The following is a 115,343-nucleotide window of genomic DNA, read 5'->3' as shown; positions in this document are numbered from 1 at the left end:
GCCCGTATCCCCGGAGGTGGCACCCAGCACGGCGAGCTTCTTGCCTTTGAGCTTCACCTGGCGTTTATACAGGAGGCCGAGGAGCTGCAAGGCGAAGTCTTTGAAAGCCAGCGTGGGGCCATGCCAGAGCTCCAGCACGTAAAGCTTGTCCGACAGCTTCCGCAGCGGAGCGACATCGGGGGAATCAAAGCGGGAGTAGGCCTCGGTGGTCATCGTCTGCCACTCCTCCGCCGGGATCTCCGGGGCGAAGATCTGGAAGAATTCAGCCGCGAGCTCAGGGTAGGAAAGAGAGGCCCAGGCAGCCAGTTTGCCGGAGAGGTCAGGCAGCTTTTCAGGCAGGAACAGTCCGCCATCCGTGGCCAGGCCGGCTTCGACGGCTTCAGTGAAGGTGTGCGGGCGTGTCTGGCCGCGGGTGGAGATGTAAAACATGGTTGGCCCGTAAAAATGCAAAGCATCGCGGGCAACTCAAGTGCGGAGGCTGATAAAGCCATAGACTATGTCAATTCTTCACGGTCAAAGTCCGGGCCAGCTCATCCAGTTTTTTCAGCGCCTTCGTGGAGTGCAGAGGATGAAAGTGCGGGTTCAGACTCAGGGCCCGGGAGAGTAGTTTTTGGGCACCGGGCCTGTCATTTAACGCCGCTGCAATGAGTCCCGCATGGTAAAAGATCTCCGCATCAGGGGTGCCTGCACGAAGGGCGGTCTCGATGGCTTTGCGTGCCAGTTTCAGATCACCCTTTTGATAACAGACCCAGGCCAGAGTATCGGCTTCATAGACATTTTGAGTCTGAGCGTGTTCCTGGGCGAACTGGAGGGCGCGGTCCAGTTCCCGGTCATGGTCGGCGTAAAAGCGTGCCATCTGGGTATGGTCATGAATGCCCTGGGCGGCATTGAGCCTGTGCTGCTTCTCCAGGCGTGTGAAGAAGCTTTCTGCCAGGTCCGTGCGGCCATGGATCAGGTGAAGATCTCCCAATCCCACCAGAGCATCGTGGTTTTCTCCGCTTTTCAGCACGGATTCAAAGGCGGCTGTGGCGGCCTTCTCATCCCGCTGGGCCAGTTTGATTTTTCCCAGCAGCAGGAGCAGAGGCACGTGGTCTGGGGTCTGTTTCAAACCTTCGGCGACGACCTGGCCGGCCGGCAGCAAGGCCCCTTCATTAAAAAGCATCATGGCCAGGCGTGTCCGGCACCAAGCAACATTCTCCGGGTGCGGAGATCCGGCATCAATGGCTTTCTGCATCAGCCAGCGTCCTTTCTTCACATCACCCTTCATCCAGACCAGGTAGGCCGCACGGCTGTAGGATGACATGTCAGGCCGGGCATCCAGCATGGCTTGGTAACTTTCAGCTGCCCGCTCCAGGTCGCCCAGTTCCAGCGCTGCATCACCCATGATGCCGTGCGAGATGGGATTTGCAGGGTCCAAATCGAGCGCCAGCTTGGCCCAGCGGACACTTTCCTGGAAATCATGGCGGCTGCCATAGACCCAGGCCAGGCCATTGAGCGCAGCCACGGTCGCCGGTTCGATTTGTTGTGCTTTTTGGTAGGCGGCTTCCGCACGGTCATGCCAGACCGGTAGTTGGGTTTCCCGCTGCTTCTGGGCCAGGGCATCGCCCAGTTGTACCCATAGTTCCGCCCTTGTGGGATGCCGTGCGGTGAGGATCTGTCTTTCTTGGAGCAGCAGGTCCGTCTTCGAATCAGGACTGGAGGGCGGGATTATTTCCAGGAGTGCCATGGCATCCGGGAGCGCGGTGCGGGGTGTGACCGCAGGTGGGAGTGATATTTCATCGGGGGGAGCAGGCGCCCTGGTGGCGGGGGCAGCGGGAAAGTAGGCTGACCAGGCGGTCAGGCCGGCAATGGCCGCCGCAGCCAGGATGAGCAGAGAAAGAGGGGAGGCGGACATTTTTATTTCAAGGCGGGTTGAGGGTTGGAAAAACAAAGGCGCGGCAGTATGCCTCCAGGCACACCGCCGCGCTGTCAGGGTGGGTTATTCGATCACGATGGGAGCATTGACGCCGGAGTCTTTCTGGTGGCGCGTGCCTGCGTGAGGTGTGGCCGCATAGGGGAAGGTGCGGTTATAGACCTGGTCATTGGCGGGTACGTTGTCCCCCACCACGGTGATGGTCTCAAAGGTAGGTCCGCTGGCGACGGCGGTCAGTGCGATGTCCACCACATCATCGCCAAAACGGCGTCCGTTTGGCCAGCCGGAAGGCACCATGTTGCCATTGCCATCTTCCACCACGTCCCCGCCGATGAAGCTCAGGCGGCTAAATCCTTCCTCTCCCTGCACTGGCACGGGTCCGGTGGTGGTATTCACACGGATGACATCCGGGATGTAAACGGCCTTCAGGTCTCCGCGCCCGGTCGTGGGAAAAGTGGTGCTGAAAACGGTGTTGATGAGCGTGGCCACCTCAGGATTTTCTGCAAAGCGGGCGAAGGTGCTGGCATCCGTCGTTGGCAGAGTGCGGTTGTAGAGATCTTTGGATCCCAGCGCCACCAGCACCTCATTGAAAAGCGGATTCCCCAGGCGGTTCACCTGAACGAATGAACTGGCGGACATCCTGGAAGGAAAGAGCACCACCCGCGGGCGGCCCACTGTTGCAAAGACGCCCACTCCCGTCGCTGCGGGCTGGAGGGCGCCGGTATAGGCGATGCTGGGGAGCTGGGAAAGCGGAATCACAATGCCGTAATGCAGCACATTGAAACCTTTGAACCCGTCCACACCGGCACCATCCTGGCCCAGTCCGTCCGCCAGACTGCCATTGTTGTCCAAAATGCGGCTGTCGAGCAGGTCAAAGATTCCAGGTGTGTCTGCAAAGAAACCGTCTTCGCGCGGTCCTGCAAAGACGGTAACTCCGCCCGGCAGGTCATAAGTGGTCTCGCGGGTGTAAGTATCCAGCGTTTCACGAGAGGTGGCACCGGAGACGGCGCGGCCTGTTTCAGGGTCATTGTAGGGCGGTGTGGTGCGCATGCCGACATTGGGAGGCGGCACCAGGAGGTTCTTTCCCAGAGATGTTATATCGCCGGGCCGGTTGCCAGGATGGCGACGTCCAGGGCGGGTACGGTCAGGCATGATGCGGGAGACGGAATAAGTCTGGGTGTAGTTCTGCCGCGCATCACCCACGGTCAATATCGGTCCGAGTTCCGTCCCAAGTCCATAGGACAGGATTGTGTTTGGGTTTTTCAGTCCCGGTGCTTTGACGGCATCATGATCTGAAAAGCGGAAAGTGTACTGCTGTAAAGTGGCACCAGTGACAGGATTGGCGATGTGGATGTTATACTCGGCATCGTCAGCAAAGCGGTCATAAATCACGCCGTCGCCCGGTTCAGAAAAGGGCCGCACGCTCACCTCCACCACCAATACCCGTTCTCCTGAAGGACGCTGGCGCACGAAGGTGTAAACATCCGTCAGGTTCACCTGCGGATCCTGTTTGATCAGCGGGGCATCACTGTGGCTGGAGGCCCAGGTTTGCGGGGTGGCCAGGGTCAGCAGGGCAGATCCGATGGCGAGCATTCGTCCGGGGGCGGTTCCGGCCCAGCGGCGCAGGCCGGCTATGCCGGTGGTGGTGTTTGGTTTCATCCTTTTGAGTATGTTGAGTTGACTGCGCAGCTTCTGCGCAGTCATTGCTGCGCAGTCTGGTCAGACCTTTTGCGCCAGCCCCCGGCTGCTGGATTCACATTATTTTGTTTCGGCCAAAGCTCTGGCTGCTGCTCATTCTTTGGCTGTCAGGTTGACATTCGTGGCCACATCGCCACAATCCCTCCACGCAAAGACATGCGGGTGTAGTTCAATGGTAGAACACGAGCTTCCCAAGCTTGATACGTCAGTTCGATTCTGATCACCCGCTCCCCCTTCCTTCTGGGAACGAGGAGGCGGCCTGGCCCATTCAAATTACTTGGGCAGATTGGTGGCGGGCAGGGCAGCTTTGGGATCTGGCGGCAAATGGGGATCGGCTTTTTTGACCTCGTCCACTGCGGGCTTGGGTGGCGGATTGAGCTGGATCCGATAGAGCGTGTAAGGGCCCTTCTGCTGGCTTTGACCCTTGTTGAAACGGGGCATGCGATGGATCTGCGATGCGGTGACATAAAGATTACCGTCGGGTGCTTTGCTGAGGCTGTCGGGCCACTGCAAGCGCGGGTCTTCAATGAGGGTGGCGGTCTCTTTGGAGCGCGGATCAAAATGCAGGATGGCACCGGCTTCCAGGGCGGTGAGGTAGAGGGAGCCGTTGCCGGCCTCCAGCATGCCGTCCGGTGCGGGAGTGGTGGCCACGTTCACGACTTCTTTTTCCAACTGGGCTGGAGTCAGTGTTGCGTCGGTGAGAGCGGTGGTCTTGATGCGGTAGAGCGTGCGCCCTGTGAGAGCATGGTAGTAGAGCCAGCCGCCTTCCTGATCCAGGGCAATGCCGTCCGCGTGGATCTCGGGTGTCTGACCTGTTTTGGGGTCCACCACCTGGATTCCATCCACCAGCAGAGCGATGCCTTTTTCCGCTTTGGTGGAGGGGTGGTTGTCCAGCACGCGGCGGGTCTTGCCGGATTGGGTATCGAGCACCAGGATGGAGCCTGTGCCGCTTTCGGTGATGAAGGCGTGGCCGCTGACGGTGTCCACGCGGACGTCGTTGAGGTAGGCTTTGGAAGGGACAACGGTGTCATCAAAACGGTAGGTCTTGACGACCTTGTTGGTGCTGAGGTCCACTTTGACAAGCTTGGCCTGGCCTGGGATGACGGTCTCCATTTTGGGTGCGGCCGGATCCAGGATCCAGAGCATGTCCTGGTCATCCACATACACGCTCTGGACGCAAATGAAGCGATGTTTGACGGAGGCGTCTTTGCTGTTCCATTTCGGGCCGGGATATGGCTTGGACGAACCGTCTGGCATGACCTCCACCACGGATACGGTGTGGTCATCGGACCAGAAAGGGAAGTTCACAAACACGCGGCCTGTTTTGGATACGGCGACGCCCGTGAGCTGCTGGGTGGGGAAGCTGGCATACTCCTCCACCTGCAGTGACAGGGTGGGCGAAGGCGTGGGCGGTGCGGCGGTGAGCGGCAGCGGGGCCAGGGCGATGAAAAGGGGCCAGAAAAGTGTCGATTTCATGCTTCTGGTTCGTCAGGCGATGCCTCTTTGCGTGCCGGAAATTACCTCGCTTGTGGGCGAAAAAGGTACATTCCGTCAAATAATTTCAAGCTCACCGGAATCACGGGCCGCGATGGAAGAGTGAAGAGATTTAGAACTCTCTAACCAAAAACACTCCAAAAATGAAAACCATCTCAAGTCATTCCCTCAAGGCCGCCCTGTTCTCCGGAGCATTGCTCATCACCACCGCCAGCCTCGCTCAGGCGCAACGTGTGGAAACGACCACCACCACGACGACGGCTGAAGGAACCATCACTGAATTCGGACCCCAGGAGATCCTGATCAATGCCAGCGGTAGCGCGCAGCCCGTGCGCTATACTTTCAGCGAAAGAACTACCTATGTGGATGAAACCGGAGCTCCAGTTTCGGCCTCGGTCATCCGCTCAGGTGCGCCAGCCACGGTGTATTACACCCGGGTTGGAGATGCGCTGATCGCTGACAAGGTGATGGTTAGGACACGGGTGGAGCCTGCCGCCGTGCAGACCACGCAGACGGATGTGGTGACCTCCACCGGTGTGATCAGCGACTTCGGTCCTGAAAGGCTGGTCATTCGGTCCCAGACTTCGCCTGAACCGCTGAACTATACCTTTAGCAAAACGACCACCTATGTGGATGATCTGGGCAACCCGGTGGAGGTCAGCACGGTGCGGTCCGGCCAGCCGGTGACAGTCCAGTATGTGCGCCAGGGCAACCAGCTGGTGGCCTCCAAAGTCATCATCAAACGGGCGGCCGCTCCGGCGGTTCCAGTGGTTGAAGAAAAAACTACGACCACCCGCACCACCGTGACCGAATAAGTCGTGCAACCTGACAACTTCCTATGAAATCCATACTTATCCTTTCGTTAGCCACGCTCAGCCTGGCGCTCATCCCCAGTTGCGAAACTGATGTGGAAGTGGTGCCTGTGCCAGTGTCCGCTCCTCGCACCACGGTGACCACTGAGGAGACGGTGACGACCCGTTCCACCCCTTATGGAACGGTGCAGACTCAGACGGTGCAGACCTACTGATCCGGACTGTGGCGGGAACCCTCCGGATGCGGCCTGGCGAAAGCCAGGCCGCTTTTTTATGTCTTCACATGGCTGCCGGGAGAGCGTCCTCATCATGCGGCTCGGCCTTGTGGTTGCCGCTGCCGACGAAGTATTCAAAGATGGGCGAGGCCATGAGAGTGGTGATGACGGCCATGATGACCAGGGTGGCGAAGAGACCTTCAGAGATGATGCCGCGCTGCAGGCCGATGTTGATGATGATGAGCTCCATGAGGCCGCGAGCATTCATGAGGATGCCGATGCCCATGGCATCTTTTTTGGCGATGCCGGTGGCACGGGCGGCGAGGGTGCAGGCGGCCCATTTTCCAATCACGGCGGCGGCCAGGACGGCGGCGCACATGCCCCAGAGGAACCAGGTGTTGATGAGACCAATCTTGGTGTTCAGCCCGGAATAGGTAAAGAACAGCGGCAGCAGCAGGGCCACGGCCAGGGGCTGGATTTTGGCCATGAGGTCCCGTACCATGATGCCGCGCGGCATGGCGGCCCCCATGATGAAAGCACCAAACACGGCATGCAGGCCGATCTTGTCCGTGAACCAGGCACCCAGCGACATCATGGCGATGCCGATGACGAGGCCGGCATCGGTGAGCTTGCCGTCCTTGATCATGAGACCGGCCGCCCAGGCGAGGACGGGGCGGATCAAGACGAAAGTGACCGTGACGTAACCCACCGCGCCGCCAATGTTATAAAGGGAGCTGGCGGCATTGCCGTCAAAGCTGGCCAGCACGACAGCCAGGAGGATCCAGGCCATGGCGTCATCAATGGCTCCGGCCCCGATGGCAACGGTGCCCATGGTGGTGCCGGCCAGGCCTTTGAAATGAATGATGCGCGCCAGCATGGGAAAGGCGGTGATGCACATGGAGGCTCCCAGGAAGAGCATGGCCTCCGTGATGGAGGTCTTTTCAGGAAACAGGTCTGTGTAATGGAAAAACACCCAGGCCAGGCCAGCGCCTAACAAAAAAGGTGTAATCATTCCGGCCAGTGAAACGGCGACGGAGCTTTTGAGCCGCTTCCGTACAATGTCCACACGGAACTCCATGCCGACGATGAACATGTACAGCGCCAGGCCGAGCTGTGAGGCCGGAAAGAGGTAACAGGAAGTGTCGCGGGTCATCTGGGTGGAATCCCATGGGAAAAGCCACTGCTGCATTTGCGGGGCCAGCTCTCCGAACAGGGAGGGCCCGAGCATGACGCCGGTGATCATCTCCGCCACGACCTGCGGCTGGCCAAAACGCGCGGCGATGGCACCAACGATGCGGCAGGCCAGCAGGATGACGGCGATTTGTAGGAAGAATTGGACGGCGAGGTGGACGTTGTTCATGGGAAAGGTTGGTGTGAAGGGGCAGCGAGGATCAGTAGCTGAGCGTCAGCATCAGGTAGCCGAAGTGGGCGTCATCTCCGGCCCCGGTGTCATCCAGGTATTGGCCGGCGAAGAAGCGGCTGTAGCCGATGAGCATGTCCAGGTGCGCGGTGAGTTTGGTGTTGACGGTGAGGTCCAGCTCCGCACCCGCCTGGTTGCTGGCGCTGCCGTTGATGGGGCGCACCTGGGTGCTGCCATTGGCCCGGTACCAGGCGTCTCCGGTATCGGCCAGCCAGAAGCCATGAAGGTCCACCGTGGTTTTGATTTTCGGATGCGGCTGGGCGGCCAGGCGCAGCACCAGGTTGTGCATGTTCTGCCAGGACATGGTGTCCATGAAGCCATAGGGCGGATGGTTCGTGGGGAAGAGGTTTTGAAAGGTGCCGGTCTTCTGGTCAGCGGCATCGCCATCTCCGCTGCCGTAGCTGTATTCCAGGGCCAGACGCGGTTTCCATGGCATCTGCAGCCAGTTGTATCCGGCCTCCAGATGCGCGGCAAAGGCGCGCAGATCCTGGCCGCGCACCTGGCCTGCCTGACCGGCCAGCTCGAAGGTGTAATCCCAGCCTGCCAGCTTCAGCGGATCTCCTTTGAACCGGGTGCCGAGCGTGACGAAGTCGGTCCCTCCAGCGAGACCTTCCTCATGCAAATGAAAGGCATAGAAATCCGTGGTCTGCACAGGTATGGCGGTGGTGCTGAAGTAAAGGCCGCTGAAGATCTGGTCGCGGGTGTTTTCCCCATCCAGCCAGTCGGAGGTGTTAAAATGGGATTCATGGATGCGCACGACGCTGGAGGTGAAGGCATCCAGCCACCACGACTCCTGCTGGTAGTGCAGCTTCACCGCATCGAAGGTGCGGCTGAAGTTCAGCCACTCCAGGGGACCGACAAGGCGCTCATCGCCGTAGGCGAGGATCTGCCTGCCTGCCTTCAGCGAGAGGGCCTGCGGATCTCCAAACTCCAGGGAGGCTAGGCGCAGGTCAAAGGCGTCATCGCCCTCTGCACCCATTTGGTTAGGCAGATCCGCGCGGTCGGAAAAGGACTCGCGCACATCCTGGCCCTGGAGGGTGAGTTTCAGCCAGGGCATAGCCTGCCACTCCAGACCAATGCGCAGGCGGTGCAGCAGCCAGGTGTCATCGGTGGGAGCCTCCACATGGTTGTTGAAGTCGAAGACATTCTCCCGCCACTCGCCACGCACGCGGGCATGGAAGTTGATTTTGAGAGGATCCTCCTTTGCCAGCTCGATCACTGACGCAGTTGCACCCGCATTCCCAGCGGCAATGGGGGAAAGACCGCTGCCGAGTAGCAGGAGCAATGCGCAGACGGATGGGGAGAAGGAGGTCATGGAGCAGGCGGGCTAGCCATGCTCCTGGACGAAAGGTAACGGAAATAGACTTTTGTGATGGTTGTAATGCCGTTTCGGCATCATAACCTCAGCATTGTGCACCGGAGCCGGGACTGAGATCCGGGCGGATGTCGGGCTCGCATTCACCGGGTATGACGGCCTCCGCGCATTCCTCCGCCGGGTAGGTCCAGATTTCGCTGAGGGTGGGGTGGTAATGGGGAATCATCATGAATTCCTGGACCTTGGCCCGGTAATGCATGGCAATGACGACCTCGTGAATAAGCTCCGTGGCGTGAGGGCCCACGCAGGTGGCGCCGAGGATCTCGCCGGTTTGACGGTGGGCCAGCATTTTGACAAAGCCTTCCGTCTCCCCCATGCACATGGATTTGCCGTGGTCATCAAAAGGATAGCTGGCGGAGACATAGGGCGTGCCGGCTTCTTTTAAATCGGTCTCGCTGGCGCCGACGGCGGCGACTTGCGGATGGGAAAAGACGCCGAAGAGCAGCAGGCGGTAGTCCATCTCCTCCTCCACCGGCTGGCCCTGGATGAGGCGATGAGCATTGCGCGCGGCGATCTCTCCCTGCTGGATGGCGATGTGGACGACATCCAGCGGGCTGCAGACATCCCCGGCGGCGAAGATGTGCGGCTGGCTGCTCTGCATGGTCGGCCGGATGGTGATCTTTTTTTTGGTTAGGCCGACCTGGGCGGCTTCCAAATTCAGCCCGTCAGTCGCCGCACTGCGCCCTAGGGCCACGAGGATCTGGTCCACGCTGAGGGTCCGCTCCGTATCACCATGGCGGTAGGAGATGTGTTTTTTTCCGTCGCCTTCACCGGCGGTGACCTTGTGGATGCTGGTGCCCAGGTGGCAGGTGATGCCACGGTGTGTGTAAGCCTTTTCGATGACGGCGCTGCACTCCGGATCCAGCCCGCTGAAAAACTGATCACTGCGCTGGATGACGGTGACCTTGCGGCCCACGCCCTCCAGGTAATGCGCCATCTCCAGGGCGATGGCGCCGCCACCGAGGACGGCGAAGCTTTCCGGCAGGGTGTCCGTATCCAGCACATCATCACTGGTCCAGAAGCCGGTCTCGGCCAGGCCTGGGATGGGCGGCACGCTGGGCACGGAGCCGGTGGCGATGCAGAAGGTCTTGCCGGTGACCTGGAAGGTGGCGGAGTCATCTCGCGGCTGCACTTCCACGGTGTGCGGATCGATGAAAGAAGCAAAACCGCGATACAGGGCGAAGCGGCCGTCTTCGAGCTGCTTCTGGCGGTAGCTGGCGAAGTCGGCAATGAGCGTGCGTTTGCGGTCGCGGATGGCCCGGATGTCAGCGCCCTGGGCCTGTGCCTGAAGGCCAAATTCAGCCGCACGGCGGATGGAGAGGTTGCGGTCGGCGGATTCGATGAGCGTCTTGCTGGGCATGCACCCGCGCAGGATGCAGAGGCCGGCCAGCTCCTCTGCGCCGTCTATGACGGCCACGCTCAATCCCAAAGCATGGGCGGTGCGGGCCGCCGCATAACCGCCGCTGCCACCGCCGATGACAATGAAATCAAAATGCGCGGGGGAGGGGGGATGGGTGCTCATGCACCTAAGCTGCTACGGAGGCCCGGCGGATGCATGTGAAATCTGGTGCAAGGCGGCGATTCATGGACCTTCGCAGGACAGGAATGCCGGGGCCAATGCGGCGCTGTTTACCGGTCAAAGAAGCTCTGCTCTTCGCGGTCGGCGACTTTCAGGTAACGGTAATAGACTTCAAGCTGGAGGGTGCACAGGACCTGCCGGTAGAGGGGATCTGCGGCATCGCCGGCGGGCCAGTTGGGGCGGCCTTTTTTGAAGCTGCCATCCGGCTGTTGGGCGGCGAGGATCTGGGGGAGAAACTGCTCGTTGTAGAACTTCCAGTCGTCTCCGCCGGCCTGGAAGAAGGTCTGGGTGTAGTAATACCAGCAGTAGAGGTTGCAGTTTTTGTTCCAGTCCAGCGGCTCGGCTTCCAGGAAGGAGCGGAGGAACTTGAGGGATTTTTTCAGGGCGGCAGTATTGCCTTTGCCCATGGTCTGAAGGGCCAGCGAGCCTGCGCCAGTGAGGCTCCACTGGTTGTAGTGCTTGTCGCGGTTGGGATTGCCGAAGCCGCCGTCCTGGGTCTGTTTGCTGAGGACATAATCCACGCATTTTTTGATGGCTCCATCCAGGCCGGGGATCTTGAGGCCGGTGTTTTTGGCGGCTTTCAGAGCCTGGAACTGCCAGCCGGCGACGGAGAGGTCCTCGCCTTTGCTGTCCTTGGTGTAGGCGGTGGCCATGCCGGCATCCTTGCCGCCATAGGTCCAGGAGCCCCGGGTGTTCTGGTTATCAATGATGAGCTTGACGCCCTTTTCAAACGCCGCACGCATGCCGGGCAGCTCCTTGCTGCCGAGGCGGGCCAGGGTGTACATCTCCCCCAGGGCATAGGTGGCGATGCCGTGCTCATAGGTGCCGCCGTTGTTATAGATGTCCTCGGCGATCATGCCGTGAGGGTTCTTTTTGCTGAGCTCGATGAGGTAGAGGATGCCCCTCATGACGTTGTCGCCGTAGAAGGGAGAATCGGGTGTCTCACATCGGCCCAGGTAGCACAGGAGGGCGAGGCCGGTCATGGCGGCCTTGTTGCGCTTGCCACCGCCCTGGCCCCAGGAGCCATCTTCATTCTGCTGGCCTTTCAGCCATTCCAGAGAGGCGGAGACGGCGCGTTCGCATTCGGCACTGCCGCCGGTTTCAGCCAGCTTTTTCAACCGTTCCTGCGGGGAGCAACGGCTGCGCATGGAGGGGGGGAGGCTGACGAAGCCGGCCATGCCGCCCATGCCCATGCCGGTGCCAAAGCCGCCTCCGGCACCCGCTTTGCCGAAGCCGCCGCTGCCCAGGCTGCCACCGCCGAGCATGGAGCTGACATCCGGCACATCCAGCAGATCCGGTGGCGCATCCGGCAGGGTGATGGCGGAGTTTTGGCTCGTGCTGACGATCTTCTTCATCGGCATGGACTTGTTCAGCGAGGTGCGTTTTTTCTGCTGAACTTTGTGCTGCATTTCCGCCGAGGCCTGCGCGCCCTGCTGGGTGCCGCCACCGGGCAGGAAGTCCACCTGCTTCTGGATCATCTGTGAGCTGACGACGATGGCACCGCCAACGACGAGGATGCCGACGTGGATGGCGATACTCAGGGCGAGCGATCCGCCACCGACCTTGCGCCAGGCCTCAATGATGGCATTGGGGCGTTTTGGAGGCTCGAAATAATTGAGGGCAGGCGGATGGAAAACCTCACCGCCGACAGTTTCCGCCGCCAGTACCGCATCCTCCTCATCCTCCTGAACAGCCAGGACCGGTACGGGGCCGGAAGCGGAGGATGGAGACGGAAAAGGCGCGCCGCCTGGAAATGGGGGCATCATGCCTGGCTGGACTGGGTAACCAAGATTCGGCTGCACCGGATAGCCCAGGTTTCCCTGCCCAGGATAGCCCAAATTGGCCCCTGGTTTATAACCGGGCGGAGGACCAAGAGGCTGGGTCGCACCAGGGTCGGGGACCGGGGGCGAACCCTCTGGGGTGGATGAACCAGAATGGGGCGGTTGGGGATCCATGATGGATAAATTACGTTCAGGATGAACATAATGGAAAAAAGAGTCTTGAGGCAAGCGGATTCGCTGGAGCCTCAAATGGTCCTGCCATGCCACAGCCGAGAGACAGGGTTTTGGCTCCGTGAGCCCTGCTGGCTGAAGAAACAAAGCGGCGCATAGCCAGAATTCAAATTCCCACGCTAAAGAAATCCTTTGATGCTATGGAGGTGGGCGGATAAACCCGCCTGCCGGGTTCGTTTACAGTTTTGCCCCTTTAATTTGACAATGAATGCTGCCCCCCTCCGACCCGCCATCGCTGTGGCGATCCAGGCTTTTCGCGCCCGCCGTCAGCGGCTGCTGGTGCTGCGGGCCCTGCTCGCTCTCCTGGTGGTGATGCTGGGCGCCTGGACTGCCATCGCGCTGCTGGACCGGGCGTGGTTCATGCCGGAGGTGTTGCGCCCCTGGCTCAGTCTGGTGGCCTATGCGGTGGCGGGTGGGCTGGCGTGGCGGGTGTCGTTAAAATACCTTTTGTCAGGCCGGTATGAGGAAGGCGTGGCGAAGCTGATGGAGACGGCCTCCCCGGAGCTGAGGGAGCGGCTGCTGGCAGCGGTGGAGCTTTCCAAAGGGCAGGGGAGCGATTCACCGGAGTTTCGTGAGCGGCTTCAGGAGGAGGTGGCGGCTCAGGCTGAAAAGCTGGATATGGCGGCCCTGCTGCCGGTGCGGGTTTTGAAACCCTGGTTGTTAGGCCTGGGGGGTGCCGTGGCTGTGGTGGTGGGGCTCAGTTGCATTCCTTCTTTGCACCTGCCGGGTTTCATGGCGCGGGCGGCGGTGCCGTTTGCGAATCTGGCACGTCCTTCAAGTGTGAAGATTGTCATCGTGGAGCCTGGGGAGGCCAATGCCCTGGTCCCCTATGCCTCGGAGCTGGAGATTGTGGCGGAGATCACCGGGCCGCTGCCTGAAGAGGCGATTTTGGAAACGGAAAGCGAGGGCAGCCAGCCGCGGCAGACGGAACTGCTGCGCAGCCACGACACGCGTTATGCGGGCACGGTGGCCATCGGCCAGGGAGATGTGCGCTACCGGGTGCTGGCGGGGGATGCGATCTCGCCCTGGTACAAACTTTCGGCGCGGGCGCGGCCACGGGTGGTGGAGTTTACCAAGACTCTGGTGCCTCCGGCTTATTCGGGATTGCCGGAGACGACGGTCACCGGTGAGCAGGGCGACATCGAGGCCCTGGAGGGAAGTGCGGTGAAGCTGATGCTGAAGCCTAACCAAAAGATTGCCAAGGCGGACCTGCTCATCAATCCGGATCATGCGGACCATCCTGAGGCATTGCCCATGAAGGTGGCGGAAGACGGCAGCCTGACGGGCGAGCTGGCCATCCTGGCGGGGCATGAATCCTGGCGCAGCGCCCTGACGGCGGCGGAGACGGGTTTTACCAATGAGGAGAGCTCGCCCTGGCAGATCACGGTGATCCCGGATCTGCCGCCGGTGGCGCAGGTGCTGGAGCCGCAGGAGCAGCTCTCCCAAATGGCGGATGAAACCGTGCGGGTGGTGGGCATGGCCAGCGATGATGTGGGGCTGAAGGCGGTGCATCTGGCCCATGCGGTGAACGGGGCGGACTGGCAGCAGCGGGAGCTGGTCATCCAGCCGGGCCGGGAAAGTGAAGTACAGACCGCGCTGCCCCTGGCCCCTTTGCAGGTGAAGCCGGGAGATGCGGTGCTGATCAAGCTGGTGGCCACGGATTTGAAAGGCCAGACGGCCGAGTCACCGGCGGTGCGCGTCATTATTTTAGAGCAAACGGTGGATCCGCAGCAGCGGCAGTGGGCGCAGGACATGCGCAGGCTGGCCCAGCAGGCCACCCAGCTCTCTGAGCAGACCCGCGAGATGCGCAAGGTGATGGACAAGGTGCAGAAGACGCAGAAGAAGGCGGCCAATGAACCGCCGGAATCCACGCTGGCCAGGGCGCAGACGGAGCTGCAGCAGGTGAACGAGCGTGCGGAGGATTTGTGGACGCAGCTGAAGCAGGCGGCGCAGTCGGCTCCCAGCCACCTGGACAGCCTGAAGGTGGAGCTTTTGGGGGAGAAGCTGGCGCACATGCGGCAGGAGTCTCTGGCACAAATGAAAGCGGCGACCAGCGCTCCTGTGGAAAGTACAGACGGCCTGCGCCGGGCAGCCAGTGAGGCGGGTGCGGATGCGGAGGCGATTGCGCAGGCGGCGCGTGCCTTTGCCACGGAGGACAATGCGCGGATCGTGTCGCAGGCGGCGCAGCAACTCAGCCGCCAGGAGGCGCTGCTGACGGAGCAGTCTCTGAATGCCAACCGCGACAGCAGCCAGCGGCCCAAGTGGCATGAGCAGCAGCGGGCGGCCATCGCGGCCAGCGCATCCCTGAGCCAGGAGCTGGAAGGACTGAAGCCGGTGCTGGATGCGGGCCAGCAAAAGCTGGTGGAGGATCTGCGGAAGAACCTGGCGGAAACGGCCAATGATCTGGAGGCCAGCCTGGACAAGCCGGACCAGACGAAAAGCCCGGAGCATCTTTATGGAGCGGCGGACAATCATCGCCAGCGCCTGGGCCGGTCTGCGGAGGCGCTGCGGTCCATTGCGGAAAATGCAGGGGCCAAGGCTAACCAATTGCGTGAAAAAATGGCGCAGCAGGAGAATCCGGCCATTGTTGCCCTGAATGAGGCGAAGACGGCCCTGGCCCAGGCGGCGGCGGAGGCAAAGGACACGAAGAGAAAACCGAAGCTGAACAAGGACAATGAAACGGCCGCACAGCAGGCGGAAAAGGCGCTGGCCCAGGCCGCGAGGCAACTGGAGGACCAGGCGGTGCTGAAGGAGCAAAATGCGCGCACCAACAATGAGGCCGCGCTGGATGCCAACCGGGCCAGCCGGGCGGCCGGCCAGCTGGCGCGTGAAGTGACCGCACTGCCCAAAGAGCAGGCGGCCATCACGGAGGTGATGCAGAAGACGGAGCAGCTGACGCAGCTTACCCGTGCCCTGGAGGCGGACGCGCTGGCCCAGACGGCGCTGGATGCCATTGGCTCAGCGGCGGCCAATCCGGATCCCAAGCAGAGCGCCGTGCCTACCCAGGCCACCGACCAGGCCCGCGCCGCCAGCGAGGCGCTGAAACAGGTGCCGGACATGCTGCGCAAAATGAAAACGCCGGATGCACAACTGGCCCCGGCGGTCCAGCAGGCGGCGGATGCCAGCCGCAAGGCGGCGGAGGAGCTGCAGGCGCTGGCCCGGCAGGCCGCCCATCAGCCTAACCAGGTATTAAACACGGGAGTGGCACAGCAGGCGGCAACGGATGCCGAACAAAAAGTATCGCAAGTGGCGGAGCAGCTTGCTGAGCAGACGGCGGGGGCGCGTGAAACTCTGGCGCAGCTCACCCCGGATGTGAGCGACATGATGAAGGCGGTGGCGCAGGATTTGAAACAGACCCTGGAGGCCACCCAGGCTGCTGCCGCGCAGGCGGAGGCCAGCCAGCCCGTGGCCGAGGTGGCAGAGAAGGCGCAGGACCTGCAAGCCGAGGCGGTAGCAAACGCGCAGCAGATGGAGTCGCTACAAGCCGCTCTGAGGCAGGAGGCGAATGCGGCGGATTTGAAGGAGGCGCAGGAGCGGCAAATGTCCCGCATGGCAGATGTGGCCCTGGCGCAGATGCAGCAGAAGGCGCCGCAGATCGCCCAAAATCTGAAGCAGGCGGCGCAGGCCCAGCAGAGCCAGCCGCAGGCACAAAATCTGAACCAGGCGGCCAAGGCGCAGCAGCAGACGGCGGAGGCGCTGGACCAGCTGGCCCAGAACATGGCCAAGGCTGAGGACGGCCAGGAACTCAGCGAGGCGGAGCTGGCGGCCATGCAGAACATGGAGCAGGAACTGGGCGTGCAGGAGTCGCTGGAGGAAGCCTATAAACGCGCTCAGGAGCTGGCGGAGATGGCCCAGGATGCGGGGCAGAATCCTGCCGCTGTCTTGGCCGCGCTGGAAAAGGAGCTGCCCAAAAATGCGGCCATGCAAAAGTCGCTGGCGGAGCTTTCCAAACAGGCGGCGCAGACCAGCGAGCAGGCCGTGGCGGCGGAATCCCAGCAGCCGAGCAACATCGGTCTGGCGACAGAGAAGGCGGCGCATGACCTGGCCCGTGTGGCGCGTCATCAGCAGCGTCTGGGGCAGCAGGAGGCTGCCCAGCAGGCCGCCCAGGCCAGCAACCAGCTCCAGCAGCAGGCCCAGGCCGCCAAGGGCCAGCCCGGTCAGCCTCAGAAACCGGTGGGTACGGAAGCCCAGGGCACGGCTGCGCAGGCTGCGAAGGCAGCTGAAGCCACGGCTGCGGCCACACCGCCTGCCAGTTCCATCAATCCTTTCCAGGACATCCAGGGTGCCTTGCTGGCGCAGGCGCTGGACCAGCTGGACCAGACGCTGAACCCGATGCAAGGGCAGTCGGGTGAGCAGCAGCAGCAATCTCAATCTGGGGAGCAGCAGCAGGCCGGCGGCGACCAGAAACAAAAGGCGCAGCAGAGCCTGTCCGATGCCCAGCAGAGCCAGCAGCAGTCCATGGCCAATGAGCGCAACCAGGGCCAGACGCCCGGCTCCCAGAAGCCCGGCCAGCAGCAGGCGCAGAATCAAAACCAGCCGAATCCGAATGATCCCACCCAGCCGTCCGACAGCGAAGGCGGCAACCAGTCCATGAAGATCGTCGAAGGTGTGCTCGGTCCGGATGCCATTCTCATCCAGGGTGACTGGGGCCACCTGCCCAGCAAGATGGCCGCCGACCTCAGCGAAGCCACCCGTGGCGAGGCCGCACCGGAATACCGCACCGCTATCGAAAGCTACTATAAAGCGATTGCGACCAAGGCGCAGCGGTAGGCCAGGTGATGATGGCAATCGCTTTGCGGCTTCGCACCTGCTTGCAAAATGAAGGCTGGTGGACATGCAGCTTCATGCGGGAGTTTGCTCCGTTGTGTGCCTTCAAAGAATTGCAGGCATGAGTGCCCGCATCACTTCCCGCTGATTACCTGCGCCTCACTGCCGGAAGACCCAGTAGTGAAAAGTGAAATAAACTTCGCGGAGGAGGAAAGGGATCTGGGTGGACCAGGAGGTGTAGCGGGTGGTGGGAGTGGCGGAGGAGGTGGCCTGGATGCCGATATCCTCGGCCATGGAGCAGGCGCGGCGCAGGTGCAGAGGATCCGAGACGAGGATGGCGGTCTTTAACTGGCGGGCGGCCATGACCTGATGAGCCTCGGTGAGGTTTTGCAGGGTGGTCTTTGACTTCGATTCGATGAAGATGGCGGTGGAAGGCACGCCCTGCCGGATGGCGGATTGTCTTCCGGCTTCGGATTCGGCGATGGCTTTTCCTGCGCCTGTGCCGCCGGTGAAGACCAGATGGGTGACGATGCCTGATTGAAACAGCGTGACTGCATGATCAATGCGCGCCTGGAATACCGGTGATGGTTCTGCGCCATGAACCGCAGCACCGAGGACGATGGCACAGTCATAACTGCCCTGGGTCACCGTCTGAGGATAGAGTGCGATGCGCAGACCCATCAAGGTGGCTGCCAGCAAAACGATGCCGAACAGAACCCGGGCAATTTTGATGGCAGGCTTTCGCATCGGTATCAATGGATGACAGAAGTGACGGTCTTCAAGCAGAATGCGCGGCGGGGTTTGAAGGGTGACCAAAACGCTGCCGATTGTGACCGAAGCAGCCCTCGGAAAAAGCAATGGCATGCGGAGTGCTCAGAGGCAAACCCATGCCGTTCTTCCCCCCCATCGGTCTCAGGAGCTGTCTGGCAGCCAGTGTTCTTTTTCTGGCTGTCGCCGCCGCTCCCGCTGCCTCGCTGTTATTCTCCCATGAAGGAGCCACCAATCCCACCACCGAGGGTTGGACCACTTCCGGTGCCACGTTGAAGAGCGCGGTGATCAACGATCTCGGCACTGGCATTGATGCCTGGAGTGTCTATGATCCGGGCGGCGGGGTCAGCCGCAGCGGCACTTATACCCGCACAATGACCACCACCCAGGTGGCCGATGCCCTCCTCACGGGCTGGACGCTGGATGCCACCATCCGCTATGTCCCACCGGATCCTCTCATCGCCACATCGGCCACCAACAATGCCTGGTGCACCGTCATGATGGATGAGGGCATCACCGGCCGGCGCACGCTTTACGGGCTGTATTTCGGCAATAACGCCGCCGGAGACACTTTGGTCAGGCTATACGGTGCGACCAACTCGTTCACCGTCGCCGCCGGTTATCATGACTACCAGTTCGTCTGGGACCCGGTAACGGAGAATGCCTCCCTCTACATTGACGGCGAACTCAAGCTCACCGGATATGAAGGCGGCGGCATTGACTACACCTCCGCGAGCCGTGTGTACTGGGGGGACAATACGACGACGGCTCTCACCGAGGGCAGGGGGGCAAATTACGCTTACGTCGGCCTCACGACCGGGACCGCCGCGGTTCCAGAGCCTAACAGGATGTGTTTCATGCTGCTGGCTGTGGGGACGTGGCTGTGGAGGCGGCGGCGTTAGCGAGCAGGATGCCTTTTTGTGCGGAGTGCCGGATCAGCGGCTGCCGTCAAAAGGACCGCGTCACGTGCACTCTCACGAAGCGCCGCTGGCGGGCATCACCGCTCAGGTTTTCCCGCACGGTGACGAGGCGGACACTGCCCGCCAGGGCGGCATCGGAGACGATGATGCCGCCGTTGCTGCCCTGGGCACTGGTGCCGGCCAGGCTGGTGGCCAGGGTGGTCCAGGTGACGAGGTCCGGGCTGGTTTGCAGCTCATAGGTCAGGTCTGTGGCGGCGCTGTCCCGGCGGAAGGTGAGCAGGTGCTGCACCTGGTCGCCGGTGCCGGGAGCGGTGGTCACCGTCACATTTCCCTCGTCATCCCCGGCCACCGGGCTGAGGCCAAAGGCATATTCATGCAGGTTGGCGATGCCGTCTCCATCTTCATCGCCGTCATCGGCCAGGTAAAAGCCTGCGGGCTCGTCCGGGAAATGCGTGGCCAGCCATTGCTCGAAGTGGGTGGGGAGAGGCATGGAAGTATAAGTCAAGCGAAGCTGTGGCCGGTTCCCGGCCGTCGCATTTTCCCGGCTGGAGAAACGTTGTGCACTGAAGGTCTGAGTCTCGTCCCCCAATAAAATCCAGCCGAAATTCAAGGCCGGATTTTCCTTCCAATATAAAACATCCTGTAGCAAAGCCTCACTAGTCCAGGTTGGGAAAGGATCTTGAAGTGACGATCCGATCGCATAAGTGGCGGAGGCAGCAGGCGCAAAGTCTCCGCCTGGCATGCTCCAGGTCTGTGTGTTATGAAAGCGGTGAGTCCATGTGGCATCTCCCGTTTGAGGAGCGACGCCAGCCCCTCCTGGATCTCCGGCATCAGAGTTTCCTTCTCCCCATTCGGCTGTGAGGCGATGTAATTTCATCGGGAAACCCTCTCCTACTTGCTTGCTCAAATGCAAACGGACGCTGGCGGAAAGGATTTCAACTCCATCTGGAATGCTGCTGACATCGAACCGCATTACCGCGCGTCTGACCACGTAATTGGCCATCTCACCTGTCTTCCCGGCGAATAAATAAATGCCCTTACCATTGCTGCTCTTCTTCTCATCCGCCACATCCTCAGCATCCATTTCATAAAGAGTGTTGTCTTTCGATGCTGTAATGCTGAGTGTCGACTCGCCAGCTGGCATGATCTTATAGATCATTCCCGCGGGATGCCCGCCGTCCAGCGCCAGCACACCGGCGGTGGTCTTGGTTGCCACATACATTTCCCCGGTCTCATCCACCCCAAAAGCATAGATGCGCGCAGCCGCAGGTAGGCTGTTAAACGGTGTAACCTGGCTCAACGTAAAGCCCCCTGGAGTATTCTCCTCAAGCCCTAAAAAAATGCCCCCGCCGCCGCCAATTCCATTGGCGGCATAATCTCCGAAAAGGTATTTGCCCTGCAGTTGTGGAATGGCGGAGCCCCGATAGATGTATCCACCGGTGATGGAGGTGCCGAATTTAGGCATGAGCTCCGTTCCTGGCAGAGTGGCGCTTGGATGAGCATATTCTGCAACAGGCGGGATCAAGGCACCTCCGCCATCAGGTGCGGTCGCGTCAAAGTCCAAGCTGCCTTCTTTGACCCGCCATCCGTAGTTTCCACCGGCGACGATGAGATTGATCTCCTCGACATCCACCTGGCCGACATCTGCACAAATCAGACGGGTTGGATTCTGGCCTTCTTGATCAAAAGAAAAGCGCCATGGATTGCGGAGGCCGAAGGCATAGATTTCTTTGCGGACTGACTCCTCATTGTGTGCAAACGGATTGTCGTCAGGGATGCCATAAGCTCCGCCGGGTCCATCGCTGCCCAGGGGATCAATGCGCAAGATTTTGCCCAGGAGTTTGGTCGTATCCTGGGCATTGCCCAACGTGCCAGTGACCCGTCCTGGAGTGATGGTTTCGGTGCCGCCTGTGTGACCGATGGCATTGTCGTTTGCTCCGCCACCATCTCCGCTGCCGATGTAAAGCATCCCGTCGGGGCCAAATTCGATCTGCCCCCCATTATGGTTCGTTTGTGGCTGGCCGTAAGTCAGCAGGATTCTTTCACTCGTGGCATCCGCGACATCCGGGTTATTCTCTGATACCCTGAATTCAGAGATGACGGTGACGCAGTTTTGAGGGCTTGAAGGGTTATCCGTCGGCGTGGTGGAGACGGCTGTGTAGTTCACATAAAAGCACCGATATCCTGCGGATTCTGGATTTTCATACTCGGGGTGAAAGGCCATGCCCAACAGTCCACGCTCTGAATAGGCGTTCGGGTTTCCTGCATGGAAGAACACCCGATTCAGACCCGTGCTTCCAAGGTCGAGAAAGGGCACGGGCTGGAGCATGCCTCCTTTGAAGACATAAACCTGACCGGGCTGATCACAGAAAAACAGCCGTCCGCTCCCATCGCCTGCGTGGGTGATGTTGGTGGGGGCATGCAGCAGATCCTCACACACCGGTTTCAAACTAAGCGCTGGGAACGCCGCATGGCCGGTGGCGGGCAGGCAGAGCAGGAGGGCGGCGAGGCGGCGGAGAGCTTTCATAAACCAGCAGGGAGGCCAGGCTGGGCATTCCAGCAGAAAGGGTGGGCAGGGACAAGAAAAACCGGAATGCGGAGGTGAACGATGACACACTCCCACAAAAAAGCCCCGCTTGGCAGCGGGGCTTTTGAAAACAAAACAACGAACGAACCAGAAGATCCGGCGATTAACGCTTGGAGAACTGGAAGCGCTTGCGGGCTCCTGGGCGGCCTGGCTTCTTACGTTCCTTGGCGCGGGAGTCGCGGGTCAGGAGGCCGGCCTTCTTGAGGATGGCGCGGTGCTCAGGGTTGACGGTGATGAGAGCGCGGGAGATGCCCAGCTTCACTGCGCCGACCTGGCCGGTGATGCCGCCGCCGCAGGCGTTGACGTTGAAGTCAAACTGCTGGCGGGTGTTGGTCAGCGCCAGGGGGGTAAGGATCTGGTTCTGCAGGGCGACGGTCGGGAAATACTCTTCGAAGTCGCGGCCATTGACGGTAATGGAACCGGAACCGGCCAGGATGTGCACGCGGGCGATGGCGGTCTTGCGGCGGCCGGTGGCGTTGGTGATGGGCTTGCTCATGTAACGTGATTCTTGAAGGCTGAGATTAGGCGACCGCGAATGGCTTTGGGTTCTGGGCCACATGAGGATGCTCTTCACCGGCATAGACTTTCAGCTTGGTGATGATGGCGTTGCCCAGGCGGTTGTGCGGGACCATGCCTTTGACGGCGCGGTGCACGAGGAGCTCAGGGCGGCGCTGGCGGACTTTTTCCACGGTTTCCACCTTCTGGTTGCCGATGAAGCCACCACGCTTGCTGGTGTAGATCTTCTGCTGCTCTTTCTTGCCGGTCACGCGGACTTTGTCTGCATTGATCACAACGACGAAGTCACCCGTGTCCACATGGGGGGTGAAGATGGGGCGGGTCTTGCCACGGATGAGGTTGGCGGCAGCCACGGCGACCTGGCCCAGGACCTGGTCCTTGGCATCAATGACCCACCACTGGCGGTTCACGTCTTGGGCTTTGGCAGAGAATGTCTTCATAAGGTTCTTGAGAAAGCGCGGGATGTGGCAACGAGCCGCCGCGTTAAAATGAGGGCCGCGAGAGTAAAAGTTTACAGCCCGCTGTCAAATGGAAACTCGGTGTTTATTCGTCGGGAATTGCGATTCGCAGACGCGTATTCGGGTCGGCGGGGCTTTTCTCCACGGCATTTTCAGTGATTCCAGCTTCCGGCACTTAATGCGGCAAGCTGTCCGCGACAAGCCGGATTTTGCCCAAATGGCAGGGCTACCGCTCGGGTACCTGGATGAGCCACGTTTGTTACTGAGAATATGAAAATTGCAGAAAACTCTTTTTATAATAGAAGGTTGAGGTGATAGTTTCTTCTGTCCCTCCCTTTTTTCTCTTCTCCATGACTGTGCCTGTTCCTGTGCCAACTGATGAACCTGGACGACTGGCGGCCCTGCATGAGCAGGAAATCCTGGATACGCCGCCGGAGGGTGAATTTGATGAAATCACGGGGCTGGCGGCGGAGATTTGCGGCACACCCATCGCCCTGATCACCCTGGTGGATGAGCGCCGCCAGTGGTTTAAATCCCGCGTGGGGCTGGAGGTGACGGAGACACCGCGCGAGGTGGCCTTTTGCGCCCATACCATCTGTGGCAAGGAAATCTTTCTGGTGCCGGATGCGATGCAAGACCTGAGGTTTGTGCAGAATGCGCTGGTGGTGCAGGAGCCGAACATCCGCTTTTATGCCGGAGCGCCGCTTTTGACACCCACGGGGGAGGCGCTGGGCACGCTCTGCGTGATTGACCGGGTGCCCCGGATGCTGACGGACCGGCAGAAGAACGCGCTGGAAGTGCTGGGCAGGCAGGTGATGAAGCAGATGCAGGCCCGCCAGCAGGTGCGGGAATTGCAGCATACGGGCTCGCTGCTCAATGCCGTCATCAACGGCACTCCGGACGCGGTCTATGTGAAAGACCCGGCGGGCCGGTATCTGCTCTTTAACGAGGGTGCTGGCCGGTTGGTAGGCCGCGCTGCGGATGAGGTGGTGGGGATGCTTGACAGTGAACTCTTTGGACCCGATGAGGCGCGTCTGCTCCGGCTCAAAGATGTGGAAATCATGGCCACAGGCAAGGTCATCACGGAGGACGAGGTGCTGACCGCAGCGGGTGTGACCCGCACGTATTCAGCGACGAAGGCACCCTACAGAGATACATCTGGGCGCATTGCCGGGGTGGTGGGCATCTCACGGGACATCACGGCGCACCGGCAGGTGGAAAAGTCCCAGCGTGAAAGTGATCTGCTCTTCCGCGAGATGGCCGATAACATCGGCGAGATCTTTTACAGCTACGATGTCATCAACGACCGGATCCTGTATGCCAACAACGCTTATGAGTCCATCTGGGGCCGGACGATCCAGAGTGTGTACGAGAACCCGGTATCCTACATGGAGGCCATTTTGCCAGAAGACAAGCCGTATGCGGCTGCGGCCTTTGAGATGCAACTGGAAGGCAAGGAGACGAATGTGGAGTTCCGGATCGCGCGGCCCAGCGGGGAGATCCGCTGGGTGCATGAGCATGGGGTCCCGGTCCTGGATGTGCTGGGCCGGGTGGAGCGCATCGTGGGCACGATGCGCGACATCACTGACAGCAAGCTCAATGCAGAGAAGATCCGCGAGAGCGAGGAGCGCTTCCGCCTGCTTTCCAAGGCGACCAACGAGGTCGTCTGGGACTGGAACCTGGTCACAGGACATCACTGGTTCAGTGACCGCTTTTATTCGGTCTTTGGCTACCGCCATGCGGAGCTGCCGCCCACGCTGGATGCCTGGAAGGAACGGGTGCATCCCGATGACCTCCAGCCGGTGATGGCCAGTCTGCAGCAGGCCATCGACGGAGGAGCTGAAAGCTGGACGGGAGAATACCGCTTTTACCGGGAGGACGGCACCTTCGCTTACATTTTTGACAGGGGGCATATCAAGCGTGATCGCAGCGGCCGTGCCGTGCGCATGATCGGCGGGATGACGGACCTCACCAGCCGCAAGCAGGCGGAAGAGAAGCTGCGTGAGCAGGCGACCCTGCTGGACAAGGCGCAGGATGCCATCCTGGTGCGTGACCTGCAGCACCGCATCTTGTACTGGAACCGGAGCGCGGAACGTCTCTACGGGTGGACGGCGGAGGAGGTCCAGGGCCGTAGCATCCACGAGCTGCTTTATACCGACACAGCGCCCTTTTTTGCCGCTGTGGCGGTGACGTTGAACGAGGGGGAATGGACGGGTGTTCTGAACCAGGTGGGCAAAGACGGACATACCATCACCGTCGAGGGCCGCTGGACGCTGGTGCGCGATGAGCAGGGCCGGCCAAAATCCATCCTGTCCATCAATACCGACATCACTGAACGCAAGCGCCTGGAGCAGCAGTTCCTGCGGGCGCAGCGGCTGGAAAGCATCGGCACGCTGGCGGGCGGCATCGCCCATGACCTGAACAACGTGCTGGCACCGATCATGATGTCCATCGAGCTCCTGAAAATGGAGGAGCAGGATGTTATGCGCAGGAGCATCCTGGATACCATTGAGCTGAGCGCGCAGCGCGGGGCGGACATGGTGAAGCAGGTGCTCTCCTTTGCCCGTGGCATGGAAGGCCAGCAACTGGAGGTGCAGGTGGGGCAGATGATCCGCGACATTGAAAAGATCACCCGTGACACCTTTCCCAAGGACATCCTGCTGCACAGTGAGGTGGATGCCGGTCTTTGGGCCGTGCAGGGAGATGCCACCCAGCTGCACCAGGTGCTGCTGAACCTGTGCGTGAATGCGCGGGATGCCATGCCGGATGGCGGCTTGCTCACAGTCATGGCCACCAACACGGTCCTGGACGCCTCCTATGCGGCCATGAATCCGGACGCCCGGGAGGGGCCCTATGTGAACATCCAGGTGGAGGACAGCGGCGCAGGCATGAGCCCGCAGGTGGTGGAAAGAATTTTTGAGCCCTTCTTTACCACGAAGGAACTGGGCAAAGGCACCGGCCTGGGCCTTTCCACCACACTGGCCATCATCAAAAGCCACGGAGGATTCATACGTGTGCAGAGCGAGCCGGGCCGGGGCAGCCGTTTCCAGGTGTACCTGCCGGCACTGACGGCGCAGGGAGCCATGGTCCCGGCATTGCCTGAGCAGAGCCTGCCCCGGGGGACCGGGGAGTGCATCCTGGTGGTGGATGATGAAGCGGCGGTGCGCCAGATCACCCAGCAGACGCTGGAAGCCTTTGGTTACCGGGTCCTTGTGGCTGCGGACGGCTCGGAGGCCATCGCCATCTATGCCACGCGCCAGAAGGAGATTACCGCCGTGCTGACAGACATGATGATGCCTGAGATGGACGGCCCGGCCGTGATCCGGGTGGTGAAGCGGATGAATCCGGCAGTCAAAGTCATCGCGGCCAGCGGCCTGAATGCCGCCAGCATGATTGCCAAGGCCACGGAGGAAGGCGTGCGGCATTTTATCCCCAAACCTTACACGGCCGAGACGCTCCTGACGGTGGTCAAAACGGTGCTCAGCGCCTGATTGTCCGGTGAAGCCGGCCGCAGGGCGTTTGAAGAGATGGGAAGTTGCTTCCGTCTGGGAACAGGCGCAGTGAAGGCTTTCCTTATGGGCGGGGAGGCATTGTTCTCTTGGCAACCTTGGCCCCTGCTGCTTCGTTCGTGTAACAGCGTATTTTCTTTTTCCAATGATCTCCTGGTTTGCCCGCAATCATGTCGCCTCCAATCTCCTGATGATTGGGGCGATGATCGCGGGAATCTGGACCCTAGCGTCTGACCGCATCCCGCTGGAGGTCTTCCCGGACAGGCCATCGCGGCTGATTTCCATCAACGTGCCCTATCCGGCCTCGGCACCGGAGGAGGTGGAGGAGAGCATTGTCCTGAGGATTGAGGAGGCCATCGAGCAGGTGGGCAGCATCAAGCACATCAATTCCACGGCCTCCTCCAACGGTGGCACGGTGGTGGTGGAGGTGGAGGAGGGGAAGGATGTCCGGGAGGTGCTGGATGACATCAAAATCCGCGTGGATGCGATCCCGAACATGCCGGAGCTGGCGGAAAAGCCGACCATCCAGCTGGATGACAATTTTCATGAGGTGATCACCGTGGCCATCGCGGCTGACATGTCTGAAGGAGACCTGCGGCGGCTGGGGGAGCAGATCCGCGATGAAATCTCAGCCCTGCCGGGCATCACCCATGCGGGCATCGCCGGGGTGCGGCCCTATGAAATCGGCATCGAGATCCCCGAAGAGACCTTGAGGAAATACAGCCTGAATCTGGAGCAGGTCAGCCAGGCCATCCGGGGCAGTGCGCTGGACCTGCCAGCCGGAGTGGTGCAGACGGAGGCCGGCGATGTGTCCATCACCACCAAAGGCCGGGCCTACACCGGCCAGGATTATGCGGACATCGTGATCCTGACCCGTCAGGACGGCACCAAGGTGACGCTGGGGGAGGTGGCCATCATCCAGGACGGGTTTAATGAAAATCCGCTGCTGGCGCGGCTGAACGGCAAGCGCTGCGTGGTGGTGAACGTGATGCGTGAAGGGGGGCAGAATGCCATCCGCATCGCGGAATCGGTGAAAGAATATATCCTGGAGAGCAAGTCAAGGCTGCCGGACGGGGTGCAGATTGCGTTTTGGAATGACCGCTCCAAGATCGTCCAGGGGCGCATCAACCTGCTGATCCAGAATGCCCAGAGCAGCCTCATCCTGGTGTTTCTGTGCGTGGGCCTGTTCCTGCGGCTGGATGCGGTCTTTTGGGTGGCGGTGGGCATGGTGGCCAGCTTCCTGGGCGCCATCGCGCTGATGCCTTACTTTGATGTGGCCATCAACCTGTCGTCGCTCTTCGGTTTCATCCTGGTGCTGGGGATTGTGGTGGATGATGCCATCGTCATTTCCGAGCATGTGGACACCTTGCGGCAGCGGGGCCTGTCCGCGCTGGATGCGGCCATCCAGGGCACGCGGGAGATGGCAGTTCCCATCACCTTTGGCGTGCTGACCACGGTGATCGCCTTCCTGCCCATGGCGACGGGCGTGAGTGATTCGCTCATGATGTTCAAGCCCATCGCCATCGTGTTCATCCTGGTGATGCTCATCGCCCTGGTGGAGACCAAGATCGTGCTGCCCTCCCATCTGGCGCACCCGGTGCCAGGGCTGAGCGGCGCCTCAGACATCCTGGGGCCGGTGCACCGGTTTTCCGAGCGGAATCTCCGCTGGTTTGTGGAGAATGCCTACCGGCCGGCCCTGGCCTGGTGTGTGCATCACCGTTATACCGCCCTGGCCTGTTTTTTTGGCGGGCTGATCGTCCTCTGCGGGTTCTTTTTCAGCGGGCGCATCCTGTGGATCTTCTTCCCCCGGGTGCAGAGTGAGCGGGTGGAATACCGCCTGTCCATGCTGGAGGGGACGCCTTTTGAGGTCACGGATGCCCACATCCAGCGCATCTATGACATTGCCGATGAGATGCGGAAAGAATACGTCGGCCCGGATGGCAAGCCCGTCATCCGCAACATCATCGCCACGACGGGAACGACCCGCCTGACGGCCAGCACCAGCCGGGGCACCTCCGGCAGCTCCCATATTGGGGAGGTGAACATCGAGACGTACGGGCCGGAAGAGCGCAGCCTGAAGGTCAATACGGTGGAGATGGGCAATGAATGGCGCAAGAGGGTGGGAGAGATCATCGGCGCGGAGGAAGTGACCATCCGGGCGGAGATCGGCCGCAGTGCGGACCCCATAGACATCCAGCTAGCCGGGACGGACCCGGAGGAGCTGCTGCAAATCTCCAGCCAGATCAAAGACCACCTGAGCACCTACTCCGGCGTCTTTGACATCAATGATTCCCTGGACAGCGGGCGCAATGAGATCCAGCTCCGCCTCAAGCCGGAGGCCCAGTCCTTTGGCGTGACTGTGGGTGACCTGGCGCGGCAGGTGCGGCAGGCCTTTTATGGGGACGAGGTGCAGCGCATCCAGCGCGGGCGCAATGAGGTGAGGGTCATGCTCCGCTACCCGCAGGAGGACCGCCGCAGCCTGGCCACGCTGGACACCATGCGGGTGCGCACGGCCACCGGACTGGAGATTCCCTTTGCCCGCGTGGCTGAGGCCAAGGTGGGCAAAAGCTTCAGCAGCATCAAGCGGGTGGACCGCCGCCGGGCCATGAACGTGACGGCGGATGTCAACAAGGCCACCACGGACCCTGCCAAGGTACGGGCCGATGCGGAGGTCTTCATCCGCCAGCTCATGGCCTCCCATCCCCACATCCAGTGGAGCTTTGAAGGGGAGGCGCGCATGCAACGGGAAGGGGCGGATGAGGGCAAGTGGGCCCTGGCGATCATTCTGCTGGGCATGTATGCGATGATGGCCATCCCTTTCAAAAGCTACACCCAGCCCTTCATCGTGCTGCTGGTGGTGCCCTTTGGCATTGTCGGGGCGGTTTTAGGGCATCTCTTCCATGGCATGGCCGTCAGCAGCATGAGCGTCTGCGGCATGCTGGCGGTGACCGGAGTGATTGTGAATGACACCCTGGTCCTGGTGGACCGCATCAACCAGGTGCGGGATGAGACCGGGGATCTGAAGTACGCCGTGCAAGAAGGCGGGCGCAGCCGCTTCCGCGCCATCTTCCTGACCCAGATCACCACCTTTGTGGGACTGATGCCGCTGATGTTTGAATTTGGCAGTTTGATTGAAAATTCACCGCCCGGCATCAGCCATCTGCTGGTATTGATCTTTGGTGACAACCGTGCAGCGCAGGCCACGAGCGCCCAGTTTCTGACGCCCGTCTCCGTATCCATGGGCTATGGAAGCCTGTGCGCCACCGTCATCTGCCTGTTTCTGGTGCCCTTGTGCTACCTGGCCGTGGATGACCTGGGCAAGCTCATCAACCGCATTCTGGGTCGTGCGCCCAAGGTTCAGCCAGTGCCCCTGGATGCAGCGCCTGTTCCTGGCTGACCAGGGCGTAAATGGCACATTCATTTAACGGGGATCAAAGCGTGCAAAATGAGGACTGGTGACTATTTCAGTCGTAATTAGAATAAAATTAAGATATGTTTAGCTCTTCTCATTTCAGTGCTTGCGAGCGTGTTTTCCGCATATTTTGAACCCAAAATTGCTCGTTTTATCAAATTTGATAGGCGTGTAATTTTTCAGGGTCGCTAAAATGTGTGAGAATTGGCTTGCTGTCATGGTAATTATATAGCAACTTCGACGCAATTCTGATTTTGCTGAGTTGTTAACAATGACTCAGCACATTCTTCATCTTTACCACAACCCCTTTATGGCTGAACTTACCTCTCCCGAACTTATGACGGTCAAAGAGACTGCGGAGTATCTGCGTATCCCTTTGCCAACGGTCTATTATCTCGTTCAGCGGGGCCAGTTGCCAGCGGTGCAGATCGGTGGACGCTGGCGCATCAAGCGCAGCCTTTTGGACCGTGACGTGCTTCGCAAAGAAGACGAATCCGGACAGCCTACCGTCATGGTGGTGGACGATGATCCTGCGCTCCAGGCCCTCTTTAAACAGTTCCTGAAAAAGGCCGGGTTCGGACGCCTGGTCGTCGGTACCGGGGCGGAGGCCATCAGCGTGGCCAAGAAGCAGAAGTTCGACTTCGTGTTTCTGGACCTGAAGCTGCCGGATGTACCAGGAGATGAAGTCTATTCCCAGCTCAAGGAAATGTATCCTGACCTGCCTATCGTGGTCATCACCGGCTATCCTGACAGTGAGATCCTGAGCCGCATTCTCTCTCACGGACCTGTGACCGTCATCAAGAAGCCGATCGAATACGATCAGCTGAACAAAGCTGTGAAACAGCTTGGTCACAAAGGGGCCGAGGTCTAAGCCCTGTCTCCCGCTTAAAAAAAAGCAGCCTTTCATCGGGCTGCTTTTTTTTGGTGCCTATTTACGCGGCGATGCGGAAGACCTCGACAGGCTCGGAGATGCCCTTGAGCTGCATGGGGGGCAGGGGAGTGACCGGGATGCCGGGGTCCAGCTTGCCGGCGGTTTCGGCATCCATGACGATCTCGCCCGCCTGGGCGATGTGGCAGAGGCGGGAGGCGAGGTTCACCCGGTGGCCGATGACGGTGTAGCTGAGGCGCTGGTCAGAGCCCATGCAACCTGCGACGACGCTGCCGGTGGCGATGCCGATGCCCATTTCAAGAGGATGGCGGCTGCGGGTGTTCTGCTCCCGCCGGGCCTGGAACATGGCCCGTGCGCAGGTGACGGCGCGCTGGGCGTCATTGCCCGTGGTGATGGGGGCGCCAAAGAGTACCATGATGAGATCGCCGACGAACTTGTCCACAATGCCGCCGTGGTCATAGGCCACCTGGGTGAGGACGGTCATGTGCTCGTTGAGCAGCTCGATGACTTCATGCGGGGGCATTTTTTCGGTCAGAGAGGTAAATCCCCGGATGTCGCAGAAAAGCATGGTCACATCCCGCAGCTCACCGCCCAGGGCCTCGCGATTTTCAATGAGGCGCTCGGCGACGGTGCGGTCGGCCACGGCATTGAGGATGCTGCGGTATTTTTCCTGGAGGGCCAGCCCGGCGGCCATGTCATTAAAGGCGTGGGCCAGCCTGCCGACTTCATCGCGGGTCACAGGCACCCGGACATCATAATTGCCACGCTCGATTTCCTGGGCGGCATTGACCAGGCTGCTGATGGGGCCGGACAGGCCACGGGAGATGTACATGACCAGAACCAGGGCCACAAGAAGCGCGATGATGCCGAGGCTGAAGGCGCTGCGGCGGAGACCGGCGATCTCCTTCTCCAGAGCTGCCAGAGAATAAAAATTGACCTGGACGGCCTGGGGGAAAGGGCTGCCAGGATTGAGCACCCGGTAAATGAGGCGGTGCTTTTCCTTGCCGATGGGAAGAAGGATCTCCCGGTTTGGATCCGCAGATCCGGCCAGGGAGCGGGCCACGGTCTGGGCGATGATCTCTTTTTGATCCTCAGGCACGGTGGTGGAGACCAGCTTTCCCTCCACCCAGATGCCGCCCATGATTTCCCCATGCTCGCTGCGGCGGGTCTGCTCATACAGCACGCGGTCCGCAATGGCAGGCAGGGGCAGGCCGAAGACAAAGGCCCCCAGAAACCGGCCATCCGCCGGGTCGCGCAGAGGAGTGATGAAGACTTCCCGTACCTGCTCGCCGCGGCGCTCGCCAGCCTCGACGATGAGGTAGCCGACCTCCTGCTGCTTGAGAGTCTCCTCAAACTTGCGGTCGCCCAGCCAGGGCATGGTATCGGAACGCCGTCTGACCTGGGCCGGGTCCCCATCCGGAGTCGTGTTAAAAGTGGCGTTTTCCCCGGCGCTGCGGTTCCGCTGGTGATGAACAAAATTCCCCTGGGCATTGATGAGGGCAATGAAAGGCGCGGACTGGCCGGTGCCGCCCGGAGGGCGTGGTGGCTCGCGGCGGTCGCCCGGCCGGTCACGGTCTGTTGGCGGACCAGAAGGCAGGCGGCCGAGGGTGGAGAACTCACTTTGCAGGCGTTCCTGGGCCAGGGATTCCAGGGCAGGACGCAGGTCTTTGCCGGCTTTCTGGTAGTCACCTTCGCGCATGGCGGTGATGAGCTCCGGCTTTTGGGCCATGCGCTCCAGCACCGAGGAAAGGGCGCTGAACCGGCGGTTTTTGGCCTGGGTGACGGCGTAGATCTGGCTCTCGAACTGTTCTTCAAACAGCTGCTGATACGTCGCGCTGAACCGCCACTCCGTCAGCAGGAGCGCTCCGGTCGTCACCCCTGCGACGACGGGAAAAATCGTCAGGATGAGCTTGGCGCGAAAGCTGGAAAGGAACTTCATGGGACGGAGCAGCAAAGTTTGCTACAGAGTCCAACCCCGCGTCGAGCCGAAAGCTGCGCAGGTGATCCTGAAGATCCAAGGCTGTCAGTCCTGGTGCGGCTGGACGTCCGGGACGGAAGGGCCCATGGCCTGGGCAAAGCGGGTCTTGGCCCGGATCATCAGCGTGCCCAGGCAGAGGTCCGCCAGGGGAAAGACAACGTTGAAGTTTTTGTGCATGTAGCGGTGATGCAGCAAATGATGGCCGTTCAGGCGGCGGAAGATCCAGGACTGCTCCAGGCGGCGCGCCTTGGGCAGGTGCATGCACCAATGGATGCGCTCATAGAGAACGTAATAGCTGGTCATGCCGATGGCAGCACCCGTGACGAGGCCCCACTGGCCAAGAAGCCAGGAGACGGCGACGAAAGGAATGGAACTGAGAAGGATGAGGACAGGACCGTTCCACCAGGCCATGGGAATGGTCTCTTTGTCATGATCATGCACCAGATGGTAGGTGTGATCCGCCTTGAAGACCTGATGATGAACCACGGCGTGGGCGCGGAAGGCGTATTGAAAGCCTCCGAAGGGCCGGTGCATGAGGAACTTATGAACTGACCACTCAAAAAAGGAGCCGTAAACAAATGCCAAAGTGAAGCCGATGAACGACCAAATCCAAAAAGAATCCATACAGTAGGTTGGGAGCGCGGGTTGTCGGTTAAAAAACCCGGCAAGTCAATACGAATTGCGGTGACATCAAGACGCAACAAGGCCTGGAATGCGCTCCCGGTCAGATTCGCGAATGAGGTCAGGCACCTACCTTCGGCGGGCCAGATAGTCACGGGCGGCGCGGGTGGCGATGATGAGGTCGGCCTTGCTGCAGGAGTTTTCTTTGACGACGCGGCCGCTGCGGTCGCAGATGACGTAGCAGCCACCAGGCATGGTGGCCTGGACACCGCCATTGGCCAGCGGGCGGATGGAAGGCGTGTTTCCGCCAACGGGTGGCCGGCCATGATTGTGCCCGTGGTGAGGCGGCGGTGTGACGGGTGGACGGTAACTTGGATGCCGGTGGTCATCACGGTCATACCTGTGATCGCGGTCATATCGATCGTCACGGTAGCCGCTGCCGTAGCCGGGCCGGTTGCCATAACCGGGGCGGTTGCTGTAGTTGGGACCGTTGCCGTAGGCGGGTCCGTCATTGTAGCCGTAATCTCCCGGCATGGGCGTGATGCAACTGGACAGGCTCAGCAGGGAGAGGAGGCTGAAGCCGGCGAGAATGTGCTTGGTATTCATGAATTGGGAGAATGCTGAGGAGTATGGGGCGGTTTGGCAAGCCCAGGTTTGTGACAAGGGCTACTGCCGCTCGACCACGTCGCTGCCGTCGGCGACGGAATCCGGCGGGTGGAGGAGGACGCGGTCGCCCACTTGCAGGCCATTGAGGACCTGCGTCCACCGGCCATCGGTGCGGCCGGCTTCGACAGGAATGTTGCGGGCTTTGGAGGTGGCCGGGTCTAACAAAAAGGTTTTCCAGGCGGAGCCCTCGCGGAAGAGTCCGCCGGCGGGGACCTGGAGGACATCGTCCTCATGCCAGACGGCGACGCGGACTTCCACGCGGTAGCGGTCGCCCAGAGTGGTGCCTTTGGCGGCGGCGGGGTCCAGATCGCAGAGGACGATGACGCGCTGCTCCTCCACGCCGAGGGCGGAGACCTTGGTGAAAGCGGCAGGCTCGACGAGGCGGACGGTGGCAGGCAGCGGGTCCGGGCCGCCCCATTGCTCCACGCTGACCTTGGCACCGGGGCGGATGTTGACGGCATCGCGGGAGAGGATTTCGGCTTCGATCTCCAGGTCGGTGGGGTCGCCGATCTCCAGGATGGGCGTGCCGGCGGCGATGATCATGGCGCTTTCCTGGTCCACGCGCAGGATGCGGCCGCTGACGGGCGCCTTCACCTCATAAGGCTGGCCGGTGCTGCCGGGCATGTTCATCTGGATGAGGGCGGCCTTGGCCTGGTCCAGCTCATAGGTGGCGACCTGGAGGGCGAATTCCTGCGCGCGGACTTCGCGCTCCCGCATGAGCGCTTCGCGCTCGATGTTGTCGCGGTCATTGGCGGAGATGCTGGCGGCGGTGGCCTTGTCCCGTACGCGCTCCCAGTTGGTCTGGGCAAAGCGGGCGGCGGTGCGGGTCATCTCCAGGGTCTGGCCGGCCTGGCTGAGTGCGGCCTCTGCGGCGGCGATGCGGGCATCCGCCTGGGCCTGGGTGCGGGCGTCAATGAGGGGCGCGATGCCGGGCTCGATGACGGTGAGGACGGTCTCGCCCGCTTTCACCTCGGCACCGGGTTTCAACGGGACGCGGCGCATGGCCCCGGTAACGGGAGCGGCGACGACGTAGCGGTTGCGAATGCGGGTTTTCCCCTCCTCCATGACGTGGACGGTCAGCGGGCCACGGCGAACGGCAGCCAGCTCCACCTCGATGGGGCGCGGCTTCAGCCCGTAGATGATGAGGCCGAGCACGCCAAGGGCCAGGCCCCACAGGATGATCTTGCGGGCCAGACCACGGCTGGAGGGCAGCTTTTTGGCTTCCCAAGGGGGCGTGGATGATGCGGGGGGCGACTCCTCTTTGACCATGTTTTTTCTACCTTAGCCCGGACTCTTGCTGAGAGCAGGTACAATTTTTCGTGTGTGTGAGGCCGGGTGGATGGGGCGTTTTGTGTGGCGGGCTGGTGATTTGCTTGCCAGCGGCAGCGGTTTCTTTAATCTGCGGGTTCGTTGGTCCAATCCCCTCCCTCCCTTTTTAAAATCTATGAAAGCTTCTCTTTTGGTTCTTCTCCTGGCGCTGGGTGTCAGCCGCCTGATGGCGGCGGATGCGGTGTCCCTCTTTGACGGCAAATCTCTGGCCGGGTGGACCGGGCAAGACGGAGCCAAGCCCGGTGCAGGCTGGGTGGTGGTGGATGGTGCCATCCACCTGAATGGTGAAAAGGGCGGCAATCTGCTGTCTGAAAAGGAATACACGAACTTTGACCTGAGCTGGGAATGGAAGGTGGAGGAGGGCGGCAACAACGGCATCAAGTACTGGGTCACGAAGATCAACAACAAGGAGTGGCTGGGCATCGAGTACCAGATGATTGATGACAAGAAGCATCCCGATGGCATGAAGGGTGGCGGCACGCACAGCACGGCTTCCTTTTATGACATCCAGGCCCCGGCGGAAGACAAGCCGATGAACCCGCCCGGTGAATGGAACACCAGCCGTGTGGTGGCCCAGGACGGCAAGCTGCAGCATTACCTGAATGGCAAGCTGGTGGGCGAGGCCGATACGGCCTCCGAAGACTGGAAGACCAAGATCGCGGCGAGCAAGTTCAGCAAGAAGGAAGGCTTCGCCCCCGGCAAGGGCCGCATCATGCTGACGGACCACCATGACAAGGTGTGGATCCGCAACATCCAGATCGTGGAGAAGTAACCGAGCGGTGCCGGAAAACGCAAAAAAGCGGGTCCCCGTTCTGGAGGCCCGCTTTTTTTTAGCATCGGAGGTTCAGATCAAAGGTCACCCAGCACGGTGGACAGATCTGCCACAACTTTGGCCCCACTGATCTTGATGCTGCCTTTGGCGAGTATGTCATCATCTTCAGCCGTATCAAAGGCTCCGGCCATCACCGGCATTGAAGCGTTGCTCAGTAAAATTATCAGTGCAGGTTTGATGACAGCCACTTTCTGGCTCAAATTCACCAGGCCATAAAGTTTTCCGCCAATTCCATCAATATTGATGGAAAAGCCGGTCAGCGTTTCAGTGGTGGAAAGATATTTGTATTTAAGGCTTTGTAATTCTTCATCCACATTCACCTGGGTGATCAGCTGGTTTAAAGAAAAGCTGGAGGCGCTGGGCTCACCCTCATCGTAGTTGAAATTGTCGAAATCAAGATGGTCAGTGATGTCCTCGGACGGCTTGCCTTTTTTAACAAGGAAAAAACTGATATCGGAGGAAGTGCCGACGGTGATGGCCTTGACCGACCAGCCGGCGATGGTGCTGTCATCCAGGATGCCGGCATCTTTCAGGTCCAGCAGCAGTTCTTTGATTCCGTACTTGGCAGACGCGGTCTTGATGTTGACCTCGCTGTAGCTGGTTTCTTTGTCACCTTTGACGATTTGCCAGGTGTTGCCCCCCGTCGGAATCCGCTGATTGTCATCGCCCTTGATAAATTTCCCGTCCGCATCCCTGACAAAGGTGCCGGGGAGGATGGTTTTCAAGGTCAGGGCCAGGGAAAAATTGGCCGCAGCTCCCGCAGGAAGTGCAGCTTGGACAGGGAGGGCGAGGGTGGCCGCCAGAAAGGTGGCCAGGAGGATGCTGGTTTTCATAAGAGTCATGAGCTAGGGTGACCTGAACGGCCGTCCAATACGGCCACATGGAAAACAAACTCGTTTTCAGGGTTCTGCAAACGCCGTCTGTTGGTTTGCACCGTGTATTCTGCAATGAAACAGAAACTCAGCCTGAGCATCACCGCTTTTTCTTGCCCTTCCCCTCTGGCCTAACATAGGATAGGTTCAGATCATTCGTCCGCACCTCCTGCAGCCGGGCCGCCAACTTCTTTTTGAAGCCTTCCACCACCGAGGCGTATTCCGGCTTCTCCGCCAGGTTGGTGTATTGCTCCGGGTCCTTCTCCATGTCGAACAGCTCGATGCCTTTCGAGGCATCCTCCGCATACTGAAGATAGGCCCAGCGTTTTTCCCGCAGCAGCAGGCCCTTGGATGACGGAGCTGTGCAGAAGGCCGCCTGCCGCACCTCATGCTTCGGGTCATCCAGCATGGGCGTGATGTTCTTCCCTTGCAGCCGGTCCGGCACCTCCAGCCCGCAGAGGGAGGCTACGGTGGGATACAGGTCAATCAGCTCGGTGAATGAGTCACAGACGGCCGCTTTCTTTCCCGGCACTTTAATGATGAGCGGCACCTTGGCCGATTCATCGCGCAGGCTGACCTTGGCCCAGAAGTCATGCTCGCCGAGGTGATACCCATGGTCGCTGGTGAAGATCACAATCGTATTGTCAGCCTGGCCGCTGGCCTCCAGCGCATCCAGCACCTTGCCCACCTGCGCATCCATGAAGGAGACGGAGGCATAATAACCGCCCACCGCCTTTTTCTGCCGCCGCTCATCCATCTCCATCTTCACGCTCGTCTTGTAATTGATGCCTGCCTTTGGAATGTCGTCCCAGTCGCCTTCGATCTTGGGTGGAAGTACCATTTTGTCATAGGGCTTATAGTCCGCGTAGTAGCGCCTCGGCGCGACGAAAGGCACATGCGGCCTAACAAAACCTACGGCAAGAAAGAAGGGCTTCCCTTTCACCGCGTGTTTGCCCAGCAGCTCCACCGCCTTTGCCGCCGTCTTGCCGTCGGAATGGACCAGGTCATCTCCGTCCGCCTCCACCACGACAAAGGTGTTGCCACCCACGACGGGCTTCTTGCCGTCCGCATTTCCCTCCAGCGTCTCGCCGTCTCCAGGCGCCTTCCATTCCGGCCCGAGGCTGTTGAATTTCTCCGTCCAGGAGGCCGGATCATCCGCGCCATCGCCGCCATTGTGGTCGCGTCCATCGCCGCCTTCCTCAACACCGCCGGGCACGCCCATGTGGAAGATCTTGCTCACCCGTGCGGTGTAGTAACCGGCATTCTTGAAATGCTGGGACCAGGTGGCCCGGTCGCCGATGACCGGCCTGGGATTGACATAACCAAACACCTCCGTCGCATGCGGATAGTAGCCGGACATGAAGGACGCCCGCGAAGGCCCGCAGTAGGTCGCATTGCAGTAGGCGCTGGTAAACCGTGTCCCCTGCGCCGCCAGCCGGTCAATGTTCGGCGTTTTGCAAACGGTGTTCCCATAGCAGGAAAGCGCCGTGGAGGTGAGGTCATCCGAGATGATGAACAATACGTTAGGCCGCTCCGCCCAAAGCGAAGCCGCCATTCCCATCACCAGCATCAAGGTCAGTCTTTTCATAACAAATCAGCCTTTTAAACTTCACTTCCCTTCCTTCGCCCACTTCTTCATCAGGGCGATGTTGGCCTCAATGACCGGATTGCCTTTCTTGCGATACTCAACCATGTCGCTGTCATACATGGCTTCGGATTCCGGACCGGCATCCTTGGTCTCCACGATCCAGCGTTCCAGCATGCTGCGGTGTTTTTCCAGGGTGTCTTTATAGTCCGGATTGGCCGCCAGGTTGGTGACCTGCCAGCGGTCATTCACGTACTCATAAAGTTCCTCCGCCGCACGCTTCGGGCTGAACAAAAGATCCTCTGATACCGAAGGCAGCGTGCCTGCCTCATGCGCGGCCCGCAGCGCACTGATGATGTCCTTGCCGTCCTTGTACGCATTCGGCTGCAGGTGCGGGCGGTTGGGGAGGAAATTGCGAATGTAGAGAAACCGGTCCGTGCGCACGCTGCGGATATGCTCCACCGTTTCATCGCAGCGGTCACGTGCTGAATAGACGGCCTCGCGCGGCTGGTAGTCCTTCGCCAAAATATCCTTGCCCTGCATCGCCGCAGGCACGGACAGACCCGCCGCAGCCAGAGAAAGAGGCGCCATATCAATCTGCATAATCAGGTCCTCACGCACCTTCCCGGCCGTAATGCCAGGGCCGCGCACCACGAATGGAATGTGCGCGCCTTCATCATAGAGGAACTGCTTGCCGCGTGCGTGGCTGATGCCGTGATCCGTCATGAAAATGATGAGGGTATTGTCCATCAGGCCTTCTTCTTCCAGCCGTGCCAGCACCTTGCCCACATGCTTGTCCGTCAGCTTCACCGCATCCAGATAGGCGGCCCAGTCTTCCAGCAGCACCGGGTCACGAGGATAGTAGGGCGGCAGCGTCACCTTGGCCGGGTCCGTCTCCGCGCCGAACTCCGCCCTGGCCCTTTCCGCAAGCGCCTTGGCACCTTTGGAATCGCCGCCGCGCAGCTTGCCGCCGGGAAGCTGCACCTGCATGAAAAACGGCTGGCCCTTGGCCCTGTCCGCCCAGTCATGGCTGTCGTAGATCTTCGGGTCCCATTCAAAGTTGTAGTCCGTCTTGCCCAGCTTGCCTTGCGTCTTCCCGGCCTTGGCAGCCTTCTTCGCCGCCTTCTTCCCCAGGCCCTCGCCATAGGGCAGCCCGCGCAGATCCAGCCCCGGCAGCCCGCTGCCGATGCAGGTATAATACCCGCCTTTCTGGAACAGCGCAGGCACCGGCTCCACGCCATCCGGCAGGTGGATTTTCAGCTCCCCGCGCCCGCTGCGGTGATGATGCGAGCCGATGGTCGTCTGATACATGCCGGTGATCATGGCTGACCGGCAGGTGGAGCACACCGGTGCGGTGACATAGGCCTGGGTAAACTTGACCCCCTCCTTTGCCAGCCGGTCCACGTTCGGTGTCTTGATCAGCGTTTCTCCATAGCTGGAAAAATTCGCCGACATGTCATCCACAACGAACCATAGTATGTTAGGCCGATCAGCCGCATGGACAGAAGGTGTCAGCCCGGACGCGCAGGCCAGCACAAAGGCGAGGAAGGAGATGCAGAATTTCATGGTTGTTTAATCGGCTCTTTTTCAAAATCAGTCTCATTCACCCAGCCCGCTTTGGGCTTCTCCCCGTTCTTCCATTTCTCGTAAAATCCGTCGCCATTGGTCGGTGCGTATTCGTCGAAGATCTTGCCATTCCCCACCATGCGCGGGTCGCCCTGGTCCTTCATCGTGGATTCCATCCGTGTGCTCAGGCTCTTGATTTTTTCCTCATGCACAGATTCACCGGCCAGGTTGTGCACACAGTCCGCATCCACGCTCAGGTCATAGAACTCCTCCGCGCCGCGCAGGCCGAAGTTTAGCTTCCAATACTTGTCGTTCCGGTCCTTGCGGCCCATCTCCAGGATCAGCGATTTCGTCGGGCTGCCGTCCGTGTCCAGGTAACCTGTCTCCGGATTTCCCGCCGGCCAGCGAGTTGGCTCATAGTTCTTCAAATACAAATGATTGGCCGTCACGATGCCGCGGATTGGGTAGCCCCAGTTGTTAGGCCTGCCGACATCCGTGCGCTCCTTGCCGATCAGCACATGGTCACGCTCCGCGATGACCTGGCCCGCCTTTTCGCTCTCCAAAATGGGCCGCCAGCTCTTGCCGGTGATCGCCATCATGCCGCTGTCTTTTTCGGTGATGCCCGCATAGTCCAGCATCGTCGCCGCGATGTCGGTGAAGTCCACAAAGTCCTCGATCACCCGACCCGCCTTCTTCATACCTGAGGGAAAACGGATGGCCAGCGGGATGTGGTTGGAGTCGTGATACGCATAACCTTTCACCCGTGGAAAGGGCATGCCATGGTCGCTGGTCACAATGATGAGCGTGTTGTCCAGCTCGCCGCGCTTCTCCAGCTCCGCGATCATCCGCGCCAGGTGGTTGTCCATGTGCTCCACCTCAAAGGCGTAGTCCAGCATGTCATGGCGCACCGTCTCATGGTCCGGCCAGTAGGCGGGCACCTTGTCAATGTCCGCCAGCTTCTTGCCTCCCTTTTTCACGCCCGATTCGAATTCATATCCCCGGTGCGGCTCCGTGCAGCCATACCAGAAGCACCACGGCTCGCCCTCCTTCGCATCGGCCAGGAAATCGGCAAAGTTGGCCGCGTAGTCATTGTTGCCCATGGCCGTCGCTGGCGGTTTGGCCTTGCGTTTGTTATACGGTTTGCCCGTGATCTGGCGCGGTTTGCCCTCTGCATCATTGGCGATGCCTGGCCCCCAGCCCTTGCCTGTGATGCCCATGTGCCAGCCCTTCTCCATCAGCACCTCCGGCCAGCTCTTCAGCTTCGCCGGAAAAACCGCCATGTGGTTTCCCGCCTCCTCATTCTGCCACAGATGGCGCCCGGTGAGCACGATGGCCCGCGAGGGAGCGCACTTGGCCATAGGCGTGTAGGCGTTCTTGAAAAGCACGCCCTCTTTGGCAATGCGGTCAAACCCCGGAGTCTTCACCCAGGGCGTGCCATAAACACCCGCATGCGGCCCCCAGTCATCCGCAATGGCAAACAGTATGTTAGGCCGCTTTTCTTCTGCAGAGGCTGCCTGCACCAGCGCAAGCGCCGAAATTAACATTACAAAAATCGGTTTCATCATCTTCATCACTTCTTCTTTTTGTTGCCTTTGTTTCCCTTGCCACCTTTGCCTGCCCCTTTGGCGGCGCGGTCCATGTGCAGCTTGTAGGCCCAGTAGCCTTTCGCTTCTTCCATGAAGGGTTTGTACTGCTCGGTCTCATACCAGGAGACTGGCTCAGGATCGGGCGGTGTGACCTTGCCTTCAGGATAATCTTTGCCGGCAAAGCTGGCGTCCACACTGGCGTTCCAGGTCTGCCAGTCCTTCTTCATCTTGGCCAGCAGGTCCGGTTTTTCGGCGCTCAGGTCCTTCGTTTCGTGAGGATCGGCTTCCAGGTCATACAGCTCAAACGGACCTTTTTTGAGGTCATTGGCCAGGAGCTTGTAGCGGTTGTCCACAAAGGCCGTCTTCACTCCGTAGCGAAAGCCCAGCGGTTTTTCACGCGGTCCGGTTTCGGCTTTAAACAAGGGCTTCAGGCTCACGCCATCCACCGGCTGGATGAAGGAGCTGTCGGGCAGGCCGACGATGTCCGCCACGGTCGGGAACAGGTCCACCACGCAGGCGACGTGATCCGTCACTCGCGGTTGCACCGTGCCCGGCCATTCCATGATGCCCGGCACGCGCAGGCCGCCTTCATAGACCTGCCCTTTGTTGCCACGCAGGCCGCCGGTGGTGTTTGGCTTGATCTCCGGCAGGCCGCCGTTGTCGCTGCAAAAGACCAGCAGCGTATTCTTCTCCAGCTCAAATTCCCGCAGCTTCTTGCGCAGCGTGCCGATGCTCCGGTCCATGGCCACCAGCTCACCATGGTGGTTGGCGGATTCCTTTTCCAGCTCGCCGAATGGCATGCGGTCGGCATCGCCCGCCTTGAAGGGTGAATGTGGCGTGCCATACCAGATGACGGTGAACATCGGCTTGCCGCCTGCGCGATGCTTGTCCAGGAACTTCACGGCCTCATCCACGATGACCTCCGATGAATCGCCCATCACCTGCTCGGGCTTGCCGTTGCGGCCTAACCAAGGATCCATGTCAATGAAGTTCGTGGCGGAAACCCATTCATCAAAACCGAAGGCGCCCGGACTGCGCGGATCGTCTGCCAGCACAGGTGCGCCCGGCCCTTTGAACCCGTTGAGATGCCACTTGCCAAAATGCGCCGTCACATAACCCGCACCTTTCAACGCCTGGGCGATGGTCTTTTCCTGCACCCGCAGGCCGTAGCCATGGCTCAGCACGCCGGTGCGATCATTCGTGCGGCCTGTCATCACACAGGCCCGCGTGGGCGAGCACACCGGATTCCCGGCATAAAAGCGGTCAAAGCGCAGGCCGTTCTCCGCCATCGCGTCCAGGTTCGGCGTCTTCAGCACCGGATGTCCACGATAGCCTGTCTGCCCCCAGCCCATGTCATCCGCCATGACAAAGATGATGTTAGGCTTATCCTCTGCCGATGCTGGGGAAAGGAGAGCGGCTGCGCCCAATAGAATGCCAAGTGTGAATGCCTTCATGAAATGATTGAGTAAAGGGTTAGGGCAGCTTCGGCTTCACCGGTGTCTTGCCATCTTCCGCCACCGGATACACCGCCTGGTGCGCCTCCAGCCCGGCCACCAGTTTTTTCATCATGGCGGCCAGCTCCTCCGGCTTCTCCGCCGCCAGGTCCTTCTGCTCAAACGGATCGTTCTTCAGATTGAAAAGCTGGTAGTGCGAGCCGCCGGAAACCTTGGTCGGGAAGTAATGATAAATGACCTTCCACTCGCCATCGCGCAGGCTGGTCCAGTATTCGGTACGGTGCGGTGCGTGCGGGTAGTGCATGAGGAATTTCTCCTCGCGTGCGGCATCCTTCGCGCCGGTCAGCAGCTTGGTCAGCGGCAGGCCGTCCACGGTATGCCCGGCAGGTGTGGCCGTCTCAGTTACTGCCAGCAACGTGGGGAAAAGATCATGCACGGCGGCCTGCTGCGGCTGGATGACTCCGGCCGGAATGGCCAGCTTTTTCTGGAACGGATTCTCGTCATTCCGCCTGGCCCAGGCGGCGATGAACGGAATGCGCATGCCGCCTTCATAATGCGCGCCCTTCTTGCCCCGCAGCGGTGCCGCGCAGGCCACCTCATGCTGGTCGCCCAATGGCGCATCGCTGCCGTTGTCGCCGAGGAAAAAGATGAGGGTATCCTCTGCCACTCCCAGCTTGTCCAGATGATCCAGCAGATCTCCGAGCGACTTGTCCATGCCCTCGATCAAGGTCGCAAAAGCCTGCGCTGGTGGAGTCTTGCCACTGTCTTTGTAGTTGGCTTCAAACCTCGGGTCCGACTCAAACGGCGCATGCACCGCGTAGTGGGCAAAGTAGAAAAAGAACGGTTCCTTTTTCTTCGCAAACCCGTCCAGCTTATCCTTGGCCTCCATCGTCAGCACTTCTGTCAGGAAGAGATCTTTGCCATGGTACTTCTCCAGGCCTGGCACGGCATTCTTTTCCCGCCGCTTGTTGCCCCAGCCAAAATTCTGCGCCGCATAGTAGCTGCCCGGAGCGCCCATGGCACCGCCGGCCACATTGATGTCAAAGCCGATGTTGGACGGATCGCTGCCTTCCATGGCGCGAGGGCCAAAGTGGCCTTTGCCCACATGCATCGTCTGGTAGCCGACACCCTTCAGCACGGTGGCCAGCGTCACATCGCCTTTTTTGAGACCTGCCCAGTTCCAGTCCGGCGGTCCTTGTTTGCCCGCATTGTCCGTGTCCGGATTGATCCAGTTCGTCGTGCGATGCCGCGCGGCGTTCTGGCCGGTCATGATGGAGACGCGGGTGGGTGAGCAGACGCTCATGGCGCAAAAGTTGTTAAACCGGATGCCCTGAGCCGCCAGCCGCTCCATGGACGGTGTGCGGTAGTATTCATTCAGCGGATACTTTTTCGGCTTCCCGTCCGCATCCGTCAAAAAGGGCACGGAGGTGTCCATGACGCCCATGTCATCCACCAGGAAGACCACGACGTTGGGCCGGTCGGCGGCCAGTGCAGAGCCGCTTAGGACGGCGGATAAAGCGAATAAAAAAAGAGTCTTTTTCATAGATCAGTTCGGGTGTTTAAAAGGATGATGCGGTTGATAAGTTGCCCTGGCGGACCGTAGGCCGGATGTGTTCTGCGCAAGGCAACTTCGTGGTTCTGATCCAGCCTGCCCGCAGAACTATCCGGCTTTCCCTGGCGGTGCCCTTTTCCCTGCGGCCTGCCTCTCTCAAAAGGCGGGCTTTGGTGGAGAAAGCACCTTCAAAGACAGCCGGATAGTTCGGCGAAGAGTGCCTTGGAGCAGCGGTCTTCAGCGCGCCGAACACATCCGGCCTACCTTCGCTTGGCGCGACGCAAGGCACAGCGGCTGCTCTTTCGGCAGCTTTGTCGGTAGCGGGTATGAAAAAGTCACGCATGGCGGGAACAAAATGAATTTTTGAGGCAACCTTGTTTACTTCTTTCCTTTACCTTTGCCTTTGGCCTGACCGGGGCGCGGCTGGCGCGGTTGCGGCACATACTCCGCCTGGTCAGAAACGGCCCACGTTACATCGGCCATGACATGACTGGACTTGGCATGCGGATCTCCGCTGGTGGCCAGGTAGTTTTTTAAACTCGTGCCCAGTTCCCGGATCAGCCCGCGCTGCGCCGGATCAGCGGCCAGGTTTTGCATTTCAAAAGGATCTGTGTCCAGGTCAAACAGGGCCGGTGCATCCGTGGGGGAGAGCACCAGCTTGTGCCGACGGGTAAAGACTCCCACCCAGCCTGCCGTGCCCTGCCCGGTGCCGCCAATGCGGACGATGGCCTCGTCCTTCCAGCCCTCCGGCGCGCGGCCTGTGCGCAGCAGCGTGGAGGCATCGCGCCCCTGCATGGCCGCTTTGGCTTCCACACCCAGCAGGCCCAGCAGCGTCGGTTTGAAGTCCACCGTGCCCAGCGCCTCATGCACCACGGTGCCCGCCTGGACCAGGCCCGGCGCGGCAATGACAAACGGCACGCGGGCACTGCCCTCGCAGGGAATACCCTTGTTATGCCGGCCATGCTCGCCGCACATGTCGCCATGGTCGGAGGTGAAAACGAGCACCGTGTTTTCAAGCTGCCCGGTCTCCTCCAGCGCGGCGAGCAACCGGCCCACATTGTCATCAATGCACTTCACCATGCCAAAATACAGCGCCATCTGCCGCGCGACAAACCGGTCCTGCATGACCTGGGCAAAGGACGGTAGTTTGTCCCCTTTGGCCAAGGCCGTCTGCGGCTGCTGGAACTGCGCCGCATCAAACATCGTGTCATAGGGCGCGCGCACCGTGTTCGGCCCGTGCGGGTCCGGCAGGCTCAGCATGTAGCAAAACGGTTTTCCATCGCGCGGACGTTTCACAAACTCAATGGCGCGGTCCGTCAGATAATCCGTCGTGAAGGACTTGGGATCGGCGTCACCCAGATCATAGCTCGGTACACCTTTGGCATCCACCGCCGCCACCTTTGGCCCGTCCGCATCCTCGCCCAGCTTCTTCCAGTGACCGCGGTTAAACATATACCGGTTATCCGTGAAGCCAAAGGCCCGCTTCGGTGCCCAGCCCGGTTTGGCATCGCCATCCAGATGCCACTTCCCTGCATAGCCATTGTCATAACCCTGGCGCTCCAGCACTGCGGCAAAGGTCTCCATCGCATCCAGCATGGGCAGGTCATTGGTGATGCTGCCCGTGTTCTGCGGATACAGCCCGGTCATCAGCGCTGCGCGTGAGGGCGTGCAGACAGGCGATGTCGCATAGTATCTCATGCACACCGCTCCGCGCCTGGCGATGGAGTCAATGTGCGGTGTCTCCACCTTCACTCCGGCCCCCCAGATGTAGGCCTGCTCCGGCGGCATCTGGTCGCGGTAGCAGCCCAGGGTGCGGAAGTTATGCTCATCCGTCTGGATGATGAGGACATTGCGCGGCTTCTCCGCCCCGGCAGACCCTTGGGCAAGGGCCAGCGACAGGGCCAGCAGCAGAAAAACAGGCGACTTCATAAAACAATCTTTGGTTAGGCGATCCGTGCAAACAACATTCAGACACAGCTTAAGGCTTGCGATAATGCAGCGCCACGCCGCCGCGCTTCAGGGATTCGATGTGGAAATCAAACCAGGTGTCCTTCCGGCCCTCGATCATCTTCTTCTGATTGTGGTCCAGGCCCTCCACCTCAAAGTAGCTGTGCTCCTTCCCGGCGGCTGTGAGCGCCGCGTGGTATTCGCGCACCGTCACCAGATGATCCGGGTCCGCCGTGCCGCAGGCCACCTGGATGCGCAGGTTCGCCTGGATGTCCTCCAGGTTCTTTTTCAGATTCAGGTACGGATCATTGGCCCGCAGGCGTTCCATGTCATCGCCCAGGTAGGCATTGGGCAGCCGCGCCGCATCGGACACCGCATAGACATTGCCGCTCTGGTTAAACAGGGAGGCGAACAGGTGCGGATGTTTCATGGCCAGATTGGTGGAACCGCGTCCGCCCATGCTGAATCCCTCGATGCAGCGCCCTTTCCGCTCTGCAACTGTGCGGTAGGTGGCATCCACATGCGGAATCAGTTCCTTCACGAAGGCCGTCTCCGCCATGAACCGCCCATCGCCGGAATCCTGATACATCGTCGCCCGTCCGCCATTGGGAAACACCATGATCATTTCCGGCAGCGTGCCTTTTAGAATGCCCTCCTGCAAAACCGTGGCCGAAAACACCGACCGCGCTTCATTGCCACCGGCCCCATGCAGATGATAAATCACCGGGTAGCGCCGCGCCGTGTCCTTTTCATAACCGGGCGGCAAATAGATACAGTAGCCCACGTCGCGGTTCATCGCCGCACTGTGAAAGGTGTGATGCGTCACGCCCTCCGGCAGCTCCGGCACCGGGCTCACCACCCACATGTCATCCGCATTGCCAGGCTTGGCTGCCGCTTTCTTTTTGGCCTGGCCCTTTTCAGGCTTGGCCGCCAGCAGCGGCAGGGCCAGGCCGAGCACGAGCGGCAGCATGACCAGCGCGGAGAAAATTCGCTTCATAGTGTTAAATATCATCTAACCTGGGCGGTGGCATTTGGCGCAGGCTTACTTCTTCTTGCCCTTCCCTTTGCCCTTGCCTTTCTTGGAGGCATCTCCGTCATCGGTAGGACCGGACAGCGGCGGGTTTTCAAAGTAGGCACCGTCATTGACCAAGCGCGGGTCGCCTGTGCGGGCCAGCTCATCCATGAGGCGTTTTTCCAGCGCCGCCTTCACCTCCGCATAGGCCGGATCTTCCGCCACGTTCTTCGTTTCGTGCGGGTCCTTCTGCAGATCATAGAGCTCATACTTGGGCCGCTTGCCATACACCCATTCATAGTGCGCCTGCCACTCAGGCGTCGTGCGCGCCTTCACCAGCCAGGCCTTCGTCGGACCGGCATCTTCATCCGGATGCGTGGCGCGCGTTGTCTCGATGATCTCGGCCTCGGACGGTTCCTCCGGTGTGCCCAGGCCATACGGATCTCCCAGCGGCCAGCGGTCTGGGCGGAAGTTGATGATGAAGAGATGGTCCTTCGTCGTGATGGCCCGCTGCGGATACGGGCTGTAGTCTGCGCGGGCGATCTCCACATGCCGCTCGCGCCCGGTGAAGACCTGCGTGCGCGTCTCATCCACCTGCCCGGACTTGTCGGATTTCAGCACGGGCCACAGGCTCTTGCCGGTCATGACCTCCGGAACGGGCAGACCTGCCGCCTCCAGGAAGGTCGGGGCCAGGTCGGTCAAGTTGACAAAGTCATCCACCACCCGGCCGCCCTTGACACCGGGGCCCGTGATCGAAAGCGCCACGCCGGTGCCAAAGCCATACAGGTTGCACTTGCCATGCGGGAAGCCCGGTGCGCCGTGGTCGCCGCTGATGACGATGAGCGTGTTGTCCAGCTTGCCGGATTTTTCCAGCTCCGCCACCAGCACGCCGATGCTGTGATCCCAGGCCTGCACCTCGCCAAAGTAATCCGCCAGGTCCTGACGCACCACCGGCACATCCGGCAGATACGGCGGCATCTTGCCCTTCAGCGAATCCGGGTCAATGCCCCACAGCTTCTTGCCGCTGCCCTGGATCCAGGTGCGGTGCACATTCGTCGGGCCGAACCAGTAGCAGAAGGGCTTGCCGCCTTCATTGGCCTTCAGGAAGTCGCTGAAATTTCCGCGCACCTCCGCATACAGTTCCTCCTTCGCGGCCTCCACTTCCTTGCCCGACTCCACCATCTTCGTCACGTTTTGTGAAAATTGGTTAAACTTGCCACCCGCCGCCTGAAACGCATACTTCTGCCCGCCATACGGTGCGTCTGACGGCGTGCCCGGTCCCCACACCTTGTACGTCTTGCCAATGTGATAACCCGCATCGTTCAGCAGCAGCGGATACGCCGGAATCTTCTCATCCCACACCGCTCCGCGCAGGATGGCACCGCGCCCCGTCCGCCAGAAATACTGCCCGGACAGCAAGGAGCTGCGGCAGGGTGTGCAGGACGGCGCATTCACATGAGCATTGCGGAAGAGCACGCCCTTCTTCGCCAGCTTGTCAAAGTTTGGCGTCTTCACCACATCATTGACTCCGCCCTTGCCGTTCACCTCCGCATAAAGGCTGGCAAAGCGGCCCCAGTCATCGGCAAAGAAGAACAGGATGTTTGGACGCTCCTGCGCCTGGGAGAGCGTGGGAGCCAGGGCCAAACCCAGGCCCAAGGCGAGTGTGAAAAGTCGGCTGATCATCGGACCCTGTTCAACGGCCTAAAGCCGCGGAGCTTTCGGGAGAATGCAGAAAGTGGCTTCTGACAAGATTTCCGCGCATCCTGCCCTTGCCGTCCGCCCACAGGCATCTCCACCCACAATTCAGTTGTGGCAGAGAAACGAATAAGATAACTTCAAAAGAGACCCTAAAACGCCATGGCATACGCACTCCAACTGATTTGCCTTTGCCTTGTCTTGATCGGCACAGCGGTGGGAGCATCTCCTGAGCTGCCAGCCATCAGTCATGCCTATCTCGATTCGCGCGGGTATCCGATGCTGGAAATCACCAACCGGTCCCCAAAGAGTGTGAGCTATTCTGGTTATTCAGCAGCCAACCTCCTCTTCACCATCGAGTTACTGAAAGAGGGCAAGTGGGTGAATGCGGACCCCGGATGGTGTGGAAATGATGTGGAATTTTTCGAGCTGAAACCTGGATCAAGCACGACAGTCATCTTACTGGCCCTGGAAGAAGCGGATCAACCCGGAAATACAATTCGCCTGGGCTTTCGTTTTTTGATGGGCGCCGAATCAGAGTGGACCGAAAAGACACCCTTTTATTTTGCTTGGAGTCCGCCCATCACCTTTCCCCTGAAGCCTAAAAGCTAGGCAGCGAGGATGTCCCAATCGATGCCCTCAATAGACTGGGTGCCCTGGCAGGAAAGGCAGGCTGCACACGAAGTAGCAGCAAGGAGAAGACCTTCCCCTCCAAGCCGCCCTCTATACGTTTTTACTCTCATTGACAACAAGTGAAGTAATAATGTATATTTAAAGCATGACGGTCAGACTGCCCAAAGAGATCCGCGCCCTTGCCAGGCAGGGTGTTTTCCGTGCGCGGGACCTGGCAGCAGTGGGAGTTCCGCGCTACCGGCTCAAAGAGCTTGTGGAGGCTGGAGCCCTGCGAAAAACAGGACGTGGACTTTACATGCCCCAAAGTGCCGACATCACGGAGAACCATTCCCTGGTTCAACTGGCGGCCAGATGCCCCAAAGCCGTGGTGTGCCTCCTGACAGCCCTTCGTTTTCACGATCTGACCACGGAAAACCCCGAGGTGATCTATGTTCTCCTGCCCAAGGGAGTGAAGCGACCACGGATCACGAGTCCTCAGCTTGATGTCACCTGGGCCTCTGGGGAGAGCTATCTTCATGGCATCGAAGAGCACCTCATGAGCGGCGTGAAGGTGAAAATCACCAGTGCAGCCAAGACGGTGGCCGACTGTTTCAAGTATCGTAACAAGGTCGGCACCGCAGTGGCCGCTGAGGCGCTGCGCGATGCGTGGCAAAAAAAGAAGGCAAGCTCAGAAGAGCTATGGCAGGCTGCCAAGGTGTGCCGGATGACGAACATCATGAGGCCCTATTTTGAGATGCTGGTTGCATGAAGAAGAAAAACGCCCTCAAAAATGTTGCCGCATCGGTGCGTGACCGCCTGCTCAAGGTCATGACAGAAACGGGCCAGGACTATAACGTGCTTTTGACTCGCTACGCGATTGAGCGTCTGTTGTTCCGGCTGGCGGCTTCCAAATACCGGACCCGGTTCATACTCAAAGGAGCGATGCTGTTCGCTGCCTGGCAGCACGTCCCGCACCGCGTTACCAAAGACGTGGACCTGCTGGGTTTTGGAGATTCCTCCCCTGAGGCGTTGACGGCTGTTTTTGCCGAGATCTGCGTGGAGCCTGTCAATGACGATGGAGTGGTGTTTGACCCCGCTTCTGTTCGAGCAGAACCGATCCGTGCTGAAGAGGTCTATGCCGGCGTGCGGGTTACGTTTCAAGGAGTGCTCGGCAGCGCCAGGCTGCACGTTCAGGTAGATGTGGGGTACGGCGACGGCTTTGCCGTTGAACCAGTCATGTTGCCAATTCCTTCCCTGGTGGGAATGCCGCCGCCGGAAGTCCGCACCTATCGCATGGAGACATCCATTGCGGAAAAGTTCGAGGCGGCCGTAACGCTGGGCCTCTTGAACACGCGCATGAAGGACTATTTTGATTTGTGGCACCTGGCCAAAGGCTTTGCCTTCGACGGGCAAGCCGTGAGCGAATCCATTCGGGCCACGTTTGAGCGGCGAGCCAAGGCTCTTCCTGAGAGTGTGCCGGCCGGATTCAGCGAAGAATTTTGGAGCGATCCGAGACGCCAGGGCATGTGGGATGCGTTCTGCAAAAAGTCAGTGAGAACCAAGCCGCACCCGAGCCTTGAAGAGGTCGTTCGCTTCGTTGCGGCATTCATCATTCCCCCTGCGCTTGGCGCGAGCAAAGCAGCGAGCTTTGCCCGGCAGTGGCAAGCAGGTGGGCCCTGGTCCTGATGAAGAACGAATCTGGACACTTGAAATCAAATCACCGCTGCCTTCAGAAACAGCACGCACCCCAAATGAAAACCCAATATTACACGGCCACCACTCTGGACGGATTTCTGGCCACGGAAGATGACTCGCTGGAGTGGCTGTTTCCGCTGGGAGATCTGGAGGATTCCAGCTACCCGGAATTCATCGCCCAGGTGGGTGCGCTGGCCATGGGCGCGGCCACGTATGAATGGATGCTGCGCAATGCTGAAGCGGTTGTTGCAGAGACGGGTGCCGCCTGGCCGTATGCCCAGCCGGCCTGGGTCTTCACCAGCCGCGAACTGCCCCGGATCGAAGGTGCGGACATCCGTTTCGTCCAGGGAGATGTGCGGGCCGTCCATGCGGACATGCGTGCGGCGGCGTGCGGCCGGAACCTGTGGATCGTGGGCGGTGGCGATCTGGCCGGGCAGTTTTATGATGCTGGCCTGCTGGATGAGCTCATCGTGCAGATCGGCTCCGCCACCCTCGGCCAGGGCAAGCCGCTTTTTCCCCGCCGCGTGTTGAGCCCGGTGCTGCGCCTGATGTCCGTCCGCCAGATGGGCGCGGGCATGGCGGAGCTGCGGTATGAGGTGGGGAAAGAGGGGGCGGTTTAGGGCGTACCCCCTGGAGCGCCATGATCCGTTTTGAAGATTATCCATATGCACCGTTCCGGGAGGCCCTGGGAACGATGTTGGGGCGGATTGGACTCATCCTGCTGGCCACGGTCACAGGTTCCATGCTGGGAGGGTGGACTGCCACAGGGTCCATGGAAGGCCTGTGGTTTGGGGTCGCTGAACTGCCCGCGCTGAGCCTGGCCTCGGTTTTTACAGTGCCGGGTTCCTGGTGCTTCTTGCCGTGTTGGTTTATGCCATTGTCTCCATCCGCTGCGAGTGGCCGCTGTGGCTGACTTGGCTCTGCACCCTACTGATGTGGTATAATATCCACCGGACCGTCCGCTGGACGGAATACGACAGCCCGTTGGCCAAGCAGCAGAAACAGCTTCATGCCGACCTCGATAAAACCATGAATGCAACGATGGAGCGGGCCGCCCGGGAGCGGCAGGACTGACGGCCGCTTCATCAGGCCATGCCCCTTATGTTGGCGCATGCTTGGGGCAGCCTTGGCTGGAGCTTGGCGCGCCTTTGGCCGCGCGGAAGGCGGCCAGGTCTTCGGCGCGGTGGGTGGCGGCTTTGAGGGCGAAGGCGTTGTTTTGCTGCTTCCAGAGTTTCACGGCTTCGATGAGCGCCGGGCGCGGGTGGCGGAAGCTGTAGGCCAAGTAACCGCCACGCGGGCCGGTGGAATAGCGGACGCGGGCGAAGAAGCCCAGGGCCTCCAGGTTCTGGCAGGCGGTGCGGATCTGGGCACGGCTCAAGGGCTGGCAGTGGGGGGGCAGGTCAAACCACGAGGCTGCCAAAAGGTCCTTCCTGTGGTAGCCGCAGGCCCGGGCTTGGATGGTCTCCCAGCCGATGAAGGCAAAACCGGCCTGATTGGTCTGGACGGAAAGGATGGCGGCCAGGATACGGAACTCACGCCAGGAGAGCGGCTTGCGGCCGGCGTCCACCTTCCACCCGGTTTTCTTCCGTTCAGAATGGAGCGCATTCCATAACCAGTGGCCTTTGATCGTGAAAAAGACGCCTGTTTCCTGGCCATGCTTGGCCCAGCACTGCGCTATGTACTCTGGGGTGGCTCCTTTGAGGTTGCAGATACCAGCCCCCACCAGGGCGGCCTGCCAGAGGGCGGTGGAGTCCTCCCTGGACATGGCCTCATTGCATGCATCCGTGAGCGTGAAATCTGCCGGAGGGCTCTCCGGCTCTTTGGCCTCGTTGGCGGTCTCTTCAAGCAGGCAGGCGAAGGCCTCCTCACCATTCAGTTTCCGGAAGCCGATGCCGGCATTGACGGTTCCGCAACAAAGGGCGTTACAGAGAGCCTCCAGCGCCGAGCCTCCGCTTCTGAGGATGGACAGGGGTGTCTTGAAATAGGTGTCGGATGCGCTCATGGCCGGCCCTCCTGGCAGAAATCAAACAGGAACTGCCCGCGGCCATACAGGCGCTGCAGGCGGTGGTGCTCGGCATGGTGGGCCTGGCAGAGCCAGAGGACGTCCAGCGGCCTGCCGTAGTCCTCGTGGTGGCCATGGGAGCGGGTGCAGCCGCAGACCCGGCAGGGCTGGCGCCGCAGCTCTCCGCGCAGCACCGCCCGATACACGGCGTTGTGGGCGGCGACGGCCTGCGGGTGGCGGTTTCTCCAGCGGATCACGGACCTGGCCTTGGAGCCGTCCTGCTGGCGTTCGCGGGCACGCTGCCGGTCGCAGGCCGTGCAGCGGTGATGTCTTCCGTAGCGGGCACTGCGGTCGCGAGAAAACTGGTCCAGCGGCTTGATGACGCCGCATCGTGAGCATTCTTTGAGCAGGTGCATGGTAGGTTTCGGGTGCTGCCACCGCCGCTTTTGGGTCTTCACGCGCAGCCTTCTCGCGCGGGGCCTGGGGCAAAACGGAGGCGGGTGGTGTTGCGTTTAGGCCTGGCCATTTCCGCCGGAGGCGCGGCTTTCCAGAAAAGCCCGGAGGCTGCCGATGCTGACCAGGCGCGTGCCTTTGCTCTGGCCGCGCTCACGCAGCGCCACGGATTTGATGTGGCCCTGGTTCATCAGCTCGTAGAGCTTGGGTTTGGAAAGGCAGGAGAAGGCGCAGGCCTCCTTCACCCGCATCCATTCCGCCTGTGGCGGTGGCTGGCGGCTGTCAGCAGCGGCGGCGGTGGTCCGGGCTGCTTCGGCGCCCGTTTTGGGTATCGGTTGAGATTTCATCCGACCCTTACCGGGCGAATCAACTCACGAAAAAGCAAACGGTTATTTTCAGTAAAGTCCGGGAAGTCGAGGCCTGGATTCGGTCCATCGGGTTGTGTTGCCACCCTCCTTTTTTCTTACCTGCCCGGTGCTGCCTTTCCCCCCTCCCTGCTGCCTTGGCAGCGGGGAAAGGTAGTTATGTCTTTCTCTTTTATGCCTTTCTCCTTCAGGTCTTTCTCTTCCAAGCCTTTCTCCTTATGTTGGCGGGCCGGTTGGCGGTGGCGTTGGTCCCCGGCTTGGCGGCTGGTTTGGTCAAAAATGCTTGAGCAATGCTTGTGCAATGCTGGCGGTCATCGGGCCCTCCGGCCTGATTTTATCAATGCTGAGAGGAGCGGGCCGTGCATGCTTAAAACGCCGTCCTTCCATCGGATGGGCTCAGAAATCATTCGCCCTGAACGCAATGTGCTCTATGCTGGCCGACCCCCAATGCACACGGAGTACGACATCCAATACGCCCTGGAGAACACCCAGGTTCTTCATGAGCCGGACCGGCGGATTGACACCTTTGGTTCCACCCAGTTTGAGTTTCAACTGGTCTCCGAACTCATGGACAGCGTGAACACGACGCGCATCCGCCAGGGCAAGCTGACGGCGGAGAAGCCGCTGATCCTGCGCCCGGACCCCGCCTCGGTGGCGGATTTTGACTTTGACGGCTTCGGCCCGCAGGGCGAGGCCTTTGGCGATTTCCTGAAGGAAAACCTGCACCGCCTGGCCATCCTGAAGTACGGCTTCAAATTCAAGATGGATGACATGACCGAGGACCTGGTGCATGAGCCCATGGAGGCCGTGTGCGGGAAGCTGCTGGAGGACATCCGCATCAGCGGAAACCCGATGCGGGCGGTCATCGCAGGCGTGGATGACACGTGGGAGATCTGCCTGCTGAAATTCACGGTGGAGATGATTGAGAAGTCTCAAAAAATCAACCTCTTTGACTTTAAACGGCGCGGCCTCCTGGGCTGAGCACCGCTGCGCACTGCCATGGCCAAGGCCCAGCTCAAGCTCCTGCTCTTCCTCATCGTCCTGGGTATCACCCTGGGCAGCATGGCCACGGCCTATTACATTTATGACAAGGTGCTGAGCCCGCACAAGCGCGTGCAGGAGGAGATTGCGACCATCAAAAGAGGCGATGTGCCACGGATGGATCCGGGGGAAAAGCGCTTCGATGCAGCGGTGGAGCTGATCCGGGAAGGCCGGATCGAGGACGGCCGTGACGCCCTGTTCAAACTGATCAACCAGTTTCCGGACTCTCCCACCTGCGTGGAGGCCAAGCGGATCATCGGCGAGATCAACATGGACCAGCTCTATGCGGCGGAATCCAAGGCCGGGAAGAAGGACTACATTGTGCAGCCTGGAGATTCGCTGGCCCTGATCGCAGGCAAACAGGGCACGACGGTGGACCTGCTGATCCGGCTGAACGGGCTGATGGGCACGATGCTGCAGCCAGGCGACCATCTGGCCATCCTGCCGCTGGAATTCAGCATCCATGTGAAGGTGGGGGCCAAAACAGTCTCCCTGTGGCGGAAGGTGGGGGAAAGGGAGTTTTTCTTTAAAGAGTACCTGGCGCAGGAGATCCGGCTGCCGGCCGGTGTGCGGGTGCCTGCGGAAATGGAGATCAAGGGCAAATCTGCCGTCAAGGATGGCAAGGTGCTGCTCACCACCGACCTCCACTATGCCGAAGCCGACAAATGGCTGCCCGGGAGCCGGAGCGGCGTGGTGCTGCGCACGCCCCCGAAACCCAAGGCGGTGGCCGTGGCTGAACCCGCCGCCGAAAACCAGGCGGCTCCCGCTGTGCCTGACCTGGAGGACGGACCGGAGCCGGGCATCTTCCTGGCCCGCGAAGACCTCGAAGAAATGTTTGCCCTGGTCCGCAACGGCTCCAAGCTGTACATTATCCGATAGACAACTGACCCCTTTCCCATGAAACACGTTCTGGAATTCGAAAAGCCTGTGATCAAACTCCGCGAAGAGATCGAAGAGGCCAGGAAAAAAATGGCCTCCAAACCAAGTGACAAGCTGGCAGCCCAAATCATTGACATGGAGAACAAGGCGGAGGCCCTTCTGCGTGACATCCACACCAACCTCAATCCCTGGCAGCGCGTGCAAATTTCCCGCCATATCAACCGGCCCTTCATGCTGGACTACGTGAAGCATTGCTGCGACGACTTCACCGAGCTGCACGGAGACCGCCACATCGGCGACGACCACGCCATGCCCGCCGGCTTTGCCACCTGGGGCGGCAAGAAGGTCGTGGTCATTGGCCATCAAAAGGGCCGCGACACGAAGGAAAACCTGCTGCGCAACTTTGGCAGCGCCCATCCGGAGGGCTACCGCAAGGCCCTGCGCCTGATGCGCATGGCGGAAAAATTTGGCCTGCCCATCGTCACCCTCATTGACACACCCGGCGCCTTTCCAGGCATCGGCGCCGAGGAGCGGAACATCGCCGAGGCCATCGCCTTTAACCTGCGGGAAATGATGCTGCTGAAGACGCCCATCGTGGCCGTGGTCATCGGTGAGGGCGGCTCCGGCGGCGCCCTGGGCATCGGCATCGCCGACAAGGTGCTGATGATGGAAAATGCCTACTACAGCGTCATCAGCCCGGAAGGCTGCGCCGCCATTCTTTGGAAACACCGCGAACACGCCCCGGAGGCCGCCTCCGCCCTGAAGCTGAGCGCCCAGGACCTGTCCAAACTGGGCATCATTGACGGCATCGTGCCGGAGCCTGCCGGTGGCGCGCACAATGACCACTTCGCCGCCGCTGAAGCGCTGAAGGGCACCGTGCTGAGTGCCATCAACGACCTGGAAAAACTGTCCACCGCCGATCTGCTGGAAGGCCGTTACCAGAAGTTCCGCGCGCTGGGCAAGTTCACCGAGAACTGAGTTTTACAGACGCAGAGTCTCAGCAGGCCCCGTGGGTGAATGCCCATGGGACCTTTTGTTTGTGGCGATGGTAAATGAAGGCTGGAGCGGCCGTTTCGTTCTTTGCCTTGAACGGGTCCATGCTCTATTTTGATATCATGAGCCAGACAGTCCAACTCACGGTACTCATGCCGGCCAATTTGGCCAAGTTGCGCTTTCCGAAAGCATTGGACCAGCGTTTGCACTTTCTTTTGGACGAACAAGGCCGGAAGGGCAAGCTGACGGCAGCTGAAAAAAAAGAAGCCGAAGGGCTCGAACAAATGGCAAGGATGCTCTCCATTTTAAAACTGGGTGCCCAGGTAAAAGCATGCTGAACCGGGCATGGGTGACTTATGAAGCAGTCATACCATCTTCCAAAAAGCTGTCCGAAATTCCGCTGTGCTGGCTTGGTTCCCGCAGCCCGTAGGGCTGGCCATCAATAGCCGGAGGTCAGGCGAGCCTTGGCGAGGCAGACCTCCGGTAACCGGCCACGATGGTTCCAAGGTGCCTGCTACTCCGAAGGAGTAGGCCTATCAGCCACGCCATGCCTGAACAGGCCGCGACCCGATGGGGCAACCCTGGCGGGTTGATCTTTGCCTTGGGTGCATCTTTCCCCCAACCGGAGGTCAGGCTCGTCAAGACTCGCTGACTCTCCGGCTACTCATGGGGCAGCCCTGCGGGCTCACGGAGCCAAATCCTGTGCAACAGTCATGGCCGAATTCGCCGGAAAGCTCTGAGTTTCAGACGGCCTTTTTGGAACCGGTTATATGCCGCCAATCCGCGCACAATGTGATGGATGCGCCGGAGACCTGCGTTCAAGGAGAAAAGCAACTTCTGCGTACCCATGACCTCTCTCCCCACGCCCACGACCCGACGCCGATTCCTTCAGCAGGCCTCTTTGGCAAGCCTGGCAGGTTCCATGGCCGGGCGGATGCCTGCGGCTGAGACCCGGCAAGACGCATTTTCATTCCTTTTGTTAGGTGACCTGCACTTTGACCGCATGGAGCATCATGACCTGGAGTGGCTGAAGGAGTTTAAGCAGGGAGATCTGAGCCAGATTGAAAACTACTCGAGGCTGACGCGGGAGGTCACGCCCGCCCTCTTCTCCACCCTGCGGGAGACGATGGGCGAACTCAATGCCGATGCGGCAAAGCGGGCCGCCTTTGTACTGCAAGTAGGGGACCTGGTGCAGGGCCTGTGCGGGAGCGAGGAGCTGGCGGCACTGCAAAACCGTGAGGCGGTGGAGTTTCTCGACAAGCAGCTGCCAAACACACCTTTTTTATTCACCAAGGGCAATCACGATGTGACCGGGGAGGGCTCACGGGAGGCCTTTGCCAGCGTGTTTCATCCTTACCTGACCCGGCAGGTGCGCAGCCTGAAGGCGGAGGCTGAAACGGTCCAAAGCGCCCGTTACACAGTGGAGCAGGGCGGTGCGCTTTTTTGCTTCTTTGATGCCTATGACAAGGAGAGCCTGGCCTGGCTGGAGGCGGTGCTTGAGAAGCGCACGGCGCGGCATTGTTTTGTCATCATCCACCCGCCCGTGGTGCCTTATGGGGCGCGGTCCACCTGGCATCTGTATGCGCGAGAAGACCAGCGGATGCAGCGGGAGAAACTGCTGGCGCTTCTGGGCCGGAATGAAGCCATTGTACTGGGCGGCCACATCCACAAATTTAATGCCATGGAGCGGGCCACTCCGGGCGGCGGGCGCTTTGTGCAGCTTGCCCTCAGCAGCATCATGAAAGGACCTGACCCGGAGCCCAAGGACCTCCTTTCCGGCATGGAGGCCTACACCGGTGACCAGGTGAAGCTGGAGCCGCGCTTCTCCCCCGAGACAGAGGCCGAACGCCGGGCGGTGTATGACCGCGAACGCAGCCAGGTGAAGTCCTATGCCTATGCGGACCTGCCTGGGTATGCCGTCATCCGGGTGGACGGGGCGCGTGTCAGCGCTGACATGTATGCAGGCACCACGCGGCGGCTGTGGCGCACCGTGGAGCTGGCAGGCGGCTAAGGAACGGAAGGATTGCCGGGAACGTTCTGGATGAGCCAGTCCACCTCGGGTGCGAGGACGGGGAAAAGCCTCAAAAGCAGCTCCTGCTGGCCCGTGAAGTGGGCGCCGAAAAGCATGAGGAGGACCATCAGCAGGACCAGACCGATGACGGTGAAAAGCGGGCCCCAGAGCGTGTAGCGCGGGCGCATGTGGACGGGAATGAACTCCTTGTCCTCTTCCAGACGGTAAGGCGGAGGCACCTTTTCCACATTGGGGCGGATGGGCGTCGGCAGGTTGGACTTGCCTGGCAGCTCCGGCGGCATGGCGCGGGGGGGCGGAGCCTTGGATTTGACGACCGTGCGCCTGGGCCGCTCATGCGGAAGCGGCGGCGGCGTGACGGAGCTGGCGACCGGACTGAGCGGCAGACTGGTGATGGAGGGCGAGGTGCCGGGGAGCGGCGGCGGCGGCAGCTCCGGCGTGAGAAAAAGAATCTGCAGCGGCTGCCAGGTGGCCATGCCCGTGCACCAGGCCAGGTCATCCGGGTGCAGGCTGCCCTCATCCAGATAATGGCGGGCCTGCTCCTCAGTGAATTCACCTAGCATTTCTCCGTCCTGGTTGATGTGGTAAAGGCGGGGGGATGGCATGGGTGCTTTTTAGCGGGCTGACGGAGTGTGGCCAGAACATTTGTGATTTTATCGTGAACGTCTCCAAAGACCGCGCCAGATCACCGCTCCCTCCCTTGACTTTGAAACGCACGACCCGCTGCAAGCAGTTCCTGCCCGGCTGATGAGGATATGACTGGGGTCCATCAGAGAAGCATGGCGGGTGTCTAAGAGAGGCTGACAGGGATTAATTACGTGACAAAGGGCGTACCAGGGCGGATGGAAAGGAATGATATCTCCAGTCCAATCTCTGCAAACCTGGATTCTGGCGGCTTGCCTCCTGGCTGCCTCGGTGGCTGCGGCGCAGCAGTCAGAAAATCCTGTGTTTCAGGAGCAGGCGCTCAGCGCCGGTCATTTCCAGGTCGGCATGCTGGGTAGCGCCCAGATGCAACTGGTGACGGAGCTGGAGGGCGTGACCTTTAAGGCACGTGGGCTGCCCAAAGGGCTGTCCTGTGATGCCCAGACGGGTATCATCTCCGGGTATCCGGCCAAGGCGGGCGAGGCCAAGGTGGTGCTGACCGCGAAGCTGGGAAAAGTCTCCGCCAGCCGCAAGGTGGCGCTGACCGTGCTGCCTTTTCCCGAACTGGCGGTGGGGGAATTCCAAGGTTTGTCAGAACCTCATGAGCATGGCTGGGCGCCCTGGGGTGCGGCGGTGCATCTGAAGGTCACAACCGGAGGCCTGCTGACGGGCAAGGTGATCGTGGACAAGCGTGCCTATCCGCTGAAGGGGCGTATGCTCTGCGAGCGTGATGCTGTGTATGAAGCTGCGCTGGAGGTGGCCCAGGGAGTGACTTTGCAGATGAGCTATCTGGAGGGCCATACGGCCATTTACGCCACCCTGAATGAGGAGGGCTCGGATGTGGAAACCTGGGTCTCGGCCTTTCCGGCAGTGCCAAGGGGGAGCAGTGAACTTCAAAGGGCGAAGGGAACTTACAATGTCCTGCTTTCCGCACCATTCCGTGCGGGCCAGGAATGTCCAAAAGGGGATGGTTTTCTGGTGGCGAAGTTTGCGGCGGGCGGGCGTGTAAACTTGAAAGGCAGGCTGGGCGACGGCACGGCGGTGACGGCCAGCAGCCCTCTTTTAGCGGGAGAAATATCTTCAAGGCATCAAGTGTTGATGCATGTGCCTCTGTATGAAAGGCGGCAGGAAGGAAGCCGGACGAAAAAAAGCACCGGGGTTTTTCAAGGCGGGTTGGAGGTATTTGTCGCCCCAGAAGGCTCTTTTGCTGACAATGGCCTTTATCCGGGCAGCTCCTACTCTCTGCTATGGCTCAAAGGGGCGCAGCCGGGCGGTGGCGACGGTCTGTATGCAGCAGGCTTTGAAATGGCGCTGCAGGGGGAGGGCCGTCTTTACCGGCGCCCTGCGGGAGGAAAGCTGCTGCTGAACGTGCAGCCGGGGCAGTTCAACGGGCGGCTGCGCGCCAGTTTGGATGATGACATTCCCCATCTCTGGTTACATTCCGTGACTCTGACGTCCGGTCACAAGATTATTCCTGCCAGCGACCTGATGAATGGTGTTAAAAAGCTCAACATCAAAGTCAACGCCGCCACGGGCCTTTTCAGCGGCAGTTATATCATGGATGACCCGGACTTTCCCAAGGTGGTTTTTGCCGGAGCCATTCTCACGACTCTGGACACCAGCCGGGCATCCGGCCACCTGCTCCTGCAGGACCCCAGCGGCGAGCTGACGGGTGAACCTGGGGTGATGAAGTCCTATTTCTTGGACATTGCATCCCAGGTACCGCCTGTCATTGGGGGTGGAGCGCCTCCCAGTGGCGGTGGAGGTCCGGGAGCAGGCCTGGGCGGACCGAGTCCAGGAGGACCCTTCCCGGATCCGGATTATCCGGGGCAGCCTACCACGGGCCCGTTTCCTTTCCCCGAGCCCATGCCTGTGCAGCCGGTTTGGGGAGATCAGGGGAATCAAGGGAACCCTGGGAGCTCTTCTGGAGGCACGTTGCCCACTCTGCCTTCGTCCGGCAGCCTGATCATCGCGAGCGGCAGTTCCGTTAGCTTCGGAGGTTCAGTTAACTACGGGGGTTCATTTAACAACGGAGTTTCGCTGATCAACGAAGGTTCGCTGAGCTTCGGGTCCGGCAGCAGCACCCAATTGTCTGGCGTGCCCATCTCCTGGATTTCATGGGACGGGTCCACCATCTATGAGTCTCCTCCACCTCCCTGACTAAGATGAATCTCAGCCCGCCCATTCCCGTTTTGCGGATCTTCGATGAAGACCGGGCCCGGGAGTTTTATCTCGGGTTCCTGGGTTTCTCCGTGGACTGGGAGAACCGTCTTGGGCCGGGTTCGCCGCTTTACATGCAGGTTTCCCGTGACGGCTGCGTGCTGCACCTCACCGGCCACCACGGAGACTGCTGTCCGGGCAGCGCCATCCGGGTGGAGACGCAGGGCGTGCGTGAGTTCTGTGAAGTGCTGAGGGCAAAGGCATACAAACATTCGCATCCGCATTGTGAAGCCACGCCATGGAGCACCCTGGAGATGGCCATTGCAGACCCCTTTGGCAGCAAGATCCACTTTTATGAAACGGTACAGGCGGAGGAGTGCGCCTCACCCGGTGCGTGATGAGTTCTGCACAGACCTTGACCCTTGCACTACTTGGGGTTAGAGAGTCGGTCCCCCAGCCGACCATCCTCTGATGTCCATCGAACGTACCCGCAACTTTTCCATCATCGCTCACATTGACCATGGGAAGACCACGCTGTCCGACCGGCTGCTGGAGGCCACTCAGACGATCACCCAGCGTCAGCAGCAGGACCAGTTGCTGGACAGCATGGACCTGGAGCGCGAGCGCGGCATCACCATCAAGGCCCACCCGGTGTGCATGAACTACAAGGCCAAAGACGGCCTGGTTTACAAACTGAACCTCCTGGACACGCCCGGGCACGTGGATTTCAGCTACGAAGTGAGCCGCTCCCTGGCCGCTTGTGAAGGCGCACTGCTGCTGGTGGATGCCAGCCAGGGCGTGGAAGCGCAGACCGTGGCCAACCTGAACCTGGCCATGCAGCAGAACCTGCACGTCATTCCGGTCATCAACAAGATTGACCTGCCCAATGCGGACGTGGACAAGGTGAAAAAGCAGCTCGAAGAAATCCTGCAACTGCCGGCGGATGAGGCCGTCTCCGCCAGCGCCAAGATGGGCATCGGCATCATTGACATCCTGGAGGCCATCGTCGCCTTCGTCCCGCCGCCCAAAGAACCTGGCGACGGTTACCTGCGCGCATCCGTCTTTGACTCGGTGTTTGATCCTTACCGCGGCGTCATCAGTTATGTGCGGGTCATGTCCGGCAGCATCGTGCGCGGGCAGAAGGTCCGCCTCATGGCCTCCGGCAACGATTCGGAAATCAAGGAAGTCGGCACCTTCCGCCCGAAGATGGTGGCCTGCGACAAGCTGGAGGCCGGTGATGTGGGCTACATCATCGCCAACGTCAAGACCACGGCGGATGTGAAGATCGGCGATACCCTCACCGAATCCCGCAAGCCGGCGCCTGAGCCGCTGCCGGGCTTCAAGGAGATCCATCCGCTGGTCTTCAGCGGCATTTATCCCATCAGCACGGATGACTTCGAAGCCCTGAAAATGGCCGTGGGCAAGCTGCAGATCAATGACGCCGCCTTCACCTTCATGGCGGAAAGCTCCGCCGCGCTGGGCTTTGGTTTCCGTTGCGGTTTCCTGGGCCTCCTGCACATGGAGATCGTCCAGGAGCGTCTGCGCCGCGAGTTCAACATGGACGTCATTTCGACGTATCCCTCCGTTATTTATGAGCTGCGCAAGACGGACGGCACGGAGATCCTGGTGGACAACCCGAGCTTCCTGCCGCCGGCCAATGAGATTGATGAGATCCGCGAGCCGATCGTGAAAGTCTTCATCATGATTCCCAATGAGTACATTGGCGACATCATGCAGCTCGTCATGGACAAGCGCGGCCAGGTGAACAACACCGAGACGCTGGATGACCGCCGGGTGCTGCTCCACACGGTCATTCCGCTGAATGAGATCCTGGTGGACTTCAATGACAAGCTGAAGTCGCTGACCCGTGGTTACGGCAGCATGGACTATGAGCACGCCGGCTATAAGGCCGATGACCTGGTGAAGATGGACATGCTCATCGCCGGTGAGCCGGTGGACGCCTTTTCCTGCATCGTGCACCGGGGCAAGGCCGAATCCCGCGGCCGTCAGCTCGCTGCCAAATTGAAAGAGGTGATTCCGCAGCAGCTCTTCGTGGTGGCCATCCAGGCGGCCATCGGCGGCAAGGTGATCGCCCGTGAAAGCATCAGTGCCCTGCGCAAAGACGTGACCGCCAAGTGCTATGGCGGTGACATCTCCCGTAAGCGCAAGCTTTTGGAAAAGCAGAAGGAAGGCAAGAAGCGCATGAAGGCCATCGGCCGGGTGAACATTCCGCAGGAAGCCTTCATCGAGGTGCTGAAGACTAACTAAAAGTTTGTTTGGCCGATCAGGCTTGAGGCGAAGGATGGACCGGGCGGGCGCCCGAGCATATTCCTTGGCTTTGTGACAAGTGTAAGAAGAATCACCCGCCCGTTGCAAGTCATGCGGGTTTGGGTAAAGGTGGCGGGCTTATGGTGCGCGCTCTGGGATCTCACACTCTCGCGATTGTTCACGGACTGGGGAATTTCACGCTGTTTACGGTGAGGTCTTTTCTGTCTGTGGCGGGTGCGCGGCGTCTTTTCCGGCGGGTCTTGAGGTCGGTTTTTGAGCAGGGGGTGCGCTGTCTGCCGGTGATCCTGATCGTCGGCCTTTTCACCGGGCTGGTGCTGGGCTTGCAGGGTTATTATGTGCTGAACCGCTTCGGCTCGGAGAGCCTGCTGGGCGCGCTGGTTTCCCTGAGCCTGGTACGGGAGCTGGGGCCGGTGCTGGCGGCGCTGATGCTGGTGGGGCAGGCGGGCTCCGCGCTGGCGGCGGAGCTGGGCATCCAGCGGAACACGGAGCAGGTGGCGGCGCTGGAGACGATGGGGGTGAACAGCCTCGGGTATCTGGTCTCTCCGCGCCTGCTGGCCGCCCTGGTGGTGTATCCCATGCAGACGGCGCTTTTTGTGACCATCGGCCTGGTGGGCGGCAGCCTCTCCGGATCGTGGCTGCTGGGCCTGGAGCCGGGCATTTACTGGTCCTCCGTGGAGCGGGCGGTGCAGATGCAGGATGTGAAGGAATGTTTTCTGAAGGCGGCCACCTTTGGCCTGCTGACCATTGCGCTGTGCGCCTACCATGGATTCAATGCGCACCGCTGCCGCACCGCCACGGGTGCGCGGGCCGTCAGCGCCTCCACCACGCGGGCCGTCGTGCAGTCCAGCATCACCGTGCTGGCGGCGGATTATGTCATCACTTCGTTTCTTGTCTGATGTCTTCCTCCCCTCCAGATCTGCTGCTTCAGGTGCAGGGCGTGCATAAGCGCTTCGGGGAAAACATTGTCCTGGCCGGAGCGGATCTGGACGTGCCGCGCGGCAGCGTGGTGACCGTCATGGGGCGCAGCGGCGCGGGCAAATCGGTCTTCCTGAAATGCCTGGCGGATGTCATCCGGCCGGATGCAGGCAGCATCCGTTTTGAAGGCCAGGCGCTGGGGGAAGGGGAGGCAAAGACACGCGCGGAATTCCGCCGCCGGTGCAGCTACCTTTTTCAGAGCAATGCGCTTTTCGATTCGCTGACCGCCCTGGAAAATGTGGCGCTGCCGCTGGAGCAAACCCTGGACCTGCCAGACAGGGAGATCCGCGAGCGCAGCCTGGAGGCGCTGAAGCAGCTGGAGCTGGAGGCCCACCAGGACCGCTACCCGGGCCAGCTCTCCGGCGGCATGCAAAAGCGGCTCGCATTGGCAAGGGCCATCGTCACCCGGCCGGAGCTGGTGCTCTTTGATGAGCCCACCGCCGGGCTGGATCCGCTGCGGAGGAACGCGGTGTTTGTGATGATCGCCAGGTATCAGCGGCAGTTCGGCTTCACCGCCGTGGTGGTCACACATGATGTGCCGGAGGCCCTCATTGCCAGTGACCGCGTGGCCCTGCTGGACCAGGGTCGAATGCATTTCCAGGGCAGCCCGGCAGAGTTTCAGGCATCGGCGGATCCGGTGGTGACAGGCTTCCGCGACAACACGGCGGCGCTGGACCGCTCACTCCAGGCCATCCGCAGCGGCGCAACCTTATCAACTGAAGACACATGAAACAGACCAAGCTTGAATTTCTCGTGGGGGCCTTTGTGATCCTTGGCCTCATGGCCGTGGCCTACCTGACGGTGAAGCTGGGCGGCGGCTCCATGCTGGGCGGGGACACTTACATGCTGGAGGCGCGGTTCACCAGCGTGAGCGGGCTGAACACCGGCAGCAGCGTGGTGGTGGCCGGCGTGCCGGTGGGCAAGGTGGAATCCATCCGCGTGGAGCCGGAGGAGTACACGGCCATTGTCTCCTTCCGTGTGATGTCCGGCCTCCGGTTGCCGACGGATTCGATGGCCTCGATTAAGACCACCGGGCTCATTGGTGACAAATTTGTAGCCCTTTCCCCAGGAGCTGATGAGACGTATTTGGCCGCTGGCGAGCGAATCACTATGACGGAATCCGCTGTTGATCTTGAATCCTTAATCGGAAAGATGGCCTTTGGCAGCGTCTCTGAAGAAACCGAAAATGCCCCACCTCCATGAACCGAAGAACCTTGCTCGCCCTCATCCTGGCCGCTCCCATCCTTGTTGTTAGACCGGCGGATGCCTCTCCCGCCGAAGCGCAGCAGCGCCTGACGCAGGCGGTGAATGAAGTGCTGGCTGTGACCGACCGTGCCGCCAGCGGCAGCGCCCTGGCGGAAAAAGTACGCCCGGTTTTGCAAAAGCACATCAGCTTTGAAACCATGACCCGCCGGGCGGTGGGCGTGGGCTGGCGGCAGTTCAGCGCCGCTCAGCAGCAAAAGGCCACCCAGCTTTTCACCACCCTGGTCATCCGCACCTACAGCAGCAAATTCACTCCCGGTGAGCGTGCGGCTGTCACGTATAAAAAGGCCATGACTCCTGCCGCCGGCCGCGTGGATGTGCCCACGGACCTGGTGTACAAAGGCAGCCGCTACAGCGTCACCTACCGCATGGAGCAGGCCGGCGGCTGGCGCATCGTGGATGTCGTCATCGAGGGTGTCAGCCTGGTCGCCAACTACCGCACCCAGCTTGATGCCTCTTTTAAAAAGGGCGGTGCCGCCGCCGTTCTCAGCTCGCTTGAAAACTCTGTGTCCCGCCCCTCATGAAGACCGGTCCCCTTTGCCTGAAACTCGTCCTGCTGGCCCTGTCTCCTTTCTTGACGGACTGTGCGACGTCCAAGCCCCAGGCTGAATCCGCGCCCGCCTCCCCCACGGCACAGGCCAGTCCTTTGGATGACGACGCCGTGGATGAACTGGATGACTATGGCTCCGCCGTCCAGATCTCAGACCCGTTTGAAGGCCTGAACCGGGCCACCTTCAAGTTCAATGACGTACTGTATAACTTCGTCTTGAGGCCGGTTTCCAAAGGCTATCAGTTTGTCACTCCTGGACCGGTGCAAAAAGGCCTGGGGAACTTTTTTGACAACGTGAAGTTTCCCGTGCGCTTCGTGAACAGCGGGCTTCAGGGCAAGTTTGGCCGCGCGGGCAAGGAGGTGCAAAAGTTCGGCGTGAACACCGTGGCCGGCTTTGGTGGCTTCATCCGCCAGTCGGACAAGATTCCCTCCCTGGCCTCAGTTCCGCGTGAGGACACCGGCCAGACACTGGGTGCCTGGGGTCTGGGCCACGGGCCCTATCTGGTGCTGCCCGTCCTGGGCCCCAGCAGCATGCGCGACGGCGTGGGTTATGCGGGTGATTACATCCTGAATCCCACCAGCTGGGGTTTCTTTCTGAAAGGGAGCGCCAAGGGCTGGGCCTGGATTCCGGGCACAGTGGATACGGTCCAGTCCCTGCCGGATAAACTGTATTATTATGATGAATCTCGCAGCAATGCGGTGGATCCGTACATTTCAGTGCGCAGCATTTACATCCAAAACCGTGATGCGGCAGTGGCGGAGTGAGATTGCAGCCTCTTTATTTGCTCATCCGATAATTCTTTGTTGTGATGATCTCCGCATCCGCAGGATGGAGAATTGTCGCAGGCTGTGTACTGGTAGGCGATCTTCATGGTGACTTCTAATCTTCTTTCTGGCTCTTTCCTCCGCACCTGGCGTGCGGGTCTCGGCATCGCTGTCTTTGGCGGGCTGATGCTCGCAGGCACTGCCGGGGCCCAAACGGCCACCTGGAACGGAGGCGGTGAGGACAACAACTGGACCACGGGCGCGAACTGGGGCGGCACGCCCGTCCAGGCCGGAGATGCCCTGTTTTTTGCGGGGAGCACCCGGCTTTCATCCGTCAATGATTTCGCGGAGGATACGCTGTTTGGCGGCATCACGTTTAATGCCGGTGCGGGTGCTTTTACCCTGTCTGGCAACCGGATCACGCTGGGCGGGGACGTGCAGAATCTTTCCTCCTCCGCCCAGATCCTGAGCCTGCCTCTGCTGCTGCAGACCACCCGCTCCTTTGAAGCGGCGACGGCAAACCTGACGCTCAGCGGCGCAATCAGCGGAGCTGGCGGCCTGACCAAAACCGGGGCGCAAACCCTGTTTCTAAGTGGCAGCGCGGCCAATACCTATCTGGGCCTGACCTCGGTGACCGCAGGTACTCTGCGTCTGGATAAAACATCAGGCGTGGATGCCATCGCCGGAAACCTGGAGATTTCCGGGGGCGGTAAAGTCACCTTTGCCCGCTCACATCAGTTGAATGACAATACACTGGTCACGGTGAGCGGCGCAGGCAGCGTCTTCCATGGGACGGGCAGCAACGTGGGCATGACCTCCAACCTGGTGGAAACGATTGGGGGGATCACCATGACCGGCGGCACCTTCAATGCCGGAGCCACCTCCAACTGGACCATCACAGGTGCGGGCAGCTTTACCGGCGGTGACGGCAACACCCTTTTTGTCGGCAACAGCGGGGCCCGGCTGACCTTTGGCAGCCTGAGCATCAGCAACATGCTGGAGAGGGCCGGTGGCACGGTGAGCACGGCCAACAGCTTTACGCTGTATGGAAACTCCACCACCCTCGGCATCATCACTGTGGAGGATGGCGGGCTTTCCTTGAATGACGGCAGGCTGAACCTGCGCCGTGGCGGTGGTGCCAATGCGGGCAGCAAGCTGGTGCTCAATGGCGATGTGACGGTGACCGGTACCCTTGGCTCCTTCATCACGGAGGATACTTCCGGCGGCACCAGCGGCATGGTACGCCTGGAACTCAGCGGCGGGACGGACCCTGTGGACCGCGTGTTTAATGTGGCGGAAGGTTCCGCCTTGACCATCAATGTGGAGATCACCAATGGTGCCTCCTCCGCAGCGGGACTGACCAAGACCGGCAATGGCACGCTGACCCTCTCCGGCACCCATGCCAAGAGCTACACAGGCGTGACACGCATCAACGGTGGCAGCCTGGTGATGAACCAGACGACCGGCGCCTCTGCTTTGCCCGGGGAGATCGTCATCAATGCAGGCGGTACGCTGCAGCTCAACCAGACGGCCGATGTCGCTGCCGTAGCCGGTGAGATCGTCATCAATGAAGGCGGCACACTGACGATGAGTGCCAACGGGCAGCTGGCCGCAACGGCAGGCATCAGGGTGGAAGGCGGCACCATCTCTTCGTGGAACCGCACGCAATCACTGGCCTATTATACCCAGAACAGCGGCGGCCTGACTTCCAATGGCAATACCGGCCAGTTCCTGGTTTCCGGGGCCCTCACTCTCAACGGCGGCACCACCCTCACCCTCAACAGCCTCACCTCCGGCCTCGTGCCCCAGATCCAGGCTGACAGCGTGGTCCTGACCGGGGCCGACATCCTCATCGGCGGCAACAACGGCGTGGGCCGTGGCCGTTCCGCCCTGAATGTGGGCAGCGGCGGCCTCCACATGACCGGGCGCAAAATCACCCTCTACCGGGGCAATTCAAGCACCGTTCTGAATCTCAACGGCAACTTTACCGGCCAGGGTTCCAGCCTCATTGAGGCGGGCCTCTCGGGAGCGTTGGAGCCGCAGCTCAACCTGGGCACGGAAACGCGGACTTTCGATATCATCAGCGGCACCACGACCATCAATGTGGAAATCACTGGCACGGGCGGCCTGACCAAGACCGGCAATGGCATCCTCTCCCTCACTGGCAATTTAAACAACACCTTCGAAGGCACGCTTCTGGTCAGCGGCGGCACCCTGAGATTGGGACAGACCGAAGGCACTCATGCCGTCTCCGGTTTGTTGGAAGTGGAGACCGGCGGTACGCTGACCTTTGCCGCCAATGAGCAGATCTTTGACGAAACCGGCATTGTCATGAACGGCGGCACCATCTCCGCCTTCACCCGTACAGAGACGGTGGCTTTTTATACTCAAAACAGCGGTGGTTTTCTCACCAGCGGCAACACCGGAAACTTCATCGTCACCGGCCTCGTCACCCTCAGCGGTGGCAACCAGATGACGCTAAACACCAGCGTTTCCGCCACTCCGCCAAACTGGAGCTTTGGCGGTGCGGTGCTCACTGGGGCCAGCATTCTCATCGGTGGCGTCAATGGGGAGGGCAATCCGCGCACGCGTCTGACCATCGGCGGAGAAGGACTGGTGCTGGCCGGGCGTAACATCACCCTGAACCGCGCCGCCACAGGAGGCACAGAGCTTTATCTGCTGGGGAATCTGACCGCGACAGGCACCAGCGCCATCACCGTTGCCAGCTCCGGGGCCATCGAGCCTGTACTGCATCTGGGCAGCGGCACCCGCACCTTCCAGATCACCTCCGGCACCACCACCATCGGCGTCACCGTCATGGATGAAGCGGCGATTTTAAAGACGGGCAATGGCACCCTGGTGATGAACACCGGCAGCGGCTACAGCGGCGGCACCACCGTCAATGCTGGCGTTCTGCGCATCACCAATCCCACCGGCAGCGCCACCGGCAGCGGTGCCTTCACCCTGAATAGCGGAGCCACTCTCAGCGGCAGTGGTCGTATCGCTCCGTCATCCGGACAAAACATCCAGATCAACGGAACTCTGACCATCGGCACCCCTAACCAGACGGAGGGCGAGACGCTGACTTTGATCACCACCGACCTTGCTGCCCTGGCGGTCAATGACCGCGTGAACATTGACCTTTTCAGCGGCCAGGACAACGGCGGGCTCAATGGCCTGGCCGCGGCTGACCGCCTCATTCTCGGCAGCGATACCGGCGTTACTTTGGGCGCAGGCTCCATCCTCAGCGTGACCACGTCCATTCCCATTGATGCCGCCAACACCGCCGGCTGGGAACCGGGCACAAGCTGGCAGATCATTGACTGGAGCGCCATCACCGGCGGTGTGACCGGCAGCTTCAGCAACCTGGCCGGCGGCAATGTGGACAATTATCCCAGCCTGCCTGATCTCAGTCCGCTTGGTTACTTTTGGGATGTATCCAATCTCTACACCCAGGGCACCATCATGGTGGTGATTCCCGAGCCCTCACGGATGCTGCTCCTGGTGGCGGGGATGAGTGCATTGTTGGTTAGGCGGAGGCGGGCGGTTCGGACCCCGTTTCACACTCCGTAGTGCAGCCAGTCTTGAGGTGGTGAAAGCGGAGCCGCATTGAACTGGCCGCCCTGTTCCTCCGACAGCATCGCCTGCGGATAGCTAAACTGCCGCGTCGCCTGCGCGAGGCTGAGCCGCACGAGGTCTTCCTTCAGCGCACCACGAATGACAGGCAGTCCGCTGACGATGCGGGCATGCGCCCCCACTTGCAAGGACCGCAACGTCAAAGGCGGGCGATCATCCTCCGGCGGGGTGGAGCTGTGCCAGCGGGTGCTGGCATGGGCAGGCTCGGTTGAACCGGGCAGAAGCACGCAGGTGCCCGCAGGCAAAGGCAGGACGGGTGCACTGACAGTCGTATTTTCCGGCCACAAGTATTCACCTGGCCGGGCCGGGCCGACGGATTCACGGCCCACACGGAAGGCCCATTCCCAGCTTGGGATGAAGCTGACCGGCAGCGACAGTCCGGCCTCGCGCAGCCAGGCTGCCCAAGGTTGCTCCCCCAGGGTCGCATCCACCGCGAAGTAAAGCTGGTTAGGCTCCGCATTCACCGTCTGGACACTGCGCAGGATGACCTCCAGCAGCGGCTTCCAATCCAGCGCCGCCGCATTGCCGGACTGTCCGCGCAGTTTGTCCTGATGAATCACGCGGGTGGCCGGACCCTGGACAATGAGGCTGTACCGGCCCTGGGCGGCCTCGCCACGCAGGACCAGGCTGATCAAGACACTGCCTGCCAGCTCAGGCCGTTCGCGAATTTCGGCCGCCACGGACCACAGCTCCACCTGGCGCTGATGCTCCAGTTGCTGCATCTGGCGCGGATCGGCGACCAGCGCTTGCACCAGTGGAGACGGATGTTTGCGGCTGTGCAGATGCCGCAGCGCCAGGCTGCGCAGTTCCGGCGGCAGCACACGCAAGACGGTCACTTCGCGGTCATGCAGCGTCTCATGCAGCAGGAAAAGCTGCTCCGGGTCCACAATCGCCTCCGGTTCCAGCTTGGACCAGGCCGCACGCAGGGCGCGGGTCCACTCCGCCCAAATTTCCGGATCGCGCAGGAAGGGCATGCGCCGCTGGCTTTGGCGCAGCGTTTGGGCATAACCCAGCACCCGCTCCGCTGAGGCCGGAAGATGCGGCAGCAGCCGGGCCAGCGTGGTCAGGCGATGATACCGCGTGGCCAAAGCGGCGGCGGATTGCAGCAGATCGTGCTGCTTTTTCAGTGCATAGGACTGCGCTTTGCGGGCGATCCAAGAAAGCGCACCCAGCGGATGATGCAGCACCACACCGGCCTGGCGCAGCACGGCCCAGTCGGGGTCGGTTTCCACCTCGCGCATGAGCTGTGAATTAGCTGCATCGTCACGATCCAGAAACTGCCGTGCGGCCGCCTGGCCACCTTCGCTGGCGGGCGGGTCTCCGGGGAAAGGCAGGTCATCAAAAGCCACCCGCCAGGCAGGCGGGGCCATGAGCCCGGCTTCCATCAGGGTCAGAGCGGCCACACGGCAGCGCTGTTGCAGCGGCTCCGGCAGTTGCGGTGGCAGCAGATGCAGGGCCAGCGTTGTCAGCCGCGCAGCCTGATCCGCATCCCCGGCCAGCCGGGCCGTGGCAGCCGCGCCCAGCAGGATTTCCAGCTCCATGCCTCGCGCCGGGCTGTGCGCCGGACGTGCATCGCGCAGCAGCATCCAGGCCGTGAAATGCCAGGCAGCCAGGCTGCTCGCACTGCCAGTATCCGTCGTCATTTGATGTTGCACCAGCGTGTGGATGGCCAGGGCCAGCCTGCGGGTCAGTTGCGCCTGCGTGATCGGCCAGACATATCCGTTTTCCCAAAAGCCCTGGTCCGGTTTGCGGCCCAGCTTCCAGTCTGGCTGCGCGGTTTTGAGCAAAGTTTCCAGCTCACTCCAAAGAGCGGCTTCACCCGGCTTCAAAAAGCTGCGGGCGAGCCACAGCAAAAGCGCTGAGGCATGCGGTGCGGTGGCAATCGGGGCCAGCGCCTGCCGGCCTGTCCCCAGGCGCTGTTGAAGGGCCTGAAGCAGCGGCTCCTTTTTGGCCGATGCTGCCAGGGCAGGGGATTGCAGAAGCTCCGGCACGAGGGCCAGCGTGCCCCAGACAATGACCGCATCCTGGGCTTTCATTGCCCGGGTGGCCAGGTCCAGCGGGTCCTGCCGGCGCGGCGGCGGGAAGTCGCGCGCTGTCAGCTCGCGCCAGAGCTGGTAGTCCAGGCGCGGGCCATGCTGCGCATCCAGTTTCTGCCAATGCTCCCGCAGGGAGCCGCGCGCGGGCTTGCCCGGCTGGCTGCTCAGCCACTGGTCATGGGCCTGGATCACCATGCCCAGCGGCACCGTGGGGGCGGCTGGGCGTGCAGGTGGCTGGGGCTTGCGTGGTCGGCGCGGCGCATTCATGGGAGGCTTACTTTAGCGAGGGCTGGCATGAGAGCAATGCCGTAGCCACAAACAGACACCGCCTTGCAAAGGAGGGCGTCCGTAGTGTATTAACATATGCGATTGTTTTGGATTTTACGGACCGGTCTTTTCTCTCTGCTGCTGCCTCTGGTTTTGACCGCGCAGACGGAAGTGCCCAAGGATGGCGTGCCCGCCCAGGCGGAACAGGCGGCACCGGATAAAAGGAAGACGCTCAGCTCCCTGCTGCTGACGCGTGAAAGCCTGCGCAAGGAGCTGGATGAGCAGCGCCAGCGCCTGCGCGAGGAAACGTCCGAAACGGGCAAACAGGAAGCGCAGGCGGAGATCGAGCGGCTGGAAAAACGCCGTCAGGAAGTGGAGCGCGATTTTAATGTCATGGTCACCGGGCGTGACTCCCTGGTGGACCTCAGTGCGCAGAAGGAAGCGCAGGCGCCCATGAAACTGCAGGATGAGATCGGTCAGTTGCTGACGCCGATTTTCAGCGACCTGCGCGAAATGACCCGCAAGCCGCAGGAGATCCAGACCCTGCGCCAGGCCCTGGACGTTCAAAGAGCCCAGCTGCAGCAGGCCGAGCGCGCCCTGGCCGAGGTGGAAAATCTGCTGGCCAACATGAAAGCCGATTCCGCTGAGGCCAATCCAAGCCTGGTTGCCGAGCTCACCGCCTCCCGTGAAAACTGGCGGGAGCGCCGTGATGAAGTGGCCAACCGCGTGGAGGTGATGGCCTATGAACTGGGCACGCTGGAAGCTGCGTCCGGCAATTTTTGGTCAGAGCTGGGCAGCCAGGTCACGGATTTCATCTTTGTCCGGGGGGCCAATATTGCCCTGGCTGTGCTGGCCTTCCTTGTTGTCCTTTTTGGCCTGCGCGGGGCCTATTATTACGCGCTGAAGATCGTACCGGTGAAGAAGTACCAGAAGCTCAGCTTCTCCAGCCGGGTGCTGGATGTGGTGCATGAGGGCGTGAGCCTGGTTCTGGCCGTGGGTGCGGCGCTGCTGGTGCTGTATGCACGGGGGGACTGGCTGCTCGGCGGCCTCGCGCTCTTTGCCGTGGGGGCCATGCTGATGACGGCCAAGTCCGGCATCGCCCGCCACATGAAGGACCTGCAGATGATGCTCAACCTCGGCCAGGTGCGGGAAGGGGAGCGGGTTTACATTGACGGCGTACCCTGGCGGGTGGGAGCCATCCATATGTTCACCCAGCTCACCAACCTGGTCATCGGCGGCCCGGGCCTGCGCATTCCGCTGGACATGTTATCCACCATGACCTCACGCCCCAGCGGCCTGGATGAACCCTGGTTCCCTTGCGCCAAAAGGTCATACATTTTGTTAGACGGCACGCTTTTCGCGCAGGTAGCGGACATCACGCCTGACCGCGTGGAGCTTCTGCATGGCGGCGGCCTGAAACGCTGGATGCCCATTGGTGACTTCATGCAGGCGGACGTGTCCTGCCTCTCCGGCGGCTTTGCCCGCTCCATGACCCTGGGGCTGGACTATAAACACCAGGCGGAGGCGCTGTCCGTGATTCCTGAAACCCTCAAGGCGGACGTGCGCCGTGTGCTGCTGGAAAAAATGCGCGAAGAAGAGCTGGTCAATGTGATTGTCGAGTTCGACCAGGCCGCCGATTCATCGCTGAATTTCCTCATCGTCGGCGTCTTCGCGGGCACCCAGGCTCCGAATTTCCCCAGCCTCACTCGCCTGCTCCAGCGCGCCGCCCTGGAGTCCGCCACCCGCCACGGCTGGAACATTCCCTTCCCGCAAATGGTGTTGCACAGGGCGGAAGAGTAAGGGCGACGGGGGGCGTTTTCTGCTCCGGTTCAGGAAATTCAAAAAAAATCAGTTTCCATGTCCTGGACCGTGAAGCTCGTTCGTCATGCCTTTGAAGACGACGTTCATTCATCCCACTTTTGACCCCTATGAGCATGCCCGCAAACTCCGCCCCAAATCCCGGCTACATGGTTCTTTTCCGCACCACCCGCTGGCAGGAAAACCTTTCGCCGGAGGAAATGCAGAAGATCATGGGGCAGACCATGGCCTGGTTTGAGCGCCTGCATGAGCAGGGCAAGATGAAGGCCGCCCAGCCTCTCTTTGAAGAAGGCAAGGTCATCTCCGGCAAAAAAGGCAGCCACGTCGCGGACGGTCCGTTTGCCGAATCCAAGGAAAGCATCGGCGGTTACCTCATGCTCACGGTGGACACAATGGAAGAGGCCGTCAGCATCGCCCAGGAGTGGCCCATGCTGGAGTGCGGCTGCACCGCCGAGGTCCGCCCCGTCGCCCCGGAATGCCCCACCTTCAAGCAGATCCGCGAAGACCAGATGGCCACTGCTGCCGCCTAACCAACTGCATGTCCCCCCAGCCCTCCAGCGCCGATCCCGGCGTCAGCCAGCTTGCCGACCACCTTTTCCGCCATGAGGCCGGAAAGCTGGTCTCCATTCTGACTGGCATCTTCGGCATCCACCGCCTTCAGATGGCGGAGGATGTGGTGCAGGAGGCCCTGGTTCGGGCTTTGCAAACGTGGCCATTCTACGGCATCCCGGCCAATCCGGCTGCCTGGCTTATGCAGACGGCGAAAAACCTGGCCCTGGACCTGGTCCGTCGCGAGTCCAGCTTCCAGCAGAAGCAGCCGAAGATCATCGAATACGTCGAGCAGCGCCTGGCCGGTTCCGATCCTCATCAGGAACCGATGTTTGATGATGAAATCAAGGATGACCGCCTGCGCCTCATGTTCGCCTGCTGCCATCCGCAGCTCCCGCAGGAGGCCCAGACGGCCCTCGCACTGAAGGTCATGTGCGGGTTCAGTCCGCAGGAAATCGCCAGCGCCTTCCTCACCTCCGAAGCCGCCATCGCCAAGCGCCTCACCCGCGCCCGCCAGAAGCTCCAGGAGGACGAAGTCGCCTTTGAGATTCCCGCCGGTGTGGACCTGCCTGCCCGTCTGGATGCCGTGCTCCAGATCATCTACTTGCTGTTTAATGAAGGCTACAAAGCTTCCCGTGGCGACTGCCTCATCCGCGAGGAGCTTTGTCACGAGGCCATCCGCCTGGCCTCCCTGCTGGCAGAGCACCCGGCTGGCGACCAGCCCCGCACCCATGCCCTCCTGGCCCTCATGCTGCTCAATGGCGCGCGCCTGCCCGCCCGCCTGGATGGCGAGGGCGAAATCCTCCGCCTGGAGGAGCAGGACCGCCGCCGCTGGGATGTCCGCATGATCCAGCGCGGCATCCTCCACCTCGGCCAGTCCGCCCAGGGGGACCAGGCCAGCGAATACCATCTCCAGGCCGGCATTGCCGCCTGTCACAGCCTGTCCCCAGATGCCGCCTCCACCGACTGGCCGCAGATCCTTCGTCTGTATGACCATTTGCTTCAGCTAAACCGGTCCCCCATCATCGCCCTGAACCGCGCCGTCGCCCTCGCCAAGGTGGAAGGCCCGGCCAAAGCTCTGGCTGCGGTAGAATCCATCCTGGACCGCCAGCCGCTGGATTCCTACCACCTCTTTCACGCCGTCATGGGGGAGCTGGAAGCCCAGCGCCATCAGTACACCACCGCCGCCGCCCATCTCCGCGCCGCCCTGGAGCTGACCGAGATGGCCTCCGAGCGCAACCTGCTCACCAAACGTCTCCACGACCTCGAACATCAGCCTGGCTGATTTTCATCCCATTCTCCACCTAATTATAAACCATCCGTAAACACTGTTGGCCATGTTCTCTAAAATCCTCATCGGTCTCGCCGTCATCCTGGCCATCCTCGCCATCGTCATCACCATGCAGCCGGAGGACTTTAAAGTCACCCGTTCTGCCACCATGGCGGCTCCGCCTGTGGTCGTCTTTGAGCAGGTGAACGACCTGCGCAAATGGGAAGCCTGGTCCCCCTGGGCCAACCTCGACCCCAATGCTACCGAATCATTTGAAGGCCCGCCTGCAGGCCAAGGCGCTATCATGAAATGGTCCGGCAACAATGAAGTCGGCGAAGGCCGCCAGACCATCACTGAAAGCCGCCCTGGCGAGCTCGTCCGCATGAAGCTGGAGTTCATCCGCCCCTTCGAGGGCGTCAGCGATGTGGACTTCACCTTCAAGCCCGAAGGCACCGGCACCCTCGTCACCTGGACCATGAGCGGCAAAAACAACTTCATGGGCAAGGCCATGAGCCTCGTCATGGACTGCGACAAAATGTGCGGAGACTTCTTCGTCCAGGGCCTCGCCAGCATGAAGGCCATCGTCGAGACCGCCCCGAGAGCCTGATCCCCCCGCCTTCCGACCCTTGACTACTTCCCAGCATGAAAGCCGCCCCCATGTCCGAACAAATCAAAGACCACCCTGTGGTCACCCGCGATGAATGGCTGGCCCAGCGCCAGGCGCTATTGGAAGAGGAAAAGGAACTCATGCGCCAGAAGGACCGCCTCACGGAAAAACGCCAGGCCCTGCCCTGGATGAAGCTGGAAAAGGAATACACCTTCCAGGGGCCGGACGGCCCTGTCACTCTCGCGGACCTATTTGACGGACGCAGCCAGCTCATCGTGCAACACTTCATGTTCGGCCCGGACTGGGAGGAGGGCTGCGTCGGCTGTTCCTTCTCTGCGGATCATGTGGACCCTGCGCGCATCCACTTTCAGCAGCGTGACCTCTCCTATGCCGTCATCTCACGCGCCCCCATGCCAAAGATTGCCACATTCAAAAAGCGCATGGGCTGGAAGTTCTCCTGGGTCTCCTCCTATGAGAGCGATTTTAACTACGACTTCGGCGTCTCCTTCAAACCTGAGCAACTCGGCCAGGAAGTGTTTTATAATTACCGCCTGGAGAAGTGCGAGATCGAGGAGCTTCCCGGCATGAGCGTCTTTTACAAAAACGAGGTGGGCGACATCTTCCAGACCTACGCCGTCTTCGGCCGCGGTATGGAGGACATTGACGGAGCTTATTTCTTTCTCGACTTCGCCCCCAAGGGCAGGGACGAGGCGCATCTGGAAAACCCCACGTCCTGGTGGCGGCATCACGATCGTTATGAAACGGCAGGGAAGGGGGCATGCTGCCAGTCCGCCGCCGCTGAGAAACCCTCCGACTGTTGCGCTTCATGAAATCCGCCTGCCAGTGCCGTGGCAAGTCCCTGCTGCCCTGTTGTGCCGGGCTGCTCTCCGGCCTGTTGCTGCTCCTGATGCCCAAGTGCCCCGCTTGCGTGGCCGCCTATGTGGCGCTCGGAACCGGCATAGGCCTCAGCTTCACCACCGCTGCGGCCCTCCGCACAGGGGCCATCCTCTTCTGCCTCGCGGTCCTCGTTCTCAGTATCTGCTTTTTCATCCAACGTCGTTTGGACCATTAAGCGCTCTTTTAGCATCCATTACTGCCACCCACCATGATTGATCCCATCTCCATCGTTCAAACCGAGGCCCAGCCCGCTGCCGTCATCCGCTTCACCATTCCGCGTGAGCAGATTCAGGAAGTCATGGGGCCCGCCATGCAGGAGGTCATCGGCATTGCCTCCGCCCAGGGCATTGGCCCAGCCGGCCCGGTATTCTCCCATCATTTCATCATGTCCCCGGACACCTTCGACTTCGAAGTCGGCGTGCCCGTTTCCGCACCAGTCCAGCCTGAAGGCCGGGTGTATGCAGGTGAACTGCCTGCGGCCAAAGTCGTGCGCACCTTTTATACCGGACCCTATGAAGGTCTCGGTCAGGCCTGGGGCCAGTTCATGGAAGTGCTGGGCAAAGAAGGCCTCCCTCTGGCTGGAAGCTTCTGGGAACGTTACGTGGATGGCCCGCACAACACCCAGGATCCCGCCGCCTACCGCACCGAACTCAACTGTCCCTTGTCAGCCTAACCAATAACAACACAGAAATCTAAAATCATGAAAACCTCCATCGTTGAGCCTTACCTCTTTTTCAGCGGCCGCTGCGAAGAAGCCCTTGAATACTACCGCACCACCCTCGGCGCAGAGATCGGCATGGTGATGCGCTTTGATGAGGCCCCGGACCCGCCGCCCGCAGACATGCTGGCCCCCGGGTTTGAAAAGAAGATCATGCACTCCTCCTTCCACATCGGCAGCAGCATGATCATGGCCTCCGACGGTTGCGGCGAACCCGAATCCTTCAGCGGTTTCACCCTCTCCCTCAGCCTCCAGACCGAAGAGGAAGCCCGCAGCACCTTTGACGCCCTCGCTGCCGAAGGCCAGGTCACCATGCCCATTGGCAAGACCTTCTGGTCTCCCTGCTTCGGCATGGTGAAGGACAAATTCGGCATCGGCTGGATGGTAACCACCATCGAGGAATCTCCGACTGCCTAAAAGGTTATGAAGACGGCTGTTGACCTATGACCTCCGCCCCTCCCATCCTTCCATCCACCACTCCGCAGGCTGAAATCCGCAGTACCCGGTTCTTTGCCGTCTCGCGGGAGAGGCTGTTCGCCGCCTTCAGTCAGGCAGATCAGCTTGTTCACTGGTGGGGGCCGGAGGGGTTCACCAATACCTTTGAGGACTTTGACCTGCGGGTGGGAGGCCAGTGGAGGTTCATCATGCATGGCCCGGACGGGAAGGATTACGCCAACATCAATGAGTTCACGGAGGTCGTGCCACCGTCTCGCATCGTCTTCCGCCATCTGGAACCCATCCACCATTTTGAAATGGTCATGGATTTTAAAGAGGCCGAAGGCGGTTCCCAACTCACCTGGAGGATGCGTTTTCCAACAGAGGAGGAGGCCGAAAAATTGCGCCCCTTCATCATCCGCGCGAACGAGGAAAACTTCGACCGTCTGGAGTCAAACCTCGCCGCCAGGCCGGGTGCCGACGAATGGGTGTTCAGTTGCTCATTCCATGCCCCACCTGCACAAGTCTTCCAAGCCTGGACGAATGCTGCCATGCTGGCGCAATGGTGGGGGCCGCACAGCTTCACCAATCCGGTTTGCGACCTGGATGCACGCAGTGGCGGTGAATACCGCATCGGCATGCGCAGCCCAGAGGGTGAGGACTATGCTCTGAGCGGCCGGTTTGTGGAAGTGAATGAACCCACCCGCCTCATCTTCACCATGGATTGCACCGGGCATCCGCCCGCCTGGCATGACCTGGTGAAGCCAGGCCGCACTCCGGAGGAAACCAACCCCGCTGGCATCATGTGGGCCACCGTAACCTTCCATGACCAGGGGCAGCGCACGGCACTGGCGATCCGCATCCGTTTCGAAACCTCCGCCATCCGCGATTCCTTTGTCCACATGGGCATTGAGCGAGGCTGGACGGAAAGTCTGGAAAGCCTCGCGGCTCTGCTCAGTCCCAAGCAGGAGGAATAATGCATCAAAAACAGATTCACTGTCCTGGCCGTTTCTGCCCGTTCGTCATCTCTTTGAACAGCCGTTCACACCCTCTCCTGCGAATTCTTCACACTCCCTTCTGCCATGACTAACAAATCGATCTTCGTGAATCTGCCTGTCAAAGACCTGCCGAGATCCAGGGCGTTTTTTAGCAATCTTGGTTATGCATTCAATGAGCAGTTCAGCGATGAAACAGGCGCCTGCCTGGTGATCAGCGAGAGCATTTATGCGATGCTGCTCACGCATGAAAAATTCCAGGGCTTCATGCCGAAGGGCAACAGCCTGGTGGATGCCAAAAAAAGCACGGAGGTGCTCATCGCCCTGTCCTGTGAAAGCCGGGAGGAGGTGGATGAGCTGGTGGCCAGGGCGCTTTCTGCCGGGGGCAGCACGTTTAACGAACCCCAGGAGCACGGGTTCATGTACGGTCGCGATTTTCAAGATCTTGACGGCCACGTCTGGGAGGTCTTTTGGATGGATCCAGGCTTCGTCAACAAGGCCTGAAATCCATCCGCCGCGCTCAGTCCTTCATCACTTCCACATGAAATACATCCCATCCATCGTCAGCGCCCTCCTCGGTCTGCTGTTCATCGCCAGCTCCATCGTGGTGCTGTTTAATTTAGTCCAGCCGGCACCCGAGGACATGCCCGCAGAAGGATCTCCTGCCGCTCTCTTCATGGGAGCCATCGCACCGACCGGCATGCTGACGCTGATCAAGGTGTGCGAGCTGGTGGGCGGCCTGCTGCTCATCATTCCGCGCACGCGGAACATCGGGCTGCTTTTTCTCGGGCCGATCATCGTCAACATCCTGGCCTATCACGCGCTCATTGCTGAAGATCTGACCGGCAGCGGCGGCACCCTCGGCATGATGGCCTTTATCAGCATGGCAGCTCTTTACCTCCTGTGGGTCGAGCGCAAAGCCTGGGCGGGCCTTGTCCGCCGGTAACATTCACCCCAAGCCTAACTAACATTATGTCAAAATACATTGATGGATTCGTCATTCCTGTTCCCCAGGACAAAATTCCAGAATATCAGGCCATCGCTGAAAAAGCCCGTGGCATCTGGATGGAATACGGTGCTCTCGACTATCGTGAGTGCGTGGCCGAAGACAAGGAGGCCAGAGAGATGGTCTCTTTCCCCGCTCTGGCCGGCACCAAAGAGGGCGAGACAGTCGTCTTTGCCTACATCGTTTATGAATCGCGTGAGCATCGCGATGAAGTGAATGCCAAGGTCATGGCCGATCCGCGCATGGAAGAAATGTGCCCTTCCAAAAGTGGTAAGGAACCGCCATTCGACTACAAGCGCATGGCCTACGGCGGCTTCACAACCATCGTGGGAGACTGAGTGGCTGCATTCATGGGTTTGGGGACCGCTTTGGGTTGCCTTGCAGACATCCCTCAGTAATGTGGCCGGATGTCCCCCGAACCCATGGAAATCCTGGCCACGGTGCTGTTCGCGCTGGCTGTCCTGCACACCTTTTCGGTCAAGCGTTTTGCTCATTGGGCACACCAGTATCCTGAAGGCTCCATCAAGGAAAACCTGCTGCATTTCCTGGCGGAAACCGAAGTGGTCTTTGGTCTCTGGGCTGCCGCTCTTTTTGCCGGCATCATCGCCCTAACGGGATCGGTGCATGAGGCGGTGGTTTACATCGAAGGGCTTAATTACACCGAGCCCAAATTCGTCCTCGTGGTCATGGTGGTGGCGGCCACCCGGCCGGTGGTGAAACTGGCGGAAAGCGTGATCAGTTTCGTGGCCAGGTTGCTGCCCATGAAGGAGGCCATCGCCTTTTATGTCTCCGCTCTGGTCGTCGGTCCGGTGCTGGGTTCCTTCATCACCGAACCTGCCGCAATGACTCTGCTGGCACTGGTGCTCAAGCGCCGTTACTTTGATCACGGCATCAGCCAGAAGCTGGCTTACTCCACCCTCGGCCTGCTGTTTGTGAACGTCTCCATCGGCGGTACGCTGACCCACTTTGCCGCACCGCCGGTGCTCATGGTGGCGGCCAAGTGGGGCTGGGACACGCCCTTTATGATGATGAATTTTGGCTGGCGTGCCGTGCTGAGCTGCCTCTGCTCCACCACCCTCATCACCTTCCTCTTCCGGCGGGAGCTAAAAGGCCTGACCGCCGTCCCCAACACCAGCGGGGCTGTGCCTGTCTGGTTGACCCTCATGCACATGGGCTTTCTCGCGGCGGTAGTGGCCTTTGCCCATTATCCGGATGTGTTCTTCGGCGTCTTTATGCTCTTCCTCGGCCTGGTGACCGCCACCCATGAATACCAGGACAAATTGAAGTTGAAGGAAGGCCTGCTGGTGGGCTTTTTCCTGGCCGGTCTGGTCACCCTGGGTTCTCTTCAGGGTTACTGGCTGAAACCGCTGATCTCCAGCCTGAACGGAGCTGCCCTGTTCTTTGGGGCCACCGGCCTGACTGCTCTGACGGACAATGCCGCGCTGACTTATCTCGGCTCCCTGGTGGAAGGCATCAGCCCGGATCTGCAATACGCACTCGTCGCCGGGGCCGTGACGGGGGGTGGCCTCACCGTCATCGCCAATGCACCGAATCCTGCTGGCATCGGCATTTTGCAATCTGCCAAGGTCTTTGAAGATGAAGGCATCAGCCCCCTGGGCCTCCTCGTGGGTGCCCTGCCGCCGACGGCAATCGCCATTGTGTTTTTCTGGCTGGTGGGATGACGCGGGCAGGGCGGCGAAAAATGGCTGCACACACGCATTGCCCTTGGCATAACCTGCGCTAGCATCGCCCACACACACACCCTATGGACCTGCTGCCCCTTCTTGCCGTCAATGTCTTCGACATGTCATGGATCTCCAGCCCGGAAGCGTGGATCGCCCTGGCCACTCTGACGATTATGGAGATCGTCTTGGGCATTGATAACATCGTCTTCATTTCCATCCTGGTGGACCGCTTGCCGGTGGCGGAGCGCCCGCGTGCCCGTTTCCTCGGCCTCGGTTTTGCCATGGTCAGCCGGGTCATCCTGCTGCTGTGCATCACCTGGGTCATGCAGCTTAATTCGGCCTTGTTCACTGTGTGGGAACACGATATCTCGGGAAAGGATCTCATCCTCATTCTCGGCGGCCTGTTCCTGCTGTGGAAAAGCACGAAGGAGATTCACCACAAGGTGGAAGGCGCTCATGAAGAGGCCCATGCCACCGGTGTCGGGCGGGCGGCCTTGAGTTCCATCCTTATCCAGATCGCGCTTCTGGACATCGTCTTTTCCCTGGATTCCGTCATCACTGCCGTGGGCATGGTGGATGACATCATGGTCATGATCATCGCCGTCATGATTGCCGTCGGGTTCATGATGATCTTTGCCGGAACGGTCAGCGATTTCATCAGCAAGCATCCGACGGTGAAAGTGCTGGCGCTTTCTTTCCTGCTCCTTATCGGCACCACACTCATCGCCGAAGGCTTCCACGTTCACTTCCAGAAAGGCTACGTCTATTTTGCCATGGCCTTTTCCATCATGGTGGAGTTCCTCAACATCCGAATGAAGACCAAGGCCGCGAAAAAGGCCCAGGCTGCCGCAGCGGCCACCGCGGGGAAATAAGACTGCTTAAAACGAGCAAATACATCGCCCGGGCCTCAGCAAGGCCCGGGTTTTTTATTTAATGTTTGCCGAGAGTCAAAATGGCAACTGATTAGAATCGGTATGACTCTATAAAGGCCATTATGTCTCAAAATAAAGTGCTCATCAAAAGGTGTTTCTTTGGTTTAATATGTTGATATTCAGGGTATTAACTGGGTCGTTTTAGGTTTGGCACAAGCTATGCACATGTATGGAGGCGTCTATACGACACCACTCATTTAAACTTTAACCTACTCAAATACCATGAAACTGACACGCTATGCTCCTTCCTTTGACCTCGGTCGCGTTGCTGACTTTGACCAGTGGCTCCGCCATCCCTTTGCAGGCTTTCCTGCGGTGGGCCAGTTGCTGGGTGAATTCATGCCTGGCGCTGCCTCTGGCCGCCTGGCGACGGATGTCTATGAGGACAAGGACAACTACTATGCCCGCTTTGAGCTGCCCGGCCTGAAGAAAGAAGACGTGAAGGTGGAGGTCCATGACCGCCTGCTGACCGTCTCCGCCGAGCGCAGCGAGAAAGACGGCGACAAGGAGGAATCCTATTCCCTCAGCCGTTCCGTCTCCGTGCCTGAAGGAGTCCGGGGCGATGCCATCGCTGCCAAGCTGGAAGACGGCATCCTGACCGTGACCCTGCCCAAGCAGGAAGAGCGGAAACCCAAGCTGATCCAGGTCAGCTAACCCCCCATCGGAGGCGGGTGCCAGCCGCCCGCCTCCTTCATCCTCCTTTCACTTTCACCCTGCCTAATTTTAACTCATTATGAATGCTACCTGCACCCCCACCACCTGCTCTCCTTCCACCCCCACCCGCTCCGCCCCCAGTGTGGGCGTGACGGAGACCCTGCAAAAGCCTCTCTACACCGTCGGCGGCAATGCCGATGTGTATGAGGTCCGGGTCGAGATGCCTGGCGTCGCCAAAAGCGGCGTCAAGATTGACCTGGAGGACAATGTCCTCTCCATCCGTGGCGAGCGCCAGACGGCGGTCGTGCCGGAAGGCTGGAAGGCGCTTCATCGCGAGCTTTCTCCGCTCGGCTACCAGCTCCGCTTGCGCCTGAACACGCCCGTGGACGAGGACAAGCTGACGGCTAATCTGGAAAACGGCGTGCTGACACTGAAGCTCCCAGTCAAGGAAGCCGCCAAGCCCCGCCGGATTGAGGTCCAGTGATCTTGAGCGGACTCTGTAAAAACCCCTAACTCTAAACGCAGCATCGGTAACGGTGCTGCGTTTTGGCTTTGTTTTCAGCTGCCTAAAGCCTCGTCAAACCGGGCGATGAGGTCGGTGATGTCCTCAATGCCGGCGGAGATGCGGATGAGGTGGCGGGGTACGCCACAGCTTTCCGCCCAGTCCAGTTCCTCATAGTGGGCCAGCAGGGTATAGGGGCAGACGAGGGTAAAATCGGTGCCCAGGCTGGGCCCTTTGCAAATGCGCAGGGCATCGTAAAAGGGCGCGCTGGTCCTGGCGGCATCCTTCAGCAGGATGGAGAAAAGGCAGCCGTAGCCACCTCCTTCGCGGCGGATGTATTCGTATCCGGGGCCTCCGTCCTGTTTGGCATGCCAGACGCGCTCCACCTTCGGGTGGGCGGCCAGGTATTCTGCCAGGGCCAGAGCATTGCGGCTCATGGCTTCGGCACGCTGGACGAAGTCGCGGGAGTTCTGTTCCAAGGCCACGGCATCTTCGCACCAGAGTTCATGATCCGCGTGCTCTTTGAGAAAGGCGGAAAAGGCGGCGTGATGCGGGGAAGCTCGGTTCAGGATGACGCTGCCGGCCAGGACATCACCGGCACCGGAAAAAGTCTTGGTCAGGCTGCTGGTCACCACGTCTGCCACCCGGCAGGCATCGGCATGCACGGAGGTGGAGATGGTGTCATCCACGATGAGCGGCACATCCGGCTGCACTTCTGAGCGGAGGGCCAGCAGGCGCGGCAGGTCCACGCAGCGGAGCAGTGGATTGCTCGGCGCTTCGCAGAAAAGTCCGGCGATCTTTTCCCCCGCCAGCAACAGGCGCAGCTTTTCGTATTCGCCGTCTTCGATCATCGGCATGAAATGGGCCCCGCTGCCGAAGGTCTGCTGCAGCTTCAGCACGTCCACGTAGGGGAAGTCAAGCTGCACCGTTTTGCAGTGCGGCCGCAGCGTGGTCAGCATGCGGTGTACCGCATAGTTGGCCGCCATACCGGAGGGGAAAAGAAAGACGTCCTCCGCCTGCTGCCCGGCCAGGTTAGCCAGGCGCTGGCGGATGGTGGCGCTGGCGGTTTGGCCTTCGGTATTCGTGATGCTGCCGGTCGTCTGGCCCAGGACGTGGCTGGCCTGGCGGGTGCTGACCACTTCTCCGCAGAAGCGCCAAAACTGGCGTGCCTTCACATAGGCCTCTGCCGGGAATAGGGCCACGCCCAGCTTCTGCCCGCGCCATTCCACCGCCCTGCCGGTGAAGCCTTCCCGGGCTATGAATTCCAGGCAGCGCTGGGCATGGATGAGCCGTGGGAAAACGATGGCCCGCTCGCCAGATTGCCCCAGCTCTTTTTCGGCCTGGACAAAGAGGGCGCTGATGGCCGGCGGGCAGCAAAAGCGCGGATAGCCGGAGCGGAATTTGGAAACAATGTCCTGATCCCCCTCTTCATACCCCACCACATGACTCCAAAGCGGCAGCGAGACGCTGACGCCGAATTCATTGTCAGGCAGGGGGGAGCCCAGGGAATCAGCTTGCCAGAGGGGATGGCTCAAAAGGTCGGACATGGCGGGGAGGGCAAGCTTTACGCGGCCCCCGTCTCTGCTCAACCTTTATCCCGCAGGATTGAGATGTCCTTAGCAGTGGGCAGAGAGGAAGATCAATCCTTCACCACCCGGCCGCCCAGTGAAAGAATCCGTGCCTTGCCCTTCGCATCCTCCGCTTCGGCGATCTGGCCGTTGCGCACATACATCTGGGACAGCCCGGTCCAGGCCAGCAGATCATTGGGCTTCAATGTGGTGGCCATCAGGCCGGCCCCGATGGCCTCCTTCACCTCGCCGGTTTTCAGGAGAGCCATGCCGAGCGCCTGCCAGCCGTCGAAAAACTGCGGATCGCGGGCCACGCACTGCCGGTAAAGAACAATCGCCTCTTCCAGCTCACCCACGGCCAGGTGACCGTTGGCTTCATCAAACAGGTCTTCAAGATGGGGGATCGGATCGCTCATGAGAGGGCACGTCCCTTTCTAGCCAAGCTTCAGGCCTCCTGGGTGACGAGCATTTTGGCCTTGGATTCTTCACGGCGGCGGGAGAACCACGCGTCAAAGAGGCGGCTGCGCTCCTGGTCGGCACGGCTGGTGCCCATGTTCTCACGAAGGGCGGCGCTGTCGTCGCGCTTGCGCAGTTCCTTGGCGGCCACATAGACCAGCAGGGCACCGGTTTCGGTGTCAATCACTTTGCTCAGTTCACCGGCGGGGGTGTCCTGGGCCTGGCGGGCGATGAGATTGCTGTTTTCCACAGCCATGTCAGGCTCGGCCACGGTCACGTCCACCTGCGGGGAAAGCGTCAGCTTCTGCTCCTTGGCCAGATCGGCGATTTTCTTGCCGGCCTTGATGCCGTCCACCAGGGCAGTGCGGGCTTCATTCACGGCCTTGGTCAGCTCTTCTTGGGCTTTCTGGGCCACGAGTGTTTCTTTGATGCTGTCCTTCACTTCCGTCAGTTCCTTCTGCTTCGGCTCTTCCGTCTTGGTCACGGAGAAAATGTAATAACCGTTGGCTCCCTTAACCGGGTCGCTGATGGGGCGCACTTCAGGATTGTTGGCAAAGATGGCATTCACCAGTTCCGTTTCAGCCTTCAGGGCTTCCGGGGGAGCCGCCTGGGTGAAGAGGTCGGCGGTGAGTGTCTTTTCCTTCAGATCCTTGACGATAGTGTCAAATTTCGCGCCGGGCTCGATGCTGGCAGCATTGAACTTGTTAACGCGCTCCACCACGGCTTTCTCTGCCTTCTGGCGCTCTTCCAGGGGCTTCTTGTCATCCGCAGGAGGATTTTCAAAATAGACGTAGCTGATGGCGCGCTTCTCATCTGTTTTGTAGCTGTCCTTCTGCTCGTCGTAATACTTCTGGATCTCGTCATCCTTGACCTCGGCCTTCTTCTTGAAGTCTTCCAGGTTGAAGGTCACGGTGTTCACTTTCAGCGTCTGGTGCTCACTGGCGTAGGCTTTTTCAGCTTCCAGCGGGCTGGCCACGTAGTTGCTGCCGACGAGGTCGCGCAGCTTGCTGTAGCCGATGCTCAGTTTCACGATTTCCAGCAGATCAGCGCTGCTGAAGCCGTTGGCATTCAGCATCATTTCGGCATTGGCGGCGCGCTGCGGGCTGAAGCTGCCATTTTCCTGGAAGGCGGGCAGTCTTTCCAGCACAGCCTTGGCTTCCGCGTCGCTTGGGTGGATGCCCATGCGCTCCATCTCATGCTCCAGCACCACTTGGTTCAGCACGATGTTGTTGCCCTGGTCATCGCCGCCGCTGCCCACGCGGGACAGGCCCAGCAGGTCGAACATCTGCAGCATGTAGATCGCCTCCATGCGGCGGCCCAGGCGCTGGGCTTCGGCGATGGTGTAGGTGCGGCCGTAGATTCTGAAGGCAGGATCGCTGGCCTGGCCCTGCATCCGGTCATTGCTGCTTTGGTAACCGCCCCAGACGGAGAAGCTGATGATGATGATCACGGTGACGGTGATGAGGAAGGCACCACGATGGCGGCGGAAAAATTCAAGCATGGCTGGCGGAAATGTGAAACGGGCGCGCAAGTAAGCCGCTGCCCTCCATAGGGCAACCGGAAATTCAACAACCTGCCCGCCTCCGGAAGGGGGCCAAGGGCAGGTTGAAAACTCTTACGGACGGAATTGAAGGGAGAAAACGTCTGCTTCTTTCATGGAAAAACGCAGCCGCACGCGCTTTCCGGCCAGGGCGCTCACGTCAGCGCCGTCCTTCCACTTCACCGCCGTCTGGATTTTGTCCCCCCACACCGGCTCGCAGTCTGCCAGGGTGAATCCGGACACGGGCACCCCATTGGCATCCTGGATCTCCACACGGATGGTACCCACGGCGCTGCCGCTGTGGTTCAGCAGCAGCCTTTTGCCAGAAAAAATCAGCGGTTTCGTCAGGCACTCGCCCTCCTCCGCCCCGGCATGCAGGGAGGCAAAACCGTCCGTGCGCAGCACATAGCGGTCCCCACTGCGGTGATAGATGGACATCTCCTGCTTGCCCGTGGGCAGCACATTGCAGGCCACGTAATTGGCCCGGTTAATCCACTGCTCGGGGTCCAGCCCAGGGCGAATATAGGCCTCCTTAAACGGCCGGTCAAAACTTTCCGTTCCCGCCCGGGTGGTCATGAAAAGCACGTCCGTCGTATTCGCCGTCGTCTCGCTGTCTCGTGCTTCCCCCACGCCCGGTACATACCGGGTGGGCAGGGCAATATAGATATGCGGTGCGCGGAAATACGGGTGCGTCATGCTGGTATAAAGATGCTCGTTGGGGAGGTTCGGGTTCATCTCCACGGAGTCCGTCCAGGTCACAAAATCCTTCGAAGTCGCGCGGCTGATGCTGCGCATCCGCTCCGGGTCCGTCCAGGTGCGGAAGTAGCACACATACTGCTGCTCTGCCTGCGACCAGAAAGACACATTCGGCGAATCAAACGCATGCCGCCATTTCGGGTTGTAAGGAATGGCCTCCGCCTTTTTTGTCCATTGGATGCCATCCGGCGAGACAAAGGCAAACAGCCCGCGACCTGGCTCCGTCGTGCCGCGTTTGTCCCCGCCTCCCGGATAGCCCGCCAGCGCCTTGTACCGCTCCTCGGCAGGCACCCCTCGGCGTGTATCCAGGAAGGGCATGAAGTTGGTTAAAAAAGGCGGCATCTTCGCCAGGATCACGTTGTTCTCTTTCGATCCCTCCACCTCATGCAGACCCAGTTTGGGAAAGGTCCATTCAATGCCGTCCAGGCTCTCCGCATAGTTCACCATCTCCCCCGCATGACCGCTGTGGAACGGCCCTTTGAAGCCGGGATCCATGCTGCGATACCAAGCCCGGTAGCGGTCCCCGTCCTGGATCACCGTCACCATGTGGTTCACCGGCAGCGGCGACTTCGCCCTCGGTGCCTTCACCGGCGGGTGCATTTTTAAAGACGTCCCTTTCATGGAATCGATGAGGTAGGAGTCCACAAACAGCTCCCGTCGCGAGCCAATGTCCACCGCCTCCTCCGTCGCATGGGTCAGAGGTAACGGGCCCAGCAACAGCATCGCCGGCAGCAAGAGGGAAAGGCTTTTCATCATCCTAGCCATACGGTTAAACCAAGGTCGCTTTAGCTGCCGGTGTCCTGGTCTCAAAAAGAAACCAGTTCACGATTCTTTAACCTTGACCAGCTTTTCCCAAAATGCTTCAGCTCCGGAGGAAGTCATTTGTTTATAAATAGGATATTGAGGCAGAAACTTGATTGTCTCACCATCACTAAAGGTTATGACGAAGTAATGCAATCCGGGTAGGCGTGTGATTTGTACTCGCTCGTTCCCGCCAATGACCCGCCGTCTTTTTCCCGCAACAATCAAGCCCTCTTTTGGATAAATAAATACGCGCAAGGAGAAGGTGCGACCGAGGAAGAGGCATGCTGCTCCAAAGGATCCAATGACAAGGCTCATGAAGACGCCGCCTGCCCAATCGTTAGGCCGGTTCAAAACGAGGTAAAGGCCCATTCCGCATGAAAGGCCCAATGGGCAAACCACACTGAAAATCCAGTATGCGATCGTGGATATATAACTGCTCATTCTCATATCCTCGCATCGCTCGTTTCTGCCTTACTTTATCCGTACATCTCAAAACTGGTTCCCGCCATAATCGCTCGGCATCCGCCAGTCACCACGCGGTGAAAGCGCCACCGAACCCACTTTGGGGCCGTCGGGCATGGAGGATCGCTTGAACTGGCTCTGCACAAAACGACGCAGGAAAACGGCGAGCCATTGGTCTATCACCTCGCCTGCATACTTGCCGTCAAAAGCCTGACGAGCGAGGAAGCGAATCTTCTCTTCACCGCAGCCATGGCGGACAAAGTGGAACAGGAAAAAGTCATGCAGCTCATACGGCCCCACGGTGTCCTCCGTCTTCTGCTCCATGCTGCCATCCGCCGCCAGCGGCAGCAGCTCGGGCGAGATGGGCGTGTCAATGATGTCATGCAGGATTGCGCCGGCCTCATCCGCATACAGCTCCGTCGCACACCATTCGATGAGGTACTTCACCAGCGTCTTCGGCACGCCCGCATTCACATGATACATGGACATGTGGTCGCCATTGAATGTACACCAGCCCAGCGCTGATTCGGAAAGATCACCGGTGCCCACCACAAAGCCGCCGGTCTGGTTGGCCACATCCATGAGCACCTGCGTGCGCTCGCGCGCCTGGGCATTTTCATACGTCACATCGTGCAGTCCTGGGGGATGCCCGATGTCCTTGAAATGCTGCTCCACCGCCGCGCCGATGGGGATGGTGCGCAGCGGAATGCGCAGCGCCTCCGCCAGCTTTTCCGCATTGCCTTTGGTCCGCTGCGTGGTGCCAAAGCCGGGCATGGTAATGGTTAGCGCAGCCTCAGGCGGCATGTCCGCACGCTTCAGCGCCTCCATCATCACCAGCAGCGCCAGGGTGGAATCCAGCCCGCCGGACAGGCCCAGCACCGCCGTCTTGCTGCGCGTCTGCCGCAGCCTGCGCGCCAGCCCGGTGGCCTGGATGGCAAAGATTTCTTCGCACACCGCCTTCCGGTCCGCGCCTGCAGGTGGCACAAACGGCAGCGCTGGCAGCGGCCTTTTGAGGGCCTCGTTTGTGCGGCTTTCTTCTCCCGCAAAATTCCCCAAACAAAAAGTGATGCGTGAATATGACTGCGTCGCCGGGGCATCGCGGAAGGCCGTGCTGCGCAGCCGCTCATGCTCCAGCCTTTGCAGATCAATGTCCGCAATGGCCACCCGTGTTTGAAAAGAAAAACGTTCCGTCTCTCCCAGCAACGCGCCATTTTCTGCGATGAGCCCATGGCCGGAATAAACCGTGTCCGTGCTGGATTCTCCCGCGCCCGCGCTGGAATATACATAGGCCGCCAGGCAGCGTGCGCTCTGCTGCGTGATGAGCTGGCGACGGTATTGATACTTGCCCAGCACCTCATTGCTGGCGGAGGGATTTGCCAGCAGCGTCGCTCCGGCCAGGGCTGCATGGCTGGAGGGCGGGATCACCGTCCACAGGTCTTCACAGACCTCGATGCCGAGAACGAAACCTGGCAGATCCGTCGCCTCAAACAGCAGGTCCGTGCCAATGGGCGTGCCATCACCATCCGTGTGCGTATCGGTCAGCGTCGTGGCCGGTGAGAACCAGCGCCGTTCATAAAACTCCCCCGCATTGGGCAGGTTGATCTTGGGTACATAACCCAGCACCTCCCCGTCCGCGATGACCGCCGCCACATTGTACAGACGTCCTTGTACCGCCAGCGGCAGGCCCACCACGATGCAGCAGCCCAGCTCCGCATTGGCCTCCGCCAGTTGTTTCACGCCCTGCAACGCCTGCTGCTGGAGGGTGCGCAGATAAAAAAGATCCGCACATGAATAACCCGTCAGGCACAGCTCTGGGAAGACGATCAGCCGGCAGCCTTCGCCCGCCAGGCGCTGCATCTCGGTGCGGATCACCGCCACATTCGCCTGCACATCGCCCAGCTTCAGGGCAGGGGACACCGTGGCCACACGTACAAAACCATGGAGTTCACGGGGGCAGATCGGCAGGGTCGGGTCAGTCATCGCGCATCATAACACGACTCGCTCATCCGGCATCGAAGAAAAAAACACCTTGCATCTCTCCCGACCATCCCTCACACTGCTCTTGTTCCTGGTTCTCTCAACCAGGTGAACACTGGTGACTGCTCCGGCGATTGGAGCGGCGATTTCAAAAAGCCAAGGCTCACGAAATCCTTTCCTGCGACAGGCCCCGGCCTGTTTTCAGAGCAGACACCGCGGCAAGGCCGCTACGTCCCCCAATTCCATTCCAATTCATTCCGAACGGGACCCGCCGCCCGCGAAGCGCCGGAGCACCCTTCCATTTTCCCCCAACCCCACACATCGCAACATGGCAGGACATAACAAGTGGTCCAAGGTCAAGCACATCAAGGCTGTCGTGGACGTGAAGCGCGGCAAGGTCTTTAGCAAGCTTTCCAAGGAGCTCACCGTCGCCGCGAAAAACGGCGGCTCCAATCCCGATCTGAACGCCCGCCTGCGCTCAGCCGTCCTCGCCGCCCGTGCTGCCAACTTCCCCAATGACAACATTGACCGCGCCATCAAAAAAGGCACCGGGGAGCTGGAAGGCGCTGCCATTGAAGAGATCACTTATGAAGGCTACGGCCCAGGCGGCGTCGCCCTCATGGTGGAGATCGTCACCGACAACCGCAACCGCGCCGCCAACGACCTGCGCGTCATGTTTGACAAGAACCAGGGCAGCTTTGCCGATGCTGGCAGCGTCGCCTACATGTTCAGCCGCCTGGGCGAGATACGCATTGAAAAAGGCAGCCTCACCGAGGACGCCATCACCGAGCTCGCCCTCGAGGCCGGAGCGGATGATGTGCAGGATGCGGGCGATGACTGGCTGCTTTACACCGCCTTTGAACAGACCTTCCACGTGGCCAGCGCCCTGCGCGAAAAAGGCGTCACGCCCACGTCCCAAAACCTCATCTACAAACCCGCCAGCACCATCACCATCACTGATGTGGAGGTGGGCCGCGCGATCATCAAACTCTACGACGTCCTGGACGATTACGAGGACACCCAGGCCGTCCACGCGAACTTCGAGATCGCCGACGAGATCGCCGATGAACTTTCCTAACCTATTTTGAAACAAACCATGAGCGAAGAACTCCTGCTCGATCTGACCGACACCCCCACCAAGCCTGCCAAAAAGGCCACCGCCAAGAAAGCGGCCGCCAAAAAAGCAGCAACCAAGAAAGTGGCGGCCAAAAAGGTCGCAGCCAAGAAGACCGCCACGGTCCCTGAAGCGCCCGCCGCTCCTGCCCCGGCACCTGCCCCTGTGGCTGAGGCTCCGCCCGCACCCGCCGCTCCTGAAGCCGGTGCCAACGGCAGCGTCAAACCCAAGCCCGTGCGCAAGTCCGCCGTCCTGAAAAAGGCCGCCGAAATGCTCGCCCAAATGCAGGCCGAGGCTGCCCAGAGCGCCCCCGCACCTGCCCCGGTGCAGGAAGAGGCTCCACCCGCCGCCGAAGCCAAGCCTGCGAAGTCCGCGCGCCCGGCCCGCGCTGCCAGACCTTCCGCCAAACAACCTGCCCGCGAAGAACCCGCAGCCCCCGTTGCCGCCCCTGCTGAAGCGCCCGCGCCTGTTGCCGCGCCAGCTCCTGCCCAGGCAGAGGCCCACGTCCTTCCCGAAGCTCCGGCTCCAGCGGCTGATGCAGGCACCGCACCTGCTGCCGCCCCCACTCCTTATCCGGCCCCGGGTGATGGCCCGCCTCCCCAGGAGCGCCGCAAGTCCAAGTTCGAACGTTGGAAGGAGCGCCGTGAGCGTTTCCGCCAGGAAAAGATCGCCCGCCAGCAGGCCGGTGGCGGCCAGCCTAACCAAAGGGATGGCAACCGAGAGGGTGGCCGTGACGGCAACCGTGATAACAACAACCGTGACGGCGGCCGCGATGGCAACCGGGATAACAACGGCCGCGACGGTGGCCCACAACAGAACTACGCCCGCCAGCATCCTTCCCAAAGGGAGGCCCAGGCCGGCGGTGGTGATGAAGAACGCCTCCGCGCCGAGGTCCCCCTGGGCCCGCCGGAAGCGGCCGATGGCATCCTGGAGCTGACCCCCAAAGGCTATGGCTTCCTGCGCCAGCGTGACCGCATGTACATCCAGCATCCGAATGATGTTTTCATCTCCGCCGATTTCATCCGCCAGTACACCCTGCGGGAAGGCATGCAGGTCGTCGGCGTCGCCCAGAAGGGGCAGCGCGGCCTGCAGATCACCAGCGTCACGGAGGTCAACGGCCGTGCGCCGGAAGCCATGCGCGACCTGCCTTTGTTTGAAGAACTGAAGGCCATCAACCCGAACAAGAAGATCCAGCTTGAGACGAACAAAGACCGCGTCACCACACGTGTGATTGACATGTTCACCCCCGTCGGCCGCGGCCAGCGCGGGCTCATCGTCGCCCCGCCCCGTGCGGGCAAAACCACCCTGCTTCAGCACATCGCCGAAGCCGTTGTCGCCAACCATCCCAACATGCATCTCATGATCCTGCTGGTGGACGAGCGGCCGGAAGAAGTCACCGAGTTCAAGCGCATCCTGCCCAAGGCCGAGATCTACGCCAGCTCCAACGACCAGGACATCAAGAGCCACACCCGCATCGCCGCCTTTGCCGTGGAGCGTGCCAAGCGCCTGGTCGAGTGCGGAGAGCATGTCTTCATGCTCATGGATTCCATCACCCGTCTGGCCCGTGCCTTTAACAACGCCAAGTCCGGCGGTGCCACCATGAGCGGTGGCATGGGCGTCGGTGCCATGGAGATACCCCGCCGCCTGTTCGCCGCTGCGCGTAACACCCGCCAGGCCGGCAGCCTCACCGTCCTGGCCACCGCCCTGGTGGAAACCGGCAGCCGCATGGATGACATGATCTTCCAGGAGTTCAAAGGCACCGGCAACATGGAGCTCGTGCTGGACCGCAAGATCGCCGAGCAGTTTTATTATCCCGCCGTGAACATCTTCAAATCCGGCACCCGCCGTGAGGAGCTGCTCCTTCAGCCCTTCCAGCTCGACAAGATCCACATGCTCCGCCGTGGCCTCGCCGGCCACAAGCCCATTGATGCCATCCAGCGCGTCCTCCAGCTCATGGAGCGCTACCCCAGCAACGCCCAGATGCTCGTGGACCTGCCTAACAAAAGTTAGTTTCACCCCAGTTGCGGCGGGACGGTGCATTGAGTTGCGCCGTTCCGTCCTGCAAACGCCTTTTATCCGCCAATGGCGATCATCCGCCGGTTGGGCTGGTAGTTGTCGCGGAAGTCGTGTTCCTTGGGTTTGCGGGCGACGACATTGAGAATGAATTCGGCCAGCTCTGCATCCGTACATCCTGCACGCAGCACCGTGCGGAGGTCAAATTCCAGCCAGCTTCCCAGGCAGGGGCGCAGCTTGCCGTCACTGGTCAGGCGCAGCTTGTTGCAGCTTTCGCAGAAGTGCAGGTTGGTCATCGCGCCGATGAAACCGATCTTCTGCTCTGTACCTGGCACCGCGTAATAGCTGGCGGGGCCGTTGGTGTGAAAATCCGGCAGCGGCGTCAGCGGGCCCGTGTGCTGCTCGATGAGCTGCCGCGCCGTGCCGGTAGCCAGGAAAGTGTCCTCCCCCAGCACCTCCTGGGTGCTGACAGGCATGAGCTCGATGAAGCGTAGCAGCAGCCCCTTTTCCCAGGCGAACTTGAGCAGCGGGACAAACTCGCGCTCGGTCTGGTTTTTCATCAGCACGCAGTTCAGCCGGATGCTGCGGAAACCGGCCGTGATGGCGGCATCAATGCCCTCCATGACCTTCGGCAGCAGGTCCCGCCCGGTGCTGCGCAGGTAGGTGCCCCGGTCCAGGGAATCCAGGGAGATGTTTGCGTTGCGGACACCGGCTTTAACGAGGCGCGTGGCCATGGTCACCCTGTTTTCCTCTTTGGCCAGCAGGGTGCCATTGGTGGAAATGCCGATTTCTTCGATGCCGGGAATTGTTGAAATCTGCGCGCAAAAATCCGCCACACCTGGGCGGGTCAGCGGCTCGCCGCCGGTCACACGCACTTTGCGGATGCCCAGGCCCGCTCCCACGCGCAGCACGCGCAGCATTTCTTCATAGCTGAGCACCTCGTCCTTGGGGAACCAGGCCTGCTCCTCCTCCGGCATGCAGTAGCGGCAGCGCTCGTTGCAGCGGTCCGTGATGGAGACGCGGAGGTAGGAAATGCGATGGCCGAAGGCGTCTTCCACAGTGGTTTATTCCAGCACAGGGCCTTTGACCGACCAGCGCTTCGCCACAAAGCCGGTGGCTGATTTTTCCTTCCAGACGGCAAAGTGAGGGGTCAGGTAGTGGGCGTCCATGGCGTCCTTGTCCACATAGCTTTCACTCAGGGCGAAGAGGTTCGGCTGGTCAAACTGGCGGCTCACCTCGAAGCGCAGGCAACCGGGTTCCTTCACGGACTCCGCCGCGTTGTACGTGATGACTTCCAGGAATTCATCCACCCGCGCGGGGTCGATCTCGAGAATGACGATAACATTGACCATAAAAAAGGACTGAACCTATTTTACGCTAACAAGCAACCTCATGATGCCGTATAAACGGGCTAATCTATTCCCACCCGCATGAAACTGACCACCCCCTTCATTCTCCTGCTGGCCACCCTGCCGCTCAGCGCCCAAGACCCCAAACCGGCCACCCCGCCGCCTGCCGAGGCCGCGAAGAAGGAAGCTCCGGCCAAACCCAAGCCTGTGGCAAACATAGAAAAGAAAAAGGAAGCCAAGCCTGCTGCTGAGAAAAAACCCGAGGCGAAGCCGACGCCTGCCCCCGCCGCTGCTCCAGAAAAGAAAACCGAGGCGAAACCAAAACCTGCGCCCACCCCGGAGAAGAAGCCAGACGCCAAGGCCCCCACCGCGAAAAAGCCGGACACGAAGCCTGCTCCCACACCCGCTCCTGCGACAGCCGAGAAAAAGCCCGATGCCAAGCCGGCCGCACCCGCCCCGCCGCCAAAACCCGTGGCCGTTTTTAAAGATGCCGCCCTGGAGGCCGCTGTGCGCAAACAGGTCTTCGCCAAGCGCGAGAGCAAGGAACCCATCACTGCTGAGGATGTGGCCACCGTCTCCATCATCGAGGGCAAAGGCCTGGGCATCAAAGACCTCACCGGCCTGGAAAAGTGCATCGCCCTGGCCTCCCTGACCCTGCCGGAAAACCAGATCACCGACCTCACTCCGATCAAAGGCCTGGAGCGCCTGCAGTTCCTGGATGTGGGAAACAACCAGATCTCCGACATTGCCGCCCTGGCCGAGTGCAAGGCATTGCAGTATGTGGAGCTGACTAACAACAAGGTTGTCAACGTCTCCCCCCTGGGCGGCATCGCCTCCCTGACCTCCCTTTACCTGGCTGGAAACCAGATCCAGGATGTGAAGCCGCTGTTCAAGCTGCCCAAGGTCTGGACCCTGTATCTGGAGGGCAACCAGGTCTCCGACCTCACCGGCATCGGCTCGCTGAAGTGGCTGTCCATGCTTTCTCTGAAGGGTAACAAAGTCACGGACCTGACCCCGCTGGAGCCGCTGACGGACCTGCAGTTCCTGTTCCTGGAAAACAACCAGATCAGCGATTTCACACCGCTGCATCGCATGTGGAAAAAGGACAATGAAGGCTCTCGCGAATGGGCCCCCTACTGCCAGATTTTTATCGAAGGGAATCCCACAAGCGACGAATCCAAAAAGCTCATTGAAGAGCTGAAAAAGGCCGGTGCGCGCATCACTCCCTGATGGCAGGGGACAGGCGGGCCTCCTGGTTGCCAAACTTTGCCGATAGAAGCCGGGGCTGGCGGGTGATCTCTGAGTGTCTTTATGAAATCACTCTGCCTGCCCGCGCTGCTGCTCCTTCCGCTTCTGGTTTCCTCCGGGCCTGCTTTCGGGCAGGCGAAAAAGCTTCCCAATATCTTGTTGCTGGGAGGTGCTGTGTCTGAAGAGCAGGGAGAGGCAGTGCAAAAACGCCTGATGGGCAAGGCAGTCATCCTTCAGCCGGAGGACGATACCACCAGCGCGGCCATGCTGGCCAACCTGGATCAATGGCTCGCCCGCGAAAAACCCGCCGTCATCCATCTCAGTCCGGCTGCCTCGGCTTCTCCTGAGGACGAGGCCAACTACCGCCAGATCATCCAGCGCGCACAAAAGCAGGCAGAAACCACCGCACTGGTCTTCGCCAGCCAGCCAGGTGATGCCTTGACCACGGCGCTGAGGCAGCAGACAAAAGTCACCGTTCACGACCTCAGCGCCGCGCCGGATTCCGTGGCGGGTGCCGTTGCAGACTGCGTGCTGCGCCAGTGGATTGTGCTGAAATATTCCAAGCCCAGCCCTCCCCGCCCAGGCGGTCCGGAAGCAGCGGCAAAATATCGCGAGGCGGAGAAAGCACACGATGCGGAAGTGCCTGAGATGTACAAGAAGCTGCCCATCGGCAAGTTTCAGCTTCCGGAAAGTGCGGACGCCTGGAAGCAGCAACGGCCTGATGTCCTGGCCAAAGTAGTCGCCTCCCTTGGAGACCTCCCGCCACGTCCCGCAAAGCCAAAGGCACGTCTCATCAGCCGCGAGCTACGCCCCGGTTACACCCTGGAACGTGTGGCCCTGGACAATGGCGAGGGCAACGACATCAGCGCCCTCGTCCTTATCCCGGATAAGCGTCAGCCTCATGCACCCGCCGTCCTCTGGCTGCACTCCTCCACCCCGGATAAAAACGGCCTCATCACTCCTGGGGAGGACCCGGAAAGCATCGGGGAGGCCCTTGTGAGAAACGGTTACGTCGTTCTCGCCCCGGATGCCCCCTATTACGGAGACCGCGCGGAGAATGTCCCCAGTGGCCCGCGCGATGTTTATCATCGCGGCGTGCAACCTTATGCAAACGTGACCCAGGATGCGCTGCTGAAACTGAACCTTTGGTTAGGCCGTACCCTGTGGGGCATGTTCGTGCGGGATGATCAGATTGCCCTGGATTACCTCTGCACCCGCCCGGAGGTGGATGTGCAGCGCATCGGCGTCACCGGCATGAGCATGGGCAGCACCCGTGCCTGGTGGCTGGCCGCCGTGGATGAGCGCATCGCCGCCACCGTCGGCGTGGCCTGCCTGACGCGGTATGAAAATCTCATCCATCATGGCAATCTCAAAGCCCACGGTCTCTATTACTTCAGCTACGGCCTCCTGAAGCACTTCGATACCGAAGGTGTCATCGCCCTCATGGCCCCCCGCCCCTTTCTGGCTCTGACCGGAGACCTGGATTACGGCTCTCCGGCGGATGGCATCCGCGTCATCGAAGAGAAAGCCGGGCACGTCTATCGCACCGTCGGGGCAGGGGAGGCCTTCCGCAGCATCCTCTATCCAGATACCGGCCACGTCTATACAGCGGAGATGCGCCGCGAGATGCTCGCCTGGTTCCAGCAGTGGTTGAAACCGGCGGTGGAATAACCAAAAGCATCATCTGAAAAAAACCTTCTTGCGTATGAAATTCATTCCGCCTGTCGCCCTTCTGGTTTCTTTTTTGGCTGCCGCTGCCATGGGCCAGACCTCTCCTGCGCCTATGTCCCCGACCGTTCCTGACATTCCCTATGCCCAGCCTGCCAATCCGCGTCAGATGCTGGATGTTTATTCACCTGCCGAGGGCGAAAACCTGCCGGTGGTGTTTTGGATCCACGGTGGCGGCTGGCAGGGCGGGGACAAGTCATCCATCCAAAACAAACCGGCCGCCTTTGTGGCCAAGGGCTACGTCTTCGTCTCCGTGAGCCACCGCTTCGTGCCCACCGTGCCCATGAAAAGCATTGTCGAGGACGTGGCCCAGGGCATCGCCTGGGTGCACAAGAACATCCGTCAGCATCGTGGGGATCCTGAGCGGCTGTTTGTCATGGGGCATTCCTCAGGTGCTCAACTGGCGGCTCTGATCTGCACGGATGAAAGTTACCTGGAGGCTGCAGGCGTGCCCTTTTCCATCCTGAAAGGCTGTGTGCCGGTGGATGGCGACACCTTTGACATCCCGCTTCAGGTGGCCACCGCCCAGGCACGGCGTAAGAGCCTGGGCCAGCCGAACGCCAAATTTGGCCACCCAGAGAAATTTGGTCCCCATGATCTTCAGCAGCATTACTCCGCCGTGAACCACATTCGCGCAGGCAAAGGCATCCCGCCTTTCCTCATCCTGCATGTGGCAGACCATGCCGATACCACCGCCCAGGCCAATCGCCTGGCCAGCACCCTCACCGCCGCAGGCATCCCCGCCCAGGCCTTCGGAGCAGAAGACACCGACCATGGCCGCATCAATCACAACCTCGGCCTCCCGGATGACCTCGGCAGCAAGCTCATCTTTGAGTTTCTCCAGCGCCATACTCCATCCAGGTAGGGAGGGAGGATGAATCCGGGATATCTCTTTGCGGAAAGCCCGCCCATGGGTGACTCTTGCGGCCCCCTTGCCATGCCTGCCCCTGACACCGCCACCCTCCTCATCCATTGCCCGGACCGTCCGGGTCTCGTGCATGACGTCACCGGATTCATTTCCTCACACCGGGGCAATATCATTGACCTGCAGCAGCACATTGATCCGGCCCAGGACACTTTTTTCATGCGGCTGGAGTGGAGCCTGGAAAACTTCACCCTGGAGCAGGAGGAGATCGCCGCCCGTTTGCAGCCCATGGCCCGCCGCCATGAGATGCAGCTGAAGCTGCACTTCTCCAGCCGCCGCAAGCGCGTGGCTTTGTTTGTGACGAAGGAAAATCACTGTCTTTATGACCTCCTGGCCCGGCATGAGGCCGGTGACCTGCCGGTGGACATCCCGCTCATCGTGGCCAATCACGAGACCCTGCGGCCGGCGGCGGAGCGCTTCGGCATTCCCTTCCATCATTTTCCGATCACCAAGGAAAACAAACAGGCGCAGGAGGCCGCCCAGATTGAGCTGCTGAAAAAGGAGTGCGTGGATACCGTCGTGCTGGCGCGCTACATGCAGATCATCAGCCCGGCCATGATCGAGGCCTTCCCGAACCAGATCCTCAACATCCACCACAGCTTCCTGCCCGCCTTTGTCGGTGCCAAGCCGTATCACCAGGCCCATGCGCGCGGCGTGAAGATCATCGGCGCCACCAGCCATTACGTGACGGCGGATCTCGATGAAGGCCCCATCATCCATCAGGATGTCATGCGCGTCAGCCACGAGGACAGCGTACCCGACCTGGTCCGCCTGGGCCGCGACCTGGAAAAAACCGTCCTCGCCAAAGCCCTCTGGTGGCACGTCCGCGACCAGGTGCTTGTTTATCAAAACAAGACCGTCGTCTTCGAATAACCTCCCCCACTTTCGCGATCGGATTCGGCACACCGAAAACCGAACACCGGCTCCCTCTCCATGGCCCCTTGGGATCTCCAGCTACTTCAGCAGATTAACCTCCACTGGACGCATCCCGTCCTGGATTGGTTCTTTCCTGCCATCTCGGCCATCAATGCCTGGATTCCTCTCTTTGCTGTGGTTGTGCTTCTCGTCGCCTGGCGCGGCGGAAGCCACGGACGCTGGATGCTGCTGTGCATCGCCCTGGCCGTGGGCATTGGCGACGGCATCGTCTCCAACACCCTGAAAAAAACCATCGGCCGCGTGCGCCCCCGGGATGCCATGACCGGACTCGTCGTGCGGGATCTCGCACCAGGGAAACCGGACATCCTTCGCCTCTTTAAAACGCCCCAGCAGCATCCCAGCAAACCCCGCAGGGAAACTCGCGGCAAATCCTTCCCCAGCAGCCACACGGTGAACATGTTCGCCCTGGCCACCGTCATCGCCCTCTTCCACCGCCGCTGGGGCGTCTTCATGTATGGCCTGGCATGCCTGGTGGCCTATTCTCGCCTCTACGTCGCCGCCCATTGGCCCACTGACATCCCGCCTTCAGCCGCGCTCGGCATTCTCGTCGCCCTGGCCACTGTCTGGGCCGTGGACTGGCTGCGGCGGCGGTTTGGGAATCAACAAGCTTAGCTTCATCTGCGAGACGGTGCCCTCCAGCGACGTTGAGAGGGCACACCCTGATGAAATATTCCCTTTCTTTCCTGCTCCTCTTCACCCTGGCCACCATCACCCATGCGGAGGAGAAGGCCATCGGTGTCGGGGCCAAGCCTGTCGAAGGCGCGGAGCTCATCCTCGATGGCAGCCGCCAGATGCTGGATGAAAAATGGACCTACTGGGAGGGGCCGCGCTTTGGCTCCGCCCTTCCCATCAAATGGAAAGTCGTGGAGGATCCTGTGGATGGCGGCACCACCATCATGACCGATGACCGCGCAGCCGATGGCGGCAAATACGGTGCCGCTGATATCGTCACCAAGAAAGCCTATGGCGACGTGCGCCTGCATGTGGAGTTCCTCATCATGAAGCCCAAAGGCAACAGCGGTGTGTATCTTCAGAACCGCTACGAAATTCAGATCCTGGAAGGCGACCGCACCAAGCACGGCATGGCGGCTGTCATTAATCAGACGGATTCCCCTTATGATGCCTTTGCCGGGATCGGGAAATGGAATGCCTATGACATCGTCTTCCGCGCCGCCCGTTTCAAGGATGGTGTAATGGTGGAGAAACCCCGCGTCTCCATGTATTTCAATGGCAAGAAGGTGCACGATAATGTCCAGATCGACAAAGTCTGGGGCGGGCCCAATTCCGGTGTGGATGGAGGCAATGACAAGGGCTTCGGCATCACCGACAGCCCCCAGGGCCTCAAACTCCAGTGTGAAGGGCACGATGTCCGCTACCGCAACATCTGGATCAAGGAGCTGGATCTGACCCAGCCCCAGATTGATTTTTGATTGCCATCCACCTGGCCCCTTATCCTAACCGCAGATCCAGGGTAAACGGAAATTCCGGCACACCGGCCACCGGGATCATCTGAATCTTGCCAGGTGTATGGCCTGTGGCAAAAAAGCGTGAGCGGCGGCGGCTTTCCGCCTCATAGCCGTTCACCGGGAAGGTGTCGAAACTGCGGCCACCCGGATGCGTGACATGGTAGTTGCCACCGCCCAGGCTGCGCTCGTTCCAGGTGTCCACGATGTCGAAATTCAGCGGCGCGTGGATGCCGATGGTCGGCTGCAGCGCATTCGGCGGCTGCCAGGCGCGGTAGCGCACCCCGGCAACGTATTCGCCCACGATTCCCGAGGGGTGCATCGGCACGATGCGGCCATTACAGGTAATGACGTAGCGGTTGTTCACCAGGCCCGCCGTCTTGATCTGGATGCGCTCCAGGCTGCTGTCCACATACCGGGCTGTGCCACCTGCTGTGGCTTCCTCCCCCAGCACATGCCAGGGCTCCAGCGCGGTGCGGATTTCCATGTTCACACCCCGCTGGGTGATCTCGCCAATGCGCGGGAATTTGAACTCAAAGTGCGGCTCAAACCAGTCGGGCGTTAGGCCATAACCGGCGGCTTTAAAATCCGCCATCACGTCCTTGAAGTCATCCCATACAAAGTGCGGCAGCAGGAATCGGTCATGCAGTTCCGTGCCCCAGCGCACCAGCTTTTTCTCATACGGCTCCTTCCAGAACCGGGCGATGGCGGCCCGCATCAGGAGCTGCTGAGCGAGGCTCATTTCCGCATGCGGCGGCATTTCAAAGGAACGCAGCTCCACCAGGCCCAGGCGGCCCGTGCTGCTGCCGGGATCAAACATCTTATCAATACAGAACTCCGTGCGGTGCGTGTTGCCGGTCACATCCGCCAGCAGGTTGCGGAAGATACGGTCCACCAGCCAGGGGGTGGTGTGGCCCTTTTCCTGGGTGTTCCGGTCCAGCTCGCGGAAGGCCAGCTCCATCTCATACAGGGCGTCATTGCGCGCCTCGTCAATGCGCGGATGCTGGCTGGTCGGGCCGATGAAAAGGCCGCTGAACAGGTAGCTGAGCGAGGGATGGTTATGCCAGTAGCCTAACAAAGACTTTAACAAATCCGGTCTGCGCAGGAAGGGCGAATGCCGGGGCGATTCGCCACCGAGCACGATGTGGTTGCCCCCGCCGGTGCCGGTGTGGCGGCCGTCCACCATGAATTTTTCCGTCCCCAGGCGGGTCTCCCGCGCTTCGTCATAAATGATGCGGGTATTGTCCACCAGCTCATTCCAGGTCTTCACCGGATGCGTGTTCACCTCGATGACACCCGGGTCAGGCGTCACTTTCAGTACTTGCAGGCGCGGGTCATAGGGCGGCGGTGTGCCTTCCACAATGACCGGCAGCTTCAGCGTGGCTGCCACGTCTTCCACAGCGGCGACGAGGTCCAGATAATCCTCCACCTCCTCCACCGGCGGCATGAAGACATGCAGGCGTCCCTCGCGTGCTTCCACACACAGAGCGGTGCGGATGATCCAGGGGGCGGATTCCTGCGGGGCAGGGAAGCGCGCCGCCGGGTTCTCCTCCAGTTCCTCCTGCGTCAGCGGGTCCAGCTTGCGTCGTTCTGGTTTGCCCTGGCCGGCGTAGGCGGTTTCAGACTGGCTGTCCGGATTCTGTGAATACGTATTCGCAAATCCGCTCAGATACTGCTGACGGCTCTCCGGGCGCGGCGGCAGGTCCGGCCATTCCTTGTTAGGGTCGGCAGGGTAGATCCAGGGGAAGTCCGTCGCGCTCACCCAGGGGATGGAATCCAGCGGCAGGCGCAGGCCCATGGGGGAATCGCCAGGGATCAGATACATCGTATTATCCCGCACATACCACGGACCGCTCTGCCACTTCAGCTCGCTGCCGGAAATGCTGCGCTGCAGCGGCAGAGCATAGCCGGTCACCTTGTCCAGGCCCTCTTCAAAGATGCGTGCCAGGCGCGTACGCTCGTATTCATCCTTCAGGTTAGACTTCAGCGGATCCACGTTCACCGGCATCCGCTTCTCTTTCCAGAGATAGTAGAAGGCGTCTTCATAACCGGGCTTCAGCCACGTGGGGCTCACCCCCAGAGCGGTAGCCAGGGCGGTGCCAAATTGCAGCGCCGTCTCATCGTTGTGCCCATAGCTCTTCGATTCATCGGCTATCAATGAATCATCCGCCCAGACCGGCACGCCATCCTTGCGCCAGTAGCAGCCTAACGACCAGCGTGGCAGCTGCTCGCCCGGATACCATTTACCCATGCCATAATGCAGCAGCCCGCCAGGGCCGAAGCGTTTGCGCAGCCGCTTGATGAGCTGGCCGGAAAGCAGCCGCTTCGTCGGGCCCACGGCGGCCGTGTTCCACTCGTCACCCTCCATGTCGTCAATGCTCACAAAGGTGGGCTCTCCGCCCATCGTCAGGCGGACATCGCCGGCCTCCAGTTCGCTGTCAATTTGGTAGCCCAGCGCCTCGATATCCTTCCATTGCTCCGGCGTGTAGGGTTTTGTCACACGCGCCGTTTCAAAAATGCGCGTCACCGACATTTCGTGGTCAAATTCCACTTCGCATTTGTCAATGGCACCGGCGACAGGAGCCGCGCTCGTCGGGTCCGGTGTCGCGGCCAGAGGAATGTGCCCTTCACCTGCAAACAGGCCGGAGGTCGGGTCCAGCCCCACCCAGCCTGCGCCGGGCAGATACACTTCGCACCAGGCATGCAGATCCGTGAAATCCACCTCAGTGCCGCTGGGGCCGTCCAGAGATTTTACATCCGCTTTGAGCTGGATCAGGTAGCCGCTGACAAACCGCGCCGCCATGCCCAGGTGACGGAAAATCTGCACCATCAGCCAGGCACTGTCGCGGCAGGAGCCGCATCCCAGCTCCAGCGTTTCCTCGGGTGTCTGCACCCCTGGCTCCAGGCGGATGTTGTAGCTGATGTCCTTCCACAGCATCTGGTTCAGCATCACCAGGAAGTCATTGGTCCGCATCTGTTCCTTGCCAGCCGTCATCTGCTGCCTCACTCCGCGCAGGTAGCCGCCCACCAGAGGCGTCAGCGGCAGCTTGCGGTGATACGGCTCCAGCTCATGCGCCAGCACCGGATCATAACGGAAGGGCACCTTTTCCGCTTCCGGCTCCAGGAAGAAATCAAACGGATTATAAACCGCCATGTCCGCCACCAGGTCCACCTCCACACACAGCTCCGTGGCTTTTTCCGGGAAGACCAGGCGCGCCAGGTAGTTGCTCTGCGGATCCTGCTGCCAGTTGATGAAATGCGTGGCCGGCTTGATCTTCAGCGAATACGCCAGGATGGGGGTGCGGCAGTGGGGGGCAGGGCGGAGCCGCACGATGTGCGGCGAGAGGTTCACGGGACGGTCAAACTTATACCGTGTGACGTGACGGAGGGCGACGTGGATGGACATGTTGGGCTGGTTGTCTTTAAGCTCTAAAGCATGGCGCGTGCCAGTGACGAAATGGAAACGTGCCTGCCTGGGATCAGGCCGAACCAGGTCTCTGGTTCAGGCCGCTCATTCAAACACAAAGGGCAGTCCTTGCGCTTTCATGAGATCCCGTTCCCTGGCCAGATATTCGTCTGCGAGTTTCGCAAAGGCCTGTTCTTTTTTCATGCGGGCCAGCGTCTCATTGACCTGAGCCTTCAGGTCCTCGCGGCCTTGTTTGATGCCCACCGCCCACACTTCTTCCCGCAGCGGGGCCAGCAGCGCGCGTGTGCGCTCCGGCTGCTGGGCATGGTAGTTCATCACCGAGACCTGGTCATACACCCAGGCATCCACGGTGCCATTGACCACCTCCAGCACGCAGGCGGCATCCGTGTCCAGCGCTACCATTTTCGCCTCCGGCAGCTCCGCCCGGCACCATTGCTCCCCGGTGGTGGCCACACGTACCGCCAGCTTCCGGCCCGGTGTGCGCAGGTCTTCCGCAGTCTGAACGGTTGAATCCTTGGCCGCCAGGATGGACAGGCCGGTTTTCACATAGGGATCTGAGAAATCAATGGACTGCCGCCTCTGTTCATTCGCCGTCAGGGACGAGATGACGAGGTCTATCTGGCCGGTCTTCAGGGCCGGGATCAGGCCGTCGAAGCTCATGTTCCGGTATTCCACCTTTTTGCCCAGCGTCTTCCCGATCTCATTCCCGATGGCCACGCTCACCCCGGTGATCTTTCCCTGGGCATCCTTGTATTCAAAAGGGGGATAAGTGGCGTCCATGCCGATCACCAGTACATCCTCGCGGGAGCAGCCCGGTATCGCTGCAATGGCAAACAAGGCGAGGAGAAGAGACCAGCAGGCAGCAGATGCTTTCATGATCCCCCACTACGCACCAGAATGAACATTAGTGCCACAAGAGAAACGCGCACCTGCGTTTAGCTTCAAGCCACAGTGGCCAGCATCCGTTCCAGGCGCTTGTGTGCCAGGGCAGCCTTTTTGTCCTCGCCCAGGTTTTCCAGCAGCGCGATGTAGTCCAGGCTCACCGCCTCATAGCTTACCACTTCATCATGGAGATGGTGCTCCAGGATGCGCAGGCTGTGCTCAAAGTTCTGGATGGACGCCGCATTGTCCCCCAGCTCGTGGTTGGCCGTGGCCAGGTTGCAGTGGGACTGGGCCACATCCGGGTGGTCATTGCCCAGCAGCTTGGTGCGAATTTCCAATGCTTCCGTAAACATCTCCTTGGCCTGGTCCGGGAATCCTGCCGTGTAATAAAGGCTGCCCAGGTTGTTGTAAACGGACGCCACCTCCTCCGTCTCACGTCCGCGCTTGGCCTCCAGCGTCTCCAGTGAGCGCAGGTAGTGCTGCTCTGCCAGGGCAAACTTGCCCAGGCCTTTGTAAATCATGGCCAGGTTGTTACGCAATTGCGCCGCCGTGTCCTCATTGGGCGGGGTCAGGCTTTCATAGTCGCTGATGGCCTGCTCATACAGCGGCACGGCCTCTGCCTCCCGCTGGCTGAAATCCAGCAGCGTGGCCAGTTGGGTGCGCACCAGCGCCACCTCATTGGCCGGTACGGCTGACCTGCTGGCGATCTCCAGCGCCTCTCCATAGCTGGCCTCTGAGCCGCTGACATCGCCCATTTCCTGTTGGATGTTGGCCAGCACATGCAGGCCGTTGAACAGGCGCGGTGCCTCCGCAGCATCGTCCTCCACCGCCTCCCGCAGTCCGGACAGCGCGCTCGTCGCGGCACTGAGGGCCTCTTCAAGCCGCCCCTGGCTCAATAGGTTGGCAGCATGATTGTCCAGCAGATTTGAAAAACTCGATAGACTCGCAGACACGGTATTTGGCGGGGGTTGGGGAAAATCAGGCTAACATCGCGGAATTTGACTTTCTACATCAAGAAAAAAAGAATGATGCAGCGCGTGATCTGCATCAATACGCATTTTCCCGCTTAAAGAAAGTCAGGAACATGATCTGCAGGTCCAGCATCAGGCTCCAGTTTTCCAAATACCACAGGTCACATTTGATGCGTTCGGCCAGATCCGTATCCCCTCGCAGCCCCTTCACCTGGGCCCAGCCGGTCATTCCGGGCTTGGCGTGATGCCGCGCATTGTAATGCGGGATTTCATGTTTGAAGTCGGCAATCAGCTCCGGCCTCTCCGGTCGCGGCCCCACCAGGCTCATCTGGCCCTTCAGCACGTTCCAAAACTGCGGCACCTCATCAATGTTCCATTTCCGCATGAAGGCGCCCACTTTTAACCTGCGCGGATCATCCTGCACACACCACTGCGCACCCGTGGCCGCTTCTGCGTTGAGCTTCATGGACCGGATCTTGATGATTTCAAAAGGCACCCCGTTCATGCCCCAGCGCCGCTGATAATAAAATATGGGCCCGCCGGATTCCCACCACACCATGAAGCCGAAAAAGGCAATGAGCGGCGCGCTCAGCACCAGCCCCACCAGTGCTCCGCAGATGTCCAATGTGCGTTTGGCCAGCACGTTCAGCGTGTTGTCCAGCGGCAGACGGTTCACTCCTAGCACCGGGGTTCCCGCGATCGTTTCCAGGGAAAGTCCAGAGACAAAGATCCGGAAGACAGAAGGTGCCAGTTTGAACTGGATCATCTCCCGTTCACACAGGTTGGCCATTTCCACCAGCTGCTGGCGCGGCAGGTCCGCCACGATGATCATGTCCACTTCATGCCGGGCGATCACCCGGTGAATATCCTCCAGGTAGCCCACAAAAGGGATTTCTGAAGGCACCGTACCCTGCTCCCGCCATCCTGAGGCATCCACCCATCCGATGAGATTAAACGCGTGGGCCTTGTCATCACTCATCGTCTGCCACAGCCTTTTGGCATCCTCATTCCAGCCGACAAAAAGCGTGCGTTGTTGCAGCGTGCGGATGCGCGCCGGGGCATGCAGAAAGGCATTGAAGACCATCCGCCAGCTCAGTAGCAACAGCAGGGCGGAGGCACCATACAGGGCCACATACACTCGGGAGATGGCCGGCTGCAGATTTAGAGCCAGCGTCAAGGCCAGGAATCCCAGCGTCCAGATCAGCACCGCCTTGGCCATTTTGGAGGCAATCCAGCGGTTCCTCAGCAGCACATTCCGCTCATAGATCCCCTGCCAGCCAATCGCCAGCAGCAGGCTCAGCGTGCCCAGGGTCATGTGCCCTGCATACTGCCGCAGCGTCAAATTATCCCAGTTGCCGAAGTCCTTCAGCGAATGGAAGCGCAGCCAGTAGGCGGCATAACCTGCCAGGATGGCCATGATAAGGTCTCCCAAAATGGATACCAGCACCCATAGGTGAGGCGAGGCTGTTTCCTGGAGCCTCCACGTGCGCCTCTCTTCCAGTTTTTTCAGCAGATTTCCCGTCACAGGCCCAGGGCTGCCTATTAACAGGCGGTCAGAATGAGGGGGCGGCTGACTCAGAGACATAATGAAAGTATGGTATTTTTAAATATACCTTCAAATGCACACTAAAATCAAGCCGGGAGTAATATTTTTATAAATACGAGACTCCAATATGCAACTTTTATCAAATTTGATAAAAAGCTGTCTCAATTCCCCACCTCACTCCTCATTTTGTCCGATTGAAGCAAAAGGCAGGATTTTCATGCGCGCGGCCACCGGGACGTCTTCATAAATATCCATGAGCGCCAGTTCGGCCTGGATCTCCGGAAGAGGAACCCGGCACTCAAGGCCGTTGTACTCTTCCTGAACAAAGCCGATGTCGGTGCGGCGATGCACCCGCACATTCGCGGCAGCCTGTTCCACCAGGAGATAGACTGCAAGTGAGGGGACCGAAAGATAGGCATCCTTTTTCTCGCCCTCATCAATACGCCGGGTTCCAGGCGAGACGACCTCCACAATGATGATGGGATCATCCTGAAAGGTGTCTGTGAGAGGGTTGGGTTTGCAGACAACAGTCACATCCGGGTAGTAAAAGCGGGTGCTGAAAGCTGAGCGGACGCGGATCTTGGTATCGGAATTGAAGGGCTTGCAGGGTTTTCCACGTAGAGGGCCATGCAAACTTCCCAGGATGTTTGATGCAATACGATGGTGTGCATTAGTGCCTCCTGCCATGTTGTAGATGGCACCGTTCACGTACTCATGTTTGATCGGTGACGTCAGTTCGCTGGCGAGGTAACATTCGACCGACATTTCTTCATATTTTTCGGCAGCTCCCATGGACTCAAGATAGGGGATCTGCTGCGCAGTTTCAAGAAGTCTGTCAGGCCCTGCGACCGCCTTCAAACCCTCTTCGCCTCACGCGCGGTCACTGCGTGAGCATCCGAATTTTGAAAGTGGGCGATGCCCACTGCCAGCGCATCCGCCGCATCGGGGGGCGGCGTTTCCCGCAGGCGCAGCATGGAGCGGATCATGAAGGCCACCTGGTCCTTTTGCGCAGCTCCACGCCCCACCGCTGCCTGCTTCACCTCTTTGGGCGCATACTCATAAATAGCCAGCCCATGCTCTGCTGCGGCAATGAGGCATGCAGCCCTTGCCGTGCCCAGCACGATGGCCGTTTTAAAGCTCTGCACATAAATCGTCGCCTCGATCGCGCACACGGTCGGAGCATGCTGGCGGATGACCTCCTGCAACTGCTCCCGGATGGCCACCAGACAGCCTGAATGCAGCAGCTTGGGCGAGTTGGAGATCGTTCCGTAGGCGATGGCCTTTAAATCCCGCCCTGTTTTTTCCAGGATGGCCCAGCCGGTATTGCGCAGTGCCGGGTCAATGGCCAGCACCCGTTCCACGGCCAAAGGGGCGGCTATTGCCTGTGTGCGTGCTGGCTGCCGGACTCGGATGGGGATGCTCATGGGTCACAATTACCTCCTCACCACTTGGCCTTCTTCGGCTGCCCCCAGCTCTGCCCCAGACGGAACAGCCGGTCAATCGAGACTGCACCGGAGCCGTAAAGCAGCAGGGTGATGGAGATCAGCAAATACAGCCAGCCCACTTCCATATAGGCAGGTCCGGCCAGGGTGATCACGCCAAGGGCCACCGGCATAAACACCACGGAGAACAGTCGGGTGAGGAAGCCCACACACCAGCTCACCGCCACGACCGCCACCAGGATGGCCATCGTCGGTGCCAGCAGGGTAGGGTAGGGCAGTCCCACGTCGCTGAAGGCCTTCACCCAGTCCCAGGCTTTTTCCTCCCATAAAAATTCATAGGCCCCCTGTGCGGCCACCCACCCATGCTGCGTCAGCAGCAGCAGCCCCGCCCCCATCCGCAGGATGACGATGGTTTTAAACAGGCTGCCCAGCGGTACTTGGTTCGCGGCCGGATTGCCGCCGATGTGTTCGATCATGAAAGTTAAATGTCGGGGGAAAGATAGATGATGTCGCCGGGTTCAGGCTCGTCCTTATCGGCAGCCTCCAGGCTGGAATAGTACCGGCGGTTCCCTTCGCGGATCACGTACACGCCGTGGTTCGTGGAACCCAGTTTGCGCCCTCCTGCCACCGTCACGGCCTGCTTGATGGTCATGTCATCCCAGGCTGGAATAAATTCATCCTTGATCACATCTCCCGTGATGGACACCACGGGCACATCCTCCACAGAAAGGATGTGAACGGTCACAGGCCGCGTCACCCGCAGGCTCACCCGGAAGGTCGCCGCCAGGGCCTCCACCGCCTCAGGCAGTGTAGCCCCGCCGATCTTGGCACTGCCCGCTTCTTCCCCAAAATTGATGACGCCTTTGGCATCAATCATCGCCACGCCGTTGTAAATCCTTTTGGTCGAGCGGCTGCCTTCATACACATGCACCCGCAGCGTATGCCCATAGCCCAGGGTGCCTCGTGAATTGAAAGGTACCTGCGGATCATCCTCCGCCACTTTGTCACTGCCAGGCATCCCCGGCAGGATACGGGTGACCTTTTTCAGCGTGGAGAAACTCGGCAGCGATGGCACCGGAATCTTGGTCACATCAGGCGTCAGGCGCTTCATCGTTGCGCAACTGCTCAGTCCGATGAGCGCCCCCAGGGCGTAGAAAAGATGCTTGGTGGTCATTGACATGGGAAATGGGTAGGTTGGAAGCCGGGTCGTTTCTGTTTGTTGTTCAAAGAGAGCATGGCCCCTTTTATTTCAAACCGACGGCTTCACTCATGGACGTCATGTCTGGAAATGACAAGGCCAACGTCAACGACGTTGGCCTCATGTCCGGGAAAAGGAGATTTTTTTGACTTCTGTTAAATCAGGCCGCCATTTTCTGCTTTCCGCTCTGCATCAGCATCTGGGCCAGGTCCGGCATATAACGCACGATCTCGTGGGCCAGCACTTCCAGGCGGGCATCAGAGCTCCAGTCCCCGCGTGGGCTGCGGTCACGGTCGGTCATTTCAAGATTCATAATGGTGGTGAAAACTTGGGTTTCGCATTCAAGATTGGATTTGGCGATCATAGGTGGAATAATGTAAAAATTTAAGCGGGCAGTGGCAGGGCCACCACGTCGCCGTCCTGAATCATGAACTTTCTCCGTGTCAGCAACCCATCCTTGATTTTGGCCTCGATCGCCTGGCCGATCAGCAGCCTGGCTGCCTCCGCCGGACTGCTCCCGTACGTACCATCGAGGGTCAGGTCCTCCAGATACATCTTGATCTGGGGAGTGACTGCGATGGTCATCGAGACCGAATCGAAGCTGTTTGAAGGGCGCGCCATGGGATAAAAACCCGGAATTAATGGCATTAAAACCCATCCCGCTTGTTTGTTCAAGTTGGAAATGGGTTATTATGGGGTTTTAATGGCATTAAAACCCGCCTATTTAATTAAGATATATTAAATATATGCGGTTTTTGCAGCTTGGCGATGGATTTTTCTGCCACCATCGTTCTTTTCTATCCATGAAAACCCCATTTTTCCTTTCCCTCGTGGCTGCCCTATCCCTCAGCGCTCAAGCTGAAGACGGTTGGCAGCATTGGTTCAAAGACAGCCTTGGCGATGCCGAAATTGTCAGCGGCCAGGCCACCTACACTGTCGAAAACGGCATCCTCACCGGCACTACGGTGGAGGGCAGCGGTAATACCTTCCTCACCAAAGGTCCCTTCAAAGACTTCGAACTGGAGTTTCAGGTGAAGACCGATGACCAGCTAAATTCCGGGGTCCAGGTGCGCAGCAAGATCACCAAGGAGGGTGATCCTGTTCTCGATGGCAGCAAAAAAGGCCAGCCACTGCCCGCCGGGCGCATGTATGGTCCCCAGTGCGAGATCGCCATCAATGGCACCGCCGGCGATTTTTATGACGAAGCCCGCCGTGCTACCTGGTGGAGCATCATCACCGGTACCGAAGCCGTCCGCACGGAAGAAGCCAAAGCCGCCTTCAAAAAGGGCGACTGGAACCACTACCGCATCGTCGTCAAAGGCGATCATTACCAGAGCTTCGTCAACGGCGTGAAAACCGCCGACTTCACCCAGCCCAATGACCCCGAAGGTCACATCGGCTTCCAGGTCCATGGTATCAAAAAGGGTTCCGGCCCCTACAAGGTGCAATGGAAAGAAGTGAAATTCAAAGCCCTGTAAAATCTCGGTATCCAGGGCAAGTTCCTGAGGGGATGTGTTGGCTTTCGGTAGTGCGCCGCTTCCAGCGCATCCCTTTTCTTTTGATCGTTCACTCCACCGCCCGCACACGTAACTGTCGCAGGGAAAACAGCTCGCTGTCGCATTCGCTGAGGCGGCGGGCACCGTCTTTGCGCTTGGGGCCAAAGAGGGTGCGGTTTTCCTGGAAGACGCTTTCGACGAACTCTTTGCTTCCTAGCACCAAGCCGTCACTGAAGTAGCGCACGCGCAGGCGGATCAGTTCGGCGGGGCTCAGCTTGCCTTTT

General features: G+C 60.3%; 100 protein-coding genes, 1 tRNA gene and 1 pseudogene (1 of these 102 running past the window's edge). 53 read left to right on the top strand and 49 right to left on the bottom strand.

Features of this window, described 5'->3' with window-relative positions; translation table 11 throughout:
* The 3 genes from thrC to WJU23_RS00500 all read right to left on the bottom strand — a co-directional run.
* Positions 1–429, bottom strand: the start of a protein-coding gene (gene thrC / locus WJU23_RS00510; protein WP_346330561.1) for a threonine synthase. The gene continues 930 nt to the left of window position 1, outside the view; 429 of the gene's 1,359 nt are visible here — the first part of the coding sequence; the start codon lies at positions 427–429; its stop codon lies beyond the left edge, outside the window.
* Positions 430–499: 70 nt separating this feature from the next.
* A complete protein-coding gene (locus WJU23_RS00505) occupies positions 500–1,894 on the bottom strand; it encodes a tetratricopeptide repeat protein (RefSeq protein ID WP_346330560.1) in 1,395 nt (464 codons plus the stop codon).
* Between the two features lie 84 nt (positions 1,895–1,978).
* A complete protein-coding gene (locus WJU23_RS00500) occupies positions 1,979–3,571 on the bottom strand; it encodes a DUF4331 domain-containing protein (protein WP_346330559.1) in 1,593 nt (530 codons plus the stop codon).
* Positions 3,572–3,768: 197 nt separating this feature from the next.
* On the opposite strand from WJU23_RS00500, the gene WJU23_RS00495 reads away from it, so the two are divergent.
* Positions 3,769–3,839: transfer RNA gene (locus WJU23_RS00495), tRNA-Gly, on the top strand.
* A 44-nt stretch (positions 3,840–3,883) separates the two neighbouring features.
* Here WJU23_RS00495 and WJU23_RS00490 read toward each other — a convergent pair.
* A complete protein-coding gene (locus WJU23_RS00490) occupies positions 3,884–5,086 on the bottom strand; it encodes an L-dopachrome tautomerase-related protein (RefSeq protein ID WP_346330558.1) in 1,203 nt (400 codons plus the stop codon).
* A gap of 161 nt (positions 5,087–5,247) precedes the next feature.
* Between WJU23_RS00490 and WJU23_RS00485 the strand changes: the two genes are divergently transcribed.
* Positions 5,248–5,919, top strand: coding sequence for a hypothetical protein (locus WJU23_RS00485; RefSeq protein WP_346330557.1), 672 nt, complete (start codon positions 5,248–5,250; stop codon positions 5,917–5,919).
* 23 nt (positions 5,920–5,942) lie between these two features.
* Positions 5,943–6,131 (top strand): hypothetical protein, encoded by a 189-nt coding sequence (locus WJU23_RS00480; protein WP_346330556.1) that lies wholly within the window; start codon positions 5,943–5,945, stop codon positions 6,129–6,131.
* A gap of 64 nt (positions 6,132–6,195) precedes the next feature.
* Here the strand turns inward: WJU23_RS00480 and WJU23_RS00475 are convergent, their stop codons facing one another.
* The 4 genes from WJU23_RS00475 to WJU23_RS00460 form a co-directional block, all read right to left on the bottom strand.
* Positions 6,196–7,491, bottom strand: coding sequence for a cation:proton antiporter (locus tag WJU23_RS00475; protein ID WP_346330555.1), 1,296 nt, complete (start codon positions 7,489–7,491; stop codon positions 6,196–6,198).
* Between the two features lie 31 nt (positions 7,492–7,522).
* Positions 7,523–8,866, bottom strand: coding sequence for an alginate export family protein (locus WJU23_RS00470; RefSeq protein WP_346330554.1), 1,344 nt, complete (start codon positions 8,864–8,866; stop codon positions 7,523–7,525).
* A gap of 88 nt (positions 8,867–8,954) precedes the next feature.
* Positions 8,955–10,448 (bottom strand): NAD(P)/FAD-dependent oxidoreductase, encoded by a 1,494-nt coding sequence (locus WJU23_RS00465; protein ID WP_346330553.1) that lies wholly within the window; start codon positions 10,446–10,448, stop codon positions 8,955–8,957.
* Between the two features lie 107 nt (positions 10,449–10,555).
* Positions 10,556–12,271, bottom strand: coding sequence for a prenyltransferase/squalene oxidase repeat-containing protein (locus tag WJU23_RS00460; protein ID WP_346330552.1), 1,716 nt, complete (start codon positions 12,269–12,271; stop codon positions 10,556–10,558).
* 450 nt (positions 12,272–12,721) lie between these two features.
* On the opposite strand from WJU23_RS00460, the gene WJU23_RS00455 reads away from it, so the two are divergent.
* A complete protein-coding gene (locus WJU23_RS00455; protein WP_346330551.1) occupies positions 12,722–17,287 on the top strand; it encodes a DUF4175 family protein in 4,566 nt (1,521 codons plus the stop codon).
* Between the two features lie 156 nt (positions 17,288–17,443).
* Here the strand turns inward: WJU23_RS00455 and WJU23_RS00450 are convergent, their stop codons facing one another.
* Positions 17,444–18,031, bottom strand: a complete 588-nt coding sequence (locus tag WJU23_RS00450; protein WP_346330550.1) for a YdcF family protein — start codon at positions 18,029–18,031, stop codon at positions 17,444–17,446.
* Between the two features lie 140 nt (positions 18,032–18,171).
* Here WJU23_RS00450 and WJU23_RS00445 point away from each other — a divergent pair, with 140 nt between their 5' ends.
* Positions 18,172–18,954, top strand: coding sequence for a hypothetical protein (locus tag WJU23_RS00445; protein ID WP_346330549.1), 783 nt, complete (start codon positions 18,172–18,174; stop codon positions 18,952–18,954).
* A 46-nt stretch (positions 18,955–19,000) separates the two neighbouring features.
* On the opposite strand, the gene WJU23_RS00440 is transcribed toward WJU23_RS00445, so the two are convergent.
* The 3 genes from WJU23_RS00440 to rplM form a co-directional block, all read right to left on the bottom strand.
* Positions 19,001–21,499, bottom strand: a complete 2,499-nt coding sequence (locus tag WJU23_RS00440; RefSeq protein WP_346330548.1) for a PQQ-dependent sugar dehydrogenase — start codon at positions 21,497–21,499, stop codon at positions 19,001–19,003.
* Positions 21,500–21,662: 163 nt separating this feature from the next.
* A complete protein-coding gene (gene rpsI / locus WJU23_RS00435) occupies positions 21,663–22,055 on the bottom strand; it encodes a 30S ribosomal protein S9 (protein ID WP_346330547.1) in 393 nt (130 codons plus the stop codon).
* 25 nt (positions 22,056–22,080) lie between these two features.
* A complete protein-coding gene (gene rplM, locus WJU23_RS00430) occupies positions 22,081–22,515 on the bottom strand; it encodes a 50S ribosomal protein L13 (protein WP_346330546.1) in 435 nt (144 codons plus the stop codon).
* 368 nt (positions 22,516–22,883) lie between these two features.
* On the opposite strand from rplM, the gene WJU23_RS00425 reads away from it, so the two are divergent.
* The 3 genes from WJU23_RS00425 (at position 22,884) to WJU23_RS00415 (ending at position 30,325) form a co-directional block, all read left to right on the top strand.
* Positions 22,884–26,024, top strand: coding sequence for a PAS domain S-box protein (locus WJU23_RS00425; RefSeq protein WP_346330545.1), 3,141 nt, complete (start codon positions 22,884–22,886; stop codon positions 26,022–26,024).
* A 163-nt stretch (positions 26,025–26,187) separates the two neighbouring features.
* The gene (locus WJU23_RS00420; protein WP_346330544.1) at positions 26,188–29,439 is read left to right on the top strand and encodes an efflux RND transporter permease subunit; all 3,252 of its coding nucleotides are present in this window, start codon (positions 26,188–26,190) and stop codon (positions 29,437–29,439) included.
* Positions 29,440–29,764: 325 nt separating this feature from the next.
* A complete protein-coding gene (locus WJU23_RS00415) occupies positions 29,765–30,325 on the top strand; it encodes a response regulator (RefSeq protein WP_133797511.1) in 561 nt (186 codons plus the stop codon).
* 61 nt (positions 30,326–30,386) lie between these two features.
* Here WJU23_RS00415 and WJU23_RS00410 read toward each other — a convergent pair whose 3' ends face one another.
* The 4 genes from WJU23_RS00410 to WJU23_RS00395 all read right to left on the bottom strand — a co-directional run bounded on the left by WJU23_RS00410 (position 30,387) and on the right by WJU23_RS00395 (position 34,877).
* Entirely contained in the window at positions 30,387–32,282 is a 1,896-nt protein-coding gene (locus WJU23_RS00410; RefSeq protein WP_346330543.1) for an adenylate/guanylate cyclase domain-containing protein, read from the bottom strand.
* Positions 32,283–32,366: 84 nt separating this feature from the next.
* Positions 32,367–32,855, bottom strand: a complete 489-nt coding sequence (locus WJU23_RS00405) for a sterol desaturase family protein (protein WP_346330542.1) — start codon at positions 32,853–32,855, stop codon at positions 32,367–32,369.
* A 216-nt stretch (positions 32,856–33,071) separates the two neighbouring features.
* The gene (locus tag WJU23_RS00400; RefSeq protein WP_346330541.1) at positions 33,072–33,548 is read right to left on the bottom strand and encodes a hypothetical protein; all 477 of its coding nucleotides are present in this window, start codon (positions 33,546–33,548) and stop codon (positions 33,072–33,074) included.
* A gap of 60 nt (positions 33,549–33,608) precedes the next feature.
* Complete coding sequence (locus WJU23_RS00395) at positions 33,609–34,877, bottom strand: HlyD family efflux transporter periplasmic adaptor subunit (protein WP_346330540.1); 1,269 nt, start codon at positions 34,875–34,877, stop codon at positions 33,609–33,611.
* Positions 34,878–35,052: 175 nt separating this feature from the next.
* Here WJU23_RS00395 and WJU23_RS00390 point away from each other — a divergent pair, with 175 nt between their 5' ends.
* Positions 35,053–35,709, top strand: a complete 657-nt coding sequence (locus WJU23_RS00390) for a DUF1080 domain-containing protein (RefSeq protein WP_346330539.1) — start codon at positions 35,053–35,055, stop codon at positions 35,707–35,709.
* Positions 35,710–35,786: 77 nt separating this feature from the next.
* On the opposite strand, the gene WJU23_RS00385 is transcribed toward WJU23_RS00390, so the two are convergent.
* The 9 genes from WJU23_RS00385 to WJU23_RS00345 form a co-directional block, all read right to left on the bottom strand.
* Positions 35,787–36,602 (bottom strand): hypothetical protein, encoded by an 816-nt coding sequence (locus WJU23_RS00385; protein WP_346330538.1) that lies wholly within the window; start codon positions 36,600–36,602, stop codon positions 35,787–35,789.
* 139 nt (positions 36,603–36,741) lie between these two features.
* Positions 36,742–38,211 carry a sulfatase gene (locus WJU23_RS00380; protein WP_346331000.1) on the bottom strand — a complete coding sequence of 490 codons (1,470 nt, stop codon included), beginning with the start codon at positions 38,209–38,211 and terminating at the stop codon, positions 36,742–36,744.
* Between the two features lie 39 nt (positions 38,212–38,250).
* A complete protein-coding gene (locus WJU23_RS00375) occupies positions 38,251–39,792 on the bottom strand; it encodes a sulfatase (protein ID WP_346330537.1) in 1,542 nt (513 codons plus the stop codon).
* On the bottom strand, positions 39,789–41,357 hold the full coding sequence (locus WJU23_RS00370) for a sulfatase (protein ID WP_346330536.1): 1,569 nt from the start codon (positions 41,355–41,357) through the stop codon (positions 39,789–39,791). Before WJU23_RS00370 ends, WJU23_RS00375 begins: the two co-directional genes overlap by 4 nt.
* A 5-nt stretch (positions 41,358–41,362) precedes the next feature.
* Positions 41,363–42,832 (bottom strand): sulfatase-like hydrolase/transferase, encoded by a 1,470-nt coding sequence (locus WJU23_RS00365; protein WP_346330535.1) that lies wholly within the window; start codon positions 42,830–42,832, stop codon positions 41,363–41,365.
* A gap of 19 nt (positions 42,833–42,851) precedes the next feature.
* Positions 42,852–44,375 (bottom strand): sulfatase, encoded by a 1,524-nt coding sequence (locus tag WJU23_RS00360; protein ID WP_346330534.1) that lies wholly within the window; start codon positions 44,373–44,375, stop codon positions 42,852–42,854.
* A gap of 387 nt (positions 44,376–44,762) precedes the next feature.
* Entirely contained in the window at positions 44,763–46,313 is a 1,551-nt protein-coding gene (locus WJU23_RS00355; RefSeq protein ID WP_346330533.1) for a sulfatase, read from the bottom strand.
* Between the two features lie 49 nt (positions 46,314–46,362).
* On the bottom strand, positions 46,363–47,328 hold the full coding sequence (locus WJU23_RS00350; RefSeq protein WP_346330532.1) for an alpha/beta hydrolase-fold protein: 966 nt from the start codon (positions 47,326–47,328) through the stop codon (positions 46,363–46,365).
* 45 nt (positions 47,329–47,373) lie between these two features.
* Positions 47,374–49,026: a sulfatase gene (locus tag WJU23_RS00345; RefSeq protein ID WP_346330531.1), complete on the bottom strand. Its 1,653-nt coding sequence runs from the start codon at positions 49,024–49,026 to the stop codon at positions 47,374–47,376.
* Between the two features lie 174 nt (positions 49,027–49,200).
* Between WJU23_RS00345 and WJU23_RS00340 the strand changes: the two genes are divergently transcribed.
* From WJU23_RS00340 to WJU23_RS00320, 5 genes are all read left to right on the top strand, one after another.
* Entirely contained in the window at positions 49,201–49,650 is a 450-nt protein-coding gene (locus WJU23_RS00340; protein ID WP_346330530.1) for a hypothetical protein, read from the top strand.
* 166 nt (positions 49,651–49,816) lie between these two features.
* The gene (locus WJU23_RS00335) at positions 49,817–50,419 is read left to right on the top strand and encodes a type IV toxin-antitoxin system AbiEi family antitoxin domain-containing protein (RefSeq protein WP_346330529.1); all 603 of its coding nucleotides are present in this window, start codon (positions 49,817–49,819) and stop codon (positions 50,417–50,419) included.
* Positions 50,416–51,336, top strand: coding sequence for a nucleotidyl transferase AbiEii/AbiGii toxin family protein (locus tag WJU23_RS00330; RefSeq protein WP_346330528.1), 921 nt, complete (start codon positions 50,416–50,418; stop codon positions 51,334–51,336). The genes WJU23_RS00335 and WJU23_RS00330 overlap by 4 nt, the downstream gene beginning before the upstream one ends.
* Before the next feature lie 65 nt (positions 51,337–51,401).
* On the top strand, positions 51,402–51,965 hold the full coding sequence (locus tag WJU23_RS00325) for a dihydrofolate reductase family protein (protein ID WP_346330527.1): 564 nt from the start codon (positions 51,402–51,404) through the stop codon (positions 51,963–51,965).
* Positions 51,966–52,206: 241 nt separating this feature from the next.
* Positions 52,207–52,419, top strand: coding sequence for a hypothetical protein (locus WJU23_RS00320; protein WP_346330526.1), 213 nt, complete (start codon positions 52,207–52,209; stop codon positions 52,417–52,419).
* A gap of 25 nt (positions 52,420–52,444) precedes the next feature.
* Here WJU23_RS00320 and WJU23_RS00315 read toward each other — a convergent pair whose 3' ends face one another.
* From WJU23_RS00315 to WJU23_RS00305, 3 genes are all read right to left on the bottom strand, one after another.
* Positions 52,445–53,347 (bottom strand): hypothetical protein, encoded by a 903-nt coding sequence (locus WJU23_RS00315; protein WP_346330525.1) that lies wholly within the window; start codon positions 53,345–53,347, stop codon positions 52,445–52,447.
* On the bottom strand, positions 53,344–53,763 hold the full coding sequence (locus WJU23_RS00310) for a hypothetical protein (RefSeq protein WP_346330524.1): 420 nt from the start codon (positions 53,761–53,763) through the stop codon (positions 53,344–53,346). Before WJU23_RS00310 ends, WJU23_RS00315 begins: the two co-directional genes overlap by 4 nt.
* Positions 53,764–53,859: 96 nt before the next feature.
* The gene (locus tag WJU23_RS00305; RefSeq protein WP_346330523.1) at positions 53,860–54,147 is read right to left on the bottom strand and encodes a helix-turn-helix domain-containing protein; all 288 of its coding nucleotides are present in this window, start codon (positions 54,145–54,147) and stop codon (positions 53,860–53,862) included.
* Positions 54,148–54,612: 465 nt separating this feature from the next.
* On the opposite strand from WJU23_RS00305, the gene WJU23_RS00300 reads away from it, so the two are divergent.
* From WJU23_RS00300 to WJU23_RS00280, 5 genes are all read left to right on the top strand, one after another.
* Positions 54,613–55,146, top strand: a complete 534-nt coding sequence (locus tag WJU23_RS00300; protein ID WP_346330522.1) for a hypothetical protein — start codon at positions 54,613–54,615, stop codon at positions 55,144–55,146.
* A gap of 18 nt (positions 55,147–55,164) precedes the next feature.
* Entirely contained in the window at positions 55,165–56,085 is a 921-nt protein-coding gene (locus tag WJU23_RS00295) for a LysM peptidoglycan-binding domain-containing protein (RefSeq protein ID WP_346330521.1), read from the top strand.
* An 18-nt stretch (positions 56,086–56,103) separates the two neighbouring features.
* A complete protein-coding gene (locus WJU23_RS00290) occupies positions 56,104–57,063 on the top strand; it encodes an acetyl-CoA carboxylase carboxyltransferase subunit alpha (RefSeq protein WP_346330520.1) in 960 nt (319 codons plus the stop codon).
* Positions 57,064–57,200: 137 nt separating this feature from the next.
* Entirely contained in the window at positions 57,201–57,416 is a 216-nt protein-coding gene (locus WJU23_RS00285) for a hypothetical protein (RefSeq protein WP_346330519.1), read from the top strand.
* A 509-nt stretch (positions 57,417–57,925) separates the two neighbouring features.
* Entirely contained in the window at positions 57,926–59,089 is a 1,164-nt protein-coding gene (locus tag WJU23_RS00280; protein WP_346330518.1) for a metallophosphoesterase, read from the top strand.
* Here WJU23_RS00280 and WJU23_RS00275 read toward each other — a convergent pair.
* Positions 59,086–59,712, bottom strand: a complete 627-nt coding sequence (locus tag WJU23_RS00275; protein WP_346330517.1) for a DUF4339 domain-containing protein — start codon at positions 59,710–59,712, stop codon at positions 59,086–59,088. The genes WJU23_RS00280 and WJU23_RS00275 overlap by 4 nt on opposite strands.
* 247 nt (positions 59,713–59,959) lie before the next feature.
* On the opposite strand from WJU23_RS00275, the gene WJU23_RS00270 reads away from it, so the two are divergent.
* The 9 genes from WJU23_RS00270 to WJU23_RS00230 all read left to right on the top strand — a co-directional run bounded on the left by WJU23_RS00270 (position 59,960) and on the right by WJU23_RS00230 (position 71,324).
* Positions 59,960–61,909, top strand: coding sequence for an Ig domain-containing protein (locus tag WJU23_RS00270; protein WP_346330516.1), 1,950 nt, complete (start codon positions 59,960–59,962; stop codon positions 61,907–61,909).
* Positions 61,910–61,914: 5 nt separating this feature from the next.
* On the top strand, positions 61,915–62,307 hold the full coding sequence (locus tag WJU23_RS00265; protein ID WP_346330515.1) for a glyoxalase superfamily protein: 393 nt from the start codon (positions 61,915–61,917) through the stop codon (positions 62,305–62,307).
* Positions 62,308–62,380: 73 nt separating this feature from the next.
* Positions 62,381–64,177 (top strand): translation elongation factor 4, encoded by a 1,797-nt coding sequence (gene lepA, locus WJU23_RS00260; protein WP_346330514.1) that lies wholly within the window; start codon positions 62,381–62,383, stop codon positions 64,175–64,177.
* 140 nt (positions 64,178–64,317) lie between these two features.
* Positions 64,318–65,094, top strand: coding sequence for an ABC transporter permease (locus WJU23_RS00255; RefSeq protein WP_346330513.1), 777 nt, complete (start codon positions 64,318–64,320; stop codon positions 65,092–65,094).
* Positions 65,094–65,903: an ATP-binding cassette domain-containing protein gene (locus WJU23_RS00250; protein ID WP_346330512.1), complete on the top strand. Its 810-nt coding sequence runs from the start codon at positions 65,094–65,096 to the stop codon at positions 65,901–65,903. The genes WJU23_RS00255 and WJU23_RS00250 overlap by 1 nt, the downstream gene beginning before the upstream one ends.
* Positions 65,900–66,376: an outer membrane lipid asymmetry maintenance protein MlaD gene (mlaD, locus tag WJU23_RS00245; protein ID WP_346330511.1), complete on the top strand. Its 477-nt coding sequence runs from the start codon at positions 65,900–65,902 to the stop codon at positions 66,374–66,376. The genes WJU23_RS00250 and mlaD overlap by 4 nt, the downstream gene beginning before the upstream one ends.
* The gene (locus tag WJU23_RS00240) at positions 66,373–66,960 is read left to right on the top strand and encodes an ABC transporter substrate-binding protein (protein WP_346330510.1); all 588 of its coding nucleotides are present in this window, start codon (positions 66,373–66,375) and stop codon (positions 66,958–66,960) included. The genes mlaD and WJU23_RS00240 overlap by 4 nt, the downstream gene beginning before the upstream one ends.
* Positions 66,957–67,751 (top strand): VacJ family lipoprotein, encoded by a 795-nt coding sequence (locus WJU23_RS00235; protein WP_346330509.1) that lies wholly within the window; start codon positions 66,957–66,959, stop codon positions 67,749–67,751. The genes WJU23_RS00240 and WJU23_RS00235 overlap by 4 nt, the downstream gene beginning before the upstream one ends.
* Positions 67,752–67,856: 105 nt before the next feature.
* The gene (locus WJU23_RS00230; protein ID WP_346330508.1) at positions 67,857–71,324 is read left to right on the top strand and encodes an autotransporter-associated beta strand repeat-containing protein; all 3,468 of its coding nucleotides are present in this window, start codon (positions 67,857–67,859) and stop codon (positions 71,322–71,324) included.
* Here the strand turns inward: WJU23_RS00230 and WJU23_RS00225 are convergent.
* Positions 71,312–73,690: a hypothetical protein gene (locus WJU23_RS00225; protein WP_346330507.1), complete on the bottom strand. Its 2,379-nt coding sequence runs from the start codon at positions 73,688–73,690 to the stop codon at positions 71,312–71,314. The two genes, WJU23_RS00230 and WJU23_RS00225, sit on opposite strands and share 13 nt — an antisense overlap.
* 96 nt (positions 73,691–73,786) lie before the next feature.
* Here WJU23_RS00225 and WJU23_RS00220 point away from each other — a divergent pair, with 96 nt between their 5' ends.
* The 16 genes from WJU23_RS00220 to WJU23_RS00145 all read left to right on the top strand — a co-directional run bounded on the left by WJU23_RS00220 (position 73,787) and on the right by WJU23_RS00145 (position 85,740).
* Positions 73,787–75,490: a hypothetical protein gene (locus tag WJU23_RS00220; protein ID WP_346330506.1), complete on the top strand. Its 1,704-nt coding sequence runs from the start codon at positions 73,787–73,789 to the stop codon at positions 75,488–75,490.
* Positions 75,491–75,618: 128 nt separating this feature from the next.
* A complete protein-coding gene (locus WJU23_RS00215; protein ID WP_346330505.1) occupies positions 75,619–76,038 on the top strand; it encodes a YciI family protein in 420 nt (139 codons plus the stop codon).
* An 8-nt stretch (positions 76,039–76,046) separates the two neighbouring features.
* A complete protein-coding gene (locus tag WJU23_RS00210; protein ID WP_346330504.1) occupies positions 76,047–77,342 on the top strand; it encodes a sigma-70 family RNA polymerase sigma factor in 1,296 nt (431 codons plus the stop codon).
* A 52-nt stretch (positions 77,343–77,394) separates the two neighbouring features.
* Positions 77,395–77,934 (top strand): SRPBCC family protein, encoded by a 540-nt coding sequence (locus WJU23_RS00205; RefSeq protein ID WP_346330503.1) that lies wholly within the window; start codon positions 77,395–77,397, stop codon positions 77,932–77,934.
* A gap of 35 nt (positions 77,935–77,969) precedes the next feature.
* Positions 77,970–78,764 carry a thioredoxin family protein gene (locus WJU23_RS00200; protein WP_346330502.1) on the top strand — a complete coding sequence of 265 codons (795 nt, stop codon included), beginning with the start codon at positions 77,970–77,972 and terminating at the stop codon, positions 78,762–78,764.
* A complete protein-coding gene (locus WJU23_RS00195; RefSeq protein WP_346330501.1) occupies positions 78,761–79,006 on the top strand; it encodes a hypothetical protein in 246 nt (81 codons plus the stop codon). Before WJU23_RS00200 ends, WJU23_RS00195 begins: the two co-directional genes overlap by 4 nt.
* 33 nt (positions 79,007–79,039) lie before the next feature.
* Entirely contained in the window at positions 79,040–79,504 is a 465-nt protein-coding gene (locus WJU23_RS00190; RefSeq protein ID WP_346330500.1) for a GyrI-like domain-containing protein, read from the top strand.
* A 27-nt stretch (positions 79,505–79,531) separates the two neighbouring features.
* On the top strand, positions 79,532–79,966 hold the full coding sequence (locus WJU23_RS00185; protein ID WP_346330499.1) for a VOC family protein: 435 nt from the start codon (positions 79,532–79,534) through the stop codon (positions 79,964–79,966).
* 26 nt (positions 79,967–79,992) lie between these two features.
* Complete coding sequence (locus WJU23_RS00180) at positions 79,993–80,961, top strand: SRPBCC domain-containing protein (protein ID WP_346330498.1); 969 nt, start codon at positions 79,993–79,995, stop codon at positions 80,959–80,961.
* A gap of 105 nt (positions 80,962–81,066) precedes the next feature.
* Complete coding sequence (locus tag WJU23_RS00175) at positions 81,067–81,483, top strand: VOC family protein (protein WP_346330497.1); 417 nt, start codon at positions 81,067–81,069, stop codon at positions 81,481–81,483.
* A 37-nt stretch (positions 81,484–81,520) separates the two neighbouring features.
* On the top strand, positions 81,521–81,925 hold the full coding sequence (locus WJU23_RS00170; protein WP_346330496.1) for a hypothetical protein: 405 nt from the start codon (positions 81,521–81,523) through the stop codon (positions 81,923–81,925).
* Positions 81,926–81,951: 26 nt separating this feature from the next.
* Entirely contained in the window at positions 81,952–82,323 is a 372-nt protein-coding gene (locus tag WJU23_RS00165; RefSeq protein ID WP_346330495.1) for a DUF1428 domain-containing protein, read from the top strand.
* Positions 82,324–82,392: 69 nt separating this feature from the next.
* Positions 82,393–83,667 carry a putative Na+/H+ antiporter gene (locus WJU23_RS00160; protein WP_346330494.1) on the top strand — a complete coding sequence of 425 codons (1,275 nt, stop codon included), beginning with the start codon at positions 82,393–82,395 and terminating at the stop codon, positions 83,665–83,667.
* Positions 83,668–83,789: 122 nt separating this feature from the next.
* The gene (locus WJU23_RS00155; protein WP_346330999.1) at positions 83,790–84,542 is read left to right on the top strand and encodes a TerC family protein; all 753 of its coding nucleotides are present in this window, start codon (positions 83,790–83,792) and stop codon (positions 84,540–84,542) included.
* Positions 84,543–84,824: 282 nt separating this feature from the next.
* Positions 84,825–85,256, top strand: a complete 432-nt coding sequence (locus WJU23_RS00150) for an Hsp20/alpha crystallin family protein (protein ID WP_346330493.1) — start codon at positions 84,825–84,827, stop codon at positions 85,254–85,256.
* 79 nt (positions 85,257–85,335) lie between these two features.
* Positions 85,336–85,740 carry an Hsp20/alpha crystallin family protein gene (locus tag WJU23_RS00145; RefSeq protein WP_346330492.1) on the top strand — a complete coding sequence of 135 codons (405 nt, stop codon included), beginning with the start codon at positions 85,336–85,338 and terminating at the stop codon, positions 85,738–85,740.
* 74 nt (positions 85,741–85,814) lie between these two features.
* On the opposite strand, the gene WJU23_RS00140 is transcribed toward WJU23_RS00145, so the two are convergent.
* From WJU23_RS00140 to WJU23_RS00115, 6 genes are all read right to left on the bottom strand, one after another.
* Complete coding sequence (locus WJU23_RS00140) at positions 85,815–87,305, bottom strand: PLP-dependent transferase (protein WP_346330491.1); 1,491 nt, start codon at positions 87,303–87,305, stop codon at positions 85,815–85,817.
* A 92-nt stretch (positions 87,306–87,397) separates the two neighbouring features.
* Entirely contained in the window at positions 87,398–87,742 is a 345-nt protein-coding gene (locus WJU23_RS00135; protein ID WP_346330490.1) for a tetratricopeptide repeat protein, read from the bottom strand.
* Positions 87,743–87,771: 29 nt separating this feature from the next.
* A complete protein-coding gene (locus tag WJU23_RS00130) occupies positions 87,772–89,283 on the bottom strand; it encodes a peptidyl-prolyl cis-trans isomerase (RefSeq protein ID WP_346330489.1) in 1,512 nt (503 codons plus the stop codon).
* Between the two features lie 114 nt (positions 89,284–89,397).
* Complete coding sequence (locus WJU23_RS00125) at positions 89,398–90,834, bottom strand: hypothetical protein (protein ID WP_346330488.1); 1,437 nt, start codon at positions 90,832–90,834, stop codon at positions 89,398–89,400.
* A 66-nt stretch (positions 90,835–90,900) separates the two neighbouring features.
* The gene (locus WJU23_RS00120; RefSeq protein ID WP_346330487.1) at positions 90,901–91,197 is read right to left on the bottom strand and encodes a hypothetical protein; all 297 of its coding nucleotides are present in this window, start codon (positions 91,195–91,197) and stop codon (positions 90,901–90,903) included.
* 174 nt (positions 91,198–91,371) lie between these two features.
* Complete coding sequence (locus WJU23_RS00115; RefSeq protein WP_346330486.1) at positions 91,372–93,324, bottom strand: NAD(+) synthase; 1,953 nt, start codon at positions 93,322–93,324, stop codon at positions 91,372–91,374.
* Positions 93,325–93,649: 325 nt separating this feature from the next.
* On the opposite strand from WJU23_RS00115, the gene WJU23_RS00110 reads away from it, so the two are divergent.
* Both WJU23_RS00110 and rho read left to right on the top strand, forming a co-directional pair.
* Positions 93,650–94,399: a YebC/PmpR family DNA-binding transcriptional regulator gene (locus WJU23_RS00110; RefSeq protein WP_346330485.1), complete on the top strand. Its 750-nt coding sequence runs from the start codon at positions 93,650–93,652 to the stop codon at positions 94,397–94,399.
* 18 nt (positions 94,400–94,417) lie between these two features.
* Positions 94,418–96,445, top strand: coding sequence for a transcription termination factor Rho (gene rho, locus WJU23_RS00105; protein WP_346330484.1), 2,028 nt, complete (start codon positions 94,418–94,420; stop codon positions 96,443–96,445).
* A gap of 62 nt (positions 96,446–96,507) precedes the next feature.
* On the opposite strand, the gene moaA is transcribed toward rho, so the two are convergent.
* A complete protein-coding gene (gene moaA / locus WJU23_RS00100; protein WP_346330483.1) occupies positions 96,508–97,506 on the bottom strand; it encodes a GTP 3',8-cyclase MoaA in 999 nt (332 codons plus the stop codon).
* Positions 97,507–97,512: 6 nt separating this feature from the next.
* Positions 97,513–97,800: a putative quinol monooxygenase gene (locus WJU23_RS00095; protein ID WP_346330482.1), complete on the bottom strand. Its 288-nt coding sequence runs from the start codon at positions 97,798–97,800 to the stop codon at positions 97,513–97,515.
* Positions 97,801–97,878: 78 nt separating this feature from the next.
* Here WJU23_RS00095 and WJU23_RS00090 point away from each other — a divergent pair, with 78 nt between their 5' ends.
* The 6 genes from WJU23_RS00090 to WJU23_RS00065 all read left to right on the top strand — a co-directional run bounded on the left by WJU23_RS00090 (position 97,879) and on the right by WJU23_RS00065 (position 104,064).
* Positions 97,879–99,027 (top strand): leucine-rich repeat domain-containing protein, encoded by a 1,149-nt coding sequence (locus WJU23_RS00090; protein ID WP_346330481.1) that lies wholly within the window; start codon positions 97,879–97,881, stop codon positions 99,025–99,027.
* Between the two features lie 81 nt (positions 99,028–99,108).
* Positions 99,109–100,716: an alpha/beta hydrolase family protein gene (locus WJU23_RS00085; RefSeq protein ID WP_346330480.1), complete on the top strand. Its 1,608-nt coding sequence runs from the start codon at positions 99,109–99,111 to the stop codon at positions 100,714–100,716.
* Positions 100,717–100,750: 34 nt separating this feature from the next.
* Complete coding sequence (locus WJU23_RS00080; protein ID WP_346330479.1) at positions 100,751–101,638, top strand: alpha/beta hydrolase; 888 nt, start codon at positions 100,751–100,753, stop codon at positions 101,636–101,638.
* A gap of 72 nt (positions 101,639–101,710) precedes the next feature.
* Positions 101,711–102,571 carry a formyltetrahydrofolate deformylase gene (gene purU, locus WJU23_RS00075; RefSeq protein WP_346330478.1) on the top strand — a complete coding sequence of 287 codons (861 nt, stop codon included), beginning with the start codon at positions 101,711–101,713 and terminating at the stop codon, positions 102,569–102,571.
* A 60-nt stretch (positions 102,572–102,631) separates the two neighbouring features.
* On the top strand, positions 102,632–103,246 hold the full coding sequence (locus tag WJU23_RS00070; RefSeq protein ID WP_346330477.1) for a phosphatase PAP2 family protein: 615 nt from the start codon (positions 102,632–102,634) through the stop codon (positions 103,244–103,246).
* A 50-nt stretch (positions 103,247–103,296) separates the two neighbouring features.
* Positions 103,297–104,064, top strand: coding sequence for a DUF1080 domain-containing protein (locus WJU23_RS00065; RefSeq protein WP_346330476.1), 768 nt, complete (start codon positions 103,297–103,299; stop codon positions 104,062–104,064).
* Positions 104,065–104,083: 19 nt separating this feature from the next.
* Here the strand turns inward: WJU23_RS00065 and WJU23_RS00060 are convergent, their stop codons facing one another.
* From WJU23_RS00060 to WJU23_RS00015, 10 genes are all read right to left on the bottom strand, one after another.
* Positions 104,084–107,503 carry a transglutaminase family protein gene (locus tag WJU23_RS00060; protein WP_346330475.1) on the bottom strand — a complete coding sequence of 1,140 codons (3,420 nt, stop codon included), beginning with the start codon at positions 107,501–107,503 and terminating at the stop codon, positions 104,084–104,086.
* A 105-nt stretch (positions 107,504–107,608) separates the two neighbouring features.
* Complete coding sequence (locus WJU23_RS00055) at positions 107,609–108,400, bottom strand: transporter substrate-binding domain-containing protein (RefSeq protein ID WP_346330474.1); 792 nt, start codon at positions 108,398–108,400, stop codon at positions 107,609–107,611.
* A 65-nt stretch (positions 108,401–108,465) separates the two neighbouring features.
* Positions 108,466–109,359 (bottom strand): tetratricopeptide repeat protein, encoded by an 894-nt coding sequence (locus WJU23_RS00050; protein WP_346330473.1) that lies wholly within the window; start codon positions 109,357–109,359, stop codon positions 108,466–108,468.
* 94 nt (positions 109,360–109,453) lie between these two features.
* Positions 109,454–110,794: an exopolysaccharide biosynthesis polyprenyl glycosylphosphotransferase gene (locus WJU23_RS00045; protein ID WP_346330472.1), complete on the bottom strand. Its 1,341-nt coding sequence runs from the start codon at positions 110,792–110,794 to the stop codon at positions 109,454–109,456.
* Positions 110,795–111,097: 303 nt separating this feature from the next.
* On the bottom strand, positions 111,098–111,781 hold the full coding sequence (locus WJU23_RS00040) for a Uma2 family endonuclease (RefSeq protein ID WP_346330471.1): 684 nt from the start codon (positions 111,779–111,781) through the stop codon (positions 111,098–111,100).
* Entirely contained in the window at positions 111,778–112,347 is a 570-nt protein-coding gene (ruvC, locus tag WJU23_RS00035; protein ID WP_346330470.1) for a crossover junction endodeoxyribonuclease RuvC, read from the bottom strand. Before ruvC ends, WJU23_RS00040 begins: the two co-directional genes overlap by 4 nt.
* Positions 112,348–112,364: 17 nt before the next feature.
* Positions 112,365–112,841 (bottom strand): DoxX family membrane protein, encoded by a 477-nt coding sequence (locus WJU23_RS00030; RefSeq protein WP_346330469.1) that lies wholly within the window; start codon positions 112,839–112,841, stop codon positions 112,365–112,367.
* A 5-nt stretch (positions 112,842–112,846) separates the two neighbouring features.
* Positions 112,847–113,545, bottom strand: coding sequence for a hypothetical protein (locus tag WJU23_RS00025; protein WP_346330468.1), 699 nt, complete (start codon positions 113,543–113,545; stop codon positions 112,847–112,849).
* Positions 113,546–113,723: 178 nt separating this feature from the next.
* Positions 113,724–113,927, bottom strand: coding sequence for a hypothetical protein (locus WJU23_RS00020; RefSeq protein WP_346330467.1), 204 nt, complete (start codon positions 113,925–113,927; stop codon positions 113,724–113,726).
* Between the two features lie 20 nt (positions 113,928–113,947).
* Positions 113,948–114,184, bottom strand: coding sequence for a hypothetical protein (locus WJU23_RS00015; RefSeq protein WP_346330466.1), 237 nt, complete (start codon positions 114,182–114,184; stop codon positions 113,948–113,950).
* A gap of 182 nt (positions 114,185–114,366) precedes the next feature.
* On the opposite strand from WJU23_RS00015, the gene WJU23_RS00010 reads away from it, so the two are divergent.
* The gene (locus WJU23_RS00010; RefSeq protein WP_346330465.1) at positions 114,367–115,041 is read left to right on the top strand and encodes a DUF1080 domain-containing protein; all 675 of its coding nucleotides are present in this window, start codon (positions 114,367–114,369) and stop codon (positions 115,039–115,041) included.
* 88 nt (positions 115,042–115,129) lie between these two features.
* Here the strand turns inward: WJU23_RS00010 and WJU23_RS00005 are convergent.
* A pseudogene (locus WJU23_RS00005) lies at positions 115,130–115,343 on the bottom strand (chemotaxis protein CheW); the annotation flags it as partial.

Source organism: Prosthecobacter sp. SYSU 5D2 (assembly GCF_039655865.1).
In the GTDB taxonomy this organism is placed as follows: domain Bacteria; phylum Verrucomicrobiota; class Verrucomicrobiia; order Verrucomicrobiales; family Verrucomicrobiaceae; genus Prosthecobacter.
This window is presented reverse-complemented; position numbering and strand designations above follow the sequence as displayed.

Excerpts from the sequence above, each read along its gene's own strand:
- WJU23_RS00165 (WP_346330495.1), top strand. The coding sequence starts at position 81,952 with ATGTCAAAATACATTGATGGATTCGTCATTCCTGTTCCCCAGGACAAA.
- WJU23_RS00230 (WP_346330508.1), top strand. The coding sequence starts at position 67,857 with ATGGTGACTTCTAATCTTCTTTCTGGCTCTTTCCTCCGCACCTGGCGT.
- WJU23_RS00425 (WP_346330545.1), top strand. The coding sequence starts at position 22,884 with ATGACTGTGCCTGTTCCTGTGCCAACTGATGAACCTGGACGACTGGCG.
- WJU23_RS00440 (WP_346330548.1), bottom strand. The coding sequence starts at position 21,499 with ATGAAAGCTCTCCGCCGCCTCGCCGCCCTCCTGCTCTGCCTGCCCGCC.
- WJU23_RS00450 (WP_346330550.1), bottom strand. The coding sequence starts at position 18,031 with ATGCGAAAGCCTGCCATCAAAATTGCCCGGGTTCTGTTCGGCATCGTT.
- WJU23_RS00175 (WP_346330497.1), top strand. The coding sequence starts at position 81,067 with ATGACTAACAAATCGATCTTCGTGAATCTGCCTGTCAAAGACCTGCCG.
- WJU23_RS00305 (WP_346330523.1), bottom strand. The coding sequence starts at position 54,147 with ATGAAATCTCAACCGATACCCAAAACGGGCGCCGAAGCAGCCCGGACC.
- WJU23_RS00195 (WP_346330501.1), top strand. The coding sequence starts at position 78,761 with ATGAAATCCGCCTGCCAGTGCCGTGGCAAGTCCCTGCTGCCCTGTTGT.
- WJU23_RS00445 (WP_346330549.1), top strand. The coding sequence starts at position 18,172 with ATGCCGTTCTTCCCCCCCATCGGTCTCAGGAGCTGTCTGGCAGCCAGT.
- WJU23_RS00045 (WP_346330472.1), bottom strand. The coding sequence starts at position 110,794 with ATGGCCATCCTGGCAGGTTATGCCGCCTACTGGCTGCGCTTCCATTCG.
- WJU23_RS00170 (WP_346330496.1), top strand. The coding sequence starts at position 81,521 with ATGAAATACATCCCATCCATCGTCAGCGCCCTCCTCGGTCTGCTGTTC.
- WJU23_RS00095 (WP_346330482.1), bottom strand. The coding sequence starts at position 97,800 with ATGGTCAATGTTATCGTCATTCTCGAGATCGACCCCGCGCGGGTGGAT.
- WJU23_RS00140 (WP_346330491.1), bottom strand. The coding sequence starts at position 87,305 with ATGTCCGACCTTTTGAGCCATCCCCTCTGGCAAGCTGATTCCCTGGGC.
- WJU23_RS00020 (WP_346330467.1), bottom strand. The coding sequence starts at position 113,927 with ATGATCGCCAAATCCAATCTTGAATGCGAAACCCAAGTTTTCACCACC.
- WJU23_RS00360 (WP_346330534.1), bottom strand. The coding sequence starts at position 44,375 with ATGAAAAAGACTCTTTTTTTATTCGCTTTATCCGCCGTCCTAAGCGGC.
- WJU23_RS00290 (WP_346330520.1), top strand. The coding sequence starts at position 56,104 with ATGAAACACGTTCTGGAATTCGAAAAGCCTGTGATCAAACTCCGCGAA.
- WJU23_RS00150 (WP_346330493.1), top strand. The coding sequence starts at position 84,825 with ATGAAACTGACACGCTATGCTCCTTCCTTTGACCTCGGTCGCGTTGCT.
- WJU23_RS00470 (WP_346330554.1), bottom strand. The coding sequence starts at position 8,866 with ATGACCTCCTTCTCCCCATCCGTCTGCGCATTGCTCCTGCTACTCGGC.
- WJU23_RS00220 (WP_346330506.1), top strand. The coding sequence starts at position 73,787 with ATGCGATTGTTTTGGATTTTACGGACCGGTCTTTTCTCTCTGCTGCTG.
- WJU23_RS00200 (WP_346330502.1), top strand. The coding sequence starts at position 77,970 with ATGAAAGCCGCCCCCATGTCCGAACAAATCAAAGACCACCCTGTGGTC.
- WJU23_RS00295 (WP_346330521.1), top strand. The coding sequence starts at position 55,165 with ATGGCCAAGGCCCAGCTCAAGCTCCTGCTCTTCCTCATCGTCCTGGGT.
- WJU23_RS00335 (WP_346330529.1), top strand. The coding sequence starts at position 49,817 with ATGACGGTCAGACTGCCCAAAGAGATCCGCGCCCTTGCCAGGCAGGGT.
- WJU23_RS00130 (WP_346330489.1), bottom strand. The coding sequence starts at position 89,283 with ATGCTTGAATTTTTCCGCCGCCATCGTGGTGCCTTCCTCATCACCGTC.
- WJU23_RS00160 (WP_346330494.1), top strand. The coding sequence starts at position 82,393 with ATGTCCCCCGAACCCATGGAAATCCTGGCCACGGTGCTGTTCGCGCTG.
- WJU23_RS00315 (WP_346330525.1), bottom strand. The coding sequence starts at position 53,347 with ATGAGCGCATCCGACACCTATTTCAAGACACCCCTGTCCATCCTCAGA.
- WJU23_RS00060 (WP_346330475.1), bottom strand. The coding sequence starts at position 107,503 with ATGTCCATCCACGTCGCCCTCCGTCACGTCACACGGTATAAGTTTGAC.
- WJU23_RS00115 (WP_346330486.1), bottom strand. The coding sequence starts at position 93,324 with ATGACTGACCCGACCCTGCCGATCTGCCCCCGTGAACTCCATGGTTTT.
- WJU23_RS00475 (WP_346330555.1), bottom strand. The coding sequence starts at position 7,491 with ATGAACAACGTCCACCTCGCCGTCCAATTCTTCCTACAAATCGCCGTC.
- WJU23_RS00330 (WP_346330528.1), top strand. The coding sequence starts at position 50,416 with ATGAAGAAGAAAAACGCCCTCAAAAATGTTGCCGCATCGGTGCGTGAC.
- WJU23_RS00405 (WP_346330542.1), bottom strand. The coding sequence starts at position 32,855 with ATGCACCGGCCCTTCGGAGGCTTTCAATACGCCTTCCGCGCCCACGCC.
- WJU23_RS00055 (WP_346330474.1), bottom strand. The coding sequence starts at position 108,400 with ATGAAAGCATCTGCTGCCTGCTGGTCTCTTCTCCTCGCCTTGTTTGCC.
- WJU23_RS00310 (WP_346330524.1), bottom strand. The coding sequence starts at position 53,763 with ATGCACCTGCTCAAAGAATGCTCACGATGCGGCGTCATCAAGCCGCTG.
- WJU23_RS00490 (WP_346330558.1), bottom strand. The coding sequence starts at position 5,086 with ATGAAATCGACACTTTTCTGGCCCCTTTTCATCGCCCTGGCCCCGCTG.
- WJU23_RS00350 (WP_346330532.1), bottom strand. The coding sequence starts at position 47,328 with ATGAAGCGAATTTTCTCCGCGCTGGTCATGCTGCCGCTCGTGCTCGGC.
- WJU23_RS00125 (WP_346330488.1), bottom strand. The coding sequence starts at position 90,834 with ATGATGAAAAGCCTTTCCCTCTTGCTGCCGGCGATGCTGTTGCTGGGC.
- WJU23_RS00340 (WP_346330530.1), top strand. The coding sequence starts at position 49,201 with ATGGCATACGCACTCCAACTGATTTGCCTTTGCCTTGTCTTGATCGGC.
- WJU23_RS00395 (WP_346330540.1), bottom strand. The coding sequence starts at position 34,877 with ATGGTCAAAGAGGAGTCGCCCCCCGCATCATCCACGCCCCCTTGGGAA.
- purU (WP_346330478.1), top strand. The coding sequence starts at position 101,711 with ATGCCTGCCCCTGACACCGCCACCCTCCTCATCCATTGCCCGGACCGT.
- WJU23_RS00185 (WP_346330499.1), top strand. The coding sequence starts at position 79,532 with ATGAAAACCTCCATCGTTGAGCCTTACCTCTTTTTCAGCGGCCGCTGC.
- WJU23_RS00190 (WP_346330500.1), top strand. The coding sequence starts at position 79,040 with ATGATTGATCCCATCTCCATCGTTCAAACCGAGGCCCAGCCCGCTGCC.
- WJU23_RS00255 (WP_346330513.1), top strand. The coding sequence starts at position 64,318 with ATGGTGCGCGCTCTGGGATCTCACACTCTCGCGATTGTTCACGGACTG.
- WJU23_RS00180 (WP_346330498.1), top strand. The coding sequence starts at position 79,993 with ATGACCTCCGCCCCTCCCATCCTTCCATCCACCACTCCGCAGGCTGAA.
- rho (WP_346330484.1), top strand. The coding sequence starts at position 94,418 with ATGAGCGAAGAACTCCTGCTCGATCTGACCGACACCCCCACCAAGCCT.
- ruvC (WP_346330470.1), bottom strand. The coding sequence starts at position 112,347 with ATGAGCATCCCCATCCGAGTCCGGCAGCCAGCACGCACACAGGCAATA.
- WJU23_RS00460 (WP_346330552.1), bottom strand. The coding sequence starts at position 12,271 with ATGATGCCCCCATTTCCAGGCGGCGCGCCTTTTCCGTCTCCATCCTCC.
- WJU23_RS00365 (WP_346330535.1), bottom strand. The coding sequence starts at position 42,832 with ATGAAGGCATTCACACTTGGCATTCTATTGGGCGCAGCCGCTCTCCTT.
- WJU23_RS00455 (WP_346330551.1), top strand. The coding sequence starts at position 12,722 with ATGAATGCTGCCCCCCTCCGACCCGCCATCGCTGTGGCGATCCAGGCT.
- WJU23_RS00270 (WP_346330516.1), top strand. The coding sequence starts at position 59,960 with ATGATATCTCCAGTCCAATCTCTGCAAACCTGGATTCTGGCGGCTTGC.
- WJU23_RS00070 (WP_346330477.1), top strand. The coding sequence starts at position 102,632 with ATGGCCCCTTGGGATCTCCAGCTACTTCAGCAGATTAACCTCCACTGG.
- mlaD (WP_346330511.1), top strand. The coding sequence starts at position 65,900 with ATGAAACAGACCAAGCTTGAATTTCTCGTGGGGGCCTTTGTGATCCTT.
- WJU23_RS00065 (WP_346330476.1), top strand. The coding sequence starts at position 103,297 with ATGAAATATTCCCTTTCTTTCCTGCTCCTCTTCACCCTGGCCACCATC.
- WJU23_RS00265 (WP_346330515.1), top strand. The coding sequence starts at position 61,915 with ATGAATCTCAGCCCGCCCATTCCCGTTTTGCGGATCTTCGATGAAGAC.
- WJU23_RS00500 (WP_346330559.1), bottom strand. The coding sequence starts at position 3,571 with ATGAAACCAAACACCACCACCGGCATAGCCGGCCTGCGCCGCTGGGCC.
- WJU23_RS00110 (WP_346330485.1), top strand. The coding sequence starts at position 93,650 with ATGGCAGGACATAACAAGTGGTCCAAGGTCAAGCACATCAAGGCTGTC.
- WJU23_RS00355 (WP_346330533.1), bottom strand. The coding sequence starts at position 46,313 with ATGAAGTCGCCTGTTTTTCTGCTGCTGGCCCTGTCGCTGGCCCTTGCC.
- WJU23_RS00480 (WP_346330556.1), top strand. The coding sequence starts at position 5,943 with ATGAAATCCATACTTATCCTTTCGTTAGCCACGCTCAGCCTGGCGCTC.
- WJU23_RS00275 (WP_346330517.1), bottom strand. The coding sequence starts at position 59,712 with ATGCCATCCCCCCGCCTTTACCACATCAACCAGGACGGAGAAATGCTA.
- rplM (WP_346330546.1), bottom strand. The coding sequence starts at position 22,515 with ATGAAGACATTCTCTGCCAAAGCCCAAGACGTGAACCGCCAGTGGTGG.
- WJU23_RS00010 (WP_346330465.1), top strand. The coding sequence starts at position 114,367 with ATGAAAACCCCATTTTTCCTTTCCCTCGTGGCTGCCCTATCCCTCAGC.
- WJU23_RS00215 (WP_346330505.1), top strand. The coding sequence starts at position 75,619 with ATGAGCATGCCCGCAAACTCCGCCCCAAATCCCGGCTACATGGTTCTT.
- WJU23_RS00025 (WP_346330468.1), bottom strand. The coding sequence starts at position 113,545 with ATGTCAATGACCACCAAGCATCTTTTCTACGCCCTGGGGGCGCTCATC.
- WJU23_RS00380 (WP_346331000.1), bottom strand. The coding sequence starts at position 38,211 with ATGCTGGTGATGGGAATGGCGGCTTCGCTTTGGGCGGAGCGGCCTAAC.
- WJU23_RS00345 (WP_346330531.1), bottom strand. The coding sequence starts at position 49,026 with ATGATCAGCCGACTTTTCACACTCGCCTTGGGCCTGGGTTTGGCCCTG.
- WJU23_RS00135 (WP_346330490.1), bottom strand. The coding sequence starts at position 87,742 with ATGAGCGATCCGATCCCCCATCTTGAAGACCTGTTTGATGAAGCCAAC.
- WJU23_RS00090 (WP_346330481.1), top strand. The coding sequence starts at position 97,879 with ATGAAACTGACCACCCCCTTCATTCTCCTGCTGGCCACCCTGCCGCTC.
- WJU23_RS00030 (WP_346330469.1), bottom strand. The coding sequence starts at position 112,841 with ATGATCGAACACATCGGCGGCAATCCGGCCGCGAACCAAGTACCGCTG.
- WJU23_RS00415 (WP_133797511.1), top strand. The coding sequence starts at position 29,765 with ATGGCTGAACTTACCTCTCCCGAACTTATGACGGTCAAAGAGACTGCG.
- WJU23_RS00120 (WP_346330487.1), bottom strand. The coding sequence starts at position 91,197 with ATGAGCCTTGTCATTGGATCCTTTGGAGCAGCATGCCTCTTCCTCGGT.
- WJU23_RS00155 (WP_346330999.1), top strand. The coding sequence starts at position 83,790 with ATGTCATGGATCTCCAGCCCGGAAGCGTGGATCGCCCTGGCCACTCTG.
- WJU23_RS00145 (WP_346330492.1), top strand. The coding sequence starts at position 85,336 with ATGAATGCTACCTGCACCCCCACCACCTGCTCTCCTTCCACCCCCACC.
- WJU23_RS00085 (WP_346330480.1), top strand. The coding sequence starts at position 99,109 with ATGAAATCACTCTGCCTGCCCGCGCTGCTGCTCCTTCCGCTTCTGGTT.
- WJU23_RS00420 (WP_346330544.1), top strand. The coding sequence starts at position 26,188 with ATGATCTCCTGGTTTGCCCGCAATCATGTCGCCTCCAATCTCCTGATG.
- WJU23_RS00375 (WP_346330537.1), bottom strand. The coding sequence starts at position 39,792 with ATGAAATTCTGCATCTCCTTCCTCGCCTTTGTGCTGGCCTGCGCGTCC.
- WJU23_RS00385 (WP_346330538.1), bottom strand. The coding sequence starts at position 36,602 with ATGAAAACCAGCATCCTCCTGGCCACCTTTCTGGCGGCCACCCTCGCC.
- WJU23_RS00280 (WP_346330518.1), top strand. The coding sequence starts at position 57,926 with ATGACCTCTCTCCCCACGCCCACGACCCGACGCCGATTCCTTCAGCAG.
- WJU23_RS00235 (WP_346330509.1), top strand. The coding sequence starts at position 66,957 with ATGAAGACCGGTCCCCTTTGCCTGAAACTCGTCCTGCTGGCCCTGTCT.
- WJU23_RS00240 (WP_346330510.1), top strand. The coding sequence starts at position 66,373 with ATGAACCGAAGAACCTTGCTCGCCCTCATCCTGGCCGCTCCCATCCTT.
- WJU23_RS00015 (WP_346330466.1), bottom strand. The coding sequence starts at position 114,184 with ATGGCGCGCCCTTCAAACAGCTTCGATTCGGTCTCGATGACCATCGCA.
- WJU23_RS00210 (WP_346330504.1), top strand. The coding sequence starts at position 76,047 with ATGTCCCCCCAGCCCTCCAGCGCCGATCCCGGCGTCAGCCAGCTTGCC.
- rpsI (WP_346330547.1), bottom strand. The coding sequence starts at position 22,055 with ATGAGCAAGCCCATCACCAACGCCACCGGCCGCCGCAAGACCGCCATC.
- WJU23_RS00285 (WP_346330519.1), top strand. The coding sequence starts at position 57,201 with ATGAGCCAGACAGTCCAACTCACGGTACTCATGCCGGCCAATTTGGCC.
- WJU23_RS00390 (WP_346330539.1), top strand. The coding sequence starts at position 35,053 with ATGAAAGCTTCTCTTTTGGTTCTTCTCCTGGCGCTGGGTGTCAGCCGC.
- lepA (WP_346330514.1), top strand. The coding sequence starts at position 62,381 with ATGTCCATCGAACGTACCCGCAACTTTTCCATCATCGCTCACATTGAC.
- WJU23_RS00465 (WP_346330553.1), bottom strand. The coding sequence starts at position 10,448 with ATGAGCACCCATCCCCCCTCCCCCGCGCATTTTGATTTCATTGTCATC.
- WJU23_RS00325 (WP_346330527.1), top strand. The coding sequence starts at position 51,402 with ATGAAAACCCAATATTACACGGCCACCACTCTGGACGGATTTCTGGCC.
- WJU23_RS00250 (WP_346330512.1), top strand. The coding sequence starts at position 65,094 with ATGTCTTCCTCCCCTCCAGATCTGCTGCTTCAGGTGCAGGGCGTGCAT.
- WJU23_RS00080 (WP_346330479.1), top strand. The coding sequence starts at position 100,751 with ATGAAATTCATTCCGCCTGTCGCCCTTCTGGTTTCTTTTTTGGCTGCC.
- WJU23_RS00300 (WP_346330522.1), top strand. The coding sequence starts at position 54,613 with ATGCACACGGAGTACGACATCCAATACGCCCTGGAGAACACCCAGGTT.
- WJU23_RS00205 (WP_346330503.1), top strand. The coding sequence starts at position 77,395 with ATGTTCTCTAAAATCCTCATCGGTCTCGCCGTCATCCTGGCCATCCTC.
- WJU23_RS00410 (WP_346330543.1), bottom strand. The coding sequence starts at position 32,282 with ATGAAGTTCCTTTCCAGCTTTCGCGCCAAGCTCATCCTGACGATTTTT.
- WJU23_RS00400 (WP_346330541.1), bottom strand. The coding sequence starts at position 33,548 with ATGAATACCAAGCACATTCTCGCCGGCTTCAGCCTCCTCTCCCTGCTG.
- WJU23_RS00225 (WP_346330507.1), bottom strand. The coding sequence starts at position 73,690 with ATGAATGCGCCGCGCCGACCACGCAAGCCCCAGCCACCTGCACGCCCA.
- WJU23_RS00370 (WP_346330536.1), bottom strand. The coding sequence starts at position 41,357 with ATGATGAAACCGATTTTTGTAATGTTAATTTCGGCGCTTGCGCTGGTG.
- WJU23_RS00485 (WP_346330557.1), top strand. The coding sequence starts at position 5,248 with ATGAAAACCATCTCAAGTCATTCCCTCAAGGCCGCCCTGTTCTCCGGA.
- WJU23_RS00505 (WP_346330560.1), bottom strand. The coding sequence starts at position 1,894 with ATGTCCGCCTCCCCTCTTTCTCTGCTCATCCTGGCTGCGGCGGCCATT.